We start from the raw sequence: 114,355 nt of genomic DNA, 5'->3' as shown, positions 1-114,355 counted from the left end.
CACTGTTGTTCTGTCGTATACCTTTCGGGAGGATGACATGAGCCCTGGGCCGGACGGATTCAGCACCGCGGAAACCATGTCGAACGAGCCCCCCAGGCGCCGCTTCCCCCGTTCCCTGCTGCTGGTCGCGGCCACGGCGCTCATCGTGGTCACGGGTGCCGGCGTCGCCGGCGCGGCGGTGTTCTCGCCCTCACCGTCCCCGACGCCCACGGCCGGCGACACCACGTCACCGTCGGCGAGCCCGTCCGGAACGCCTTCCGGCAAGCCGGGGGGCCGGGGCTGGGGCCACCGGCTGGGCCTCGGCGGTCCCTCCATCCACGGCGAGTTCGTCGTGCCCGACGGTGAGGGCAAGTACGTGACCGTCGCCACCCAGTACGGCGATGTCACGGCCGTCGACCAGGACTCGATCACGGTCAAGAGCGAGGACGGCTACACCAAGGAGTACGCGGTCAACAGCGACACCCGGATCAACCGCGGCAACGAGGGCATCGACGCGGTGAAGACGGGACAGAAGGTCATGGTCAAGGCGAAGGTGGACGGTGGCACGGCCACCGCCGTCGTGGTCCGCGACGCGACCCTGCGCGAGGGTCTGGGCCGGCGCGACGGGCAGCGCCGGCGTGACGAGGCAGGCCGCTGGCACCGCGACCACCAGCCCAGCCAGCCGCCGACCTCCTCCCCCACCCCGACCTCCACGCCCACGCAGACCTCCTGACCCTGAAAATCATGTCAGCGGTCTCTCCGCGTCGCCATCGCCGCCTGGGCCTGGGCCACCGGACGCGCCGAGCCATGAGCCTCGAGCTCAGCGCCGCCTGCCACTCATGGCCGTCTGGCCACCCACACGGTCCTCTTCGCGCGAACGGCGAGGTCGTCGCGGCGCAGCACGCTCCCGGGGCCATCGCCGTCGATGAGGGTGTCGAGCGTGGCCAGATCGTCGGCGCTCATCCGGCTGTCGAGGCCGGAGCGGAGACGCCGCAGAGATGCCTGGGCGTAACGACCGGTTGCGGCGGGGAGCGGAGGTGTCAGGTCGATGGCGAAGGTCCGCTCGGTCTCGACGGTGAAGCCGGCCTGGGAAAGGCGTGAACCCCAGTCGGCGCCGAGATGCGGCAGCCGGTCGGCCATCGTCTCGGCCCGGACGGCGTGGCAGCGTGCTTCGAGTCCGGGCCGGCCGAGGCCGAGGTCGTCGGGCAGGAAGCGCGGGAAGGAGTCCAATTCGAGCACGGCCAGGAGCCCGCCGGGACGGAGCACCGCGAGGAGCTCCGCGAGGACGCGATCGGGATCCGCCATGTGGTGGAGGGAGGAGGACGCCCAGACCAGGTCGACGGTGTCGATGGCCGGCCACTCCGCGTCCAGATCCGCCTGGACCATGTGGACCCGGTCGGCCAGGCCGAGATCGGCGGCTTTGTCCCTGAGGCGTCGCAGCATGTGCGGGTCCACGTCCAGGGCGATCGCGTCGGCCTCCTCGAAGCGCTGGAGCAGGGCCAGGGTGCCGGCTCCGGTTCCGGCGCCCAGGTCGAGGATCCGGCGGGGAGGCGGGTCGGCGGCCAGTTCGTGGATCCAGGCCGTCACTTCGGACAGGTACGAGTGCAGGACCTCCGCGTCCAGGTCCAAGAGCTCGGCCATGGCCGACTCGCCGCCCTCGGCCACGTGATGGTGATGGTGATGACTTCCCATGCTCAGACCATATGGGCTCCTTGCGCCAATGACATACCATCTTGCGCATGAAGCAAGACGAGGATCTCGACGGTCTGGTGCGCAAGCGGATCAGGGGACTACGCGTGGCCTTGGGCTGGTCGCTCGACGACCTGGCCGCCCGCTGCTACCTGAGCCCGTCCACGTTGAGCCGCATCGAGACGGGCCACCGCCGGATCAGCCTCGACCAGCTCACCTCGATCGCCCGAGCCCTGGGCACCACGCTCGATCAGCTGGTGGAAGCCGTCGACGACGAGGACGTGGTGATCAGGCCGCGGCACGACGAGTCGCGGGGGACGACCACCTGGTTGCTGAGCCGGCAGTCCGGGCCGCACGGTGTGACCGTGGCCAAGATGCGCATCACCAAGCCCGCCCGGCGCGGCACCCACGAGTTGAAAGTCCATCCCGGCAGGGACTGGTTCACCGTCCTGTCGGGGACCGTTGTGCTGCTGCTGGGAGAGCGGACGATCAGGGTGGAGGCCGGCCAGGCGGCCGAGTTCTCCACCATGATCCCCCATGCCTTCGGGGCCGGCGATGGTCCTGCGGAGATCCTGTGCATCCTCGACCACGAAGGACAACGCACCCACCTCCGGCAACTATGAGCCGGCGGCGCACCTCCCCCGCACGGCGTGCTCAGGCGTCGATTGACGATGCCGCCGACCGCGACCCGGCCCGCGGCCGGACCAGCCCCGCCCGTGACCGGATGCCGGCGGTGGCGGCGTTCAGTTCCCGTTCGTCTTTGAACGTCACGTTCCCTTCGTAGGTCACGCCGCTGGGAGGGCTGTCGTGCCCGATTGGATCGGCGTCCCAGAAGTTCCCTCGGTAGACGACGTTCTCCAGCGGCGGCGCCACCGTCAGCACGGCCGTGCTGTCCGCCCGCGCGACGACGTTCCCCTCCACCGTCACCCAGGAGGCGCCGTAGTCGGTGTAGAGCCCGAAGTTGTACGGCGTGCGCGTGTCCTCGATGACGTTGCCCTGCACCAGCGCCCCGTCGTCACGCGAGGTCCCCTGCGACCCGCTCAGGTAGATCCCGCCCCCGTCGGCCAGCACCCCCATGGTGTCCACGGTGAGGTTGCGCAGGACGCGCGCCCCCACCCCCGGCCCGACGACGATGCCGCAGTGCGGAACGTCCGCGACCTCGTTCCGCGCGACCACACACCCCTTCGCGCCCATCACGGCGATCCCCGGTGACCCGCTGTATTCGAGCCCGACGTGATGCACCCAGGTGTCCTCGATCGTGACCTCCCGCCCGCCCGACACCGAGACGCCGCCGCCCGACAGCGTGTCGAGGTCACATCCGCGCACCACGACCCCGGCGCCGCCGGCGATCCTCAGCCCGGACGCCCCCAGCCGGGTGAAGCGGCAGCCTTCGATCTCCACCCCGGCCACGTCCTCGAACGTCACGCACGCCGGGATCGCCGCCGACGCGGCCGGGAACGTCACCGACGCCCCCTCCCCCAGGACGGCCGTCTCGACGCCACCTCCCTCGTAGTAGCCGCTGCCGTGATAGTGCAGGAAACCCTCGGGCCGGCTCGGGCGCAGCCAGGTCGCGTCGGCGAACACGATGCCCCTGAACGCCACGTTCCGCGCCCCCACGGCGCTCAGGAGCGTTTCCAGCGCCGGCGCGACCACCCGCGTACGCGCGGGATCCTCGCCTGCAGCAGGCAGGTAGAGCAGGACGTGCCGGCCGGGAAGCGAGCGGTCGAGCACGAACGTGCCCGGCTCGTTGAGGAAGGCGGCGTCGTTCTCGATGCGGGTGGGCAGCCCGAACCCCCGCGACGTCCGGCCTTCCCAGGTGGAGTTGTAGAGCTCGGCCGCCCATCCGAACGCCGGCTGATCCATGGTGATCACCGTCGACCCGCCGTCCCCCGAGACACCGGCCACTCCACAGCGGGCCTCGGTCCACGGGTAGACGCCCCGGTAGACGAACTCGACGTCGCCCGGGCTCCGCCAGCCGAGCGGGTCGGCGCTGTCCGTGACGTAACCCGTGACGTTATAGGTGGTAGTGCCGGGCAGGCCGGGGATACCGGCGCGGTGGGCGCGGCGGCCGTCCACGTAGAGCTGGCGGAAGTCCAGGTCGCCGACGTCGGCCGACCACACGCCGTCCTCTCCCACGCGCCAGTCCGTGATGCGGCGCCCACCGCTCACCACGACCTCCTCCTGCTCCGGCGTGCCGTAGCCGTACGCCTGGTAGACGGTGCCGGAGTCGGCCTCGGTGAGGTCCAACGGCCGGGCCGGCACGTGGGTGCCCTCCCTGAGGTGCACGACGGCGTCCCCCGCCGTCTCCCGGGCCGCTGACCGGGCGCGTTCGAGCGTGGCGAAGGGATGTTCGGCTGTGCCCGGCCACGTGTCGTCACCGGAAGGTGCGACATAGAAGTGGAACATCGGAATCCCCTTTGCTGTTTATGGCGTACACGTAGTACTACACCATAAACAAGGAGGACGCCAATGACGCGAGGCAGAGCCGGGGATCCCGACCACGGGCTCGAGTTGCTGTGGCGAGCGCGGGAGCGCGAGCCGCGGCCCGGCCTGAGCCTGGACAGGATCGTGCGGGCCGGCATCGAGCTGGCCGACGCGGAGGGCCTGGCCGGCCTGTCGATGCGCAAGGTGGCCGACCGGCTCGGCTTCACGACCATGTCCCTCTACCGCCACGTGCCCGGCCGGGACCAGCTCGTCGACCTGATGGTGGACGAGGTCATGGGCGAGCACCCCGACGACGTGCCGGGCGCCGGAGGCTGGCGGGCGCGGCTGGAGGCCGGCGCCAGGCAGGCGTGGCGGATCAGGCAAAGGCACCCATGGCTGGCCGAGGTACGCGGCAGCCGCCACCTTCCCGGCCCCAAGGGCGTCGCCCACTACGACTACATGCTGAGCACCCTCATCGGCACCGCGCTCACGCCGTCCGAGGTGATCGCCGTCATCGGCCTGGTCGGCAGGTTCGTCGACGCCGAGGCCCTGCTCCTGCTCGAGACCCGGCGCGAGGAGCGGCGCAGCGGCGTCTCCGAGGAGGAGTGGTGGGGCGCCCGCGACACGCTCTACGAGCGCCTCGACCGCTACCCCGCGATCTCCCACCTGTGGACGGCCGGCGGCTGGGACGCCCCCGAGGACTCCTTCGAGTTCGGCCTGCGCCGCCTGCTGGACGGCGTCGAGGCCCTGATCAACTTTCGTGATGAAAAGCGTGACGAAACTCAGGTCTGCGAGGAGTGCGGCAGGCCACTGGAGCCAGCGGCGTCGGGCCGCCCCCGCGTCTACTGCTCCCGCGCCTGCCAGCAACGCGCCTACCGCAAGCGCAGATCAGGCTAGGACGCGAGGACGCCCCACTCGGACAACACCAGGTCCACGAACTTCGCGGGATGGTCCAGGTGCAGGAAGTGCCCGGCTTCCGGCCACACCACGGTCGCCGATCGCCGGTGTCCGGGCAGCCCCGCCTCCCACTGCGCGGCTTCCGGCACATTGTGCACGGCGAGCACGGGGCAGGTCCGTCTGGCCAGGTAGCGCTCGGACTCCCGGCGCACCCCGAACGCGCCCGGCACGGTGTACATCCCGGCGTAGCACTCGGCCAGCACGTGACCGGGCGTGGCCAGAAGTTGCCCGATGATCGGCGCGGGGAGCGGTCCGAGCTGCCGCAAAGCCGCAGCCGCGCCGTCGGCACGCAACGCCGCCAGCCGCCCGGGGATGAGCCGCTCCTCCGCCTCGTCCGCGCCGTAGGCGGGGGCGATGGCCACCAGCGCGCTGACCAGTTCCGGATGCTCGACCGCCAGCGCGGTGACCACCTGGGCGCCCATGGAGTGCCCGATGGCCACCACCGGCTCCTCCAGCAGCGGCAGCAGGTCACGGGCCAGGTCGGCGGGCCGATATCCGGTCGCCGGAGCCGGGGACCTGCCGTGGCCGCGCAGGTCGGGGGCGATCACCCGGCGACCGCCGAAGTCCAGCGCGTGCCACACCCGGTGGTCGCCTCCCCAGCCGTGCACCAGGAGCAGCGCCGGCCCTTCGTGTCCTCGGGTCTCCACGTGCACGTTCATGTGTCGTACCTGATCTGCTCGAACCGCGCGGCACAGCCCTCGCCCGCCAGGTCCTGCACCCAGAATCCGAAGAACGCGCCGGTGAAGCCGAACGAGCGCACATGACCGTCGACGAACTCGTCGGCGTGCTCGTCCGACAGGATCGTCGCGTCCAGCTCGGGGCCGTCGTTGAAGCGCACGACCGGCCCGTCGAACTCCACCCGCAGCCTGACCTCGGGCCCCGCCGGCCCGAGCAGGTGCTCGGTGCGGGTGCCCCGGTCGCTGCTGGTCAGCACCAGGCCGTCCGTGGTCAGGGCGAGGTGGTGCCAGTTGCGTGAGTTGTAGTACGCGGTGATGCCCGCCGACTGATGGACGCTGTCCGGCTCGAACCGCATGACGGCCTCAAGGGAGCACTTGTGCGCCGTGACCCGGCGGGCGACCAGGCTCGGGCTGCGCAGGCCGTACGGGGACTGGCCGCCCTGGATGGTGAGGCCGCCGGGGTCGGCGACCAGCCAGTCCGGCGAGGCGGGCCGCCGCAGCGTGCTCCAGTCGAGCCCGAGCCCGCTGGGGGCATCCTCGGTCACCGGCCACGGATGGGCGGGCAGCGCGGGCGGGACCACCTCGACGGCGGGCACACCGCCCGCCACGCGCGGCCAGCCGTCCTCCCAGACCACGCGCTGCAGCGCGGTCTCACGCCCGAGCACGCACCTGCGGTTGTGGTACGGCCGGGCCACGAGGTGAGCGACGTACCACTCCCCCGTCTGCGTCTGCACCAGGCAGCCGTGCCCCGCCTTCTGCAACTCCAGGCTCGGGTCGTGCCGCGAGGTGAGCATCGGCCCCGCCGGATCCTCCTCGTACGGCCCGGCCAGCGACCGGGACCGCAGCACCGTGACGCCGTGCTCATAACCGGTGCCGCCCTCGGCCGCCATCAAGTAGTACCAGCCGTCGATCTTGTAAATGTGGGGGCCTTCGGTGATGTTGCGGTTGGGCAGGATCAGCTCGGGTTTGCCGCCATCCAGAGGTTGCAGCTCGATCCCCGCGAACCCGCGTCCCGGCCGGGAGTCGAAGACCATGTTGAGCAGCCGGCTCCGGCCGTCCTCGTGGTAGAGGGCGGCGTCGAAGCCGCGGCCGGGCAGCCGTACCGGGTCGGACCACGGCCCTTCGATCGAAGGCGCGGTGATCAGGTAGTTGGCGATGTCCTTGTACCCGAGCGCGTAGTTGTCCATCACGCCGTAGACGAGGTGGAACAGCCCGTCGTGGTAGGTCAGGTCGGGCGCCCAGACGCCGCCGGAGTCGGGCACGCCGGACAGGTCGAGCAGCCTGCGCTCGGTAAGGATGCCACCCAGCGGACGCCAGTTCACCAGGTCGCGTGAGTGGTGGACGCGCACGCCCGGATACCACTCGAAGGTGGACGTGGCCAGGTAGTAGTCCTCCCCCACCCGCACAATCGACGGGTCCGGGTGGAAACCGGGCAGGACGGGATTGCGGATCATGCGATCTCCACACTCTTTCCAGCAGGCAGCTCGACTTCTCGGCGCAGTCCCGAGGCACGATGGATCACCGTGACGATCTGATCGACAGGTGAGGTGAGCCTGGCGCGCACGCCGTCGCCCCAGGTCAGCTCCTCGACCGTCACCCGGCCCCGGCAGCGGACACCTCTCACGCGGCCCCGCTCGAGGGTCGACGGCAGCGCGGGCAGCAGCTCGACGGTCCCCGGCCGCGAGTAGACCAGCAGCTCCAGGAAGACGCCCGGCAGGGTGATGGCCGCGTCGGCGTTGTAGACCTCGCGGCCGGGGTTGTGGGAGCTCATCAACGAGTCGAAGAACATCCCATTGTCCAGAATTTTCCGGACATTCGCCCAGGCCAGCTCCCCGTCCTTCAGCCGCGCCGCCGCCAGCGCCCGGTGCAGGCTCCCGTGCGCCGACAGGTTCTCATCGCCCCTGAGCACGAGGGCTTCGCGGGCGGCCGCCGCCAGCTCCGGCGTGTCGTCGGGGTTGATCTCGTGCAGCGGCCAGACCGGGTACAGGTGACTGACATGCCGGTGATCTTCGTACGGCTCCACGTCCGCGATCCACTCGGCCAGCGCACCCCTCTCGTCGATCTTGTACGGCGGAAGCCGCTCGCTCGCCGGGGAGCCGCCGAGCGCGTGCCTGGCCGCCGCGACGTCCATGGTGGCGTTGACGCAGGCGAACGGCCCGCCGCCCGGCCCGGCCTCGGGCGAGAACGACGGCACCACGCTCCCGTCCGTCCCGGCGAGGAAGTCCTCCCAGAACAGGCGGCACTCCGCCAGCCACTCCTCCAGCTCGGGGATCGGCTCGCCGGTTGTCTCGGCGTGCTCGACCAGCGGATACAGCAGCCAGTCCGCCCCGGCCAGCCACATCGTCCATGGCCAGTCGGCGTTCAGGTGGAACAGGTGGCCGTTCTCTCCATCCGTGCGGCTCGGCGCGAGGATGCCCCTGACGCCGTAGACCTCTCTGGCGTTGCTGCGCCAGTGGTCGATCTGACCTCGGATGAGGTTCGCGTACCCGTCGATCAGCTCCGGCATCGCGCCGATGTTGACGCCCGACATCTGGAGGTTGAGGTTGGCGTCGGTGGTGAAGTCGCCCGACCAGGCCGCTCCCCACTCCCCCAGCCACAGGCCGGTCAGCCTCGGCGGGAGGATGCCGCAGGAGCTGAGCAGGAGGTAGCGGCCCGCGTGGAACAGCCGCTCCACCAGCGCGGCGCCCGCCAGTTCGCCGACCGGCCTGGCCCGCTCGTCCGGGGTGGCGCCCAGGTCGAGGGTGACGCGCTCGTAGAGCGGGCGGTGCCGGGCGACGTGCCTGCGCAACAGGCCGTCGTACCCCGGCGCGGCCAGATCCCCCAGTTCGGTGGCCTCAAGCGGCGCGGTCCCGCTTTTCTCGTGCCGGGCCACCTTCGTCAGCAGCAGCACCTCGGACGCGCCCGTCACGGTCACCGTGTCGCCCTCCACCGCGACGGTCCCGCCGCGTGGCCGGACGAGGGTGAGCCCCTCGAAGCCGGAGGCGCCCCGGCCCTCGGGCGGGTAGGTGCCGCGGATCCGCAGGAAGACCTGGCCGTCCTGCTCGCCGGCCACCGTCTCGTAGCGGACCGTCTCCGGCCTGCCGGGCAGGTCGCCGGTCAGGCGGAGGGTGACGTCGCCGGTGAGGCGCTGGACGACGACCGAATCGGCGCGGGACACGAAGGCCCGGTGCGACTCCCCCGGACCCGTGGTGACCTCGCCGGTGGTGAAGTCGGTGGTGCGGCGATACTCCCCGTCCGGGGCCGGACGTGAGATCACCAGCTCCCAGCCCGGGTGGAACGGCTGGGTCCACTCCAGACTCCGGCCGCCGGCCGCCAGCGCCTGGGCCTCGACCGGCCGCCCGGCCAGCAGGAGGGAACGGATCTCGGCCAGCAGGTGCGCGGTAGCGGGCGGGCGGCGGTCGCGGGTGCCGTTGGGCAGCACGAACCGGTGGTGATCGACCACCACCCGCTCCTCCCGCGGCCCGCCGTACACCATGATCCCGACCTCGCCGTTGCCGGAGAGGAACGCGTCCTCCCAGGTGGGCGCGGGCGACAGGTCGAGCAAGGAGTGCATCAGTCCTCCAGGTAAAGCACCATTGTGCTGAGCGGTCCTACCTCGATCGGGCGGCCGAGGGGAACGCGGCGGCCGGTGACGAGATTACGGGCGTGGCCGGAGCCGGTCACATGCAGGGTGCGGGAGCGCTCTTCCGAGGTGTTCATGCCGATGAGGTACCGGCCGTAGGAGCAGCGGTAGAACTGCGCCTTGCCGACGAAGAGCTTCTCGACACCGGGGAAGTCCACGCCGAGTGCCGGGTCGGGCACGTCGGCGGGGTGCGGGCCGACCTTGAGTACCTCGCCGGCGAAGGCCTGGTGCAGTCCGGGGCCGGGAGGTGGGAAGCCGCCGGGCGGGATGTGGGAGGCGGCGGGGTCGTTGATGGCGAAGGAGAAGCAGACCCAGTCGGCCTCGGTCCAGGTGTCGCCGGTGGGCGTGACCTGGCACTGCTGCCGGATGGTGGCGACCCGGTGGGTGTCCGGGGTGATGTGGTGGACGCGGGCCAGGTTGTTGACGGCCTGCCGGGCGCGCCAGTAGAGGGAGGCGTAGAGGATCTCCTTGCCGTTCTTGATCGCGACGACGCCGTTCTCCTCGTCGGAGAAGACGAAGCCGGGGGCGTCCCAGTCCATGGGGAACAGCTTCCCCGTCGCGGGCAGCGCCTGGAAGGCGGGCCAGTCGCGCTGGACCAGGCGCAGGGCGTTGAGCCCGACCCGTGGCCAGGTGTTGGTGAGCAGCAGGTCGAGGTGGCCGAAGAACTGGTTGTCGGCGATCATGCGCTGGGCGTGTCCGGCGATCGAAGGGTCGCCGAGCACGGCCGCGGCCATGACGGGGTGGCCGTCCCAGGCCAGGCGCTGGGCGTAGACGACGTCACCGGGATAGTGGTCGTCGCGCCAGCCGACGGCGGCCTCCATGCGCATGGTGCGGTAGCCGTCGTTGTCGACCTCGGGGTAGCGGAAGACGGCCCGCGCGTTGATCATCTTGATCAGCTGCGCCTTCAGCGCCGGGTCCTCGACCCCGTCGAAGCGGGTGACGGCCTCGTAGAGCAGGACCAGCCAGTCGGTCACTTCACCGTAGTTGCCTACGTACCCGAGCTCCCTGGTCAATCCCTTCCTGGTGACCTGGTAGAAGTGCTCACCGAGGATCTTGCTGGGGTTGCCGGAGGCGTCCTCCCGGCCGAGGAAGGGCTTCAGGCCGACGGCCTGGTGGATGTAGTCGCGGGCCTTCTCCTCGGTCAGCGGGGCCTGGTCCGGATTTATCAGCATCAGGGCGCGATTGCACCGGTAGATGCCGAGCGCGCAGATCTGCACCTGGTTGCTGTAGTGCGGCATGTGCTGGCGCCAGTACGAGACGGACTCGGCCAGCATCCTGGTGTAGGCGTCGCGCCGTACCGGGAGATCGCCCTGGTCGGGCTGGGTGGCCCCGTCCAGCGGCGTGACCTCCACGTCGTCGAACCAGGCGGTGCCGCCGCCCTCGACCCGGACGTCGAGCCGGAGCTCGACCGCCGTGGCCGGGGTGGTCAGCTCCGCGGTGATCTGGGTCCACTCCTGGGTGCCGGCGGGGGCGTAGAACTTGTTGTCGGTGCCGGCGATCTTCCCGGCGGCGTCGTAGAAGAGCACGTCGAGGTACGCGCCCGGCGCCACGACGTCCTGGGTCCTGACCCAGACGCTGTAGCGGTGCCTGCCCTGGCCGATGAGGGTACGGTTCTGGGCGGTGTTCCAGCCCGCGGCGGCGCCGGCGGCGGCCGTGACCTTGACCGAGCGCGAGCCACTGCGCTTGACCGTGTCGTCCCAGAGCCAGGTGGCCGTGCCCGCCCATCGGGCGGTGGACCAGGAGGCGGGGGACGTGCCGCCGCGCTCGAAGCCCGGGTTGGGCGCGCCCACGGTCCGCCCGCCGACCGGGCGTTCCAGCCGGTCGCCCAGGACGTCGCGGAGCAGCAGGAGCGCCAGGCCTACCTTGGCGAAGCCCTCCCACTGCTGGTCGGAGGCGGTCAGCACGGTCGGGTCGGTGAGCCACTTCGTGTAGCGGGCGTCGATGGCCGCCAGCACCTGGTCGATCGCGTCCGGATTCTGGTGGGCGGGGCTCTCGGGCCAGTGATAGCCCTCGGCCAGCCCCTGGAAGGCCCAGGAGTCGAGCGAGGCGGGGTTGCCGTTGAGCCAGTTGCGGTGCTCGGTCAGCACCCTCGCCTTGACCTGCTCCAGCACCTCGGGTCCGGGTGCGGGCCGGGCGGGCGCGTCGGGCGCGGGGCCCTGGATGCCGTCGCCGGGGAAGTACGGCTCGGCATGGGTGTAGACGCGGTAGAAGGGGCGGCCGGGCTTGTCCATCGACCGGTAGAACTCGGCCGCGTTCTGCCCGTAGCCCCAGATCCGGCCCATCGACCTGATCTCCAGCGTGACCTGCTCGCGGTCGCGCGTCATCGCCTCGGGCAGCGGCAGCGTGTGGTAGTGGAAGCGGCCCGGCGAGTGGGCGTCCAGGCTGAGGATGTCCAGCGGGTCGACCGCGCCCAGATGGTAGTGACCGACCTGCTTGCCGTCGCAGAAGAGCTGGAGCCGCGACTGGTCGGCCTCGCTCGCGGCGTGGTCGCCGCCCCAGAGCTTGATCGTGACGTACGTGGTGCCGCTCGGCACACACCTGACGGTGAAGGAGATCGTGCCGCCCCAGACCCCGGCAGGCTCTTGGGGGTTGAGCACGCGGGCGGACTGGCCGAGCCCGCCCGCCACGACCTCCGAGCGGTCGGCGGTCACCGCGTGGGCGGCTTCGGAGGCCTTGTCCCCGAAGACCACCACGTCCAGCGGCTCCTCACGGCGGGGTGTCGCGGCGGCGGCCTCGCCGGTCCATAACCACGTGGCGGCGGCCAGCGCGCCCGAGGACGCCAGCACGGTCCTCCGGCTGATGTGATGCGCCATCGTCACTGGCCCTTCAGGTAGGCGTCGGCCTGCTTGGCCATCTCCGCCTGGACCTTGGCCAGGCCCGCCCTGTCCAGCGCCTTCTTCAGCTTGTCCAGGCCCTGGTCGACGTCCACCGCGCCGATGAACAGCGGGTTGGCGAACTGCGTCATGGCGGCGGTTATCTGGGCGTTCTCCCGCTTGATCGGCTCCGGGTCGGGGACGAAGCTGGCGTAGGGGTCGACGGTGAAGTTGTCGATGTCCTGTGCCCAGTCGAACCACTTGGTCTCGGACTCGGTCATGTCCTTGACCCGGCGCTCCAGCTTGGCCCGCCAGGCGAGGGCGAAGCCGGGGAAGGTGTAGGTGGACAGCTTCTCGTACTTGTCGTCGCCGATGGGGTTCCAGTCCTTGCCGGGGAGGCCGTAGTTGAGCAGGTCGTGGTTCTCCTTGATCGACGCCCAGTCCTGCAGTTGCATCGCCTTCTCGTTGCTCTGGCCCTTGGCGTTGAGCACGACGAAGTTGTCGCTCTGGAAGGTCTGGTACGGCTTGGCGTTCTCGCCGCCCTTGAGCGGCATCACGTTCGCGATCATCGCCCCGGGCACGTTCTTGGTCAGCTCGGGCAGCGCCGTGGAGGACAGGCCGTCGGTCATGGCCCACATGGTGGCGACGCGGCCGGCCTTGAACTGGGAGTCCAGCGCCTTGGAGTCCAGGGTGAGGGCGTTCTTGTTGATCAGCCCGTCCTGGTAGTACTTCCGGACCAGGCGCAACGCGTCCACCATGCCCGGGGCCTCCCACCACGGGACCGGGTGGGACGAGCCGGTCTGCTTGCCGTCGGCGGCCAGCACGAAGTTGAGCGAGTCGCCGGTGAAGGAGGCGATGCTCATGGTGGGGTTGTCCCACATGTAGGGGTTGAGCCAGCCGACGGGGTTCCAGGCCACCAGTTGCTTGGGCATCCGCGAGCTGATCCCGATCGGGATGATGTCCTTGTTCTTCTGCTTGACGTCGTACCAGAACTTCTCCAGCCCCGCGAAGTCCGTGATGTCACTCATGCCGAGCTTCTCCGCCAGGTCCTGGCGGATGCTGAAGTGGTGGAAGCGCGCGACCGAGTTGATCTGGGGCACGCCGTAGAGCTTGCCGCTCCACCGGTTCAACTCGATGATCTTCGGATCGATCGTGGCGGTCAGGTTGGGGTACTTGCCGCTGGACAGCAGGCTGCTCAGCTCGACGATCGAGCCGCTGGCCGCGAGCTGGGTCATGTTGAGCCAGCGCGCCTGCAGCGCGGTGTCGAACTTCTCCCCCGCGGTGAACTTCAGCAGCGCCTGCTGGCCGTAGTTGGTCCACGGGATGAACTGCGGCTTGATGGTGAAGCCCAGGTCCGCCTGGAGCTTCTTGTTGACCTCGGCCAGGATGGCGTCCCATCCGGCCGGCACGTCGCCGGGCAGCAGCATGCTCATCGTGAGCGGCCCACTGCTCTGGCCGCCGGTGGCCGGCTTCGAGGAGTCGTCGGAGCAGGCCGCGAGGAGAGCGGCGATGGACAGGCCGCCGCCGGTGGCCAGCAGGCCTCGCCGCGACATCATGGGGTTGGACACGGTAACTCCAGAAGGTGGGGGGGAGCGGGCTCAGCCCTTGGTGGCGCCGAGGGTGATGCCCTTGACGAAGTAGCGCTGGGCGAAGGGGTAGGCGAGCAGGATCGGGCCGATGGTGACGGCCGTGAGAGCCAGCCGGAGCTGGTAGACGGGGGTGGCCGCCTCGGCCAGCTGCGGCAGCATCTGCGTGAACGAGATGTTGGAGATGAGGTTCTGCAGCACGAGCGGGAGCGGGAACTTGTGCACGTCGTCGATGAACAGCAGCGCCATGAACCAGTCGTTCCAGTAGTGCACGGCGTAGAAGAGGCCGACGACGGCGAGGATCGGCTTGGACAGCGGAATCGCGATCGTGAAGAAGATGCGCAGCTCGCCCGCACCGTCGATCTTGGCAGACTCGAAGATCGACTCCGGCAGCTGGCGGAAGGCGCTGACCTGGACGAAGACCAGGAACGGCATGACCAGCAGCGGCAGGATCACCGAGAAGTAGCTGTTCTGCAACTTCAGGTACTGCGTGACCAGCAGATAGAGGGGCACCAGGCCGCCGGAGAACAACATCGGCAGGTACGAGAAGACGGTCAGCGGCCGGCTGATGCCGGGCAGCCGGCGGGCGATCACCCAGCTCAGCCCCGAGGTCACCGCCAGGGACAGGGCCGTGCCCACGACCGTGATGAAGACGCTGGCGAAGTAGGCGTCGAGCACCGCCGGACCCGTGAAGATCATCTTGTAGGCGGTGAGGTCGAAGGCCGCGGGGAACAGGCTGTACCCGGTGGTGGCCAGCTCGGACTCGCTGGTGAACGACCCCGAGATGATCATCCAGAACGGGATCGCGCAGGCCAGCACGGCGAAGGAGACGCCGATGATGCTGACGATGGTGAACGGTTCCAGCTTCTTGCCGCTCATAGGATGCTGGTCTCCTTCGAGTACTTGCGCTGGATCAGCACCGCGATCAGCACGAGGACGAAACCCACCACCGACTGGAACAGGCCGACCGCGGCGGTGGTGCCGAAGTCGCCGAGCTGGCGCAGGGCGCGGAAGACGTAGGTGTCGATGACGTCCGTGCTGTCGAACAGGGTGCCGTTGTCCCCGACGATCGCGTAGATGGTGCCGAAGTCGCCGTAGAAGATGCGGCCGACCCCCAGCACCAGCAGGACCGCGGCGGTGGGCTTCAGCAGCGGGAGGGTGATGCGCCAGGCCATCTGGGCCCGCGAGGCTCCGTCGATCATCCCGGCCTCGTAGACCTCCTCGGGGATGCCGGTGATCGCGGCGAGGAAGATGACGCTCAGGTAGCCGCCGAGCTGCCAGATCTTCACCACCGTGAGGATCCACGGCCACGGCCCCGGCTCCGTGTACCAGTCCACCGTGGGGAACCCGAGGCCCCCGAGGGCGTCGTTGACCGCCCCGCCCCCGCCGGAGGCTCCGGCCAGCAGCACCTGCAGGATGATGCTGATCACGACCGGGGAGACGAAGTAGGGGAAGAAGACGACGGACTGGGAGACCCGCTTGAAGAAGGTGCTGCGGATCTCGTTCAGCATGATCGCTAGAATCATCCCGGCGGCCAGCGTCGCGATCAGGAACAGGATGTTGAGGAAGAGCGTGTTGAACAGGATCCGCGCCGCGTCCCCGGACTCCAGGAAGTAGGCGAAGTTCTCCAGCCCGTTCCACGGGCTGCCGAAGATCCCCAGGTTGACGTCGAACTGCTTGAACGCCACCACCAGGCCGGCCATCGGCAGGTAGTTGAAGACAAGGAAGAAGACGACCGCCGGCAGCGCGAGCAGCCCGATCGTCCAGCTCGTGCGGACCGCCCCGCGTCGGACGCGGCGCCCGCCCGGCGGCCCGGAAGGCGGTCCCGTCTGAGGCTCTCGCCTGGTCTGTAGCGTGCTCATCACCGAAGTCCCGTCTGAGGCGGCAGCAGGTGGCTCTCTAGGTTGATAGAAACCGGTCGCTGCGAACGCTACGTCCGAGCGGCGGACACGTTCAAGGTTGCGTTACGGAGACGTTACACATCGACCACGGATAACCTGGGAATCCTGGTACGGCGCTCGTTCGAGATCAATCAAGACTGACCGTTGACCATGCGCAGCTGTGCTTCTAGGTTAGAAACCGGTCTCTATCCGAATGGAGGGCTTTCCCTGTGTCCACACGCCCGAAGGCGCTGTTCGCCATGAGCGAGGAACATCTCGCCCTGCTCTTCCCCGCGCCCTTGCTGCGGCGGCTGGACACGCTGGCCGACATCGACGTCGCCCTGGTGGCCGAGCGCTTCGACGACCCGCGCCTGCCCCTGGCCGACACCGAGATCCTCCTCACCGGCTGGGGCTGCCCGCCGCTCGACGAGGCACTGCTCGACGCCACCCCACGCCTTCGCGCCGTGCTGCACGCGGCCGGCTCGGTCAAGAGCCTGGTCACTCCCGCCTGCTGGGAACGCGGCCTGCTGATCTCCTCGGCCGCCGCGGCCAACGCCGTCCCGGTGGCCGAGTACACCGTCGGCACGATCCTGCTGGCCGGCAAGGGGGTCTTCGCCCTCAACGAGCGCTACCGGCGCGAACGCGCCTTCACCCTGGCCAAGATCGAGGAGGGCATCGGCAACAACGGCCGCAGGGTCGGCGTCGTGGGCGCTTCCCGCATCGGCCGCAAGGTGCTCGAGCTGCTGGCGCCGTACGACCTGGACCTGTGTCTGTACGACCCCTACACCCGGGTTCCCGGCGTACCGCAGGCTTCGCTGGAGGAGCTGCTGCGCCGCAGCGACATCGTCAGCCTGCACGCCCCCGCCACCCCCGAGACCCGGCACATGATCGACCGCGCGCGGCTGGCGCTGATGCCGGACGGCGCGGTGCTGATCAACACCGCCCGCGGGTCGCTGGTCGACACCGACGCGCTGGTCACCGAGCTGAGATCCGGGCGGCTGTCGGCGATCCTCGACGTCACCGAGCCCGAACCGCTGCCGTCCGACTCACCCCTGTTCGACCTGCCGAACGCGTTCCTCACCCCGCACATCGCCGGCTCACACGGCAACGAGCTGGCCCGGATGGGCGCCGTCGTCGTGGACGAGCTGGAACGGCTGACCGCCGGGCTGCCGCTGGCGCACCGGGTGAACCACGACGACCTGGACCGAGTGGCCTGATGCGGCGGTGCGGCTCCCAGGTAGCGTGGGAGCCGCGCCGTCCGCGACAATCGAGCTGCCCTGGCCCTGATGAAAGGTGCGCCTTGCCACGAAAGCCGGGAAACTCACAGCACGCCGCGCAGGAGGCGACGCCGCGTAAGGCTGCCGTGGATGACGCCGAGCGCGCCACCATCCGCGACGTCGCCGCCCGGGCCGGGGTCTCCGCCTCCACCGTCTCCCGGGTGATCAAGGGCGACTACCCGGTCGCGCAGGCCACCCGCACCCGCGTGCTGCGCGCCATGCGCGAGCTGGACTACGTCCTCAACGTGCACGCCCGTGCCCTGTCCGGGGCCAGCACCAAAATGGTCGCCTTCGTGCTCGACGACGTCACCGGCCCTTCCTTCGCCTACGTCGCCAAGGGCGTCGAACAGCAGGCCACCGCCGAAGGGCGGCTGTGCCTGGTCTGCACCACACACGGCGATCCGGCGCGCGAGCTGACGGTGGTGGAGGCCATGCGCGAGCAGCGGGCCGACGCGGTGATCCTGGTCGGCGGCGGCTCGGCCGACGACGCCTACCGCCGTCGCATGACCCACTTCGCGCACGCCCTGGACAAGGCCGGCTCCCGGCTGGTGCTGTGCGGACGTCCCCCGCTCGGCGACGACGTGCCGACCACCGTGGTCGAGTACGACAACGAGGCCGGCGCCTACGCGATGACCAGCCACCTGCTCTCCCGCGGCCACCGCCGGATCGTCTACCTCGGCGCCGCCACCGCCGAGGACCAGAACACCACCAAGATCGACCGCGTGCACGGCTTCCGCCGCGCGCACGAGGACTACGGCGTGCCCTACGACCCGGACCTCCTCCTGCCCAGCACCTTCTCCCGCAGCGCCGGTTACGAGGCCACCAAGCGCCTGCTGGCGGTCGGGGCGGACTTCACCGCGATCTTCGCCGGCACCGACATGGTGGCCGCCGGCGTGCTGGCCGCGCTGCGCGAGGCGGGCGTGCGGGTGCCCGAGGACGTGTCGGTCGCGGGTTACGACGACATCCCGCTCGCCGCCGACCTGGTGCCCGGGCTCACCACGGTGCACATCCCCACCGAGGAGCTGGGCCGCACCGCCGTACGGCTGGCGCTGGACCCCAGCCAGCCGCAGCATGTCGTCCTGGGCACCCACATCGTGGTCCGCGGCTCGGTCGGCAAGAGGACCGTCACCCCTCACTAGCCCATCGCCTGGAACGTGCCGGGGCTGACCGGCCCGATCGTCACGGTCGGGCATCGTCCCCGCGGGGCGCTTCTTCCCATGGGAGGGAGCGCCCACCTCCCGATAGGAGAGAAGCGACCGTCCCGCCACGGTCGTACCAGACCGTGGCGGGACGGTGGCGTCAGCGGCGCCAGATCACCGCGGAGGGGGTGGCGGCGTCGATGGTGACGTCGCCGCTCCAGTTGAGGAAGGACTCCTGGGGAAGATAGTCCTGGCCCAGGAAGAAGCCGCGCTTGATGCCGGTGACGTGCACGACGGCGCCGTTGTCGGTGCCGACCACGACGCGGTTGGCGGTGATCTCCTGGATGTCGTCGGCGGTCGTGCCGGCCGGCAGTTCCACCGTGGTCGCCGCCGGGTCGTCCCGCTGGATGGACCAGGTGGGGTCGACATGGTTCGACAGATAGACGCTGCCGCCGTTCTTGAGGCGCACGCCGATCGAGACGCCGACCCAGGAGGAGCCCGTGTTGGGCCGGTCCGTCGTCTTCTTGATCGCCGCGAACAGGTAGTTGCGCTGGTCGCTCACCTCGGGCGTGGCAGGCGCGGTGTCCGATGCGGCCTCGATCTTGCCCTCCCGGATCATCTCCTTGGACATGATCTCGTAGGTCCAGGCGTTGGTGTCCATCATGTACTCGCGGGGCTGGTCGGCCGGGCGGGTCTGCAGAGGCGACAGGAAGAACCTCATCGGATCGGTGACCTTGTCGCACATGTTGTTGTTGCTGGTGCAGGTCTCCAGGAGGGCGTGGTCGCCCTCGTACTGTCCGGAGAAGTGCAGCGTCTGGTGGTTGGCGGCCTGATAGGTGTCGCTGCCCGCGACCCGGTTGCCGTGCTCGTCGACCTCCACGTCGTAGATCCACTCGATGTCAGTGGTACGGCCCCAGCGCGCCATCAGCGCCGGCGTGTTGGTCCCGCCGTCCTCGTTGCTCCACACGATGGAGTACGTGAGCTTCGTCCGGCCCGGCGCCGTCCCCGGCGCGACCTCGTGCCAGGCGATGAGCGGCGTGTCGGTCGTCGCGTTCTGATAGGGGGTACCGAGCTCGGAGAGGTTGCGGCCGTAGACGACCGGGGCGTAGCGCAGCGCCAGGTAGTCGGCGCTGCCCGGCGCGTACGTCGTCACCTTCACCTTGTCGAGCCGGACGGAAGCGCTGCCCGCCGCGGATCGTTCGTCGGCGAAACGCAGGCGCAGCTGGTGCGGCCCTGCCTTCAGCATGCCGAGGGCGAGCTGCCGGTGCAGCCGCTGATCTCCGGAGACGACGAGGTCGGTGGCATAGCGGTTGTCGACATAGACGGACACGACCGCCGACTCGTCACCCTTCACGGCCCAGTCCGTGCCGGGGGCGGCGGCGTCCAGGTCGACGAGTGCCTCGCCGGACTTCTTCACAACGAACGGCACCCTTGCGTCAGGGTGATCGCGGCCAATCTTGATCTGCCGGCCTTCAACGGCTCGGTCCTGGTCCGCCTGCGCCATGGCCGGCGCGGCGAGTGCGACCACGGTGGCGGCCACCGCAGTGCAGGCGGTCAGTAATTGGACGACTCGCATCAGAGTTTCCTCCGTCGGAAATGCACCCGCGCACCCGCGGGCAGACTCAATGATCAGATGTAACCGATGAGACAACAACGACAAAGCTGTCATTGAAGATCAGGGCAACACGCTCAGCGCGCGTGCAGGCGCCAGGGCAGGCGGATGGTGATGAACTCGTCGTTGTCCGGCCGGCCCGGCGTGCGTCCCGACGAGAACGGGAAGTTGTTGTCGTTGAGGATCCCGATCGTGCGGTCGTCCAGGATGACGACGTCCTCGATGGTCTGGAACGGGAAGCGGAACGTCTCCCCGAACCCGCCGAGCCCCTTGGGGTTGGCCAGATCCAGCAGGTCGGCGGCCAGGGTCTTGTCCAGAGCGCCGTCGTGGTCGCGGTCGCGGGTGTCGGCCAGGTAGACGCGCTTGAGCGCGGCGGCGTCGCCCTGGTTGTTGTCCCGCTCGATGATCAGGAAGCGGTGGTCGTCCACCGCGATGGCGTCACCGATCGCGTTGGCCGGGCTGTCCAGCCGATACGTCCAGCGCTTGCCGGTGTAGGCGCGCTTGCGGACGTCGAACTCGTTCAGCCGCAGCGTACCCGCGGGGTCACCGCTGACCGTCCCCTCCAGCAGCGGGTACAGCCGTCGCCCGTCCACGGAGCGGGCCATGCCCTCGAAGCCCTTGCTGCCGGCCAGGTTGGGGGCCGCGCCGTTCAGCGTCGGGTTCTCCGGCGCCTTGACGCCGGGCAGCTCGATCGGCGCCTCCAGCAGGGTGCCGCTCGACGAGAAGTGCAGCAGGAACGGGCCGAACTCGTCGCCGATCCAGTACGTGCCGTCGTCCGCCCGCACGATCGACTCCACGTCGAAGTCGGCCCCGGTGAGCACCCGATCCGCCCTGGTCAGCGGCCAGGACACGCGCCGGTCCGGGTCGGACAGGTTGAACCCGCCCAGCACGCGCACGGTGCCGGCACGGAAGTCCGGCCTGATGCGGTGCACGCGCAGCAGGAAGTCGGCGCTGTTGTTCTTGGCTCCGTACCCGTTGTCGGACAGCACGTCGAAGGTGCCGTCACCGCGCCGGACGATGCCGCTGAACCCCTGGACCGGCTGGCCGGCGAAAGGTGGGGTGACCCCGTTGACGGGGGCCGTGCCGATCTGCGAGCCGGATGGCTCGCTGCCGGGCACGAAGGTCTGCGCCGGGAGCGAGGCGAACCCGGTGAGCGTGGCCCGGCCCGCGCCGTCCGGCTCGGCGGCAGCGGAGGATGCGGAGGCGGCCGAGGCGGCGAGGCTCACGGCCAGCACGGCGGCACCCACCGCCAGAGGGATGCGTTTCATGCCCGGCACGCTAGAGGTGTCATATGACGCGATTCCTAACACAGCGTGCATACAGCGTGCCTTTGATCGGCTATGACCGTCGATCACGTACGAGCTTCGTAGCCTGCCTCGGTGGAGCTTGTGGCCCTATGATCGAATCACCCGCATCGCGCCCCCGCCCAGGAGTCTTGTGCCGGACATCCAGCCCCTCAGGCCCGGAGATCCCAGGTCCGTGGACCGGTACCGGATCACGGGCCGGATCGGCGAGGGTGGCCAGGGGACGGTCTTCCTCGCACTCGACGACGACGACCAGCAAGTGGCGATCAAGATAATGACGTCCGTCGACGCCTCCGACACCGAGTCCAGGCTGCGGTTCCAGCGAGAGATCGAGGTCGCGTCCAAGGTGGCCTCGTTCTGCACGGTGCGTGTGCTGGGCCACGGGATCAGCGACGACCGCCTCTACATGGTCAGCGAATACATCGCGGGCGAGTCGCTCCAGCAATACGTCCTCGCCAGGGGGCCGCTGGAGACCTCAGTGCTCACCCGGCTCGCCGTCAACACCTCCACGGCGCTGGTCTCCATCCACAACGCCGGGATCGTCCACCGGGACTTCAAACCCAGCAACGTCCTCCTGGGCTCGGACGGCCCCTACGTGATCGACTTCGGCGTGGCCCGCTCGTTCGGCGACAAGACCGTGACCGTCACGGGAGTACTGGGCACCCCCGCCTACATGTCTCCCGAGCAGCTCGCGGGCGATCGGGTGACCCCGGCCTCCGACATGTTCAGCTGGGGCCTGACGATGACCTTCGCGGCGCTGGGCCGGCCCCTCTTCAGCGGCAGCACCATCGCGGCCATGGCCATCACCCTGCGCCAGGACGAGATCGACCTCAGCGAGGTCGCCCAGCCGCTGCGCTCGATCATCGCCTCCTGCCTGGTGCGTCAGCCGGAGTCACGGCCGACCGCGCGTCAGGTGCTCAACGCCCTCATCGCGGGCGATCCGCCGCAACCGTGGCCCACCGAACACGAAGCGCCCGTTCCCCTGATCGCCCCCTCCGCACAGCCCGATCCGGGCGATCCGCCGCATCCGTGGCCTGCGGAACGGGAGACGTCCTCCCCCGTGATCGCGCCCTTCGCGCCACCCGACTCGACCCCCGGCACCGTCCGGCCTGCCCAGGTGGCGTTTCCCGACCCGATCTCGCAGCCCACCGGCGGCACGCCGCCGACCTTACGCTCTCGCAAGCGGGTCGGGCGGCTCGCCGTCGCGGGAGCGGTGCTGGTGGCGCTCACCGGAGCGGGCGCGGTGCTGGTGCCCCGGTTGGTCTCGGCCCCGACGACGCCGGCCAGTTCCATCGCGGCCGCCGCGGGGTTCGGTGCCCCGATCGGCTGGCACCCCACCGGCCACTTCGCGGCGGTCACCGCCGTCGCCACGGCCGAGGTCGCCGGGCGCCCGGTCATGGTGACCGCCAGCGAGGACGGGACGGTCCGGCAGTGGGACGCGCGTACCGCGCGGCCGATCGGCGCGCCGATGCCAGGTCACGGCGACTGGGTCCGAGCGGTGGCGACCACCACCGTGAACGGCAAATCCGTCGCGGTCACCGGCAGCGACGACAAGACCGTACGCCTGTGGGACCTCACCACCGGCCGCCCCATCGGCGCCCCCCTCACCGGCCACACCGGCGCCGTCCTCGCCGTCGCCACCACCACGATGAACGGCAAGCCCGTCGCGGTCACCGGCAGCGACGACAAGACCGTACGCCTGTGGGACCTCACCACCGGCCGCCCCATCGGCGCCCCCCTCACCGGCCACACCGGCGCCGTCCTCGCCGTCGCCACCACCACCGTGGACGGCAAGCCCGTCGCGGTGAGCGCGGGCAAGGATCGGGTGCTGCGGTTCTGGGATCTGAAGACCGGCAAGCCCGCGGGTGCGGCCAGGCCCGGGCACACCGACTGGGTGCGGGCGCTGGCCGTCACGCCGGACGCGGTCGTCTCCGCCTCCGACGACAAGACGGTCAGGGTCTGGGACCTTGCCTCTGACCAGGTCATCACGATCCGGGACCTGCCCGATGTCGTGATCTCGCTCGCGGCGATCAAGACGGGGACGTCCTGGACTCTGCTGGGCGCGGGCCGTGACGGCGTGATCCGCGGCTGGGACACCGCGGGCGAGCCGGTGGGCACCCCGCTCACCGGGCACACCGGATTCGTCACGGCCGTGACGGCGGCCGTGGTCGACGGCGTCCCGACCGCGTTCTCCGGCGGCGCGGACAAATCCGTGCGGACGTGGGACCTGACCAAGTGGACCGCCTCGGCCGTGGCCGCGGGCACCCCCGGTCATTCCGCCGCGGTCAAAGCGGTCGCGCTGACCACAGTGGGCGGCAGGCCGGTGGCCGTCTCCGGCGGGGCGGACAAGACCGTCAGGATGTGGGACCCCATCTCGGGGACGGCCATCGGCACACCGCTGCTCGGCCACGCCGATCAGATCATGACCGTGGCCGCCGGCACCGTGGCCGGCAAGCCGGTGGCGGTCAGCGGTGACGCGGGAGGAGTCCTGCGGATGTGGCGGCTGGACACGGGGGCCGCGCTGGGCAAGCCGCTCATCGGCCACCGGGGCAGCGTGAACGCCGTCACGATCATCAACGACGTCATCGTCTCCGGGGGCGCCGACGGCGGCCTGCACCGGTGGAACGCCGTCACGGGGGAGCCCCTCGGGCCGCCCCTGTCCGGACATGGCAAGCCGATCAGGGCACTGGCGTCGGCGATCGTGAACGGCCGGCCCGTGGCGATCTCCGCGAGCGAGGACCACGAGCTGCGGCTGTGGGACATCACCGCCGGCAAGCAGATCGGAGCCCCGCTGACCGGCCACCAGGGCGTCGTCCTCGCGGTGACCACCGCCGTGGTCGACGGCCGTCCCGTCGCGGTGTCGGCGGGCGAGGACCGTACGCTGCGCCGCTGGGACCTGATCACGGGGACGGCCATCGGCGCACCGCTGAGCGGGCACACCGACTGGGTGCGGGCGCTGGCCGCGGCCGGCGAGCGGGTGGTCTCGGCAGGTGACGACCGGTCGCTGCGCGTGTGGAACCTGCGCACCGGCCAGGCGGTCGGCAAGCCGATCGGCGGGCACGCCGGCCCCGTGTACGCGCTGGCCGCCGGTCAGGCCGGCGGCACGGCGATCGCGGTCTCCGCCGGCACCGACTGGACCGTACGCGCCTGGAACATCCTCGGCGGGTGACTACCGGACCGCGTCCACCGAGTTTCCCGGCCCGGTCTTCTTGACGTATTCGCGCGCCCGATCGGCCTTGATGGCTTCGCTCAGCGCGCGGGTCTTGCTGCTGTCCAGGTAGACGACGCTCTGTGCCCCCTCCATGCCGGTTCCGCGAGTGGGCATCGTGAAGTAGTCGGACGCGTCCAGCTCCGCCAGGTCGATGAGCCGGCTGCGGAGCATCTCCAGAGTCACGCCGTCGTCCACGGTGGTCGCCTTGGTGATCGAGCGGAGCAGTCCGTCGACCTTCGCGGGGTCGGTCAGGGTGCCGGCGCTCAGCGTCCGGTCGGAAAGGGCTTTCAGGAGCGCCTGCTGGCGCTTGATCCGGTCGAAGTCCCCGCCGGGGAGGTTGTAGCGCTGCCGGACGAACAGCAGGGCCTGCTCACCGTTGAGGTGGTGACGGCCGGCCGTCCAGGTGGTGCCGCTGTTCGTGTCGCGTACGGTCTTGGCCACCTCGACGTCGACCCCGTCGACCGCGTCGACCGCCGCGGCGAACCCCTTGAAGTCGATCGCGGCGTAGTGGTCGATGCGGATGCCGGTGAGCGACTCGATGGTCTTGATCAGCAGGGCGGGTCCGCCCCAGGAGAAGGCGGCGTTGATCTTGGCTCGGCCTCGGCCGGGAATGGTCACCCAGGAATCGCGGGGAATCGACACGACCGCGGCATGTTTCCGATCTTCGGAGAGGTGCGCCAGCATGATCGTGTCGGTGCGCTGCGAGCCGGGCACCCAGAGCGCCGCCTTGGCGCCGTCTCCCGTGGTGGCGGCGTCCGCCCTGCGATCGCTTCCCACGAGGAGCCACGTCTCTCCGTGGCCGGGCTTCGGCTGCGGTCGCTGCTTCTCCTCCTCTTGGGAGGTGGGCAGGGCCTGGGGTAACCGTACGATGTCGCTGTCGAGGCTGGACTGGTAGATGAAGAGCCCGCCGGTGCCGAGCACCCCCAGCAGCACGAGGGAGGCCAGGGATATCCACAGCAGGCGGCGGAAGCGGCGCATCCCTCGATACCTCCCGAGATCGATTAGTGGACTTTATAGCTAATTGCCGGGTAACGCCTTGCCGCTGAGGTAGCCGAGCCAGCGCTTCTCGACCTCGCTGTAGCGCCCGCCGGTGATCGCGTCCAGCGCCGACAACTGGGTGACGTGCAACGAGTGGTAACTCCAGCGGGCGGGGTTGGGCGCCGTCGCCGGAGTTCGCGTGTAGTGGAGGAGGTCGTAGGTGGTCCTGTACGACAGGTCGTAGAGCGGCAGGATCCTGTCGAGGGTCTTGAGCCCCCGCTGGAACATCTCCTTCGCCGGCTCGTCGCCCATGAGCTCGCCGACGTCGTACACGCCGATCAGGGCGAACAGGTAGCCGTTGAGCACATGCGTCGGGGTCGGCGTCGGGTACTCCTCGAACCAGTCGAAGCGGCCCTCGAACCGGCGCAGCACGCCGCCCTGCTCCACCTTGGTCCGCAAGGGGCCGAGCGCCCGCAGCGCGGCATCGCCGTATCGCGACTCACGTGTCTTGTCGTACATCTTGGCCAGGAAGGCCGCCCCGATGCCTTGAGCCATCCCCGAATACCAGCCGGCGCGCAGCTCGCCGGCCAGACCTTCGCGATAGGAGTAGTCGAAGGGCACGGGCCAGCCGCCCTTGGCGTCCTGGTGCTCGAGCAGCCAGCGGGCGACCGTCTCGGCCTTGGCCCGGTATTTCTGGTCACCCGTAACCACCCACTTGCTGTAATTCTCCATGCCGTATTGGACGACCTCGACCGGATACTGGAAGCTGCCGAAATCGTAGGTGCTCACCGGGATCCCGTCCGATCCGATGGAGATGCGCCGCCAGGTGGTGACATCCACACTGGCGAAGTGCAGCCAGGGCCCGCGCGGATCGTGCTTCTTGATGAGAGGGGTCTCGTCCTCGGAATACTCGGCGCGGACGACCCCGTCGGCACCCGTGGAAACGGCCAGTTCCTGTCGTTTCGCGAGCACGTCGAGCGGCACGTAGAGCTCGTCGTCGACGCGCAGGCCCGGCACGGTCTCGTGAAGTAAGCCGACGGGAACCTGTGTCGCCGTGACCGTGGGCGATCTCCGTACGCCGGAAGGCTCTGACGAGGTGCAACCGATCAGGGAGCACAGGGCGATCACCGGGACGATGAACTTACGCAACACAGGCACCTTGATTACCGCCCTTACCGGCTATTTCAAGAAATGGTAATGTCGGGCCCTCACTGATCATCCCCAGGGGTTCCTGCCTACATGAACCATGATCGCGTCCATTGTGCCTATAACGGGATAGATGTCGACCCAGAAACCCAGGCACTGACCAGGAACAGGCTGCACTGGCTCCTGGAGCATCTCCCTCCAGGTCGCGTCCTCGACCTGGGCTGCTCACAGGGGACGCTGTCCATCCTCGCCGCCCGCCGAGGCGACCATGTGGCGGGCGTCGACATAGAGGAGGAGGCCATCGCCTTCGCCGGGAGGCTGGCCGCCGAGCTGCCCGCCGACGTGGCCGCCAGGCTGGCCTTCCTGCGGGGCGAGGGCGAACGCCTCTGCTTCCCCGACGGCTGCTTCGACTCGGCCGTCGCCGGAGAGCTGCTCGAGCACGTGGCGGACCCCGGAGAGGTCCTGACCGAGCTCCACCGGGTCCTGGCACCAGGCGGGACGCTCCTGCTCTCCGTGCCCCACGGGCTGATGCCCCACCACGATCATCACCGTACGTTCTACCGCGCCGGCTTCCGCCGCCTGATCGACCCCCTGTTCGAGGTCCGCGAGCTGACCGTCCTGGACCGGCACATCACCGCGGTGGCCGTACGGCGGGAGGAGCCGCAGGGCGTCCCCTCCCACCTGCTCAGTCCGGAGGAGGCGGATTTCCTCCAGCGCGAGGAACACCTGGAGCAGCGGTTACAGAACCTCCGCGACAAGCTGGAGCGGGCCAACCGCCTCTACCGCGACGTCACCGCGGCCAACGCCGAACTGAAGGCGCAGATCGGCGAGAGCAGGACGAGACAGCACGTCCTCGACGAGCTGTCGGCGCTGCAGGACACCGTACGCCGCCTGTCCTTCAGCATCGCGGACGGGGCGGCCACGGAACGGGACGGGCTCCGGGAGCAGCTCAATGCGGTGACAGAGGAGCGCGACCGGCTGCGCGCCGGCATCCGCGCGGCGGAGACCGAGATCGGCCTGCTCCGCGAGGCCGCCGACGCCGCGGAAGCCGAGCGGCACAGGCTCCTGGAGTTGATTCACGGGCTGAGCGCCGGCCTGGAGGTGGTCCGCGAGACGGCCGAGGCCATGACCGCCCAGCGGGACGAGCTACGCGCTCACGTCCGGGCCCAGGCCGAGGACCTGCAATCGGCCGAGGCCGCCCACGGCGAGGCACTGAGGACGGCCCACGCCGCGCACGCGGAGGCCCTGCTGGGCCTGCACGGGCGCATCACCGCGCTCGACGAGGAGCTCCAGACCGAGCGGGCGGGCCTGGCCAGGCTCCGTACGGTCTACAACGGCGAGCGGCACCGGCACGAGCTCACCCAGCAGCGCCTGAGCAAGCTGGTCACGCTCGAGTCCAAGCTCCGGCAGGAGAACGAGCGGTTACGGGCCAAGCTGGAGACGGTGACCGGCCGGCTGGCGGACTATCGTGATCAGGTCACCAGGATCCGCTCCTCGCGGGCCTGGCGCGTGTTGTCCGTCTACCGGCAGTTACGCCGACCCGGGCGGCCCGACCCGGCGCAGCCGGGCCCGAAGGCCCGCCCGGCGACCTCCCCTGCGGCGCCGACCCGTACGGTCGTCACACGCCCGTCCCCACCGCCCGCGCCCGCCTCGGCGGTGGTGAAAGACGTGGTCGCCCCGGTGCCGGTGGAGGAGTTCAGGATCGGGCTGCATGACTGGATCGAACGGGCCAGGGCGGCCGAAGGCGACGAGGTCGTGCTGATGTTCTCGGGCACGACCTTCGTACAGGAGGCCCGGGGGAACAGGCCCATCCGCCTCACTCGCGTCTACCTCGGCCGCGACTGCCCGGTCTTCTTCAACTACTACCGCTGGCGCGACACGGACCCGCTGCCCTCGCACCCCGATCCGCTGCTGTTCCAGAGCCCGATCGACATCACGCCCCGGCTGCTCGACGAGGTGCTGAGCGCCGACTTCGGCGGCAAGCGGAAGCTGCTGTTCGCCTCGTTCCCGCACGAGGCCATGGTGCGGGCGCTGACTCACGCCGCCTCGCAGGGCTGGGTGACGATCTACGACGCGCGCGACGACTGGGAGGAGTTCGCCAAGATCGGCATGGCGAAGTGGTACCACGCCGGATACGAGCGCTACCTCGTCGCGCACGCCGACGTGGTCACCGCGGTCTCGGCGCCGCTGGCCAGGAAGATGGAGACGCTGGGCGGGCGCAAGGTTAGCGTCAACGCCAACGCCCTCGATCCGGCCTTTCCCGCCCCCACGGCCCCGCGCAGGCCCGACGCCACCAGGATCGGCTACTTCGGGCATCTGACCGACAAGTGGTTCGACTGGGATCTGGTGATCCGCGCCGCAAAGACCTATCCGCACTACACCTTCGAGCTGGCCGGGCACCAGAGCCCTGACCTGAGACTCCCGGAGAACGTGCGCCTGCTCGGCCTGCTCGGCCATCGGGAGCTGGCCGAGCTCAGCGCCGGCTGGGCGCTGGCGCTGATCCCGTTCAAGAACGGCGCGCTGGCCGACGCGGTGGACCCGATCAAGGTCTACGAGTACCTGCATCTCGCTCTGCCGGTGCTGAGCACCTACTTCCCGCAGTGCGTGGACTATCCGGGGGTACGGGTCACCGAGTCGGCGGCGGAGTTCGTCGCGGCCATACCCCAGCTGGCCGGCTCGGCCCTCGACGTCGAGGGGATCCGTTCCTGGCTCGCGCGCAACACCTGGGAGTGCCGGGTGGACGCGTACTCCGAGCTGGCCGAGCGGGTCGTGCGAAAGGGCCGCGAGGGTCTGCTGACGCTGCTGGAGTGCCGATGAAGGTGCTGTTCTGTTACCGCTACGGCGTGATCGGCGGGGTGTCCACCCAGCTGCTCAACAGGTACACCCATTTCTCGGCCGAGTTCGAGATCGGCATCCTCTACGAGTCGGACCACGGCATGGTCGCCCACTTCCCTCCGGGAGTGGCCCGGGTGACGGCCACCGACGAAGCCCGCGAGGCCGCCATCAGGGACGCGGAGCCGGATGTCGTCGTCGTGATCGACAGCCCCGGCTTCCTGTCAGCGTGGCAGCGCGCGGGCTCCCCCGGCTCCTTGATCCTCGAGGTGCACACGACCACGACCAACCTCTCCTACCTGGGCGAGCTCGCGATCCGCCCCGACCACATCGTGACCGTGAGCGAGTACATGCGCGCGAAGCTGCGGGCTTTGGGGCTCTCCCCGATCAGCGTGGTCCCCAACTGCCTGGACGAGCGCTGGTACGCGGAGACGGTCCCGCCCGCGCTGGGCTCCGCGCCGGTGGCCTGGATCGGCAAGCTGGACGGGCACAAGCGCTGGCGGGCCGCCGCCGACCTGCTCGACCGGATCGCGGCCGCGAACCCCGGCGTCACGCCGCTGCTCATCGGCGGGTACACCGCACCGGCGAGCGAGTTGTCCGCGCTGACCACCAAACTCGCCACCTCGCCCGCCCTCGGCGCGGCCCGCTGGCTGCCGCGCCTCGACTACGACCGGATGCCCGCCCTCTACTCCGCCATCGCGGCGAACGGCGGGCTGACCGTCTCGACGACGACCGACGAGTCGTTCGGCATGTCGGTCGCCGAGGCGTTGGTGAGGGGGTGCCCGGTGATCGCGCCCGCGGTGGGCGCGCTGCCCGAGATCCTCCCGGAGGAGGCGCTCTACCCGCCAGGCGACTGGACGGACGCGGCGGCCAAGGCGCACAGGGCGCTGTCGGATCCCGGCTTCCGTGCCGCCCTGCTGAGCACGGCCCAGCTCGTCAGGGAGCGCACGCACACGGAGTATGCCCTGGCTGCCTTCGCGAACGTGCTTCAGCGCAGCGCGAAGTCGTCGAAAGTGGCCTGACCGGGCGCGGTCAGCACCAGGCCGAAGCTGACCCCCGCGGCATCTGCCGGCCGGGGCGCCCAGGTGGCCTGCCGCCAGGTCGACGTGGCGGGGAAGACGGGGCCGTCGGTCCAGCGCGACCACACCCCGTCACCCGACCTCTTGCTGAGCGTGAGCCGTACCGGCGCGGTCGAGGTGTACCAGACCGACAGGCGGCCCGCCTTGGGCGCGCACTCGCCGTCGTCCTGCTTGATCGCCAGCCTGAGCTGTCCCGGGTCGCCGCCGGTCACCTGGATGCGGCCGGCCCAGCGCCCGGTGTGCGCGCTCGGCACCCGGCCGAACGTGGCCGTCGGGGACCGCCCGTCCAGCTGCCAGCAGTCCGGGAGCCCCTCCTTGCCGAAATAGTTCTCCAGCGAGGCGTTCATCACGATCGACGGGGCCTTGAGCGGCGGCACGGGCCGCACGTCGCCGCCGATGACGTCGCCGACGGTCCGAACGGCGACCTTCCGCCCCTTCAGCCAGTCGAGGAAATCCGTGAACACCTTGGGCTTCACCCCCAACGGTCCGCAGTTGTCGCAGTAGTCGTGGAAGACGAGGATCGCCCAGCCCTTACGCTGCTCGGCCGCGATCACGTACTGCTCTATCTGGGGAAGCGTGGCGCTCGCGCCGACCGCCAGCGGCGTGTTGAGGTTGTACGGGTCCCCGGGGGTGACCTGCTCCGCGGCGACGCCCGCCTGGCCCCGGCCGCTGCTGTAACCGCAGTCCTTCACCACGGCCTCGGCTGCCGCGTTGACCTCGTGGAAGGGATAGGCGAACGATCTCGGGGTGAAGCCCAGGGCCTCCAGCGCGGACCGGTCGCCGCACACCTCCCTGCGCTGCTCGTCGGGATGGAGGGTGGGCAGCCTGGCGTGTGTGCGGGTGTGCCCGCCGATCTCGTGTCCTGCCTGGGACAACTCCGCGATCTGGGTCTGGCTGAGGTAGCCGGGGGCCTGGATCCGGGTGCTGAGGACGTAGAAGGTGCCGGCCATGCCGCGTTTGGCGAGCTCCTGCGCCATCTCTTTCTGACGCACCAGACCGTCGTCGAAGGTGAGGGAGACCACGCCGCCACTCGTGGACACGGCGCTCGTCGACACGCCGCTCGGAGTCGGCTTGGCTCCCTGCCCGCTGCAGCCGGCGGCTAAGGCCGCCAAGGCGATCGCCGCACCCACCATCACCACTCGACGCACTGCTCTCTCCTCCCCCACTTCGCGGCGCACATCCTCCCATGCGCGCTGATCCGGATGCATGTAAGAATCTGCGCTATTTGCGGGCCGGTTCGGTCACTTTCGTGACTGACGCCGGCGGTGGGCGCGGACCTTCGCCCACGGCACCGGATGAGGTGCCGGCCGGTATCGTTGCCCGGCCTCGAAGGCGATCCCAGGTGTGAGCTGTACCTGGAGGAGATCAAGGGGAGCTCCGAGACGGCGGCCGCGATGAGGCTCGTCGCCGCCGCGGAGATGGTCGAGCTGGACCTGCTGGGCGGCAAGGGAGCGACAGGCCAGGTCCCGTGAACGTCTAGAGCGCGGATTCCCGGGCAGTTCGAAGGTCTTTCACGAACTTTCGGGAGAACACATGAGCGAGGCTGAGGCCATGGCTCGCCGGGCGGCAGACAGCCCAGCCATGGACAAGCTCGCGCGGGTCGGCCTTGTTTGTCGTGGCGTGCTTTACGGGCTGATCGGCGTGCTGGCGGTCCAGATCGCGTTGGGCGACGGCGGCCGGGAGGCGGACAAGAACGGGGCGATCGCCACGGTCGCGGACCTGCCGTTCGGTGCCGTGCTCTTATGGGTCATGGCCGTCGGGTTCGCCGGGCTGACCCTGTGGCAGGCGTCCGAAGCGATCTTGGGACACGGCAAGGTCACGAACCGGATCGAGGCCGGCAGCCGGGTGGTGGTGTACGCGTTCGTGTGCACCGCGCTGCTGACCCTGCTGCTGGGCGGCAAGAGCCGGTCCGATGACCAGAAGTCACAGGACGTGACGGCCAAGCTGCTCGGCCTGCCCGCCGGGCAGCTGATCGTGGGCGCGCTCGGGCTCGGCATCGTCGCGCTCGGCGTCTATTGGGTGCGGTACGGCATCAAGAAGGAGTTCCGCAAGCAGCTCAGGCCGATGTCGCCCCGGGCCGGCAAGGTGATGGACCGGCTCGGGCTCGCCGGTTACCTGGCGCGCGGCCTGATCGCGGGTCTGGCCGGGGTCTTCGTGATCCAGGCGGCCATCACCTTCGACCCTGACAAGGCCGGGGGCATCGACGCGACGCTCAGGGCGTTCGCGAACACCCCGGCGGGGCCCTGGCTGCTGATGGTGGTGGCGCTCGGGCTGCTGCTGTTCGCCGGGTACTGCTTCGGAGAGGCCCGGTGGCGGCGTACATGAGACTCGACGACTGGTTCCTCACCGGAGAGGAGCGCGGCAACGGCTCGACCAAGCTGGCGGCCTGGTCGGAGGGCAATTCGGTGCGCCCGCTCATACACGGCGCCACCTACTTCGGCGAGCTCAGCGCGTGCCTGGCCGACCTCGGCAAGGACGACCTGCTGCTGTTCACCGACTGGCGCGGCGACCCCGACGAGCGGCTCACGCCCGACGGCCCCGGGGTGGCGTCCGCGATGGCGGCAGCGGCCAGGAGGGGCGCGCTGGTCAGGGGCCTGATCTGGCGCTCGCACCTGGACTTCCTGCGCTTCAGCTCAGCCGAGAACCGGCACCTCGGCGAGGACATCGAGGCGGCCGGCGGACAGGCGCTGCTCGACACCCGGGTACGGCACGGCGGCTCGCACCACCAGAAGTTCGTCATCCTGCGTCATGACCGCGACCCGAGCAGGGACGTGGCGTTCGTCGGCGGCATCGACTTGTGCCACAGCCGCCGCGACGACGCCGAGCATCTGGGCGACCCGCAGGCGGCGCCGATGCCCGGTTCCTACGGCGAGCGGCCTCCGTGGCACGACGTCCAGGTGGCGATCAGCGGCCCGGCCGTGGCCGAGGTGGAGAAGGTCTTCTGCGAGCGCTGGGAGGATCCGGCGCCCGAGACCCGCCAGCCGTTGAGGCGGCTGCGCGACCGCCTGTCCCGGATGGCCGATGTGCCGCCGCTGCCGGTGCCGGGCCCGCCGCCGCGGCCTGCCGGGCGGCATGCCGTGCAGCTGCTCAGAACGTATCCGCACCTGCCGCGCGCCCTTCCGTTCGCGCCGGAGGGCGAGCGCAGCGTGGCCAGGGCGTACCACAAGGTGCTGGGCCGGGCGAGGTCGCTGGTCTACCTGGAGGACCAGTACCTCTGGTCCACGGAGGTGATCGAGCCGTTCGCCCGGGCGCTGGAGCGCGAGCCGGGATTACACATGATCATCGTGATCCCGCGCCATCCCGACCAGGACGGCTGGCTGGCGGGCCCGGCCAGCCTGATCGGCAGGGCGGAGGCCCTGTCCAGGCTGATGCGGGCCGGAAACGGGCGGGTGGCGATCTATGACCTGGAGAACCACCAGGGCACGCCGGTGTACGTGCACGCCAAGGTCTGCGTGGTCGACGACGTGTGGTCGGCAGTCGGCTCCGACAACGTCAACCTGCGCTCGTGGACGTACGACTCCGAGCTGAGCTGCGCCGTGATCGACGAGGAGCCCGATCCGCGCCCGCCCGCCGGGGCGGGCAGGTTCGCCAGGGACCTCCGGCTCGCGCTCGCCGCCGAGCATCTGGACCGCGACCCTGACGACGTGGCCGATCTGTGCGACCCGGAGGGCGCGTTCGAGGCGTTCGCCGAGTCGGCCGCGAGGCTGGATGCCTGGCACCGCGGTGGCCGCCGGGGCCCGCGCCCGCCCGGCCGGCTGCGCCCGCATCCTCGTCCGGAGCTCGGCCGCCTCCGCCGGGCGATGGCCCTGCCGTTGTACCGGATGGTCGTCGACCCGGACGGCCGGCCGCCACGGCTACGCCGATCGAGCGAGTTCTGAGGTCGAGGTCCGGATCGGCTGCTTCAGTACCGCCCGGGCGGCCATGACGACACAGGCCGCCCCGAGCAGCAGTCCCCAGGAGACATCGGTGAGGAAGTGCATGCCGCGGTACAAGCGGGAGAAGGCGACCGTGAGCGGCGCGGCGATCCCGAGCACCCAGATCACCACTTGGAGCGCCCTGTTGCGGACGTGAGTGGTCAGGACGAGCGCGACTCCGCAGTAGAAGGCGACGGCTGCGCTGACGTGTCCCGACGGGAAGCTGGAGGTGGGCGGGGCGGGGTCGAGGTGCTGTACTGGGGGCCGGTGCCGCCCGACAGACTCGGTGACGGCCAGGAAGATGAGCGACTGGCTCCAGACGGCCGCGACCAGGAAGATCGATTCTCGCCAGCGTTTGTACACGAGTCTGAAGACGATCACGGCCGCCGCGGTGAGCGCCACGATGTAGGGAGTGTCCGACAGGCTGCTGCCGAAGTCGGTGAGCGTGTTCCACAACGAGGTGCGGCCGGCCGCCAGGGACCGGCTCACCGACGCCTCGCCGGTGGGCCAGGCGAGGATCAGCTTCCCCGCGCCGTACGTCATCCCGGTCAGCAGCAGCATCGGTAACAAGAGCGTCAACGCGTAATACTTCACCAGCTCAGTCCTGGGCATTCGTGACCTCCGCCGACTCCGGCTCGATTCCTTCTGTCACCGGCGAGGCGGGCCGGCGGCCCTGGTCGCGCCGCCACGTCTCGAATGCCGCCGCGGTGGCGGCGATCACCGCCGCTCCCAGGACGATCCCCCCGACCACGTCGCTCACCCAGTGCACGCCCAGCGCGATCCTGGTGTAGCCGACCGACAGCACGAGGAACCAGGCGACGGCCCAGGCCACGCGCCTCCCCCACCGGGGCAGCGCGGGCAGTAAGAGCAGGACGATCACTCCCGCGCCGAGCGCCGCGTTGACCACGTGGCCCGAGGGGAAGGAGTCGCCCGGGGCGAGCGCGACGGGGTCGGGCAGATGCGGCCGCGCGCGAGCAACGACGATCTTGACGGCGAGGCCGAGCAGCCCGCCCACGGTCACGGTGGTGACCGCCCAGACGGCCAGCCGCGGCGCGCCCTTGTAGAGCAGCCAGACGGCGTACGCGATGACCGCGATCCGCCATGGCCACGGCCCGAACACGTCCGTCCACACGATGAGCAACCGCGTCACACCGGGGTGAGCGAGCGCGTACTCGTGCAGCTCGTCGGCGACCTGTGCGTCCAGCCCGTTGACCGGCATCTTCGCCACGACGAGCAGCAGACTGAACGGGATCACGATGAGTGCCGCCGCCAGGCCGGCGACCGCCAGCCGCAGCCCCAGCCGCCCTTCCTCGTTACGCATTCCGTGCACGGTACCCGAGAAGGAGGACTTGATTCCTCGGCCTGAACGGCGGCGCCGAGGGTAGTCCTGAGCGCATGTCCCCCACCGTGGCGGTCGTCGCGCACCGCAAGAAGACACTCGGCGCAGGCCTGGACAGGCTACGTGTGCTCATCACCGAGCAGGACGTCGGCGATCTCCTCTGGTACGAGGTGAGCAAGAGCAGGAAGGCGCCCAAGAAGGTCCGCAGGGCGCTCGAGGAGGGCGCCGAGCTGGTGTTCGTCTGGGGCGGCGACGGCATGGTGCAACGCTGCGCCGACGCGATGGCCGGCTCGGGCGTGCCGATGGCCGTCCTCCCGGCGGGCACCGCCAACCTGTTCGCCACGAACGTCGGCATCCCCGCCGACCTCGAGGAGGCGGTGCGGATCGGCTTCCACGGCCGCCGGGAGCGGCTCGACTTGGGGGTGCTGAACGGCGAGCACTTCGCGGTGATGGCGGGGGCGGGGTTCGAGGCCGAGATGATCGCCGAGGTCGACGGACAGGCCAAGAGGAGCCTCGGCAAACTGAGCTACGTCAAGGCGGCCGTCCGGCACGTCGGCGGGCCGCTGGTGCCGATGAAGATCAAGATCGACGGCACGACCTGGTTCGAGGGAGACGCGAGCTGCCTGCTCCTGGGCAACGTGAGCACGATCGCCGGCGGCATCGAGGCGTTCGACGACGCGCGGCCGGACGACGGCTGGCTGGAGGTCGGCATCTCCACGGCCAGGGGCCCCGTCCAGTGGGGGCGCGTGCTCGGCAGGATGGCCGCGGGGCGCTCCGACGACTCCCCGCTGGTCCGGATTTCCCGGGCCAGGAAGGTGTCCGCCCGCTTCGGCGCTCCGCTGACGTACGAGCTCGACGGCGGAGATCGCGGGCGCGCCAGCCGGCTCAAGGCCGAGGTCGTCCCGGGCGGGCTCACGATCTGCCTTCCACCGGACGGCCGGCCCTGACAGGTCAGGCCTGCTTGACGCGGTGTTCCAGGAGGAGCAGCGCGATGTCGTCGGCTCGCTGGCTGGTGTGCGGGGCATGGTCGAGGAGCGTTCTGCCGAGCTGCTGGAGCTCCTGGGAGCTGTCGGCCATGTGGCCGGCCAGGTTGGCGATGGCGTGATCCAGGTCGACGCCGGGCGTTTCGACGAGGCCGTCGGTGTAGAGGGCGAGAAGGGCGCCAGGAGGAAAGGGAACCTGGAGGGTGGAGTACTCGGCGTCGGGGTCGACCCCGAGCACCAGGCCTGCCGGCACGTCGATGATCTCGGTGGGCATGTTGGGCGGCCGCAGCAGTGGCGGGGGGTGCCCGGCACTGGCCGCGCGGAGCGTGCGCAGCTGCAGATCGATGTAGACCAGCAGGCAGCTGGTGAACAGCTCGGTGTCCACGTCGATGAGCAGGCGGTTGGTGTGCTTGAGCACGTCGCCGGGGCTGGCGCCGGCGACCGCGTTGGCGTGGATGGCGGTACGCACCTGCCCCATGAGGGCGGCAGCCGTCATGTTGTGGCCCTGCACGTCGCCGATGACCGCGGCGGCCGACGTGTCGGTCAGGCGGATCAGGTCGTAGAAGTCGCCGCCGATGCCGACGCCGCGAGTGGCGGGCACGTACCAGGCGGCCACGTCGAGGCCGCAGATCTCGGGCAGACTACGCGGGAGCAGGGCTTTTTGCAGGGAGTGGGCGAGCCGGTCCTTGCTGTCGTACCGCAGGGCTCGATCAAGGGCGTGCGCGACCAGGCCCGCCAGGGCGGTGAAGGTGGCACGCTCTTCGACGGTGAACGGGTGGGGCTCGTCGAAAGCGAGCACGCAGGCGCCGACGCCCTCCTCGTAGACCTCCAGCGGCAGGAACGCCCAGGCGGCCATCCGGTCATTTTCCTCGGCATCCGGATACCTCTGGCGCAGCTCGTTCACGTCGGCGAAGAACGCCGGCTCACCGGTTCGCGCGACATCCCCGGAGGGCGTGCCCGACACGATGGGCAGGCCGTCGAGCCCTTCGAGAATGTCCTGCTCATAGCCGCGCGAGCCGATGATCCGCAGCTTGCCGCCCTCGGCTATCAGGATCGCCATGGCCTTGACCTTGAACACGGGCATGACATGGTCGGCGATCAGATCGATGATCTCCGGCACGTTGAGCGCCCGGGTCAGAGCCACCGCCAGCGGGAGAAAGCTGTAGAAGACCTCCGCCCGCGACAGGGCCTCCCCGCCCGCTGCGGGCTCGTCCATGTGCGCCAGCGCCTCGACGGAAGCGACCCGCATGCTGATCCCGGACGGATCCGGATACATGCGGAACTCCACCATGCGATCGTCGGGACATCGGGCCACGCACGAGGTCATCTGCTGGCTGACCACGGCGCCGCGGCACCGATCTTCGAACAGGGGCTCCTTCAGCCAGGGCGCCACCTCCCACAACGGCCTGCCCAGCAAACCTGTCACATCGCCGTCGAAGAGCTCGGCCGCCGCGGCGCTGACGAACGTGAGGCGGCCCTCCAGATCCAGGGCGAGACAGCCCACGTGGAGCCGGTCAAGATAGCCGCAGACCGCCGACTCGGGATGCCGTTCCGGCTCCCGAGGCGGCGCCAGAGTCAGGACGCGCGGTTCGCCGGCGCGGCTCACCGGGTGCTGAGGGATGGCGGCCAGCCTGTCACAGGCCGAGGTGATGACCTCTCTCTCGTGAGGGGCCAGCTCGCAGGAGTGCGACGCCGGCCAGATCAGGACGAACACTCCTCGCAGGCGCGAGCCGGTCATGATGGGAGCGGCGGCCATGGCGAAGGGGTACGGCACGGCCAGCGCGGTCGCGGGGAAGCGCCGGGCGAGTTCTTCATGGTCGGGCACCCAGACCAGCCGGCGTTGACGGGCGGCGGCCGCCACCGGGGTGCCGGCGTTCAGCCTGATCCTTGCCCAAGGCGTGATGAGCTGGACCGGCAGGCCGACCTCCACGTCCATGACCAGGACCTGTTCGGTGTCCGACAGGAGGTAGACGACGCTGATGTGGGCTCCGGACTCGCGTACAGCCTGGAGGAGCACGTCATCCGCCTCGGACCCATGCTGTGGCATCGGGTACTCCGCTCCACCTTGCGGCGGCAACGGCGCTGCATGCGAAGAAAACCCCATATAACGACCGTAAGAGGACCGCGCCTGAGGCAAGAGCGCCCATTGCCAGATCCTGGCCACCAACTGGGTGGAAAATGGCAGATTTGCCGTGTCACGCCCACTTCCCCCAAAACCTCCGCGTAACAATCTTGCAAAGAGGGCTTCACTCGGGTTGTGTGACCGGTCACACTGTTGCCTCAATGATGTGACCGGTCACACAGTCATCCGCAATCTCTCGCCCCTTACTCTCCACACCTGAGCGAATCCGTCCTGTTGCACGAGAGGACACCCATGCACCGACCCCAGTTAGTCCGGCGCGCCCACATGGCGGGTGCCGCCGCGGCGCTCGCCGCCTCCGCCGTGACCGCCGGCCCCGCCGACGCGGCCACCGCCACCGACGTGGTCACCGTCGACTTCGCGCAGCGCACCGGCCGCGTCCACGGTGGAGCGACAGGCATGCTCTACGGCCTGTCGGACCCGGGTGTGCCGGGAGATGCCCTCCTCGCCGGCGCCCGGCCGCGCACCGTCGCGCAGAAGGCACCGGACGGCGACCAGCATCCCAACGGCGACGCCCTCGTGATCGCGGACGGCTTCTTCGCCGCGGGCGGCGAGGAGATCGTCGTCTACATGCAGGACGTCTACAGCCAGTGGCCCTACGAGAACCGCGGCATCGACGACTACCTCGCGAAGGTCGACACGATGGTCCGCAAGGTCGTCCGGGGGCGGCCGCAGGACAAGGGCAAGTTCGTCTGGGTGCCGTTCAACGAGCCCGACGGCATCTGGTACCAGGACTGGGCGGCCACCAAGGACAAGTTCTTCAGTGACTGGAAGGCGGTGTTCGAACGCATCCGCTCGATAGATCCCGCTGCCAAGATCGTCGGCCCGAACGAGGCGAACTACAACCCCGGCCGCCTGCGTGACTTCCTCACCTGGGCCAAGGACGCGAAGTGCGGCGACGGGAACTGCCTGCCGGACATCATGAGCTGGCACGAACTGTCGCGCAACCGGCTCGCCGACTACCGGGGCCACTACGAGCACTACCGCCAGATGGAGCGCGACCTGGGCATCGGCCCGCTGCCCATCAACATCGACGAGTACGGCAACCGCCGTGACATGTCCGTCCCCGGTCAGATGATCCAGTGGATCTCCCTGTTCGAGGACACCAAGGTCGACGCCGACATGGCGTACTGGACCTACGCCGGCAACCTCGACGACCACGCGGTGCGCACCCGTCAGGCCAACGGCGGCTGGTGGCTGCTCAAGTGGTACGCGGACCTGACCGGGCAGACGGTCAAGGCCGTCCCGCCGCAGCTGAACGTCGCCGACACGGTCCAGGCCGTCGCGGCGATCGACGAGTCCGCGCGGCGCGGCACCATCCTGGTCGGCGGCGGCTCGGAACCCGTCCGGCTCGACATCTCCGGGCTCGACCCCAGTGTCTTCGGCAAGCAGGTCGACGTCGTCGTGTCCAGGACGACCTGGTCGGGGTACGAAGGCGACGCGCTCCAACCGCCGGTCATCGCGGCCAGGCGCGCGGCCCTGTCGGAGGGCAAGCTGCAGGTGGACCTGCCCGGCGGGGACGTGATGGCCGCCTACCGGGTCACCATCGTCCCCTCCAGCGGCGGCGCGCCGGCGCCCGGCGTGCCGTGGACGGTCTCGGTCGAGGCGGAGTCCGCCACGCTCGACGCGGCACAGTCATTCGCCCAGGACACGACGGCGGACCCCCAGCTGTACGCGACCTCCGGCAAGCGGGACGTCGGCGCGATGAACCGGGTCGGCTCGGCTGTGACGTTCCCCGTCACCGTGCCCCGCGACGGCCGCTACCGCCTGGGCATCTACCAGGGCGCGAACAAGGCGCCGGGCAGGCACGCGCTCTTCGTGGACGGCGCTCTCAACCAGATCGTGCAGTATTCGGCGAACCTCGGGTGGACCTACCGCGGCCGCACCGACGTGGAGATCCGCCTGACCGCCGGCACCCACCAGCTCTCCCTGCGCACCAGCGCCGACGGCACGAACCTGCTGCCGGGCAGCGACATCACGCTCGACAAGTTCGACCTCACCGAGGCCACCTCGGCGGAGCAGGCGACGTATCCGGCCGACGAGGCGCGGCTGTCCGGCGGCGCCCGGATCACGCGGGAGGGGAAGGGCCCCGCCATCACCCTCGGGGGCGACGCGCGGGCCACGTTCTTCGTCGCCGCGAGCGAGTACGGCTACTACGACCTGGAGCTCTCCTACCGCACGCACGGGACGGGCGACCTCCGGGTCCGCGTCGACGGGCGTGAGATCCCTGGCCTGCGGGCGACACGCCCGGGCGAGGCGTCCTCCCGGGCCCGGGTGTACCTCCCGGCGGGCATCTCCCAGATCGACGTCGGTGGGTCAGCCGGCCTGGAGCTTCGCGAGCTCACCACGGTCCGGGCCAAGCAGGCGGACACGGCGCTCCACCGGGTGGAGGCCGAGCAGGCGCGGCTCGCCGGAACGGCACAGCTGATCAACGTCCCCGCCACGAGCGGCTCGAACGCCTCTGGCAACGCCTACGTCGGGCAGATCGGGAACGGCGCGGGCAACACCGTGACCCTCCCCCGCCCGGACGGATTCGGTCCCGGCGAGTACGTCCTGACGGTCCACTACGCCAACGCCGACAGGAACACCGGCCACCCCTACAACACCGACGTCATCAGCCGATACCTCGACATCACCGAGACCGGCGGCACGACGACGCGCGGTGTGTTCCGGCACAGCTACGCCTGGGACAACTTCTGGCCGCAGGCGACGCCGCTCACGCTCACCACGGAGCAGGGCGCGATCGTTCTCGGCAACGCGAAGGCGTACGGGCCGAACATCGACCGGGTGGAGCTCGCGCGGCTCGTCCTGGAGACCGACAACAAGTCGCGGAGCTGACACGTCGGCGGCGCCCTTCGGGGAGGGAGGACGGTGGACGCGGCGTCTCCCTCCCCCGAAGGTACCTGGGTTCTGTCATTTCGCCCTCATCGTGGGCTCGGCGGGCTGGAGATCCCGGGCGTGGGGCTTCCGGGTCTTGGGCAGCAGGAACACGAACACCACCGCGATGACGGCGGCGGTGAGGGTCGCCAGCGACGCCATCGCCAGGGCGTGGGCGGCGGCGCCTGCCCGGTCGTGGGAGGCGGGGGTGAAGGCGTCGAAGAACACCGCCCCGATGACCGCGACGCCGAGCGCGCCGCCGATCTGCTGAGCGGTCGACAGCACGCCCGAGGCGATGCCCGCGTCCCCGGGATCGATCCTGCTCAGCACCGCGTTCAGGCAGGGCGTGATGAGCAGCCCGCCGCCGATGCTCTGCAGCACCAGCGTCGGGATCACCGTTCCCGGGCTGTACGGGACGCCGCCGATCAACAGTGCGGCGGTGGCGGCGTAGCCGAGGGCGAGGACGACCGCCCCGACCTCCAGGACGCGGCGGCCGTGGACGGGGACCAGCCGGCCGGCGAGCAGGCTGAACACGAAGAAGGCGACGGCCGCGGGCGTGTAGACCAGGCCCGCGTTCAGCGCCGTCAGGCCCAGCCCGTCCTGCAGGGAGACCGACAGGACGAGGTAGTAGGACGAGATGACGGTGTAGAGGACGAGCACCAGGACGATCCCGGCCGAGAACGACCGCGCCCGGAAGAGCGAGATCCTGACCAGGGGGTCGCCGCCGCGCGCCGCGATCCGGCGTTCGACCAGGACGAAGGCGGCCAGGCATGGGACGCTCGCGGCCAGGCACGCCCAGGCCCAGCCGGGCCATCCCGCCTGGTGGCCCTGGATCAGCGGGACCGTCACCAGCAGCAGCGCCGCGCTGAGCACCGCCACGCCGCGCAGGTCGAGCCGGCGGGCGTGCGGCGCCGTGGACTCGGGCAGCCGCCGGGCCGCCGGCAGCATCGTGGCGAGCCCGATCGGCACGTTGATCCAGAACACCGGCCGCCATCCGGAGCCGAGCACGTCCGCCCCGATCAGCAGCCCGCCCACCAGCTGGCCCGCGATGGTCGCCAGCCCGAGCACCATCCCGAGCCTTGCGAAGGCGCGGTGCCTGTCGCGTTCGGGGACCAGCACCGTGAGGAACGCGTACACCTGGGGAAACATCAGCGCCGCGCCCAGTCCCTGGGCCAGCCGCGCCGCGATGAGCAGGGTGGCGGTCTGTGCCACCGCGCACACCGCCGAGGCCACGGTGAAGACTCCCATGCCGGTGAGGAAGACCCGGCGGCGGCCGTACAGGTCGCCCAGGCGTCCTCCGGTGATGAGCGACACCGCGTAAGTGAGCTGGTAGCCGGCCAGGATCCACTGCACCTGACCATCACTGGCGTGCAGGTCGGCCTGGATCGAGGGCCCGGCGACGATGACGATGAACGAGTCGAGGGTCGCCATGAACGCCCCGACCAGCACGATCGCGACCGCACCCCAGGCGGTCCCCTGCTGCGGCCGCGCGGTCATGACCGCGCCTCCTCGGCGACTTCGGCGTCGAGCAGCCGCGCGAGCCCCTTGACGATCTCGGTCGCCATCACCGCCTGCCCGGCCGCGGCGAAATGGATGCGGTCGGCGCTCAGCAGGTCCGGACGGTCGTTGACGGGGTGGTCCCACATGTCGGCCAGGACCGCACCGTGCTCGGCGGCCAGGCCGCGGATGATGTCGTTGACCCTGCGCACCCGCTCGTTCCAGTCCGGGTAGCGCGGAACGACGAACGCCCGGCCAAGGGTGAACGTCGTGAGCTGTGCCCCGGTCCCGGCGGCGAGCTCGAACACCCGTCCCAGGGCGGCCGCGATGGCCGTGTAGTCCGGGTCGGGCCGGAACAGGTCGTTGGCACCGGAGGGGACATGGACCAGGTCAGGCCCGAACTCCACCAGCCGGTCGATCTGCGTCCGCATCGTCCGCGAGGTCGTCGCGCCGACCTCGGCGAGGTTCAGGTAGGCCAGGCCGGGGTGGACCCGGCGCAATACGTCCGCGACACGATCGGGCCAGCCCAGTGCGGCGTAGCCGGGGCTCGGATCTCCGGTGCCCGCCGACAGGCTGTCGCCTATGGTGGCCAAGCGCCGCCAGGGCGCCCGCGCCAGCAGCTCTCCGGCTCGCGCCGCGGACAGGCAGTAGGGGTCAGACTCTTCCGTGAGTGATGTGGTTGCTGCGATCACGAAACAAACCGTACGATCGTTCGTACGTACTTTGCAAGAGCCGAGGGAGGGCCACGATGACGACCGAACCGATGCCCGTCGACCAGCGCCTGGCACGCGGAGCGCGCACTCGAAGGGCGATCACCCGCCATGCCGCCGACGTCGCCTCCCTCGAGGGGCTGAACGGGCTGAGCCTCGGCCGCCTGGCCACCGACCTGGGGCTGAGCAAGAGCGGAGTCGCGACGTTGTTCCGTACCAAGGAGCAATTGCAACTGGCCACCGTCGAAACCGCCCGGGAGGCGTTTCTGGACGCGGTCGTGCGGCCCGCCTCCGACGCACCGCCCGGCGCCGCCAGGCTCCGGGCGCTCACCGAGCGATGGATCTCCTATGCCGAACAGCCGTTGTTCACTGGTGGCTGCTTCTGGGCGGCCAACCTGCCCGAGTTCGACAGCCGTCCCGGCCCGGTCCGCGACGCCCTGCGGCGCCAGCGCCAGGCCTGGCTGGACCTCCTCGCCGGCCAGGTCCGCCACGCGGTCGACACCGGCGAGACCACCTACCTGGACGCCGACCTGGTCGCCTTCCAGATCGACGCCGTGCTCACCGCCGCCAACACCGCCATGCGCCTCGGCGAACCACACCCAGGCGACAAGGTCCGCCGAGTGATCCACGGACTTCTCACCTGATGTCTTCCGCTCTTTTGCTCACCCACGTGATCAAGGGCGGTCGATGACCACGCGATCCTGGCGGCCACGCGCTGTCGGCGTGCCCAGGGAGCCCGCTCCCCCGACCCCGATCCGCGACCCGGTCGACGTCGCGTCCGGCGCTTCGCGGTACGTTGGACCTGCCGGCGCACGGACTCGGCGAATCCGCCCTGAAACCCGAGCCGACGTGAGCGCCTGGCGCCGGGCCGAGCAGACGCGCGCGCGGGGTTATGACGCTGGACGCGGTGCCCCAATCCCTCGAAGGGACCCGGCCCACGTCGGCGGCGCGGCCGACCATGACGAGGCGGCCTCACCGACCACGGCTGAGGTCCCTGACGAGGGCATCATCGATGCCGTGGCGGGCGTCAGGCTCGTCGGCGGTGGGTTGTGGACGTGCCGTCGGGGAATCCGATGGTGATCTCTTCGTCGGAGACGTCCACGGTGATGGCGTCGCGGAGCGCCCCCGGGTGGACGGCGTCACCGGAGAGCACGACCAGCGAGATGTGCACTCCCGGCGCGTCCGCGTGCAGGCAAGGGACGGCCGAGTGGGGGCCGAACGCGTTGGATTCGAGATCCCGTGACACACTCGCGCGCCGCCAGCCGTACAGGCCGACGACGGCCGAGGTGAGGCCGTCCGTACGGCGGGCCAGCGCCCAGCCGTGGCCGGTGGCGGCGGCGGGCGGGGTGGCGTCGGAAACGGCGTAGCCGCCCTCGCGTACCGCGTGTTCGCCGCCGCCCACGATCTCGTGGACACGTATCTCCCAGGGGCCCCGCACGGTGGAGGTGCTGATGATCCGCGCGCCCGCGGAGGTCGTGTGCGAGGAGGCGGTGGCGTCACCGCACGACAGCGGCTGGATGGCGGTCCTGCGTGAGGGGGTGCCGTCCGGTGCGATCAACGCGAGGTGGTTGTCGACGTCACGGGTCCAGGCGTGCTCGGCCGCTTCTGGCCCGGTGCGGGTGGAGTAGGCGAGCTTGGCGTAGTGCGGGTCGTCCGGCGGGGCGCCGTGATCGCTGCCGTGGTTGAGCAGGCGGACGATGCCGTCATGGCGGGTGCCGTGCAGGAGCAGCCCCGTGGCCGGGATGGCCACGGTCACGTCGTGCTCGTCGATGGGGAGCGGCTGTTCGCGCTCGGTCCACACGGCGTGGTCGGGTGGCAGCAGCAGCCCGAGGAAGCCTTTCGACGCCCAGTACGGCGAGGCGGGCCCCGAGTACGGCTGGGTCGCAGGCAGGAACGGGTCGTACCAGCCCAGGGAGAGCAGCCCCGCCGGATCGGGCACCCCTCGTTCCGCGAAGTGCCGCACTACGGACGAGGCGAGTTTCCTGGTCTGCCCCGGTGTGAGCGGTGTGGCGTCGACGAGTGCGCCCAGCCAGACGGGAGCCAGGGCGGCGAAGCGGTACGTGAGCGAGCGTCCGTGATGGATCGGCGCACCATCCGCCCCGAAGAAATGCTGATATGTCTCGAGAAAGTCGTGCAAGCGCCCCGTGTAGACCCCGGCCCGCTCCTTGTCCCCCGACATGCGGGTCCACAGCAGCGGATACAGGTGCAGCGCCCACCCGCAGTAGTAGTCGAAGTTCCGGGTGCCCCCATCGGTGTACCAGCCGTCCCCGACGTACCAGTCCTCGATCCGATCCAGCCCCCGCTCGATCTCCCCCTGCTCGTACGGGCCGCCCACCGACTTGAGGAACTCCTCCGTCACCGTCTGGAACAGCATCCAGTTGTTGTCCCAGGTGCGTCTGCCCACGAAGCCGCCGAGCCAGCCGACGACGCGCTCCTGGACATCGGCGTCGAGCCGGTCCCACAGCCACGGCCTGGTCTCGTGGAGGCCGACCGCGATCGAGGCGGCCTCCACCATCTGCTGTGAGCAGTCGGTCAGCACCGGCCACGCCTCGCCGCTCGACGGGTCGGTGCCCGCGGCGAGCCCCCTGGCGTACCGCTCGACCAGGTGAGGCGCGTCTCCTCCGGCGCCCGCGATGCGGAAGGCGGCGGTCAGGAACGTGCGCGCGAACCCCTCCAGCCCGTCGAGAGCGACACCCGACCAGCTCGCCCGGCCGGGCAGCCGTATCTGCGCGTGGCCGGGCGAGGCGAACGGGACGACCGCGTCGAGCAGGCGGTCGGCCAGGGCCTCCCAATGTGCCCGCGTCCAGCCGGTACGCGGGGAGATCACCCGGTCGGTGGGCGGCAGCGGCAGGTAGGGAGGGATCATGTTCAGTCTTTCTGTCCGATGGCGAGTTCGGCGGTGTGCGTGCGGCCCCCGGAGCCGGCGAGGTGCGTCTCCTAGCCGGTCAGCGTCGAGGGGTCGGTCGACGGGGCGGGCAGGCCGAGCGCCGCGATCTGGGCGAGGTATTCGGCCGTCAGCGGGGCGCCCCACCGGGTCCAGAAGCCGGACAGATCGGCCCGGGCGATCCTGGAGGTGTAGATCGCCAGGTAGCCCCACCGCTTGGCCGATTCGGTGTAGTCGGAGGCGGGTCGTTCCGCGCGTACCAGCTGGTGCAGGCGCGGGTAGAAGTCCTCGCCGAAGGCCAGCTCCAGCTGGCGGAAGGGGACGAGCTTCTCGTAGGCGCCGAGCTTGAGATAGTCGGCGGCGGGGAGCTTGGCGAGCGCGCTCTGGTACGGCGTGAGGCCGGTCTTGGCGTCGGGCTTGGTGAGGTTGGACTGCTGTCCGAGCGTGCGCTGCGCGGCCAGCGAGTAGATGTTGACCGTCACCTCGGTGAGGTCGTTCGGCTTGTAGGCCATCTGCTGGTGCAGGTGCCCGAGCTCGTGGTAGACGCCCCAGCCCCTGGTGCGCAGCCCGTCGACGGCGATCAGCCGGTCCAGGTAGGTGCGCGGGTAGGCGGTCCAGCCGTGGGTGGCGTACGCTCCGGCGCCCGTGGGCATCCTGGGGGCCTCGACGAGGTGGAAGGGCAGCGGCGAGCGATCCGCCTGCGAGAGGCCGGAGATCGCCGCGTGTGAGGCGATGATCGTCTCGAGGAGCCGGAGCAGGGCGGTGTGGTCCTGGTCGCGCCAGGCGAGCAGGCCCTCCCTGGTGATCGAGACGATGGCGTGCCGGGACACGAGCTCGACCTGCGGCGACTCGGTCAACGTGTCGAGCTGCGACTGGAAGCTCTCCTCCGTGCTCTCCCCGAGCGTGAAGGTGGGCACGCGCACCCCGCCGGAGAGGAACTTGACCTTGGCCCGCTGCCCGTCGCCGGTCAGCGACAGGTAGACCAGGCCGCCGCCGGGGTCGGTCAAGGTGTTGACGCCCGCGGTGAGCGGGTAGGCGCGCGGGTTCTTGTAGGTGACGTCGGGGTGGGTGTCGGGGGCGCCGACGTGCAGGGTCGGCAGGAGGCCGTCGGCCGCCGTCACCTCGACGGTCATCGGGGTGGCCGCGGGCAGGTAGACCCGGGTCGGGTGGAAGTCGGTGGTCCTGAGCGCCTGCTGGAGCCTGAGGCGTTCGCTCTCGGCTGCGGGCCTTGCCCTGAGCGTCACGGTGTGCCGTGCGTCGTCGGCGAGCGCCGGGCGGGCGATCAGCAGGGACGCGCCCGCGGCGGCGCCGGTTGCGAGGAAGGTTCTGCGACTGAGGGGGATCATGTGACGGAGTCTCGTAAGCGCTTACTATGACGGTCAAGGGCTTGCTGGATCTTTCTGCGGGTTTCTATCCCTGTTCCATGGCCGAATTCGGGCCTTCGTCCAGTAAGCGCTTGCTACTTCGGTGGGGCGACCGAGGCTCTGACGACGATGTTCGTGCCGACTCTGGCCGTGGTCTGCACGGGCATGAGGTAGTCGTTGTCGTCGGCCACGTCGAGGCCGAGCCGTACCGCCTGGCGGCCCATCTCCTCCAGGGGGATGCGCACGGTCGTGAGCTGCGGGCGCAGCTCCTGCGCGATGGGCACGTCGTCGTAGCCCACCACGGAGATCGACTCGGGCACGGCGATCCCCGCCAGCTCGAGGGCCTGCATCGCCCCCGCCGCGACGGCGTCGTTGGCGCAGAACACGGCGGTGAAGTCCAGCCGCTCGGCCAGCAGCGCCCTGATCTTGTCGTAGCCGAACCTGCGGTTGAGCTGCCCGGTGTGGATCAGGCTCTTGTCGTACGGCAGGCCGCGGAAGCGCAGCGCGCGCCGGTGCCCGGCGAGCCTGGCTATGGTGGTCGACAGGCTCGGCGGCCCGCCCACGAAGGCGATCTTCCGGTGGCCCTGCATGATCAGGTAGTCGGTGATCGCGAAGGCGCCGCCCTCGTTGTCGTACTCCACGACCTTGGTCGGCACGTCCTCGCCGAGCGGCGGCCTGCCGCACAGCACCAGCGTGGCGCCGCTGACGTGCAGCGCGCGGGCCCTGCGTGCGACCTGGGCGGCGTAGGCGCGGTCCTCGTAGGCGCCGCCCACCAGGATCACGGCGTCGGCGCGCTGCTCGTGCAGCAGGTCGATCAGCGCGAGCTCCTGGTCGTGGCTGCCCTGCGTGCAGCAGACCATGCACAGCCGGCCGTGCTTGGTCGCCTCCCGCTCGACGCCGCGGGCGATGTAGGCGTAGAAGGGGTCGACCAGGTCGTTGATGATGATCCCGACGGTCCTGTTGGTGACCCCCGCCAGCGCCCTGGCGTGCGCGTTGGCGACGTATCCCAGCTCGGCGATGGCCTGCTCGACCCGCTGCCTGGTCGTGGCCGAGACCGGGTAGTTGCCGTTGATCACGCGGGACACGGTCGCGCTTGAGACGCCGGCGCGCTTGGCCACGTCGGCCATGGTCGCCAGGCTGGGCTCGGTCACCGGCACCTCCTCACTGTGGTTGTCGATCATGCCATTCGGTCGAGCTCGCCGCGATGGATCTCGTGCATCAGCGGCAGCCCGGCCGCGTAGCGGGCGATCTCCTCGAGCGCGGACTCGGCCAGCCTGGCGAGCTCGTTGCCCTGGGCACCGGCCAGGTGCGGGGTCACGAACGCGTTGGGCAGGTCGAACAGCGGATGACCGGCCGGCAGCGGCTCGGGGTCGCTCACATCAAGTATCGCGTCGAGCCGGCCGCTGCGTACCTCCTTGACCAGCGCCTCGGTGTCGATCAGCCCGCCGCGGGCCGTGTTGATCACGATGGCGCCGTCCCTGAGCAGCGACAGCCGCCTGGCGTCGAGCATCCTGTACGTCTCGCGGCTCTCCGGCGCGTGCAGGCTGACCACGTGCGACCGCCCGACCAGGGTGTCGAGGTCGGTGGCCGTGCCACCGAGCGCGGCGATCTCGGCGGCCTCCGCGTACGGGTCGTAGACCAGCACCTCGGCGTCGAGCCCGCGGAGCAGCCCCATGACCCTGCGCCCGACCCTGGACAGTCCGATCAGCCCGACCGTGATGCCGTGGGTGCCGAGCCAGGCCAGGTCGGCGAAGTCGCGTCTGGTGCCGTGCTCGCGGTAGCGGCGGGCGAGGGTGAAGGCGCGCTTGGCGCCGAAGACGATGGCGGCGTAGGTGAACTCGGCCACGGGCACGGCGTTGGCGTCCGCGGCGCTCGAGACCCTGACGCCGCGGTCGAGCACCGCGGGGTCGAGGAAGGTCTTCACCGTGCCCGCCGCGTGCGCGATGAAGCGCAGGCCCGGGGCCAGGTCGAGCAGCTCGGCACCGATCCTGGGGCAGCCCCAGCCGGTGACGAGGACCTCCGCCTCGGCCATGGCGCGCAGCGCGCCGGGTGAGCTCACCTCGTGCAGCACCTGATCGTGGAGCTCGGCCAGCTCGCCGAGCCTGCGAAGGGCGTCGTGCCCGAACACCTGCTCGCGTACCCCGGGCGCCATCGCCAGGACGGCACGCGGTCTCAGCCGGGTTTGCGGGGGTTTCACCGGCACCCTCTCTCTGCCCACATCGATCTCCGATAGTAAGCGCGTTCTACGCACTGCAGCGGCACGCTAGGGCTTCACCTGCGTAAAGGTCAAGCAGCGCGGGATGAAAGGGGGCAATTTCCCGGCAAGGTCTTGACGGAAACGAAAGCGCTTACTAACTTCCTCGCCAACTGGAAGGACCCAGCGCATGACCGCTACCCTCGACGCTCCCCCTGCCGGGACCGCGTCCGCTCGGCGCGAGACGCCGGGCAAGCTCTCGCTGTGGCGCCGCATCTGGCGCGACCGCGTGATGCTCCTGCTGGCGCTGCCCGGGCTGATCTATTTCCTGGTCTTCCACTACGGCCCGCTGTTCGGCTACGTGGTGGCGTTCAAGGACTACCAGCCCTACATCGGCTTCATCGACAGCCCGTGGGTGGGGCTGCAGAACTTCGTCAGCGTCTTCGGCGATCCGGGCGTCTGGAACGCCCTGGGCAACACGCTCAAGATCACCCTCACCCAGCTCGTGCTGTTCTTCCCGGCGCCCATCGCGTTGGCGCTGCTGCTCAACAGCGTGATCAGCGACAAGGTGCGCAGGTTCGTGCAGAGCGTGGTCTACCTTCCGCACTTCATCGGCTGGGTGATCATCGTCTCGGTGTTCCAGCAGATCCTCGGCGGCGCCGGCGCGCTGCCGAACTTCCTGGAAAGCATCGGCCTGCCGCGCTACGACATGATGACGGACCCGGACGTCTTCCCGCTGCTGGTGACGTTGCAGGTGATCTGGAAGGACGCCGGCTGGGCCACGATCATCTTCCTCGCCGCGCTGCTCACCATCAACCAGGACCTCTACGAGGCGGCGGCCATGGACGGCGCGGGGCGGTGGCGCAGGCTCTGGCACGTCACGCTGCCGGGCATCACGCCCGTCATCATCCTGCTGCTCATCCTCAACCTCGGCAGCATCCTGTCGGTCGGCTTCGAGCAGATCCTGCTCCAGCGCGACAACGTCGGCCCCGATGCGGGGGAGGTGCTGGACACGTTCGTCTACTTCAACGGCGTCAAGGACGGCCAGTGGGGCCCCGCCGCCGCGGTCGGCCTGGTCAAGACCATCGTCGGCACCGCGATGGTGCTCGGCGCGAACAAGGTGGCCCACCTGCTCGGCCACGAGGGGGTGTACCGCGGTGGCGACAAGTAGCCGGCCTGTCTGGATGGAGCGGCCGTCCACGCCCGGCCTGATCGTCAAGGGCGCGATCCTCACCGCCGTCGTCCTGCTGGTCGCCTACCCCTTCGTCGGCGTGATCGGCACCAGCCTGTCGACGGAGGCCGACATCGCCAGAAACGGCGGGTTCGTGCTCATCCCCACGTCGCCCAGCCTGTCGGCCTACTCGACCATCTTCAGCGGCGGCACCGTCACCAGGGCGCTGCTGGTCAGCGTGATGGTGACGGTCGCCGGCACGCTCGCCAGCGTGCTCGCGACCATCGGCATGGCGTACGGCCTGAGCCGCCGGGAGGTGACGGGCGCCCGCTGGATCCTGATGATCGCCCTGCTGACCATGCTGTTCAATCCGGGCCTGATCGCCAACTTCCTGCTGGTCAAGCAGGTCGGGCTGATCGACACGTTCGGGGCGCTGATCCTGCCGAGCCTGGTCAGCGCGTTCAACCTGGTCGTGCTCCGCTCGTTCTTCATGGGCCTGCCACGCGAGTTGCTGGAGAGCGCGCGCATCGACGGCGCGGGCGACTTCGGCATCCTCGTCCGGATCGTGCTGCCGCTGTCCAAGGCGGTGCTCGCGGTCATCTCGCTGTTCTACGCCGTCGGCTACTGGAACGCCTTCTTCAACGCCCTGCTCTATCTCGACGATTCGGACAAGTTCCCGCTCCCGCTGATTCTGCGCACGTTCGTCCTGCAGGGCAGGTCGCTGGAGACCATGGCGGCCGCCGAGGCGCCCGCGCCCGTTCAGGCGATCCAGATGGCCGTGCTCGTGGTGGCGATCGTGCCGATCCTGCTCGTCTACCCCTTCCTCCAGCGCTACTTCACCAAAGGCGTGCTCACCGGCGCCGTCAAAGGCTGACCCCCCACCCTCAAGGAAGATCCCATGCAAGAACTCGTCTCGCGCCGCGGTTTCCTGCGCCTCGGCGCCGCCGCGGCCGCGGGTGCCGCCGCGTCCTCCGTGCTCTCGGCCTGCGGTGGCGGCTCGGCCGCCCCGGCCGCCAAGGCGCAGGGACTCACCATCAAGCTGCCTGCCTACACGCCGCTGCCCAGCGCGCTCACCCCCGACCTCCCCGGCAACGCCACGGGCGTTCCCGAGGGCTACTTCAGCTATCCGAAGCAGCTGTTCAAGGCGGTGACCAAGCCGCCCATGTCCGGCGGGACCGTGAAGATCGCGGTGCAGACGTTCTCGCCGCCCCCGCCCGGCCGCGGCGAGAATCCCGCCTGGCAGGAGGTGGAGAAGCGGCTCGGCGGTACGGCCGACGTGCAGGCGGTGACCTCCGACGACTGGCCGACCAAGTTCAACACCATGGTCGCCGGCGGCACGTTGCCCGACATGTTCACGTACATCTCGACCCAGGGCGTCAACAACCTGCCCGCGTTCGTGGCCAGCCAGTGCACCGACCTGACGGCGCTGCTCGGCGGCGACGCGGTCAAGGACTATCCGAACCTGGCGGCGATCCCGCAGGTGTTCTGGAAGCAGGGCATCGTCGGCGGGAAGCTCTACGGCATCCCCGTGCCGCGCAACATGGTCGGCGGGCTTGGCTTCTACCGCGCCGACATGTTCGCCGAGGCCGGCGTCACCGACCTGTCGCAGATCTCCGACGTGGACCGGCTGTTCGAGGTGCTCAAGGAGGTGACCAGGCCCAAGGACAACCAGTGGGGCCTCGTCACCGCCAGCGGCGGCGTCTACGGCCTGTCGATCTTCTCGCAGCTGTTCGGCGCGCCCAACGGCTGGCGCCTGGAGAACGGCAAGCTCGTCCACGCCATCGAGACCGAGGAGTACAAGGCGGCCGTCGAGTACGTGCGCAAGCTCCGCGAGGCGGGCATCGTCTCCCCCGGCTCGGAGGGGTTCGACGGGCTCAAGCGCAAGAACGAGTTCAACGCCGGCCGCGCGGCGCTCGTCTACGACGGCCTGCCCGCCTACCTCGGCCCCACCGGATTCCTGCAGACCTCCAAGAAGATCGATCCGGCCGCCGACCCCCGGCCCATCACCCCCATCGGACCGGCGACCAAGGCGTCGCTCAACAACGTCGTCGTCTCCATCACCATGCTCAAGAAGAGTGACGAGACGCGGGCCAAGGAGCTGCTGCGCGTGGCCGACTTCTTCGCCTCGCCTTTCGGCAGCGAGGAGTACACGCTGTTCAACTACGGCGTCGAGGGCACCGACTTCAAACGCGACGACAAGGGCAACCCGGTGCTCACCGAGCAGGGCGACAGGGACACCACCGTGCCGTGGAAGATGATCGCGGCGCCGACGCAGGCCCTGTTCGACTCCTCCTCGCAGGAGGCCGTGAAGGTCATGCACGACGCGATCACCAAGATGATCGCCGTGGGCGTCGAGGACCCCACCGTCGGCCTCTACTCCCCGACCTACGAGAACAAGTACGAGTCGCTCTTCACGATGCGCACCGACCGCGTCACCTCCATCGTGGCCGGCCGCGCGCCCGTGAGCGACCTCGACCAGCTGGTCAAGGACTGGCGGGCGCAGGGCGGCGACAAGGCCCGCGCCGAGTTCGAAGAAGCGCTCAAGCAGTCACCGAAGGTGGGCTGACCCATGAAGAAGAGATTCGCGTTTCTCGCCGTCGCCGCCCTGCTCAGCACGGCCGCCGCCGTCCCCGCCGAGCCGTCGCCCGGCTCCCCAGGGCTCGGCGACCCGCTCTTCCCGACACTCGGCAACGGCGGCTACGACGTACGCCACTACGACGTGTCCTTCGACTTCACGCCGGTCACCTATGACTTCTCGGGCACGGTGAAGTTCACCGCGAAGGCCACCCAGGCGCTGTCCGCCTTCAACCTCGACACCGACGGGCACACCATCGACGCCGTCACCGTGAACGGCGCACCCGCCACCTGGTCCCTCTCGCCCGGCCAGAGCGGGCAGGAGCTGACCGTCACGCCCGCCGCGCCGCTGCGCGAACACGTGCCGTTCACGACGGAGGTGCGCTTCCACGGCAACGGCAAGGCGCCGCGCGCCGGCCTCACGGGGTGGCGCTTCGGGCCCGACGGCGGGTTCGCCGCCGCGGCGCAGTCCAGCAGGGCCGACACGTTCTTCCCCGTCAACGACCACCCGTCGGACAAGGCCACCTGGACCTTCCACGTCACGGCGCCGGAAGGCTACGTCGCCACCGCCAACGGCGAGCTTACCGGCAGGCGGGGGAACGTCTGGACCTTCGAGGAGCGCGAGCCGATGGCCTCGGAGCTGATCGGCCTGGCCGTGGTGAAGGGCACGTACCTGTACGGGAAGGGCCCCCACGCCCTGGCCCTGCGCCACGTCGTGCCCCAGGGCCAGGAGGCCCGCTACGCCCCGATCGCCGCCGAGACCGCGGGCCAGATCGAGTGGGCGGAGGCCAGATTCGGCCGGTTCCCGTTCTCCACGTACGGGATCCACATCTATCCCGGCTACAGCGACGCGCTGGAGAACCAGACCCTTTCGCTGTTCGGCACCGGCTGGTTCGACAAGCCCACCTACTCCAACACCATGGTGCACGAGCTCGTCCACCAGTGGTTCGGCGACTCGGTCACGCCCGCCACCTGGCAGGACGCCTGGCTGAACGAGGGCCCGGCCGTCTACTACGCCGCACTGTGGGCCGAGGAGCACGGCGGCCAGTCCATGGCGGACCGGATGCGCACCGTGTACGCCAAGCTCGACGAGGTCCGCGCCAAGGACGGCCCGCCCGGCAAACCCAAGGGGCTCGGCGGCTACAACATCTACGACGGCGGCGCCCTGGTGCTCTACGCCCTGCGCACCGAGGTGGGCGAGGCCGCCTTCGACCGGATCATGCTCACGTGGGTGCGGCGCCACAAGGACGGCAACGCCTCCACCGAGGACTTCATCGCGCACGCCGCCGCCACCGCGCACCGGCCGGAACTGGACGCCTTCCTGCGTGCCTGGCTCTTCGGCGCGACGAACCCTCCCCTGGAGGGCATGTGAACGGCGCGATCGGGCCCGCGGGGGTCGCGGTCCATGGAGGTACACGATGAGCTGGTTCACCGAGGCGCGCTTCGGCCTCTTCGTCCATTGGGGGATCTACGCCGCGGCGGCGCGGCACGAGTGGGTGAAGTCGTACGAGCGGCTCAGCGACGAGCACTACCGCCGCTACTTCGACCACTTCGACCCCGACCTCTACGACCCGGGCGTGTGGGCGGACGAGGCGGTGAACGCGGGGATGAAGTACCTCGTGGTGACCAGCAAGCACCACGACGGGTTCTGCCTGTGGGATTCGGAGCTGACGGACTACAAGGCGCGGCGGGACCTGCTCGCGCCGATGCTCGACGCCTTCAGGGAGCGGGGCCTGCGTACCGGCCTGTACTACTCGCTGCTCGACTGGCATCACCCCGAGTTCCCCAACGATCTGTACCACCCGCAGCGGGACGAGGACCTGGGCGACCGCGACGTCCGGATATATGCGGACTATATGCATGGGCAGGTCCGCGAGCTCCTCACCCGGTACGGCCGCATCGACACCATGTGGTTTGACTTCTCCTACGCCGGGCGCGGCTTCGGCGCCAAGGGCCCGGACGAGTGGCGCTCGGCCGACCTGGAGCGGCTGGTCCGCGAGCTGCAGCCCGGCATCCTTGTCAACAACCGGCTCGGACTCGGCGGAGGCGACTTCACCACGCCCGAGCAGGTCATGCCGCCCGGCGGGCTGGCCGGGCACAAGCCGTGGGAGGCGTGCCAGACGCTCAACGGCAGCTGGGGCTACCACCGCGACAACCTGGACTGGAAGCCGGTCGACCTGCTGCTGAAGATGCTCGTCGACACCGTGTCCAAGGGCGGCAACATGCTGCTCAACGTGGGCCCCGACGCGCGCGGCCAGTTCGAGCCGCGGGCGGTCGAACGGCTGCGCGGGATCGGGAAGTGGATGCGCCTGCACGCCCGGTCGATTCACGGCGCCGGGGCTTCGGAGTTCGAGCCGCCGCCGGACTGCCGCTACACCCAGCGCGGCGACCGGCTCTACCTCCATCTGCTGTCCTGGCCGATGAAGCACGTCCACCTGCCCAAGCTGGGCGGGCGGGTGGCGTACGCCCAGTTCCTGCACGACGCCTCCGAGGTGCCGATCGTCGAGGTCGACCCGAAGGAGCCGTTCCACCACTATCTGCGCGGCCTGCCGGAGGACACCCTCACGCTGCAGCTCCCGATCACCCGTCCCGACGTCACGATCCCTGTCGTGGAGCTGTTCCTGAAGAGCTGAGGCCCTCAGCGGCGGACGCTCGAGGCGCGGACCATCAGCTCGGGCTGGAAGAGGACCTGGCGGTGGCGGTGGCGCTCACCTTCGTCGATCTCTTCCAGCAGCAGTTCGGCGGCCGTCCGGCCGAGCTCCTTGCGCGGCTGGCGGATCGACGACAGCGGCACCGCGGCCGCCTCCGCGAAGTCGATGTCGTCGTAGCCGATGAGCGCCACGTCGTCGGGAACGCGCAGTCCTGCGACGGTCAGCCCGTGCATGATGCCCAGGGCGAGCAGGTCGTTGGCGCAGAACAGCGCGGTCGGCCGCTGCTCGGCGGGCAGCGCGGCCAGGCTCCCGGCGGCGTGGCGGCCCGAGGCGAAGCTCAGCGACGGCACGTCGACGCGGACGAGCGAGGGCACCTCGTCGGCGTCCGGCGAGGCGCCGCCCGGCGCCGCCGAGTGGCCGGCCACTCCCCCGGCCGCCTTCACGGTCTCCGACGCGCCCTTGTACCGCTCGGCGACCTGGCTGATGGTGTGCGGGCCGCCCACGAAGGCCAGCCGGCGGTGTCCCTGCGAGAGCAGGTGCTCGGCGGCCAGCCCTCCTCCGAGGACGTCGTCCACGGCGGCCGAGCACCGGTTGCGCACGGTGGCCCGGTGGTCGAGCAGCACGACCGGCGTCCCCCGGTCGATGAGCTGCTCGAGCCGCTGGGTCTCCCCCTCGACGGGCGTGATGAGGATGCCCTGGACGCGCTGCTCCTCCAGGTGATCGAGGTAGCGGCGCTCGCGCGGCCCGTCCTGGTCGCTGTTGCAGAGGCTGATGATCATGCCGTTGGCGTCCGCTGTGGCCTCCACCCCCTTCACGACGTCGGTGAAGAACGGGTTGGTGACGTCGAGGACCACCAGCCCGATCGTCCGCGTACGGCCGGAGCGCAGCGCCCGGGCGGACTCGTTGCGGACGAAACCGAGCTGGTTCATGGCGTTGAGCACCCGCTCACGGGTCGCCGGCGAGACCGCGTCAGGACGGTTCAGCACGTTGCTGACCGTCCCCACCGACACGCTGGCCAGCTGGGCGACCTCCTTGATGCTCGCTATCGCCATGTCCCCCCTCACAGCACGATCTTGACGGAAGGGTACTACAGGGTGGCGTCCGCGACTTGAAACGTAACAATCGCCCCAACTGTCACAGCGGGCCCCTCACCTGGAAATTTACCCATAGCCCTTGACCTTACCTACGCCGCAATTCTAGCTTTCCTCGCTAAACTGGATGAAACGTTTTAGACGCCTGCACGCCGCCTCCATAGAGGGGTGACAGCGGCCGGTTTACGACAGCACAGCCCTCGAAATGATCAACCCGTGTTACAAAGGGGGCCGCGTTCCGAAGACGAGGTGTGCTGCGTGATTGACGACGTGCTCCGTGCGATGGCCGAGAAGATCTCGGCGGGTGCGCCCTCCGGGTGGCGGCGGGCGGAGTTGCGCGGGTTCGCGACGGGGCGCGGCGGGTCGGGGCATCGCGGCCTCGCGTTCGAGCCCGAGGGCACGGGTGGTGACGACATCGACGTGCACCCGGAGCTGGCCGCCCTGCACGACCTCGCCGGGGCGCCGAGCGGCCGGCTGCTCACCGTCGAGCTGGTCGTCGAGGCCAGGGGCCGGTACGAGGCGGTGATCAGCGAGTCGCTGGAGCGCGACGACGGGGACGGCTTCCTGTACGTGCTCGACCCGAACTCCCTGCCGGCCGAGCCGGGGACGTTCCAGCAGGGTCCGGCGAACGCCGCCCCCGCCGGAGACCCACGGGAGGCGGTCGCCCTGCTCGGGGCATATTTACGCGAACGCGACCGGATCCTGGGCAGGGACACGTACGCGCCGCCGCCCGCGCTTCACGGGGCCCGCCGCGCCCGGCTGGAGACCCGGCTGCCGGGCCCGCTCCCTGACGACCTGCGCGCCCTCTACTCGCACGTGGACGGCGACGGCGGCGAGGGCCTGCTGGACCGGCACCCGTGGTTCGGCCTCGAACTGCTGGAGAACCAGAGCCGGCGGGAGAACCGGTGGTGGTCGGCGGGCCGCACCTGGCGCGACCACTTGGAGCGCCCGATCATCACCAGCGCGGGCCCGCCGCTGGCGGTGCGCCGGATGTCGGACCACCCGCGCTGGATCCCGTTCGCCACCAGCACCGGCGGCGACTTCCTGGCCGTGGACCTGGCACCGGGACCGGGCGGGCGGCCCGGCCAGGTCATCCGCATGGGCCTGCACCACGACGGCGGCCCCGGCTACGTCGCCGATTCGGTGACCGGCCTGCTGCGGCGGCACGTCGACGCCCTGCGGGCGGGCGCCTACGAGGTCGAGCGGGGCGGGCTCTGGATCAACCTCGGCGAGCCGGGCTGGGACGCGTACGGGGAGTCGCGCTCGCTGACGGCCTCAGGCGCCGGCGCCGCGTCCATGCGGGGCATGCATCACGGGATCGAGCGCCTGTCGGTGGTCAACGCGCCCTGGGCCGATTTCGGGCCCGTACGAGGAGCGCCGGCGCTGTGGGAGGTGCGGGTGGAGAACTGCCCGGGAGCCGACCTGGCACCGCTCCAGGACACACCGGTGGAGCTGCTCGACCTGGCCATGGACACGATCGACCTGGCGCCGCTGGCCGGCCATGCCACGCTGCGGATGCTGGCGCTGAGCACCGCGCGGCCCGTGGACCTGGCACCGCTGTTGTCGTGCCCGCGGCTGTACGGGCTGGATCTGTCCCGGGCGGCGGTCCGCGACATCGGCGTGCTCGCCGATCTGAAGGGCCTGCTCTACCTGCGGCTGCGCCGCGGGCAGTGGGAGGAGCTGTGGAAGCGGGCCGGTCACCCGGCGGGGCTGGCGGCGGCAGGTCTGGCCGCCGAGCCGCGCCGGGAGAAGGCCTGGTGGTGGTCGGTCGACAGGGCCTACCACGCCCGCGAGCCGTCGCCGCGGACGGCGGCGGGCTGGGCGATCGCCCTGGCCGGGGAGTCCGCCGACGTACTGGTGCGCACGGGCCGGTACGCCCGGCGGCGCTGAGCTCAGCCCCTCGTCGAGATCAGGTCGAGGGCGCGCTGGTGCTGCTCCGGGGAGGGCGCCCGGGTCCAGGTGACGCCGGGCTGGTTCTCGGCGAGCATGCGTGCCAGGACGGCGGACATGACGTCCGCGGGCTCGGCGTACGCCATGTGCGGGCGCATGTTCCGGTATCCCAACAGCACCCGGCCGTAGTCGTACATGAGCGTGTTGGTGAAGCGGCTGCGCTCGGCGTCGGCGCGTTCGAGCCCTTCGACGAACTCGGGCTCCGGCTCCTCGATGACCGCCTTGTAGATGTCGAGGCGGTTGCGGATCTCGCCGGGCGAGGCGTGGCTGTGCGCCTCGTCGTACATCCTCGACACGTGCTGCGGCGTCTGCGTGAGCACGGTGAGCATGCCGTAGCCGCCGTCCTCGTCACCGTAGCCGCCGACGCCGCCGTCCACGCCCTGCGCGTGCGTGGCGGTCATCATCGCGCTCGTGAAGTCGTACTTGTCCAGGCCGTCGACCGGCTCCGCCATCCAGTCGTCGTCGAGGTGCAGCACTCCCCCGGTCTCGGACTGCGCGGCGCGGTCGAGGAGGTGGCGTACGGCGCCCGCCGGGTCCGTGATCGCCTGCGGCCCCAGCGCGGCGAACTGCTCGGCCAGCAGGAACAGCGAGACCATCATCGACGGGTGGTAGACGCGCAGCGCCCCCGCCTCCCGGTGCGGGTACACCGTGCTCTCGTTGTCGTACGCCTCCAGCCCGGCCATGAAGGCCTGCTCCTGCTCGTCGGTGAGGATGAGCTCCCAGGCCCACTTGCGCTCCACATGGAACTTGTAGAAGTCCTCGCCCCTGAGCGGGTCCCGGAACTTCCACCACAGGGCGACGCCGACGACGAGGGCGGCGATGACGCCTAACGTTATCCACATACGAGATCGTCTCTCTTTCCGGTCCGGAGATCGGCCATAAAGAGCGGATCGTAGCGGTGAAGATCAACGCCTTTCCGGAGAACGCGAGAAAACGATCACACGTGGCCACCTGGCGACGTGAGGGGCGGGACGTCGTCGGCGAGCAACGCTTCGATGGCCTCTTCCACGCTGGGATGGATGTTCAGGGCGTCCCACACCTTGGTGATCCGCAGCACGCGAGCCGGCATGGTGTGCACGGCGGCCAGGTGCAGTCCCCGCGGGCGCGTGGCGGCGTCGAGGCGCAACAGGGCATGGAGACCGCTGCTGTCCATGAAGGTCAATCCGCTCAGATCGAGCAGGATGGGCTGTCCGGGCCGGCGCATCCGCGTGGCGTACGACTCGAACAGGTCGGCGTTGCTGCAGTCGACTTCTCCGGCCACAGTGATCAGCACACCCTTGATCAACTGCCGGCAGTCCAGTTTCAGCGGGGTCATGGCGGGGCTCAGTGCGCCGGTAGCGCCTGCACAACGGTGACGGGCATGACGTCCTCGTAGTAGGTAGGTCAGCTTGGGCTTGCGACGGCGAATGGTCCGCGCCACAACTGTAATCCCGAAGGCAGTTACCGGAAAGACTTTTCGCCATAGAATCTTCAGGTAAACAGTTTTCGCCCGCTCCATGGGAATCGGCACCCTGGGGGCGGAGGAGGCGAAGTGAGCCGTGAGCACATTGGATGACCATCACTCCAGCTGGACGTTCCTCACCCATCACGCCCGCGTGCTGGTGGAGATAGCCCGAGACCCCCAGGTCCGGCTACGCGACATCGCCACCAGCATCGGCATCACCGAACGCACCGCGCAGACCATCGTGCGGGACCTCTACGAGGCCGGCTACCTGACCCGCACCCGCATCGGGCGGCGCAACCACTACAGCCTCAACCTCGAGCAGCACTTCCGCTATCCCACGGAGGCCGGCCTGCCCATCAGCCTGCTCATCGACATGTTCACGCAGCACGACATGGCCTCCGCTCGGACCCCCGGCGACCTACCGGCGTCCTGACCGCCGTGTTCGGCGCAGTTCGCCTCCGCGTGCCTCGCCTTCTCGGTCATGAAGGCGCAGGACCCGCTCGGGCTCATCGGCCTCGCCGGCCGGCTGCTCCGGGTGGCCTGGATCGTGACGTACGGCGTCCGCCTCGTTCGCCTGAACGCGGCGTGACCGCCCAGCCTTAGGCTGGCCTTCATGGACCACGTCCTGATGACGGAGCGCCTGATCCTGCGTCCGGTGACCGTACACGATCATGCCGTGCTGCTGGCTCACTGGACCGGCGCGGACGTGCGGCGCTTCCTCTTCGACGGGGCGGTCCTGTCTCCGGCGGAGGTCACCGAGGTCATCGAGGACAGCGTGCGGGACTTCGCCACGGGCGGCCACGGTGTCTGGCTGATCCGGTCCAAGGACGGCGGCGACCTGATCGGCGTGGCCGGGCTGCGGCCGCTGGAGGAGCTCGGGCTCGAGGTCTTCTACAGCCTGGAACCCGCCGCGTGGGGCAAGGGCTATGCCACCGAGGCCGCCGGCGCGGTGGTGGAGTACGCCCTCGGCCCTCTTGGATTGCCCGAGGTGCTGGCGGAGGTCGACGAGGGCAACGCCGCGTCGGTCGCGGTCGTCGAGCGGCTCGGCATGACCCCGTTCGCGATGGTGCCCGGCCTGCTCGGCCCGATGACCCGTTACCGGAGGACCCCCTGACGGGGGTCATTCGCGAGTCGCGACAGGCTCCCGGATCGCCTGGGCGAGCTGCTCGCCGTGCGTGAGTTGAGGATGGTGACCGGCCCCGCTGATCGTGGTGACCCTCACCCGTGTGCCGAGCGTGTCCAGCAGCGCCCGGCCCTCGCCGGTCAGCGGGTCCCCGGCTCCCACGATCACGTGTACGCGGCCCTGGTAGCGCGCGAGCTTGGCTCGGAGGTCGGCGCGCCGTCGCACGCGGCCGGCGGCGGACAGCAGCTGCGCCGCGTGGGCGGCGACGCGGCCCCGGCGCAGGTCCTCGGCGCTGGACGCGAGCCGTTCCGCGTGGGCCGGGTCCCCGGTGAGCAGCCGCGACAGGGCAGCGGGACGCGCGCGGCCGAGGTACAGGCGGGTCAGCGGGGCCACCCGCGTGGCGAACCCGGCGCGGGCCTGGAGGAAGAAGGGCGACACCAGGGTGAGCTGCTCGACCCGGTCCGGGTGCGTCAGGCCGGCCTCGACGGCTGCGGCGGCGCCGATGGAGTGACCGACCACGTGCACCCGGCCGGTCTCCTCGACCAGAGCGCTCAGCCAGGCGGACATGTCCCGCGGACGCCCCGCGCTCATCCCGAGGCCTGGGAGGTCCACCACGCGGGCATGGCCGAGCGCTACGGCGACCGGAGACCAGGTGTCGGCGTTGACGGGCAGGCCGGGCAGCACCAGGGTCGGCGCGCCCGGTTCGCCGATTCCGAACGTGCGCACGCCCGCGTGGCGGGTGAACCGCCGTTCCTGCCGCCGGGCGGGCACGGCCCCGAACCGGTGGGCGGCCAGGTGGTCGGCCCATCGCAGGATCGACTCGGTGGTGCCGGGGAGAGCGAGTCCGTGACGCTCGGCGAACGCGCGGGCCGGCCCCGTGGGATAGCGGTCGGACGACAGGAAGGTCAGGGTTTCCGGGTCCGCCTTGGTCAGCGCGGGCGGCAGGCGCCGTACCAGTGACACGGGGACCCTCAGCCGCGGGACCTTGACCTGGTAGTGGTGTCCCACGAGCGAGAGGAGGTCCGGCAGCGGCGGGGTGCCGTCGTCGAGGATCCAGAACGCGGCCCGCGCGGCCTCCGGATCCTCCGGATCCTCCGGAAGCAGCGTCATGAAGCGCGCCAGGTAGTCCACGGCAACCACGGGGACGAACGTCTCGGCGCTCCCCGGCAGAGCCGCGAGCGAACCTCGCCAGAGGTCCCTCAGGTTCGAGGCGAGCCCGATCTGCTGGCCGGACTCGCCGCTCGTGCTGTCCCCGATCACGCTGGAGGGGTTGACGATGGACCATGGCACGCCCAGCCGGTCGGCGGTGGCCTGGAAGACCGCGTCGGACTCCACCTTGGACGCCTCGTAGGGGCCGAGGCGCTGGTAGGTGCGGCGTACGAGGTCATCGCTCCACGGCACCGACGCGGGATCCTGGCCCCCCACCCGATAGCCCGAGACGTGCACGAGCCGCCGCAGGCGGGGCAGCCGGGCGGCGAACGCCACGATCGCCCGCACGCTGTCGACGTTGGCGTGACGGGCCTCCGGGACGGTCATCCCGAACCGGTAGGAGCCCGCGCAGTTGTAGATCTCGGTGACGTCCTCCCAGGCCGCCGCGTCGCCCTCGATCAACGCCGGCGCGCCGAAGTCGACACGAACGCCGGCCGGGGCCTCCCGGCACCCGCGCTCGGCGAGCCAGGCGTCCAGCCCGGCGTGGGACCCGCTGTCGCGTGTCGCCGCGGTGACACGGACACCGGCCTGGTCCAGCGCGAGGATCAGATGCCGGCCGACGAACCCGGTGGCTCCGAACACGAGCGCGTGCCTGCTCATGAGGTTTCCTTCGCGGTGGCGGCGGGCGGCTGGTCGAGAAGGTCGCCGAGCACCTGGGCGGCGTTGCGCAGCGCCTCCACGTCGCGCCGGGCACGGGACACGATCATCGCGCCCTCCACCGAGCTGACGACGGTCGTGGCCATGGCACGCGCCGCCGGACGCGCGTGACCGCGGCCGACGAGGTGCTCGGTCATCGGCCCGATCCATGATTCGAAGGCGAGCGCGCAGGCCGTGCGGAGGCGTTCGCTGTGCGCGCCCATCTCCAAGGTCACCACGGACACCGGGCAGCCGAGCTGGTAGTCGCTGCCGGTAAGGATTCCGATCAGGACGTCGACGACCCGCCGGAGAATGTCCCCCGGGCTCTCCGCCTCGGCGGCCATTTCGGTGACGAGCGCGCGGAACTGGTCGCCCGCCAGCTCGACGGCCTTCTCGCCCAGCGCCTCCTTGCCCTCGGGGAAGTGGAAGTAGAGCGACCCCTTCGGGGCCTGGGCATGCTCCGTCACCGTGTTGAGCCCGGTGCCGCTGTAGCCGCGCGCCTGGATCAGCTCGAGCATCGACTCCACCAGCCGCCCGCTCGTCCGCGCTCCCTTGTCTGTGACCATGAGGAGAAAATAGACCGGTCTACCTATTTTGTGCAACCGCGACCACCGGCATGGGCGGCCACGGCGGGCAGCGACCGGCCCAGGCGTTCCCTACCTGCGCGAATGGGGTCGTCGGCGGGCTCGACGATCATCGACGGGGGGCCCGTCACGAAGATTCTGGTCACAAACATTTCCCGAAATAACCGGTCTATCGTATTGCCATTGAACGGAATTGTTGGAACATATGGTCATAGTCATCGAGTGAAGTCCAAAGATCGCCTATCGCAAGCAGGTGGCGGCGAGGGGAAAGGGGCAACGCTCATGCACCAACGTGCTGTCCGAAACCTGGCCAAGCTGGACACGACGCAGGCCAGAATCACGCGGATTTTCGACGCGGCCGCGGGCGGGAAGAACAACTTCCTGGTGGACAAGGACATGGTGCGCCATTTCGATCAAGTAACTCCCGCACTCACCACCGCCGCCCGCGCCGTGCTCCAATTCCTCTCCCGTGCGGTACGCCACCTGGCCGCCGCCGAGGGTGTGGACCAATTCCTGATCGTGGGAAGCGGAATCCCCAGCGGCCTTCCGGCCGGACACAGATTGCACGACATAGCGCGCCGCGCCTCCGCCGGCCCCGGCCCGCGCGTCGTGTACGTGGAGAGCAACCCGATGGTGCTGACCATGGCGCAGGCCACCATCGAGCCCTTCAACGATCTGGTCCGCGTGGTGGACGGCGACGTACGCGAGATCGACGAGATGCTCCGGGATCACGTGGTCCAGACGTTCCTCGACTGGGACAGGCCCCTGGCGGTGCTCCTGGTGTCGACCCACTGCCTCGACGACGACGAGTGCGCTCATGACGCCGTCAAACGGCTCCGGCACGCGGCTCCGAGTGGCAGCTTCCTCGGCCTGCTGCACACCACGTTCGACGGCATCCCGCCGGAGTTGCTGCCCGCCATCCGGAGCATGCTCGCCATGACGCTGCCCCGCCTCGCCATCCGCACACGAGACGAGGTCAAGGCCCTGCTCGACGGCCTCGACCTGATCGAACCCGGACTGGTGTGGGTCCCGCAGTGGCGCCCCGCCGAGCGCGACCTCTCCTGCCCCACCGAGCGCGATCTCGCCTGCCGCGACGAGCCCCGCTCCTCGGGCAACTACTGCGCCGTGGCCCGCATTCCCTGAGGCGCCCCCGGCAGATTCAATCCCTTAAATATGCAAATTAGCGATCAAACACTAATAAATCCACTTTCCTGACCCTTTGTCCCGGCGTCGCTAGAATTAAGGCGCGCAACCAAGGGGGAAGTCTCATGGGAAATGTCGTGGACTTCAAATCGGCCGAGTCTCTGGACAGAGGGGCTCAACACCTGACCGAGGCCGAACTGGACCGGCTCAGAGAACTGCTGACCGCGACCACGGGCGATGGCGAGCACTAGGCAGCAGCGGGATCCATCCTGTGAGGTGGAGCGGGCGGTGCCGCTGCACGAGGCTGGGCGTCGCGTGGCTGCGGCACTGGCCGCACTGGGCCTGCGGGCGGAGCTGATGGACGCGGGCCGGGGTCGCGATCCGACCGCCTGGTGGTGCGAGCTGGCCGGCGGCGCGGGGGACGCCTCGCCGGTCGCGTGCGGTATGGGGAAGGGGCGTCCGGAGGAAGCCCGTGTGGGCGCGCTGTTCGAGGCCGTCGAGCACTACCTCACCGGTCCGGCCGGGTTCGAACCCGCCGCCGTGGCGACGGCCGTGCCCGCCGGGATCGCCGCGGGGCCACTGCGCGAGGAAGCCTGCGCGCTGCTGCTGGCCCGGATGCCCGGGCGGCGCATGGCCTGCCTGCGCTATCGCGCCCTCGGCGGGCGGCGGGAGGCGCTGGTGCCGCTGTTCCTGTCCGCCCCCTGGTACGTGGAGTCCGACGCCCTACGCCTGCGCGAGCTGGCCGGAGACGACTGCGACTACACCCACCTCATGCGCTACAGCTGTAACAGCGGCTCGGCCGCCGGCGTCACCGCCGCCGAGGCGCTGCTGCACGCGCTCAACGAGGCGATCGAGCGGGACGCCCTGTCACTGCTCCTGGCGCGGGCCTTCCTCGGCGCGGGCGGTTTCCGGCCAAGGATGATCGACCCGGAGACGCTCCCGTACGGCCTCGCGCGGGCGTACGCGACGGCCGGAGAGCTGACCGGATCGCCGGTGCACCTGATGGACGTCACCAGTGACATCGGGGTGCCGAGCATGCTGGCGTACACGGCCCCCACCCCCCGCCATCCGCACCGGCGCGGCGCCGGGACCTCGCTGAGCCCGGCCTACGCCGCGTGGCGCGCCCTCACCGAACTCGTCCAGATCACCCTCGGCGAACGCCTTCCCCACCGGGGAGTTCCGGCGCGCGGCGACCTGGCCGGGCTGGCGGCGCACCCCACGCTGCACGCGTGCGGGCGGTTCGATCTCACCGGCCCCCTGCGCGAGGCGCACGTGGTCCCCTTCCCACGGACAGCCGAGCCGGTCGGAGCTCCCGGCGGCCAGTTGCGGAAGGTGGCCACGATGCTGGCCGCGCGGGGGCACACGGCCTACCACCGTACGGTGTACGCCCTCCCTGGCGGGGTCACCGCCGTACATGTGATCGTGCCGGGCCTGGAGCGGTTCATGCTGGTCACCGACGGCAACCTCGTCCTGCCCGGCCGGAGGGGTCAGGACGCCGCGACCGGCCGGGCAGGCGCCTGCCCCTCGCTTCGGAGCGTTTCCTGATCGATGCCGCCCGACTGGAGGTTCCGCATGTCCGCACGATCCTGGCAGCAGACTCGGAAAGCGAAGATGTCAGTGGTGGTAGGCCTTCTGCTGCTGGCCCTGGCCACCGCGATTCTCATCGCGGCCCCGCAAGTGCAGGGGGCCCCGGGAGTATCGATCGGAATCGCCCAGGTCGTGGCGACGGCGCTCAGCGTGATGGCGCTGGGCAATGGCCTGGTCCAGTTCCTGTCCTGGTGGCGTAAGCGCGGGGCACCGGCGTCGGCGCCGACGTCCGCCGACATCGGCACCGCGAAGGACATCCTCTCCGGCCTGGTGACCCAGCAGTGGCGCGACGAGACGGTTCTGCGTTCGTTGTGCGATCCCGAGCCCATGCCGCTGCCCTGGCGCTCGACCGCGCGCCGCGAGCTCTCCGACCATCCCGAGATCATCGCCAAGGGCACGGTGGCCTTCCCCGGCCTGGACGTGCACATCCAGGACATGGCGCGCAACTTCCGCGCCCTGCGCAGCCGCCGGCTGGTCATCCTGGGGGCTCCGGGCACCGGGAAGACCACCCTGGCCGTGCAGCTGGTGCTCGAGCTGCTGCGTACGCGCTCGCCGGAGGAGCCCGTCCCGGTGCTGCTGTCGGCCGGGCGCTGGGACGACCGGGTGCATCCGCGACTGCAGGACTGGGTGGCCACGAGCCTGGCGATGGACTATCCCGCCCTGCGCGCGGAGGCCCTCGGCCCGGACATCCCGGAGACGCTCGTGGCCCGCGGCGAGGTGCTGCCGGTCATCGACGGGCTGGACGAGCTGCCCGACCGCGTCCGCGCGGACACGCTCGCCGCGCTGAACCGGTCGATGTGCGAGACCGACCAGCTCATCCTCACCTGCCGCACAGCGCAGTTCGCCGAGTCCATCCAGGAGATCGGCGACGTCCTCACGGCGGCGGCGGTCATCGAGCCACAGCCCATGTCCCCGGTCGCGGCGGCCGACTACCTGCAGGCATGCCTTCCCCCCGTGCCCCACCCCGTCTGGCCGCGCGTCCTGGAGGCGCTGCGCGCGGGCACCGCCCCTGCCCTTTCCCAGGTCACCTCGACGTCTCTGGGGCTCTGGCTGGTCCGTGCGACCTATATCGCGCCGCGGGTGGACCCGACGCCGCTGCTGGAACTCGGGCGCGGCAGCGCGGCCGAGCTGCACGACCATCTGTACGACCGGCTCATCCCCGCCCTGGTGACTGCACGACCGCCCGCCGACGGCCCGGCCCAGCCCTTCCGGCCACAGCACGCGTGGACCCCGGAGCAGGTCGGCAACTGGCTCACGTATCTGTCCCGGCAGCTCACGCGCCGCGCGGAGGACCCGCGCGACATGGCGTGGTGGCATCTGGCCCGCTACGCGCCCAGTCGCCCGGTCCGGGTGTGGGCCGCCATCGCGATCGGGATCGTGGTCGCGCTGGTCTTCACATTGCTGACACACGAGCCCCTCGCAGGGGCGACGATCGGTCTGCTGGCCGCGCTCGCGGTCGTGATCCTGATCGGTTCCTGGTTCACCGAGTCGCCGGGTCACGCCGACTTCCAGCTCCGCGGCAGGCTCCTGGACCTCTTCCGCGTCCTCAGGGACGGACTGATCGTCGGGGCTCTGGGAGCTCTCATCGGCTTCCTCATGGCCAACCCGATGGGAGTCGGCTTGGAGGGTGCGAGGAACATCGCCCTGTTGTCCGGCATCGGGTTCGTCATGGTGCTCAGCCTGATCCGCTGGGTCGAGCGCCCCACCCCGGCCGCGACCGCGAGATCCCCGCGCTCGACCTGGCAGGCCGACAGGAACCTGACCGCCATCCGGATCGTCAGCGGGCTCGTGGTCGGGCTCATGGCCGGGGCGATCGGACTGCAGGCCAGGCTGCCCATGAGCGTGGCGATCGTGGGCGGACTGCTGCTGGGCCTGCTGTTCGGGCTCATGCTGGGCAGTCACCACGCCTGGCTGGCGTACAAGCTGACGGTCCCCCGCCTGGCCACCAAGGGGAGGCTGCCCCTGCGGGCCATGGACTTCCTGGACGACGCCCACCGCCTGGGCCTGCTGCGCACCGAGGGGCCGTACTACCAATTCCGGCACATCGAGCTGCAGCAGCATCTCGCACGTGAGCGGGCCGTCTCACCGGGAGGAGGCGCCTGACCTGCGGTCGCCGGGTCAGGCGCCTCGAAGAGGGGTCAAATGGGCTGCCGGAGCAGTACGGTCAGCGGCCCGGCCAGGCTGGGCGAAGGCTCGTCGGGCACCGCGTAGACCTTCCCCGGACCGTCACCGACGGTGATCCGGTAGGTCATCAGGTCGGCGCCCACCTCGCTGAGCTCTTGGGCCGAGGCGGCCTCGATCGCCGTCAGCGCGTCGTACACCTTGGCGGCCTCCTTCTCAGGGAGGTCGTCGGTGTCGTACGCGGCGACGGTCTGCTCGATGCCGGCGAAGCCGCCGGTTCTTTCGATCTTCACACGCATGTCTGACTCCCCTGCCCGATCAGGCTCACGTGGGGCACGATACGGCGAGGTGCTCGCCGGGCGGTTACTTGAAGGCCTTCTTGAGCGCGGCCAGCTCCGCGGCCAGGATGTCGTCGTCGCCCAGGTCGCCCTTGGTCGTCAGCTTGTTCTTGTCGATGACCTGGAACTCGGGCAGCTGCATGGTGCCGCAGCACATCGACCGGTCCTGCACGGCGCGCAGGCTGGCGGACGATGTGTCGGCGGGCTTCACGCTGGTGATGTCCTTCGCGGTCTTGCCGTCGCCGGTGTAGTCGGCGTTCATGAGGTCCATCTCGCCGGAGAGCATCTCGGTGAACGGCGTGGGCGAGGTGACCACCTCGCGGAAGGCGAACCGGTTGCGGATGAAGGTCCGGTAGATGATGGGATCGCCCTGGGCGGCCGAGATCGCCAGCATCTGGTTGACGACGTCGGTGTAGGTGGCCCCGGTCGCCGGCGCCTTGACGATGGCGTCGAACAGCAGCTTGCACAGGTGGTCCGCGACCTCGATGAGGATCATGGTGGGGCTCTTGATCGTGTCCTGCGTGGTGCGTTCGTGCGCGTAGATGTCGGCGAGCACGTCGTAGATGCCGCCGGTGAACACCTGCGAGATCGCGTGCACCTCGTTGCTGACCTGGCTCAGCTTGAGGTCGTTGTCGGCGTTGCGCAGCCCGAACGGCATGCCGAGCGCCTGCCCGAACTGCTCGGCCAGGGCCGACAGGAAGGATTTGGCGTGCAGGTTGGCCTTGGTGAGCGCGACGAGCGCCTCGGCCAGGTCCGGCATCGACAGCGCCAGGAAGATGGCGGTCAGGTCGCCGAACGACTCGTGCAGGCCACCGGTCTGCGGCGGGTTCTCCGCGCTGAGCCAGCCGGGCTTGATGCCGTCGAGGATCGCGTGCCCGGTCTCGTGGGCCACGATGTCGAGCGAGCGGCAGGTGAAGACCTCCTGCGAGGAGCCGGTCGGGGCGAAGAAGAGGAACTTCAGCGCCTTGGCCGTCCTGCTGTAGAACGCGTTGGCGCCGGCTCCGGCGCGCGGGAAGACGGTGAGCCGGTCGAGGTTGCCGCCGGTGTTCCACGCGAAAGGAAGGGGAACGCCGCCGTTGTGGCGCTGGTACATCGTCATCGTCTCCCGGACGACCGCGTACGTGTGCGCGCAGTCGAACTCCGGCGAGTTGGGGACGAAGATGAAGTCGCCGTTGATGTTGCGTGCCACGGGGGTGGTGCCGGACAGTTCGGTGATGATGCGGGCGTCGGTGGGCCCGTTGAGCACTGGGCTGGGGATGAAGATCGCCCTGACGCCCAGCTCGGCGACGGTGGGATCCTGCTTGTAGACGAGAATCCGGGGTCCGACGATCGGTGGGACCGGAATCGGGATCGGGGCCGGGAGCGGGCTCGGCATGGGCGCCGCTTCCATCGTGAAGGGTGGCTGGAGCAGTTGCTTCGTGGATTCGGCCACGGCCGCTCCCGTGACTTCACGGTATTCAGGGACGACCTTCTCCCCGACTTCCTGAATAATCATCGTATTTTCTCTTCCGACGCTTTTAATGAAGATTGAAGCCTGCCGAAAATCTCGGCCGCGCTTCTCGAAGCTTCCCCAGCGTCGGATAAGCACTCGCACATGGGATCTCAAAGGTTCGGCCAGGCCTCACCAGGGCCCGAGGCCGCACGGTCCGGCGAGATCGGCATCGATATCCGGCGGCCTCTTTTGGCAGCGGCGCGCTATTTCGCCATTCGATATTGTTCGACCCCGCGGCTTCGGCGCGATTCACGCCTGGAGTGAAGGCTGGTCCCCGTCGGCATGTTCCTCCAGCCACGCGACGATGTGCTCCACGTAGCTCTCGACGCGCGTCAGCGGCTTGCCGCCCAGTTCGAGGACCGCGACGAGATGGTCGACGCCGAAGGTCCTTTCCCAGACGCGGGCGCGCCGGTAGGTCTCGCCGCCGACGGCCCGGCGTAGGTTGTCCCAGCCGTGCCATCCCATGAAGGCGGCGTCGATCGCCGGGTCGAACAGGTGGGCCCGGTCCCAGTCGAGGACGCCGGCCAAGGTGCCGTCCTCAGCCCAGTGGACGTTGTTACCGACGAGATCGCCGTGGACGAGGCAGTCCGGGACCGGTTCAAGGGCGAGCGCCTCCTCCAGGCGCCGGCAGCCCTCGTCGCGCCACTTCCCGGGGAAACGGGGGATGACCTCGCCGGCCAGAATGCCGGCCCAGCTGTTGACGCCCTCGTGCTCGCGCGGCGCGGCCAGCAGGGCCCGCATCTCAGACGTCACGGGAAGCTCCCGCAAGGCCCGGAGCAGCTCCGCGATCTTCGCCGGGTCACCCTGGCCCTCGGGCAGTCCGGCGCCGTCGATCCACGACACGGCGACGGCCGCGCGCTCCCCGAACATCGTCACCGGCGTCAGCGGCTCGGGCACCGCGAACGGCAGCCCGGAAGCCCCGATCACCCGCAGCAGTTCGGTACGGCGCGGCAGGGCCTCGGCTCCCGACGGGCGCCGGCTGATCCGCACGGCCGCGACGCCGGGCAGCAGGACGACGTCGTGCATCCCGCCTCGGGCGAGCCGTGCCTCGTCGAGCGGGATGCCGGGCATGAGCGCGTCGGCGATCTCCAGCAGGTCATCAGGTACGCGCTCGCTCATATGTCGGCCACTTCCTACGGCTCGGACGCGGGGGTGCCCCGTGCCATGCGGCCATGGCGCCGGGATTCGGGTTCGATCCTAGACATCGCGCCGGCGCCTGCCGACCGGAGCGGGCGGGGCGGGCGGGGCGGTCATTTATCGCCCATGAGCGTTTCGTTCAGGACTCGGCCGGGCCTGTCCGGTTAGGTTGACCTGCATGAACGCGAACCCGAGCGGCCCGCGCCGCCGTCGGTGACGCCGTCGTACGGATCAGACAATCTCAGGGGGAAGGTTGCGGATCGGGATCGGACTGCCGTCCGGCGTACCAGGGGCGGACGGCAGGTCCATCGGGCCGTGGGCGACGGAGAGCGAGCATCGCGGTTTCCGATTGCTGGGCGCGTTCGATCGGCTGGTGTACGACACCCTGGACCCGCTGGTGGCGCTGGCCGCCGCGGCGGGCCGTACCGAACGCATCGAGCTGGTGACCACCGTGCTCAACGCCGGTTACCGCGGCAACCCCGTCGTCCTGGCCAAGCAGATCAGCTCGCTCGAACGGGTCTCAGGAGGGCGGCTGACCGTGGGGCTCGGCATGGGCGGCTGGGCGGAGGACTACGCGGTCAGCGACGTGCCGATGACCGGACGGGGCGCGGCGCTCGAGGCCGCCCTCGCCACGATGCGCACCGTGTGGCGAGGCGAGATGACCGGACCGGCCGGCCCGATCCCCGCTCTGCCCCCGGGCCGCCCGCAACTCCTGCTCGCCGGGTTCGTGCCCGCCGCCTTCACCCGGGCCGCCACCCTGTCCGACGGCTGGGTCGCACCGGCCTTCGGGCTGCAGATCCTGAAGAAGGGCGTCGACGCCGTACGCCGGGAGTGGGCGAACGCCGGACGCCAGGGACGACCGCGGATCGTCGTGGAGCGCTACTTCTGTCTGGGGCCCGGCGCGCCGGAAACCGCCGACGCGTACGTCGCGCGCTACTACGGCGATCTGTACCCCCAGGTCCGTCACGACGTCGTGACCGACACCGACCGCCTGAGCACGGAGATCGACCGCCTCGCCGAAGTGGGAGCCGACGATCTGGTGCTGCTGCCCTGCTCGAGAGGGTTCGAGCAGATCGGCCTGCTGTCCGATGCCCTGGACGAGGTGGGCCGGAAGCCTTGAGCCCGCCGGTTCAGGCCCCGTTGGCGTCCATCGCACGCATCCTGGCCGCCATCGCCGCCGAGTCGTGGTCCGGCCCGACCCCGTCGACCAGCACCAGATCACCGGGAATGTGGTCCGCACGCAGCCGCAGGATGTCCTGGTAGGCAGGGGAGTCGTACCACTCGCGGGCCTGCTCGATCGACGGGAAACGGATGATCACCAGGGCGCCGGGCCACTCGCCCTCGCGCACCTCCACCGGCGCCCCGTGCACGACGAACAGTCCGCCGAACGGGTCCAGGGTGGCCTGGATGCGCTCCATGTACTCGTACACCTCCTCGTGCGGCTTCGCCTGGGGACGCAGGTGGGCGAGGGCGTAGGCGGTCATGGTTTCTCCTTCGTCAGCGGGCCACCCGTCCGGCGGCCTCGATGACCATGCTGCCGTCCTGACGTAATCCCGTCGATTACCTGAGAGGTAGCGGAAGACCGTTCATGCGACCTCGCTGTCGAGGGCGAGCGCGGTGCCGAGGGCCCGGTATCGCCGGAGCCGCCTGGCGAGCAGCTCATGACGGTGGGCACGCACCATCGCGAGGAGTTCGCGCTCCAGCTCGCGTCCCACGCGCCGGCAGAACTCCCGCGGCTCCTCGGCCGCGTCCGGGCGTTCGGCGACGATCCGGTCGGCGATGCCGCCGGCGACCAGGTCGGCGGAGCGGACGCGCTGCGCGGCCGCCAGCTGCGGGGCGTGCTCGACGTCGCGGTGCACGATGGCGCTGGCGCCTTCGGGCGGCAGCGGGGACAGCCAGCCGTGCTGGGCGACGAGCACCCGGTCGCACGGGATGAGCGCGAGCGCGCCGCCGCCGCAGCCCTGCCCGAGGATCACCGACAGCGTGGGCGCTTCGAGGGTGACGAGTTCGGACAGGCATCGGGCGATCTCACCGGCCAGCCCGCCCTCCTCCGCCTCCGCGCTGAGGGCCGCGCCGGGGGTGTCGATGACGGTGACGAGCGGCAGGTCCAGCTCGCGGGCCAGCCGCAGGCCGCGCCGGGCCGCACGCAGAGCCCCGGGCCCGATCGGGCCCACGTCCGCCTGGCCGCGGCGGTCCTGCCCGAGCAGCACGCACGAGACGCCGCCGAAGCGGGCCAGCGCCAGGTACAGCCCCGGGTCCTTCTCCCCCGCCCCGGTCCCGCTCAGCGGCAGGACGTCCGAGGCGGCGTAGCGGAGCAGCTGCCTGACTCCGGGGCGGTCGGCCCGCCTGGAGCGAGTGATCGACTCCCAGGCGGGTACGTCCGCCAGCCGCCCCTCCGGCGGTTCCGCGGATGGTGCCGCCCCCGCGGGCGGGCTCAGCATGATGCGCAGCGCCCGGTCGGCGATGCCGGCCAGCTCCTCCGGCGGCAGCACGGCGTCGACCAGGCCGTGCCGGTACAGGTTCTCGGCGACCTGGACGCCCTCGGGGAACGCCTCCCCGTACAGGGCCTCGTAGACGCGCGGCCCGAGAAAGCCGATCATCGCGCCGGGCTCGGCGGCCGTGACGTGGCCGAGCGAACCCCACGAGGCGAGCACGCCGCCGAACGTCGGGTTGCGCAGGTAGACCAGGTACGGCAGGCCGACGGACTTGTGCTGCGCGACCGCGGCGGAGATCTTCACCATCTGCAGGAACGCCACGGTGCCCTCCTGCATCCTCGTGCCGCCCGAGGCGGGCGCGGCGAGCAGCGGCAGCCGTTCCCTGGTCGCTCGCTCCACGGCCGTCACCATGCGTTCGGCGGCGGCGACCCCGATGGATCCGGCGAGAAAGCCGAACTCGCAGGCGACGACGGCCACCCGGCGGCCGCGCAGCAGCCCCTCCCCCGTGATGACCGCCTCGTCCAGGCCCGTGCGCTGCCTGGCCGCGGCCACGTCGGGGTCTCTCGTGGGGCCGAGCGGCTCGTCCCAGCTGCGGAAGGAGCCGTCGTCGAGCACGAGCCGGACGAGTTCGAGCGCCGTCAGCCGGCCAGCCACGAGCGGATCTCCTCTTCGTCGGCGTTCAGCACGGGAGGCGCGGCATGATCGGCCCGGGTGGTCTCGACCTCGCCGTCCGGCCCTGTCGGGTCGAAGAACCGCAGCGGCGGCCCGGGCAGCGTGATCTCGCCGATGCTCGCGTGCTCGACGTCGATGAGCAGGCCCTGCGAACGGGTCTGCGGCCAGTCGTACACCTCGTCCAGGGTGCGTACCCGGCCGGCGGGCACGCCGGTGGCGGCGAGCCGCTCCAGCAGTTCGTCCGGGCCGAAGGGGGCGAAGACGGCTTCGATCCGCTCCACCAGCCGGCTGCCGGCCGCCACCCGTTCCGCGTTCGTGGCCAGGCCCGGCTCCTGCGGGTCCAGGCCGAACTCCGCGCAGAACCGCTGCCACAGTCCTTCGCTCCCGACCGCGATCTGCACCTGGCCGCCACCCCCGCAGCGGAACAGCCCGTACGGGGCGATGGAGGGGTGATGGTTGCCCTGCGCTCGCCCGACCTCGCCGGCCACGGTCCAGCGCGTGCCCTGGAAGGCGTGCACGCCGACGATCGAGGCCAGCAGCGAGGTCCGCACCACCTGCCCGCGCCCGGTCCGCTCGCGCTCGAGCAGCGCCGACACCACGCCGTAGGCGCCGTACATGCCGGCCAGCAGGTCGCCGATCGGCACGCCGACCCGCTGTGGGTCATCCGGTCCCGGCCCGGTGAGCGACATCAGCCCGGCCTCGCCCTGGGCGATCTGGTCGTAGCCGGCCCGTCCCGCCTCGGGACCGTCGTGGCCGAAACCGGTGATGGACAGCACCACCAGCCGCGGGTTGAGCTCGAGCAGGCGGGCGGTGGTGAAGCCCAGCCGGTCGAGCACGCCGGCGCGGAAGTTCTCCAGCAGCACGTCCGCCCTGCGGATCAGGGCTTCGAGGGTTGCCTGGCCGTCGTCACTCTTCAGGTCCAGGGCGATCGACTGCTTGTTGCGGTTGCACGACAGGAAGTAGGTGGACTCGGACCCGGCGAAAGGCGGCCCCCAGCCACGGGTGTCATCGCCGGTCCCGGGCTGCTCCACCTTGATCACGCGTGCTCCCATGTCGCCGAGCATCATCGCGGCGTGCGGCCCGGCGAGCGCCCTGGTCAGGTCGACGACGACGTAACCCGCCAGCGGCCCGCTCATGACAGGCTCCCCGGCACGACGAGGACGGTCCAGCACAGCACCGGCGCGACGACCATGATGGTCATGCCCCAGGTCATCAGGCGTTTGAAGACGTTGTCGCGGTCGGCGACGTCGGCGTTCGCGACGACCAGGGCGCCGTTGGTCGAGAACGGGCTGCAGTCGACCACCGAGGCGGAGATCGCCAGCGCCGTGACCAGGCCGACGGCGCCGACCTGTCCGGTCTGCAGGAACGGCACCGCGAGCGGGATGAGCGCCCCGAGGATGCCGGTCGTCGAGGCGAAGGCGGAGACCACGGCACCGATCAGGCAGATCAGGAACGCGGCGAGCAGCGGGGTGCCGACGTGGGCGACCCCGTCGCCGAGCCACTTCACCGTGCCCTGGTCCTCGAGCAGCGAGACGTAGGTGACGATGCCGCCGACCAGGAGCACCGTACCCCAGCTGATCTTGTCGACCGTGCCGCGGGCGGCGGAGGGGAAGATCAGCGTGAGCACGACCGCCACCGCCAGCGCCAGGAAGCCGATGTCGAGGTCGAAGACGAGCGCGCCCACGGCGAGCACGGCCAGGCCGGCCAGCGTGAGCGAGCGCTGCGCGTCGAGGCGGGGCAGGGCGTCGTCGGCGGGCTCTCGTTCGCCGTCCCCCGCGGACGCGCCCGCCCGCGCGAGAGTCATCGCGAGCACCTTCGGGGACTCGCGGTCGCGCTGCAGCAGCTTCGCGCCGCCCAGAGTGAGGAAGCCGATCAGGCTGATCAGGGCGCACGCGCCTATCGCGCTGAAGAACAGCACGGCCGGGTTGCCCGGCAGGTGGCTCTTGTCCACCACGCCGTTGGTGATCGCGCCGAAGATGCCGATCGGCGAGAAGCTCCCGCCTGTGGCGCCCTGAACCACCATCAGGCCCATCATCACCGGGTTGATCCGGTACCGGGCCGCGAAGCCCATCGCCACCGGCGCCACGATCGCCACCGCGGCCGGGCTGGCCGCGCCGATCGCCGTGATCGCGGCACACACCACGAACATCACCCACGGCATCAGCGCGACGCGGCCGCGCACCGCGATCACCGCGCGGTGCACGATCCAGTCCACCGTGCCGTTGTTCTTGGCCAGCGCGAACAGGTACGTGACGCCGACCAGGATGACGAACAGGTTCGCCGGGAACCCGCCGAGCACGTCGGTCACCTTCACGCCGAACACGGCGGTGCCCACCACGAACGCGGCCACGAGTGCGAGCGCACCCATGTTGATGGACCGGACCGTGGCTATCAGGAAGACCAACACCAACACGATCAACGCTATGACTTCCGCCGACATCGGCGACTCCTCGGGTCAGGCGACTGTCCGGTTACGGGGGCATTTCCGGATTGGCCTAGCCTCTGCTCCACTTCGTCGGATGTCAATAGACTGTCGCCGTGACCAAGAAGCGCCCCCAGAGCTCCGCGGCGCCCGAGCGGCTGGAGCGTCCCCGCCTGTACGTGCAGCTGGCCGACCACATCGCGGGCTTCATTGAGGCTCAGGGGCTGTCCCCCGGCGACCGTCTGCCGCCCGAGCGCCGCCTGGCCGCGGAGCTCGGCGTCAGCCGGGCCACGCTGAGCCGCGCTCTGGTGGCGCTCGAGGTCCAGGGCAAGGTCGAGGTCCAGCACGGCAACGGGGCCGTGGTGCTCGCGCCGACCATGCGGGACGCGCGACCGGACCTGCCGTTATTCCTGGCAGAGCGGGACCAGGGAGAGATCGCGCGAGCCAGGGAGGCCGTCATGTCCGGGCTGGCGCGCAGCGCGGCGGCTCATCCCGACCGCAGCCTCCGGCTGGCCCTGCTCGACGCGGACGGCCGCCCGATCCGCTTCTCCGACACCTGGCCGTGCGTGCGCAGGCTCGCGGGCGAGAGCCTGCTCGCCGACCTCGACGATCTGCTGTCCGAGGCCGCGCCGCTGGACGACGCCCAGATCTCGGCCGACCGCCTCACAGCTCTCGCCCGGGCCGTCGTGGTCGGCGACGCCGACGCCGCCGCGACCGCCTGCGCCCACTTGCTTCAGCTTTGAGTCCATGAAGAACGCGGGCCGCCCGCCGCCCCGGTGACCGCGCGGTGGCCGGCGAGCCGGTTCCTGCGCCCGCGTCCCAAGACCGCCCCACACCGCCTCGCAGCAGTCGGTGGGGCTTGCGCGCGGCCCCCGCGAGCGGCGCAGATGGCCCGGTAAACCGCTTGGCCTGGGGCATTTCCGGCCGCGATCATCGAAGGATGTCACCGAGTTCGCCGGACCGGGCGCGCGAGCTGTGGGCGAGCCTGGCCCGTGCCCCCGACACGTTCCCCACGAGCGGGGAGGTGAGCGTCGTGGTCTCGCCCGGGTCCTGGTTGTGCCCGCCGGGCTGGACGGGCGTCATCGCGCTGGAGGGCGCGATCCTGGCCACCGTGCCCGACGCCGGCCTGGTCGAGCCGCTGCGGAACGCGCTGCTGCACCTCGGCGGCATCGATCTCGCCCGGCTCCCTGAGCTTCTCCCGGTCCTGGACGTCCTGGGGCCGGCGACGCTGGCATACCTCGACGCCGGAGACTTCATCCAGGCCGACGCCCCGGTCGAAAGCCTCCCGGCGGGTCATCCCGCGGTGCGGGCACTGGTGGCTTCGGTGGCCAAGGACGACGCGGAGGAGAGCGGTCTGGAGGAGATCGCCTCGCCGGCCTTCGTCGTCCGCGAAGGCCCGGATGTGATCGCCGCCGCCGGCTATCGGCCCTGGCTGGACATGGCGGCGCATCTGTCCGTCCTGACCGCTCCGCGATACCGCGGCCGGGGTCTGGCGCGCCTGGCGGCTTCCGCGGCCGTCGCCGACGCCCTGGCCATCGGCCTCCTGCCGCAGTGGAGGGCACGTCCTGAGCCGTCGCGGCGAGTGGCCCGGGCACTCGGTTTCCGGGAGTACGGCTCGCAGATCAGCGTCCGGCTCGGCCGGGACCGGCCCGACGCGGTCTGAGCGCGTCCGGTCAGCGCGCGTCTCCGGGGACGATCAGGCCGCTCTCGTACGCGGCGATGCCCGGTGGTCCAGGCGAGGCCGGGCCCGCGGCTGCCGTCGAGGCCGTCGAGGATGCGGATCACGCCGTAGCCGAACACGAGGACGGGCGCGGCGATGAATGCGAAGCGAGAGTTCATGGCGGAAATCCTCCGGCTCGCCAGGGGTGGCGGACATCGCCGGTATGGGCGATTCCGGCACTCACTCCTGAGAGTGAGTACGAATCGGTCTTATGACCTAGAATCCGACGAATGTCCCCCGCCCCCGCCCGGCTGGCCTGGCTGGACGCCCTGCGGGGGCCGGCCGCGCTGGCCGTCACCATGCACCACGCCGGCTGGACCTTCATTCCGGCCGTCTGGGCGGAAGTGGACCGCCGGATCGACCTCGGCACGTGGGGCGTCTTCGTGTTCTTCCTGGTCAGCGGGTACATCATCCCCGCCTCCCTGGAACGGCGCGGCGACCTGCGCGCCTTCTGGACCGGCCGGGCCTTCCGCCTCCTCCCGCTGCTGCTCGCCGCCTGCGGCCTCGCGCTCGTCCTCGCTCTCGCGGGCGTGTTCCCTCTGGAGCCGACGCTCGGCGAGCGCCCCCTGCCCGTGGTCGCGCTCGGCAACGTGACGATGCTGCAGGAGCTGGTCAACCTGCCCGCCGTCATCAACGTGACGTGGACGCTCTCGTACGAGATGGCGTTCTACCTGATGAGCGTCGCGCTGTTCGCGACGCGGCAGGCACACAGGTCGGCGGGGATCGCCATCGCGCTGGCGCTGCCGGCCGTGCCCCTGGGCCTGCTGATGCCGGGGGCGACGATCGGCGGCCGGGCCGACCTGGCCGCCGTCCTGATCTGCCTCGCGGTCGTCGCGGCCATCGCGGTCACCGTGCTGGGGCACGACAGGACGCGTACGATCGCCGCGGCCGCGGGCGGTCTCCTCGGGCTGGCGCTGGTGGTCCTGGGCAGCCGGGCCGGCACCTGGCAGGGTGTGATCATCCTGGCCACGATGTTCGCGGGAACGGCGGTGTACCGGGCCGAGCAGGGAACGATCTCCTGGCGCACGGCCGCGCTCGCGGTGGCGGTGGTGCTGGGGTGCGGGATCCCCGCCAAGGACGATCCCGCCTGGGCGACGGCGATCGTGCTGGCGTACGGCGCCTTCGCGCTGGCGTTCGCGCTGCGCCGGCGGGCTTTCCCGGGCCGGCTGACGCGGCTCGGCGTGATCAGCTTCTCCCTCTACCTGCTGCACCCGATCCTGCTGCACGTGATCCCGCACCTGGCGCTGTACTACCTGGCCCTGATCCCGCTCAGCCTCCTCACCTACCACCTGATCGAGGCCCCGGCCCAGCGCCTCGGCAAGCGCCTGATCCTCCGCACCTCCGAGCACCGATGACGCCGCCTCACCTGCGGATCTTCGGCACCGCCTGATCGCGGCGGGCCGCCTCCAGCTTGACCCGCTTCCTCAGCTCCTTCCCCTGCCGCATGAACGACCGGGCGCGCTCCCGGTTGCCGCCGGACAGGCTCCAGTCGTTGAGCGCCCGCTCCACCTCGACCTCCAGCCGGTCGCCCGCCCCGCTCCCCCATCCCACCAGCACGACGTGCTCGTGCCCCTCGGTCTCCGAGTACGTGTGGAACGTCAGGCACACCGGCCCCGCCACGGCCGTCACCCCGGCGGGCAGCCGCAGGTCGAAGCCGTGTTCGGTGCGGACGGCCGACCGGGCGCGCACCGGCAGCGGAAGCCCGTCGGCCACCATCGACACGACCGGGGCGCCGAGGCGCAGCGCCCGATCGGCGTAGGGCCGCCAGTCCGCCGGCGGGGTCGATCGGCTCGGCAGCCGCGGCCCCGACGGCGCCAGGTCGGACCTGGGGAACGTAGTCTCGCCCGGGCAGGTCCAGGTGCGGGGCGCGCGGGAAAGGTCGCCCTCCGGCCACCAGGTGACGCGCTCAGGGGTCACCTCGACGTAGATGCGGGCGAAGTACCACGTGAGCCGCTTGATCAGGAACCAGGGCAGGCCGGCGAACGCGGCCGGTTGCTTGGCCATCGACTCGCGTACGTACCGGTCGGTGTTGCCCTGCAGGTCGGCGTCGCGCACGGCGGCCCGGCCCTGGACGAGCACCACGGGCGGCCGGTCGAGGCCGCTGTCCGTGGGGTCGGAGTACAGCAGCGCCACGCGCGGGTCCCGGCGGGCGCGCTCGGCCTTGTCGGGGTAGGACAGGCCGGTCGTGACGTCGAGCGTCCCGTCGCGGCCGGCGTAGGGCGTGACCGGCCAGGTGACCGGGCGGCCGTCGCGGGTCAGCGAGGCGTACTCGCACACGAGCGAGCGTTCCAGCACCTGCCGGACCTCCGCGGGCACGGCGACGAGCGTCGGTGAACGTCCTTCTGTGATCATCGGGTTTCTCCCTTCCAGCCTCCGGGAGACAGCGTGCGGCACGCTCCTTCTCAACGGCTTGGGAAGCGCTTGGCAGGCTCTTGGACCCCAGCCCAGGAGCGCCCTGTTGGTGTGGCTATGAGATGCAATGGGTACGTTTCCAACCACTGTCAGTGATTGACCTGCTACGTACTGCCGTCATAGGCGCGGCCTCCGAAAGAGGGCGGATCCAGATGAGAGTCGTCGTTGATCTGACCCGCTGCGAAGGGTACGGGCAGTGCGCCTTCCTCGCGCCGAACGTCTTCACGATGCACCACTCCGAAGCCCTGATGTACGAGCTCCATCCGGACGACGCCGAGCGTGAGCGGGTCCTGCGGGCCGCGGCGGCCTGCCCGGTCCAGGCCCTGGTGGTCGACCAGATGTATTCGCTGGGCAGGCCGGCGAAGGCCGTCCCGGCAACGGCAGGAGACGGGAAGAGACGCGCGCGGGTCGATCGCATCGTCATCGTCGGCGCCTCGCTGGCGGGCCTGCGGGCAGCGGCGACGCTCCGCAGGGAGGGCTACGCGGGATCGCTGACCCTGATCAGCGCGGAGCCGTACGAGCCGTACGACCGGCCGCCGCTGTCCAAACAGGTCCTGACCGGGCAGGTGGCCGCCGAAGACACCGCGCTGCCCCGGCGTATCGAGGTCGAGGCCGAATGGCTGCTGGGGCAGAGCGCGACCGGACTCGACCTGGCCGCCCAGCAGGTGCTCCTCGCAGACGGCCGGAAGGTCGACTTCGACCGCCTGCTGATCGCGACGGGGGCGCGGGCCCGGCCCTGGCCGAACGAGGCGGAGGCGGCCCTGGACGGGGTGTTCGTCCTGCGTACCAATGACGACGCGGCCCGGCTGCGGCGGCGGCTGGCCGAGCGCCCCGGGCGGGTGCTGGTCATCGGCGCCGGCTTCACCGGATCGGAGGTCGCGTCCGTCTGCCGTGAGCTGGGCCTGGACGTCACCGTCGCCGAGCGCGGCCCGGCGCCGCTGGCGAGCGCGCTGGGCAGGACGATCGGTGCGATCGCGGCGGACCTGCAGCGGGATCACGGCGTGGACCTGCGCTGCGGTGTCACCGTCACGGCACTCGAGGGAGACGGGGACGGGCGTCTGCGCCGGGCACGGCTGTCCGACGGCACCACGCTCGACGTCGAGGTGGCGGTGGCCGCGCTGGGCGCGGAGCGCAATGTCGAATGGCTGGAGGACTCCGGCCTGGCCGCCGGGGTGTGGGGTGTCGCATGTGACGCGGGCTGCCGCGCCTTCGACGTCAACGGCCTGGTCACCGAGAACATCTTCGTCGCCGGCGACGTGGCGCGCTTCCCGCACCCGGTGTACGAGTACCAGTTCCTGGCGCTCGAGCACTGGGGCAACGCGGTCACCCAGGCCCAGGTCGCGGCGCACAACATGATCAGCGCGGAGAGCGCCCGCTGGCCGCACCTGTCCCTGCCGGTCTTCTGGTCCGCCCAGTTCGGCGTCAACATCAAGTCCGTCGGGGTGCCCACGTTCGCGGACGAGGTCGTCATCGCCCAGGGCTCGGTCGCCGAGCGCCGGTTCGTCGCCGTCTACGGTCATCAGGGCCGCATCACGGCCGCGGTCGCCTTCGACCAGGCGATGTGGCTCGACTTCTACCAGGCGCAGATCGAGCAGGCCGCCCCGTTCCCGCCCGGCCCCGGCATGGTCGGCGCGCCCGCCCACACGCAGGTGATGCCGGCGGACGTGCCGGAGCGGATGTCCCCCGCCCACGGCGCGACCGTGGTGGTGACCGGCCACAACCCAGACGAGCGTCGCGTGACCTTGGTACGGCGACGCTGACGACACCGCAGACCGTCCGGAGGGGGCCGTCGCCATGACGGAAGCAACCATTTACCAACAGATCCTCGACTACTCCAACCGCGCCGATCCGTACCCGCTGTACGCGGAGCTCCGCAGGACGCCGGTGGCGCGGCAGGAGGACGGCGTGTACGTGGTCAGCGGCTACCGGGAGATCGTGGCGCTGCTGCACGACCCGCGTGTCAGCTCGGACCCGCGCAACATTCCGGAGATCGCCGCCGCCGACGCCGCGGCCGAGGAGACTCCGGAGTTCCCGGCCTCCTTCATCAGGCTCGATCCACCGGACCACGACAGGCTCCGCGCCATGGTGATGCGGCATTTCGGCCCGCCCTGCTCCCCCGGCCGGGTGGACGGCATGACCAACCGCATCATGGAGATCATCACTGGCCTGATCGATGACTTCGCCGGGAAGTCCCAGGTCGACATCGTCGAGGACTTCGCCTATCCGATGCCGGTCACGGTGATCTGCGAGCTGCTCGGGGTTCCCCGCGAAGACGAGCCCCTCTTCCACCAGTGGTCTCAGGCCATCATCGAGACCACCGATCCGACGACCGGCTCCATCGTCGAGCGGGACCGCCGGAGCACTCAGATCAGGGCCGAACTGGCCGAGTACCTGAAGGGACTGCTGGACGTCCACCGGCAGCAGCCGGGCGACGACCTGGTCTCCGCCCTCGTCACCGATCCGGCCGTCGACATGTCGCAGGACGAACTCCTGACGACCGCCGTGACGCTGCTCGTCGCCGGTCACGAGACCACCGTCAACCTCATCACCAACGGGGTGCTCACCCTCCTCCGCCACCCCGACGTGCTGGAACGGCTGCGCCACGAACCCGACCTGATCATCGGCACGGTCGAGGAGCTGCTGCGCTACGAACCACCGGTGCAGCTGATCGGCCTCCGGCGGTCCGCCCTCGCCGACATCGACATCGCCGGCACGACCATCCCCAAAGGCTCGGTCATCAGCCTGGCGCTCGCCGCCGGCAGCCGCGACGCCGCCCGTTTCCGCGACCCCGACCGCTTCGACCCCGACCGGCAGGACAACCAGCACCTCGGGTTCGGCAGCGGCATCCACTACTGCTTCGGCGCTCCACTCGCCCGCCTGGAGACTCAGCTCGCGCTGCGCGAAATCGCCCGCCGGCTCGTCAACCCACGCCTCGTCAGCGATCCGCCCCCGTACCGGCCGAACCCTGGACTACGCGGGCCGCGCCATCTCGCCGTCGAGTTCGACGACATCATCCCGGCATAACGGCGTCCCGCCGGGTCGACGGCCTGTTCTCCCCGCAATGGAAGCCATCCATGCGGCCTGCCTCAGTCACCTGACAGGAGGCGAGTAGATTTTTTACTTATGTCTGTCATTTTACACTTTTCGGCATCTAAACTCTGTGGATGCGTTATGTCCCTTTTGCCCTGATTGTCGCTGCGTCGATCGCATGCACCGCGACGCCCGCAGCGGCCATCACGAACGGCTCCGCCGACGGTGACACGCACCCCGAAGTAGGGGCCCTCGTCGACGGGAAGCAGTATGAAGACGGCACGTGGACTTACTGCACCGGCACGCTCATCTCGCCGACCGTCTTCCTGACCGCCGCCCACTGCGGGGAGGGCAAGACGAAGACGGCCCAGGTCACCTTCGCCAGCCACTACAAGCCGGGATCCCCGGTCTACACCGGCCGCTACATACCGGACCCGCGCTACACCAATAAGTCCAGCAACCACGACATGGCCGTCGTGGTGTTCAAGACACCCATCCCGGGCATCAAGCCCGCCCAGCTGCCGACCGCAGGGCTACTCGACCAGCTCAAGGCCGACGAATCCCTGGAGTCCGCACGCTTCACCCCAGTCGGATACGGCTCGCTGGACCCGGTGAAGAAGGGACACCACCAGCAGTTCAAGTACACCGACACGCGCCGCCAGTCCTCCATTTCCTTCAAGGATCTGTCGCGCAGGTGGCTCGACCTGTCCTTGTCCTCCTGGAGCGACGGCAGCACCTGCTTCGGCGACTCGGGCGGCCCGAACTTCCTGGGAGGGGCCGACTCGCACCTCCTCGTGGCCACCACCATCAGCGGGGCCGACGACGCCTGCAAGAAGACCAACTACGACTACCGCCTGGACAGCGCCACGGCCCGGCACTTCCTCGGCAAGTACGTCACCCTTCCCTGACCCGCCCGCGCGCCCGGCGCTCACCCCGTCTGCACGGGTGAACCAGGCGATTCCGCACTGTCCGGGCTCGCGCCTACGGCGGGATCCGGCGCCGCGACAGGCTCGGTCCTGGGTTGCGGCGCCTGATCGATGAGCGTCTGGATCGCCGTCCTGCGCCTCTCGATGCCCGCCCCGTCGATGCTGATCCGCCGCCTGCTCCGGCTCTTCTCATCGGCCACGGTCGGGAGCGTACTGATCCGGAGACCAAGGGCGGGTCACGAGCACGCCCGCTTTCGATCCGGCACCGCCGGGCTTACTCGATGACCAGGTTGACCGGGATGTTGCCCCGGGTGGCGTTGGAGTACGGGCACACCTGGTGGGTGGCCTCGACGAGCTCGCGGGCCGCCTCCGGCGAGATGCTGTCGGGCAGCTCCACCCGCAGCGTGGCGTCGAGCTGGAATCCGCCCTTGCCGTTGGGCGAGAGGCCGATCTCGGCCGTGACCGCCGCGTCCGAGACGTCGAGACTCTTGCTCGAGGCCACCAGCCGCATCGCCGAGGCGAAGCAGGCGGCGTAACCGGCGGCGAAGAGCTGCTCGGGGTTGGTGCCCTCACCGTCGCCGCCGAGCTCCTTCTGCATGGCCAGCTTGACGTCCAGCCTGCCGTCCGAGGAGACCGCGCGGCTGTCACGTCCGGCCGAGGTCGCGATGGCGGTGTAGATGCTCATGTCCGTTGCCCCTCTGATATAGACAGACCTGTCTGTCTGCCAACAAGCATCAGAATAGACAGGTCTGTCTGGTACCGTCAACTCGTGAGCGCAGAAACGCTGGAAGGCCGTCGCCCGACCCCGGCGCGCACCCGGGTCCTCGAGACCGCCACGCGCCTGTTCTACGCGGAGGGCGTCCACACGGTCGGGATCGACCGGATCATCGCCGAGGCGGGCGTCGCCAAGGCGACCTTCTACCACCACTTCCCGAGCAAGGACGACCTCGTGCGTGCCTACGTGGCCGAGCAGAGCTCGCTACAGCGCGCCCTGGTCGCCACGATGCCCGCCGGCTCGCCGCGCGAGAGGCTCCAGGCCGTCTTCGCCTACATGTGCGATTTCGGCGCCGGCCCCGGCTATCGCGGCTGTCCTTTCGTCAACACGGCGGCCGAATATCCCGATCCGGCCCATCCCGTCCGGCAGGCCATCGCCGAGCACCGCCGCTGGAACCGCGACCTGTACCGCGACCTGCTGGCGGCCGACGGCCACCCCGACGCGGAGCGGACCGCCGACATCCTCCTGCTGCTGCGGGACGGGCTCGTGGTCGGCTTCGACCTCGACGATCCGGACACGGTCCGCGCCGCCGTCCACGAAGCCCTCACCAGGGTGCTCGGATGAGCCGTGCCCAGTCGAATGTGCTCAGTCGGATGTGCTCAGTCGAAGGTCTCGTGCACGGTCTCCGGGACGTCGTCGTCCAGCTCGATACGCACCCGATCGATCGTGCCCGTGAAGGGGAAACCGCGCGGGTAGTCCCAGCTCACCGGTGACAGCGCGTCGCGGCCCAGCACCAGGCCCTGCCAGCCGATCATGTACCGGGCGGTCGTGAGCGGCACCTTCCCGCCGGCGGGGCGGCCGTCGACGGCCGGCGCGGCGACGCCCTGGCAGGGGCCGGTCCTGGTGAAGATCACCGACAGGACGTGATCGCCCGGCGGCAGGGCGGCGTCGCCGCGCACGCGATATCTGGTGCCCTGATGGTTGTACTCGTAGTGGAGCCGGCCATCGGCGACGTACATGACGTGGCCGCCGTTCACGTCGCCCTGCGAGATCAGCACGCCCTCGTCGCCCTCACGCAGCCTCACGTGGGCGTCTATGCGGTACGAGCGATCGTAGATCAGCGGGGTGACCCCACCGGGAATGCGGCTCATCTCCGGGTAGAGCACGAAACTCCGCCGCCTCCTGGGTGAGGCCGCGCTGTGGTACATCGCGGCCCGCTCGGCGAAGTTGCGGTCGTCCAGCGGGAAGACGTCGTACCGCTCGGCCTCGGACCACCAGCGGCCGATCAGCTCGTGCAGCACGTCGGGGCGCTCGGCCGCCAGGTCGTGGCACTCGGAGAAGTCGTCGTCCAGGTGGTACAGCTCCCAGCGGTCGTCGTCGTAGGAGGTGCCGCGCTCGTGGTAGGCCACGGCCTTCCAGCCCTCGTGCCAGATCGCGCGGTGCCCGTACATCTCGAAGTACTGGGTGGTGCGGCGGGTCCGTGCCGCGTCGTCCCCGAACGTGTAACGCATGGACGTGCCGTGCACGGGCAGCTGCGCGAGCCCCCGGTAGGTCTGCGGCATCTCGGCCCCGACGATGTCCAGGATCGTCGGCGTCACGTCGATGACGTGGTGGAACTGCGTCCGCACACCGCCGTCTGGCACTTGACCGGGCCAGGAGACGATGAGCGGCGCCCGGACGCCGCCCGCGTGCGTGTTCTGCTTGTACCGCTTGAGCGGGGTGTTGCCCGCCTGCGCCCAGCCCCAGGGATAGTTGCCGTGGCAGCGGGGACCGCCGATCTCGTCGAGCCTGGCGTAGTTGTCGGCGTGGGAGACCACGTCGCCGTTCTCGTAGGCGATCGAGTTGGTGTTGCCGAGCGCGCCGCCCTCCTGGCTCGCGCCGTTGTCCGACATCAGCACGATCAGGGTGTTCTCGCGGGTGCCGATGCGTTCCAGGTGCGCGAGGAGCCGGGCGAGGTGGGCGTCGGTGTGCTCCAGCATCGCGGCGAACGCCTCCTGCAGCCGGGCGGCGACCGCGCGCTCCTCCCCGGGGAGCTCGGCCCAGGGGCGCACGCCGTCGTTGCGGGGGGCCAGCGCCGTGCCGGGCGGGATGATCCCGAGCGCGATCTGCCTGGCGTGGCGGCGCTCCCTGATCACGTCCCAGCCCTCGTCGTAGCGGCCGCGGTAGCGCCGCAGGTACTCCTCGGGCGCCTGGTGTGGCGCGTGCCCCGCCCCCATGGCCAGGTAGAGGAAGTACGGCTTGCCGGGTCCGACCGACTTGTGGTCGGAGATGGAGGCGATGGCCCGGTCGATGAGGTCCTCGGTCAGGTGGTAGCCCTCCTCCGGCGTCTTCGGCGGCTCCACCCGGTGGTTGTCCTGGACCAGCTCGGGATGGTACTGGTCGCTGATGCCCTCCAGGAAGCCGTAGTAGCGGTCGAAGCCCCTGCCCAGCGGCCACTGGTCGTAGGGGCCGATCGCGCTGGTCTGGTCCATGGGTGCCAGGTGCCACTTGCCGAGCGCGTAGGTGTTGTAGCCGGTGTCGCGCAGTACCTCGGCGATCGTGGCCGCGCGGTGGGTCACGGTGCCGCGCTTGCCGGGGAACCCGCTGTCGGCGTTGGACAGCAAGGACATGCCGACGGCGTGGTGGTTGCGGCCGGTGAGGAGCGAGGCGCGGGTGGGCGAGCACAGCGGCGTGACGTGGAAGTTGGTGTAGCGCAGCCCGCCGGCGGCCAGCGCGTCCATCGCGGGGGTGGCGATCTCCGACCCGTAGCAGCCGAGGCTGCCGAACCCGACGTCGTCGAGGACGACCACGATCACGTCCGGCGCGCCTTCGCGGGGCCTGGGCGGCTCAGGCCACCATGGTGTGGAGTCCTGATAGGTACGTCCTACGTGTCCAGTGGTCATGCGTGGCTCCTCTCCTCGAGCTGGCGCAGGGTCAGGCCGCGGGTCTCGGGAGCCAGCCGGTGGGTCACCACCACGTTCAGCACCGCCAGGCCCGAGATCACCAGGAAGGACACGGCGCCGAGCGCCTCGAACATGCTGGGCAGCGCCAGCGTGCCGATCACGCTGCCCGTCTTGCCGACCATGTTGACGATGCCGACGGCACGGCCCCGCACGGCGGCGGGGAACAGCTCGGGCGCCCAGGAGTAGAACGCCAGCGAGGTCCCGCCGTTGATCACGGCGATGGTGACGGCGAAGGCCACCAGGACCAGCCAAGAGGTGCCGAATCCGGCCCAGATGAGGAACGTGCACACGGCCGCGACGGCCGTGCCGGTGAGCGCGATGAAGCGGCGGCCGATCGACTCGATCACCCACAGGCAGACGATGAGGCCCAGGATCACGGCGAGCGCCGTCGTGGACGCCGTGAACAGCAGCGAGGTGAACGTGCTCGGTGTGACGATGCGTTTGATCAGGCTCGGCTGGTACAGCAGGATCGCCGAGCCGTACAGGTTGTTGCATCCCCAGTACACGCACAACATGACCAGCATGAGCGCCAGCGGCCTGCGGAACAGCAGGCGCAGCGGGGCCGGCTGCCGGTTGCCCGGGACGGCCGGGACCGCGTCGAGGGCGCCGGCCTCTCCGGAGGTGGCGTAGCGCCAGGCGGCGACGGCCTCCTCGTCGCGGCCGTGGGCCCGCAGCCAGTACGGCGACTCGGGCGTGCGGCGGCGCAGGAACAGCAGCACGACCGCCGCGAGCGCCCCGGTCGCCATCACCCATCGCCAGTGCTCCACGCCCGAAGCCGTGAAGACCAGCAGCGTCACCGCGATGGCGGTCAGCGCGCCCAGCATCCAGGCCACCCCGCCCAGACCCGTGAACGTACCGCGTCTCCTGGACGGGATGAACTCCGCGATCAGGGCGGCCGAGGCCGGCATGTCCGCGCCGATCGCGAAGCCGACGAAGAAGCGCAGCGCGATGAGCTGCCATACGTCCTGGACGAACAGGAATCCCAGCGAGGCCAGGACGAAGACGGCCATCGACGCGAAGAAGACCGGGCGGCGGCCGAAGCGGTCGGTCAGCGGGCCGGTCAGCAGGGAGCCGAGGGCCATGCCGACGAACGCGGACGCGCCCACCATGCCGATCACGCCGGGATCCGGGCGGAGCTCGGGCGTGATGCCGAGCAGGGCGCCGGACAGAACCAGCAGGTCGTAGCCGTCCACGTAGTACCCGCCGATGGCGGTCAGCGCGATCCTGCGCTGCCCTCTGGTCATGCGTCCTGCGTCGAACTCGACAGTCTCGCTCGTCATGCGGGCGAATCTATGCGGGACATAACCATTCGTCTATTGCCATAGTGCGACTGAAAGCCATACGTTTTCCGGATGATCGAACGCCTGGACCTGCAGCTCAGCTGGCTGGCCACCTTCGTGGCCGTCGTGGATCATGGAAGCTTCACCGCTGCGGGGCGCGCCCTGGGCCGCTCGCAACCGCGGGTGAGCGCGCATGTGGCCGCCCTGGAGCAGGCGCTCGGCAGCACGCTGCTCATCCGGACCAGCAAGGAGGTCACCCTCACCGCCGTCGGCGCCAGGTTCCTGCCCAAGGCGCGGGCGGCGCTGGCGGAGATCCAGGCGGGGGTGGACGACGTACGCGCCCTGCACACCAAGCTCAAGGGCCGGGTCACGGTGGGCGGTTACCCGGGGCTGAGCGCCGTGCTCCTGGCGCCGCTGATGCAGAAGTTCCGGCGGCTGCACCCGGGAGTCGCGGTGGTGCTGCGCGAGGGCGACCCGCTGCAGCTGGAGGAGGCCATCGCCCACGGCGAGCTCGACATCGCCCTGCGTACGTCGGACGTGCCGCAGGTGCACCACGGCATCCCCTCGAAGCACCTGTTCCACGAGAAGATCGTGCTGGTGGCTCCGAAAGGCCATCCCCTGGCCACCGCCTCGCCGGTGGACCTCGGGCTGCTGGCAGGCGAGACCGTCATGGTCACCGGGGACCCCTATGGGGGCTGGACCGACTACCGCGACAGGCTCGACCGCGTCGGCGCCGACCCCGTCGAGATCTTGGTGATCGCGCAGGCAACCACCATCGCGGCCCTGGTGACGGCCGGTTTGGGGGTGGCGTTCCTGGGGGCGTTCGCCGCGCAGGTGGCGGTGTTCGGTGACGACGTGGTCACCCGGGCGCTGCCCGGGCGGCTGTGGCGGCGCGAGATCCGCCTCTACCGCAAGGCGGGACGCGTCGCCACCCCGCAGGTGGACGCCTTCCTCGAGCTCCTCCACCAGGAGGCCCCGGCCCTGACCGCCCGGACCGCCGTCTGGCCGTAGCCGATGATGAGCTGGGCGACCACGGTGTGCCCGCCCAGCCCGGGGTTCTCAGCCGGCCAGGGGCGCGACGGCGCGCATGCGCTCGAAGTTGGCCACGTACTGCCGGTAGATCCCCTTGTCGTTGAGCCTCAGCAGCGTCTCGTCGTTGCGGCGCAGCGACGTCTCGATGTAGTTGTGGCTGCCCGTGAACACCCAGTGGGCGTCGCGGTCGCCGTCGTACGAGCCCTCGATCAGCAGGTACTTGGAGTGCACGCGGCCGGGGAGGGCGCCGCCGTCGCCCAGGGTGCGCAGCTCGACGCGCGGCTCGGCCAGCAGCAGCTGCTTGACCTCGTCGTCCATGATCCCGTACACGATCCGGACGGTGCAGCCGCGTGCGGCCAGGTCGCGGAGCTTGGCCGGGATGGCGATGCGGTAGGTGTCCCACTCGGACATGCCGGCCCGGATCGTGGTGCCGCCCTCGCAGGGCACCTTGTCGAGCTCGTCGACGATGGGGTCGCCGTCCGCCTTGGGGAAGAAGGCGGCCCGCACCGATCCGCCGGGGCCGCCGGTCTGGACGACCCGGTAGTAGTCGAGGTTCTTGCGCTCGGCGGCCAGGTCGGCGAAGTAGCCGGTGTAGGCGTCGTACAGGCGCCGGTTTCCGGGGAGGATGACCGCGTTGTTCCAGTACGTGGAGGAGTTGAGGTCGGTCAGGTTGGCCGACGACTGGACCACCACGTCGGAGGCGCCGCCGGTGCGGGAGAACAGGTAGAACTTGTTGTGCTGTCCCTTGTTGCCGATGCAGGCGGCGGTGCCGCCGGAGGGCGGCCCGGTGCAGACGTGTGTCCAGGAGCCGGACCCGGTGTCGGTGCCCAGCGCGGCCGAGAGCTTGGCGGCGATGGCCGCGCCGCGCGTGTCCCCGTCCAGGATGACCTGCACGTCCACGTCCCGCTGGTGCGCCTTGATCAGCTCGTCGGCGAATTCGGTGCCCGCGGCGCCCGACATGACGAAGTGGGCGACCTGGATGCGGGCGCCCGCGGGGGTCTGCCGGATGAGACCGCAGAGCGTGCGCACGAGGGCGGCCGGGTCTCTGCCCGCGGGGTCGTTGAACACGGCGGTCGTCGCGACGCGGGCGGGAACCGGGGCGTCAGCGCAGGCGGAGGCGGCGGCCGAGGCCGGCCCGGCGGCCGCTAATGAGGTCGCGGCCATGAGGGCGCCTGCGGCCAGCACTGACAGGGACTTGCCAAGCATGGATCACTCCTTCTGGGTGCGGCCGCCATCGGCCGCGGGTGTTGCCGGTGCTTCGGGGAAATGGCACGCGACCGGGTGACCCGTGTCCCGGTCGACGAGCGCCGGCTCCTCGTCGCGGCACCGATCTTGGGCCCTCCAGCAGCGTGTTCGGAAATGGCAGCCTGAAGGCGGGTTCAACGGTGAGGGAACATCTCCTGACAGGACGATCTCGCCGTGTTCGCCGTCCCGCCAGTCGTCCAGGCTCGGCGCCGCCGACAGCAGCGCCTGCGTGTACGGGTGGGCCGCGCTCCGGTAGACGTCCTCCTTGGAGCCGGTCTCGACGACCTTGCCCAGGTACATCACCGCCACCCGGTCACACAGGTGGCGGACGACGCCCAGGTCGTGGGAGATGAACAGGTACGCCACGCCCAGGTCGCGCTGCAGCTCTCGCAGCAGGTTGAGGATCTGGGCCCGTACCGAGACGTCGAGCGCGGAGACCGCCTCGTCGCAGACGATCAGCCGGGGGCGGACGGCGAGCGCGCGGGCGATGCTGATGCGCTGCCGCTGCCCGCCGGAGAACTGGTGGGGGTAGCGTCCGGCGTGCTCCGGACGCAGGCCGACGCGCTCGAGCAGGGCGCGGACCTCCTCGTCCCACCGCTCGCGCGGCACCAGCCCCGGATGGATTCGCCAGGCCTCTTTGATCAGGTCCGCGACCCTCATGCGGGGGTTGAGGGCGGCGTACGGGTCCTGGAAGACGAGCTGGATCTCCCGGCGCAGCCTGCGCAGCTCCCTGGCGGGCAGGGTGGCCAGGTCGCGGCCCTCGAACAGGACCTTGCCACTGGACGGGCGCACCAGGCCGACGATGGTCCGCGCGATCGTGGACTTGCCGCAGCCGGACTCGCCGACCAGGCCGACGGTCTCGCCCGCGCGAACGGTCAGGCTGACGCCGGCCACGGCGCGCACCTCGCCGCCCGGCCGGCCGATCCCGGCACGCAGGCGGTAGGTGGTGACCAGGTCGGCCAGCTCCAGCAGCGGCTCAGCCTCGGCCGGCATTCGGGCTCACCTCCTCGGCGAAGTGGCAGGCGCTGGCCCTGCGGGGGCCGAGCTCGCGCGGGGCGGGGTCGTCGGTGCGGCAGACGTCCCTGGCGAACGGGCAGCGCGGATGGAAGGAGCAGCCCGCGGGCGGCGCGGCGAGGTCGGGCGGCTGGCCCTCGATGGCCTCCAGCTCGGCGCCGATGTCGCGGGGATCGGGCACCGCCCGCATCAGGCCCAGCGTGTACGGGTGGGCGGGCCGCTCGTACACCTCGGCCACGGTGCCGGTCTCGACCACGCGGCCCGCGTACATGACGGCCACGCGGTCGGCGGCGCGCGCCACCACGCCGAGGTCGTGGCTGATGAGGATCATGCCGAGCCGCTGGGCCTGCTGGCGCTGCCGCAGCAGCCGCAGGATCTGCGCCTGGACGGTCACGTCGAGGGCGGTGGTCGGCTCGTCGGCGATGAGCAGCCGCGGGTCGAGCGCCAGCGCCATCGCGATCATCACGCGCTGCCGCATGCCGCCGGAGAAGCGGTGCGGGTGGTCGTCCAGGCGCCGCTCGGCGTCCGGGATGCCCACCTGCGCCATCAGTTCCGCCGCCTTCCGCCTGGCCTCGGCCCTGCGGGTGCCGCGGTGCCTGCGGAACATCTCCGCGATCTGGTAGCCCACGGTCAGCGACGGGTTCAGGGCGCTGAGCGGGTCCTGGAAGATCATCGCGATGCGTTCGCCGCGGAGCTCGCGCCATTCGCGCTCGGGCAGGCCGACGACGTCGCGGCCCTCGATGGCGACGCGGCCGCCCGCGACCCGCGCGTTCAGCGGCACCAGGCCCATCAGCGTCTGCGCGGTCACGCTCTTGCCGCTGCCGGACTCCCCGACGATCGCGAGCGTCTCGGCCTCACCGACCTCGAAGGACACCCCGCGCACCGCGCGCAGCGGCCCCTGCGGCGTGTCGAACTCCACGGCGAGGTCCTCGACCTCAAGGAGATTTCCCATGGTCACAGCTCCGTCATCGGGTCGGAGGCGTCGCGCAGCAGGTCGCCGAGGACCCCGATGCTCACCACCACGAGAGCCAGGGCGGCTCCGGGCGCGGCGGCGATCCACCAGGCCGACGCCAGGTAGTCGCGGCCCTCGGCGATCGTCGCACCCCAGGACGCCTGGGAGGCCGGCACGCCCAGGCCGAGGAAGCTCAGCGACGCCTCGGCGACCATGGTCAGGCCGACCTGCACGGTCGCCGCGACGAGCAGCGGCGGCAGGCACGACGGCAGGATGTAGTGGATGAGGATGCGCCCGTGCGAGGCTCCCATCACCCGGGCCGAGTCCACGAACTCCCTGTCGCGCACGGCGAGCGCCGAGCCGCGCACCACCCTGGCGAAGATCACCCACCGGGTGACCGCCAGCGCGATGATCACGTTCACCATGCTCGGTCCGAGCACTCCTGCCAGCAGGATCGCCAGGAGCAGGCTGGGGAAGGCGAGCTGGATGTCGCCGACCCTGGAGATGATCCCGTCGGCCCAGCCGCCGAAGTAGCCGGCGAGCAGCCCGAGCACCAGCCCGGCCGTCCCGCCGACGAGCACGGTCACCAGAGCCACGGTCAACGACGTGCGCATCCCGGCCAGCACCTCGGCCAGGATGTCCTGTCCGACCTGATTGGTGCCGAGCCAGGCGACGGCGCCGTCGGACAGCCGGGTCCCCGGCGGCAGCAGGCGGTCGACGGGGCTGGTGCGGGCGGCGTCGAACGGCGCCAGCAGCGGCCCGAGCACGCCGGCCACCACGAACAGCAGCACGGTCCCGAGCGCCAGGCGGGCCCGCAGCGGCAACCCGGCCGGCCGGCTCGGGGCTTTCACTGACATCAGGCGTTCTCCAACTGGATCCTGGGGTCGAGGTACACGTAGAGCACGTCGACCAGCAGGTTGAGCAGGATGTAGCAGACCGTGATCACGGTGAGGACGGCCTCGACCACGGCGTAGTCGCGGAAGGTGATCGAGTCGATCAGCAATGATCCGATCCCGGGCCAGGCGAAGATCACCTCGACGATGACGCCGTTCGCGATGAAGTAGCCCATGAGCAGGCCCAGCATGGTCACCACCGGGACCAGGGTGTTGCGCAGCACGTGGATGTAGAAGACGACCCGGTGGCTCAGCCCCTTGGCGTGGGCCGTGCGGACGTAGTCCTGGTTCATCTCCTCCAGGATCCCGGTCCGTACGAGCCGGCCCAGCCAGCCGACGAACGGCAGCGCCAGCGTGAGCGCCGGCAGCAGCAGGCTGACCATGCTCCCGTCGGCGGTGCTCGGCAGGATCTGCAGCCACCGCGCGAAGATCAGCGACAGCATGATGCCGATCCAGAACGGCGGCAACGCCTGGCCGACCAGCGAGGACACCGAGACGAGGTGGTCGGCCCAGGTGTTCGCGCGGCGGGCGGCGAAGGAGCCGGCGGCGAAGCCCAGCACGATGGTGATCACCATGGCCCAGACGGACAGCGACAGGGTCGGCCCCAGCCGTTCCAGGCAGGCGTCCAGAGCGCTGACGCCCTGCCGCCAGGACTGGCCGAAGTCGAGGGTGACGACGTCCTGGAGGTGGTGCACGTACTGGATGGGCAGGGGGTCGCGCAGCCCGAGCCGGTCGCGCAGCGCCTCCAGCGCCTCCGGCGTGGCCTGGCTGCCGAGGATCAGCTCGGCCGGGTCGCCCGGCAGCACGCGCAGCGCGATGAAGACGATCGTGATGGCGCCCCAGATCTGCAGCAGCGCCTGGGCGAGCCGCCGTCCGAGAAAGGCGGTCATGTGGCGCCCCCACCGCTCGACGCCCGGATGACCAGCCGCGGCGGGAAGAGGATCTGCTCGGGCGGGCCCTCGGCCGCCGGCTGCCCCAGCCGCCGGAGCATGTGGTCGACCGCCGACACGGCGATCTCGGCGGCGGGCAGTTCGACGGTGGTCAGCGAGGGGATCACGTACGGGGCGAACGGGTGGCCTCCGTAGCCGACGACCAGTATGTCGCCGGGGATGCGCAGGCTCTCCTCGTTCGCCACCCGGTAGACGGCGAGCGCGAAGTAGTCGTTGCCGGCCACGAACGCCATCGGCCGCTGAGCGGTCCGCACGACCTCCCTGGCCATCCGGTACGCCTCGCTCGGGTCCCACGGCATCGCGCTCTGCTCCAGCCGCCGGGTCGGCACCTTGATCAAGGTGTCAGGCTCGATGGGCAGGCCGCTGTCGGCCATGGCCCGCCGGTAGCCCTCGACGCGGTCGGCGACCGACGAGACGTGCAGGTCCTCCTCCAGGAAGTAGATCGTCCTGGCGCCCTGGGCGACGGCGTGCCTGGCGGCCTCGTAGCCGCCCCGCACGTGGTCGACGCCCACCAGGTCGGTGTTCAGCTCGGGCACGTCACGGTTGATCAGGACCAGCGGTACCCCGGCCGACCTGAACCGCCGCCAGTGCTCGGCCCCTTCCTGCACGGTCACCACGAGCACGCCGTCCACGCCGCGCCGCAGCAGCTCCTCCGCCGCGCGCCGCTCGTTGTCCAGGCTCTCCTCGGTCGCCATGAGCAGCAGGGAGTAGCCGTGCTCCCTGCAGCGCTGCTCCATCCCGCTGATGAGCTGGGAGTAGAACGGGTTGGACGGGTTGGTGATGACCATGCCGAGCGTGCTCGCCGAGCCCAGCACCAGGGATCGGGCGGTCACGTTCGGCACGTAGCCGAGCCGCTCGGCCTCGGCCTTCACCCGGTTCCTCGTCTCCACGCCGACGCTGTCCTTGTCGGCCAGCGCACGGGAGACGGTGTTCACCGAGACGCCGAGGCTCTCGGCGATGTCCTTCAGAGTGGTACGGCGTGCCTCGCGCATGTCACTCTCGTTCCGTAGGGATCATCCGGCGGTCGACACCGTGCGGAACTCGGGCTGGCTGTTGGCCGCCGGGACGAATCCCGTCACCGTGGAGCGCAGCCCGTACGTGCTGGACAGCGCCGCGGGGAAGACGCCGACCGCGTCACGCCAGATGATCTCGCATGCCTGGGCGTACAACGACTTGCGCTCGTCCTGGTCGGACGTGGAGCGCGCCTTGGCGAGGATGCCGTCGAGCTCCTTGTTCTTGTAGCCCATGCGGTTGGCCTCGCTGGTGTAGAGCCTGCCGAGCGTGTAGTCGGCGTCTCCCGTGGTCACGGTGTTGACCTGGAGCTCGATGTCCCAGTCGAGCGCGGTCAGGCGCTTGAGCCAGGCGGCCTTCTCGATCTGCTGCGGCTCGACGGTGACGCCGACCTTGGACCAGGCCGAGATGATCGACTGTGCCAGCTCGGTGGCCAGCGGGCCGGTGTCCTTGAACCACATCATCGAGGTGCGGAGGCCGGAGCCGTAGCCGGCCTCCGCCAGCTCGCGCTTGGCCAGCTCGGGGTCGTAGTCGTAGGGCTGCTGGGGGGCGTGGCCGAAGACGGCCGACGGGATGGGGGCGTCCATGACGGCGGCGGCGTCGCCGTACAGGCTGGAGACGATGCTCTTGATGTCGAGCGCGTGATGGAGGGCGCGGCGCACCCGCGGGTCGGAGAAGGGTTTCTTGCCGCAGTTGAACCAGGCGAGGAAGTAGTTCACGCCCGGCTTGCTGTCGATCTTCACGCCGCTCACGCCGCCCAGCCGCTTGAGCTCGTCGGGAGGGATGATCCAGGTGACGTCCACCTCGCCGTTCTGCAGCGAGGTGATGCGCGTGGAGGCCTCGGGGATGTACGGCAGTCGCAGTCCGGGCAGCTTGGCCGCGCCGCCCCAGTAGCCGGACACCGGCTTGAGCAGGAGCTGGGACGACGGCGTGAACGACTCGACGGCGAACGGCCCGCTGCCGATCGGGCTGCGCGACAGGTCGGCCTTGCCGATCCGGGCGGCCGGGATGATGAAGGCCAGCGTCAGGTTCACCAGCATTGTGCCCAGCGGGTCCTTGGTGGTGATCTTGATGGTGCGCGCGTCCGGGGCCTCGACGGTGTCCACGGCGGACCACAGGGGTTTCTGCGGCCCGTCGGACGCGGCCAGCCGCTCCAGCGACGCCTTGACGTCGGCCGAGGTCAGCTTGGTGCCGTCGTGGAAGACGACGTCCTCGCGGAGGGTGAACTCCCATGTCTTGTCGTCGGGCTGTTTCCACGAGGTGGCCAGGCGCGGCACGAGTTGCTCGCCGTCCCTGGCGACGAGCGTGTCGTAGATCTGCCGGTTGGCGAGGAGGGACGCCTCGTCGACGGCGCTCGCCCCGTGCGGGTCCAGGTCGTTGATCGCCTGGTAGAACGCGGCGCTGAACGGCCGTTTCGATCCCGACGCCGATCCCGTCGCCGGGCCGCCAGGGGCGCAGGCGGCGAGTGAGGCGCCGGCGGCTCCCAGGAGGGTCAGGAACTGGCGCCTGCTTGTTGCCATGTCCGTTCCTTTCTCAGCTTTTCAGTGCCAGATAGATCAGCACCTTGGCCCGCGGGTCGTCGCCCGTCAGGGTGGCCCGCAGCCGCAGCCAGTGGCCGAACTCGCGCACCCGGAGGGACACCAGGCCCGGATCCTTCACGATCTGCTCGGTGCTCTCGTCGTCGTCGCACCAGTGCAGGCCGTCGGGGGAGATCTGGGCGGTCAGGCGCAGTTCGCGGCCCTCCAGCTCCAGCGTCCGCACGAACCAGCGCGCCTCGGCCGCCCATCCGGCCTCGTACGGCTCGGTGACGAAATCCTTGGTGAAAGTGGTGTTGCGCTCCAGTACGGCGGTAAGAGCATGCCTCATGCCGGTGTTCACCAATCCACGGAAATCAGTGCGGAATCGAGGAAGAGGAAATTGCGCACCGGGGAATGGGTGCGCACGCTCACGTAGAAATTGAGCAGGTTCTCCAGGCCCTCGTACTTGTCCGGGTACTGCGGGACCGGGACCTGGCGCATGTCCATGATCCGGTCATTCACCTGGAGCTCGACATTGGTCCTGGTCCTGGTGTCGAACTGCCAGCGCAGGTAATGCCAGTTGACCTTCGTCGGGACCTCGTTGTAGCAGAGGTACTGCGGCTCCTCGTCCAGCGGGCGCCAGTCCTCCGGGTTCGGGGCGGTGAAGTCCTCGACGGGAGACAGGTTCTCCTGGTTGTGCAGGTTCTCCCTGGGCGTGGGCTCGGGCACCACGGGGTAGACCCAGCGCCTGGTGAACCTGTTGTCCAGGTCGGTGTTCTGGTAGCGGGCGACGCAGTGATAGCGGATGCCCTCGCCGTCGCACAGGTCCGTGGCCACGGTGAACGCCCCGAACTGGGCCTCGGACGGGTGCAGGTTCCCGTCCCACTCGATGTCGCCGAAGTTGTTGCCGAGCGACGATTCGGCCGTGGCCGCCTCGCTCTTGTAGGTGAAGTACGTCTCGAACTGCACCACGCCGCGCTTGGCCATGGTCAGGCGGCGGATCGCGACCGCCGTGTGGCCGGTGACCGGGCGGGTGGCGACCTTGAGCGCGTAGTTGCCGCTCATCGCGGCGTGCGTGCCGATGTCGAAGAAATCGCACGAGCTGAGCTGCGGCGGCCGGAAGTCGCGCATGTGCACGTCCACCGTGTCGAGGTTTCCATGGCCGTCGTGATTGCCGATGAGCTCGCACCAGCCGTGCGTTCCGGTGTTGAACTCGTCGAAGGCGAGTATGCGGGGCAGGGGGTTGAACTTGGACAGCTTCGGATCCGCCGCGATCAGCGCGCGCCGTAGGTCCTCGGCCGGAACATGGGTGGTCTCCACGCTCAAAGGCGTCCTTCCCATAGAAATTCCAGACGCCAGAATGAACGTTCACGTGAACGTTAATCCCAGGTTTCGAGGACGCTAACTTGCCGCATCCGCGGATGTCAAGGGACGGGAGATCCCTCGTACCTCACCGACCGCTCAGGCGCCTGGACTCACCGTCACGCCCCGGCTGGACGAGCGGAGGCCGTCCCGAGCCGCCTCTCGCGGCGTGCGGGATCGCCAAGCGGGGGCGTCAGCGCATGACGCAGAACTCGTTGCCCTCGGGATCGGCCATCGTCACCCAGTCGTCGTGCTCGGCCAGCACGCGCGCGCCCAGCCTGCGCACCTCGGCCTCGGTGTCGTCGGCCGTCAGGTCGAGATGCATGCGGTTCTTCACCACCTTGCGCTCGGGCACGAGCGTGAAGAAGAAGCGCGGCCTGACACCGGGCCCGGCCTCCACCAGGACGGTCGGATCGTCCTCGGGATCGTCGATGCCGTTGCTCCGCAGGCGCTCCAGCTCGGCCTCGTCGTAGGGAGCGACCTGGTAGCCCTCCAGCGCCTGCGCCCAGAAGCGGGCCAGCGAGGCGGGATGCCGGCAGTCGATGACGATGTCGTGGATGCGCGCCATGATCACATGCTGTCACCGCGGCCGGCCGGTCACCACAGCCCTGTGAAGTACGGCTGACGCTGGACGATGCAGGAGCCGAGCGCCAGCCGTACATCGAACATGTTAGACGCCTGCCGGACCCGGTCTCGGCGCGGCAGTATTGACACCTTGTTGACCGGGTGTTTACATGTGGCCCCTGACTGTGATCAACGCGATTGCGCCGGCTCGGGGAATTGCGGGCAATTTCCATATGGCGCCCCCGGCCCTCGGCCGGCAGCGGAATGGGGCGCGCTGACTATGAGGCCGATGCTGCGGGCAGACAACCTCACCAAACGATTCGGCTCACTCGTCGCGGTGAGCAATGTCAGCTTCGCGGTGCGGGCGGGGGCGATCACCGGCTTTCTGGGGCCCAATGGGGCAGGTAAAACGACCACGCTCCGCCTTTTCCTCGAACTCGTCCACCCCACCTCCGGCTCGGCGCACATCGACGGCAGGCCTCTCCACGAGTGGCCGGTTCCCAGCCGCAAGGTCGGCGCGGTGCTGGACGGCCACTGCACCCACCCCGGCCGCCGGGCCATCGACAGCGTGCGCTGGGCCGCCCGGCTGGCCGGCGCCGGAGCGGACGCCGAGGAGTTGCTCGACCGGGTCGGGCTCACCGAGATGGCCGGCCAGCGCACGGGCGCGTTCTCCCGCGGCATGCTGCAGCGCCTCGCGCTGGCCATCGCACTGGCCGGCGATCCGGAGATCCTGATCCTGGACGAGCCCATGAACGGCCTCGACCCCGCGGGCATCGCCTGGATCAAGAACGTCCTGCGCGGCTTACGCGACGACGGGCGCACCGTGTTCATCGCCAGCCACCTGCTGGCCGAGCTGGAAGACCTGGTGGACGACCTGGTGGTGATCGCGCGGAGCAAAGTCGTGGGCAGCGGCTCGGCGGGGGCCTTCATCGACCGTTTCCAGCCCCAGGCCATCAGCGTCCTTTCCGATCAGCCGCAGGCGCTCGGCGCCGCCGTGAGCCGGGCGGGCGGCCAGATCCTCGAAACCAACGGCCAGCGCATCCTGATCAGCGGCCTGACCTCCACCCAGCTGGGCGAACTCGCCCGCGACGCGGGCATCGCGCTGTTCGGCGTCACCGTGGAACGCAGCCTGCGCACGGCCTTCACCACGGCCACCGCCGACGCGGCCGACATCAGGGGCGAGGCCTGCTAGACCCCGGCCTGCCACCCTCAGGTCCCCCGGGTGGCCAGGCCGTTGCCGTTGATGAAGGCACGGGCCAGCTTGGCCCTGGACGCGGTGCGCTTCATCCCCGAGACCCGGGCGATCTCCTCAGCGGTAGCCAGGTCGTCGTAGGCGGCCTTGGGGTCGCCGAGCAGGATCCGCGTCGTCCCGAGGTCGAGCAGGATGTCGGACTGCACCACCCGGTCGCCGATGTGGATGGCGATCTCCAATGCCTCGATCAGCTTCGGGTAGGCCTTCTCCGGCGTACCGGCCTTGGCCGCGTGCATGGCCACCGCGCGGCGGATGCGGGCCTCGCTGCGCAGGCTGCCCGTGTCGCGGCACAGGCTGAGCGCGCGGTCCAGGCAGTCCTGTGAGGCGGCCTCCTCGCCGGTGCTGTGCAGCACCGTCGCCAGCCCGACCAGGGCGTCGGCCTCGGCGATCACGTCGCCGCTGCGGTGCAACGCCGCCGCGGCCTCCTGGTAGACCTCCCGCGCGGTGGCCGGGGTCTGGTTGATGCGGTCGAGGTCGCCGAGCAGGCGCAGGGTCAGCCCCCGGCCGTGGTCGTCGCCCAGGCGCTGGAAGATCGCCAGTGCCTCCTCCAGGTGGTAGGCCGCGCCGGTGTGGTCGCCCACCAGCAGCGCGCGGTAGCCCAGGGAGTACGTCAGTACGGCCTGGCCGCGCAGGTTGCCCGCGTTCGTGACGCTGGTCAGGGCGAGCTGGTGCGACTCCAGCCAGACGTCGAAGCGGGCGCCGGCCTCGAAGAGCGCCAGAGGCGCGATGGCCAGCTCCCAGCAGGTCTCGGGGAAGGCCGCGGCGCGGCGTACGAGGGCGAGGTTGATGTCGATGTTCGCCTCGAACCAGGCCGAGCCCTCGCCGGTCCGCGCCCGTACCCCGGCGGGCCGGTAGCGGGGCGCCGTGCCGCGCGGGATGGAGTTGTCCTTGCCCCGCATCGAGGCGTGGGCCGCGTCGGTCAGTGCCAGCCAGCCGCCGAAGACACGGCCCACGGCCGCGGTCAGCTCCTGCTCGTCGTCCTCCACGCGGGCGCGGGCGCCGCCGAACCCGAGCAGCAGCTCGTGGCAGTGGTAGCGCACGCCGTCCGGCAGGGCTGTGACGAAGTGGCTCTCGGCCAGCTCCTCCAGCAGCTCCTCGGCGGTGTCCACGGGGACGTCGGCGAGCGCGGCGGCGATCGCGGCGGTGACCTGGGAGATGCCCAGGTAACCGATCCTGCGGATGAGCGAGCGCGGCTCGGCGGGCAGCGCCTGATATCCGCCCAGCAGCGTCGGAGTGATGCTCTTGCCACCGTAAGTGAGCTCGCCGAGGATCCGCGCCGGGTCGGAGAGGCGTTCGGCCAGGCGCTGCAGGCTCAGGTGCGGCCGGGCGGCCAGCTTGGCCGCCCCGATGTCGAGGGCCACCGGCAGCCCGGCGCACAGCTGCACGATCCGGTTGGCCGCCGCGGGCTCGGCCTGCATCCGCTGCCGGCCGGCCCCGGCGGCCAGCAGGGTCCTGGCCGCGGGGGCGTCCAGCGGCGTGACGTCCACCGTGACGGCGTCACGTGGCAGAGCGAGCGGTGAGCTGCTGGTCACGAGCACGGCGCACCCGGCGTGGCCGGGCAGGAACGGCCACACCTGCCCGGGGTCGGTCACGCCGTCCAGCACGATCAGCACATGCCGGACGGCCAGCACGCTGCGCAGAAGGGCGGCACGCGCCCCGGCGCCCTCAGGGATCTCCTCGGCCGCCACCCCGAGCGCGGTCAGGAATCCCGCCAGCACCTTGCCGGGGTCGCCGAGATCGTCGGCGAACAGCTGTCCGTCCGGGAAACGGCCGGCCACGCGGTGGGCCGCCTCCAGGCTCACCGCGGTCTTGCCGACCCCGCTCGAGCCGGTGACCACCACCAGGGGTGAGGACGCCTGCTCGGTCAGCCCGTCGACGATCTCGCGCAGTACGCCGTCCCGCCCGGCGAGCACGCCCGGACGGGCAGGCAGTTGCCTGGGCACGTCCGCGACCAGGTGCGTCAGCTCCAGCGCGGAGTCCTGACGGAGGATCTGGAGCCTCAGGTCGCGCAGCGTGGGGCTGGGATCCGTGCCGAGCTCCTCCCGCAGCCGCTCCTCCAAATCGGTGAACGCCTGCAACGCCTCGCTGCCCCGCTGGGAACGGTAAAGAGCGATCATGAGCTGGGCGCAGAAGCGTTCCTTCAAGGGGTGCTGGTCCGCCAGGTGCTGGATCTCGGCGATCACCTCGCGGTGCCGTCCCAGCGCCAGATCCGCGTCAATGCGAGCCTCGATGGCGGCCAGCCGCCGCTCGTTCCATACGGCCGCCTCCGCGACGAACGTCTCGCTGTCGAGGCCGGAAAGCGCCGATCCTCGCCACAGCTTGAGCGCGGCGTCCAGGGTCTTGGCGGCCTGGGCGTGGTCACGCTTGTCGGCCAGCAGGCAGGCCTGGTCGTACATGCGCATGAAAATGAAGGCGTCGATGCTGTCCTCGGCCGCCTCGAGCTTGTAGACGTTGTCGTGCACGTCGATCGTGACGCCGCTGCGCCTGAGCTCGCCGACGCCACGGTGCACCTGGTTTCTGGCGCTCTTTGTAGGCGTGTCGCCATATATCGCGTCAATAAGGCTGTCAACCGATGCCGAGCGGGTTGTGCTCAGCAACAGATGGGCCAGCACCGCACGCGACCGACGGGTGGCCAGCCTGATCTCGTTTCCTTGTTGCCATATTGTCGGTTGCCCCAGGATTCCAAAGTGCATCAACAGCAGATGCCCCCTCTGTCGCTCCCCGATCATCTCCCACATGGACAGCTCTGTCATCATGCGCGGGCACAGTCACCTTGGCTGTCACAAGTGTGACGATCCTGACTTGCAGCTGACTTTCGGTTCGCCATAAAGTCGGGCAACTTGGCGACATCTCAGGGGTATTTTTCCTGCAATGAGCGTTAAATGGGCGCCTGTCGCTTTCCCTGCATGATAGATGTCACATCGCCCCAATGACATAGGCGCCTACCGGCCAAAACGGCCCAGGGCGAGACTCCTGGTATGTCCACAGAGTCGCCGATCCGAGTTCTCCTCGCCATCGACGAGCAGCAGACCCGGCGGGTACTTGCCGCCCTGCTCAGCCTGGAGGAGGGCGTCCAGGTCATCGCCGAGGTGGGCCATGGGGACGACATCGCCGACGCGGTCCGGCGGCAACGGCCCGACGTGGCCGTCATCGACGCCGAGCCACCCGGCGGCGACGGCCTGGCCGCCGCGGTGCGGATCGGCGGCCACTGCGCGATCGTCGTCCTGACCAGCTTCGGAAGGCCGGGATACCTTCGCCGGGCGATGGCCGCGGGGGTCGGGGGGTTCCTCGGCAAGGACGCTCCCACCGACGAGCTGGCCGCGGCGATCCGCAAGGTGGCCGCCGGCGGCCGGTATCTCGACACCGAGCTCGCCCTCGCCTCGATGACGACCGGGGACAGCCCGCTCACCGATCGCGAGCGCGACGCGCTGCGGCTGGCCGGCGGCGGGGCCACGATCACGAAAATCGCCATTGAGCTCCACGTGTCCGAGACGATCGCACGCGGGCTCGTCTCCAGCGCGATGACCAAACTCAACGCGGAGGGCCATCACGAAGCCGTCCACACCGCACGGCGGCAGGGCTGGCTGTGACGCAATTCGACGAACACACGCAGATAAGTCGCACAGATGCGGACGGATGGATCATGCACGGCGAGCGCGATGAACGGCCCCAGCACAAAACCAACGACGAGGTCACGGTGGAAGTGAACGGGGAACAAGTCGATCTGGATCCGGATCGCACGCGTACGATGCGCTTTCCGCCGCCGAAACTGTCCAAAGGGCCGGATCAGCCGCGTCCACCTGCTCCGGAGCCGCCCCTGTGGTGGCAGCAGGACTCGAGGGACAATCCCAGCCGGCGTCTCGGGCATTTCGCCGCGAACAATTCCGCCGAGGAAAGTCCCCCCGCCGTGGGACCGCCGCCCGGTCCCATCGATTCCCTGGCGTCGCTCGGAGCGCTGAACTCCTTCCCCGCGCCGCCCCCGTTCGAGCTGCCGGCCTGGGACCCGCCCCCGGGGCTGGCCGCCCCCGACTCCTCCGAGGCGCCGGCCGCGCCCGAGGTCCCGCCGGCACCAGCGGCGTGGGCCGTCCCCGAGGCGCCACCGCTTCCCGGGGCGTGGGCCACCCCTGAGGTCCCGCGGGGCACCCCGAATGTCCCGCCGGTACCCGAGGCGGCGGCCGCCCCCGAGACACCGGTCTTCCCGCCGTCCCAGCACGCCGAGCCCAAGCCTCCCGCGCGAGGGGACATCCCGCTGGTCAGCACGTCCTCGGAGAGCCTGCGGCCGGACCGGCTGCTGCGCACCCGCCGTCGTCCGCCCGCCGGGGGCTGGCGCAAGGCCGTCTTCCAGCTGTCCGGGGGCCTGATCCGTCCCAAGGACTCCAAGGCGGAACGCCACCGCCAGGAGCTGATCGAACGCGTCAGGCAGCCCGTCTCCGCAGGCCACTTCAGGGTCGCGGTGATGAGCCTCAAGGGCGGCGTGGGCAAGACCACCACGACCATCGGCCTGGGGGCCACGCTCGCCCACCAACGGGGCGACCGGGTCATCGCGGTCGACGCCAACCCGGACCGGGGCACGCTGTCGGAGAAGCTCAGGGTGGAGTCGCCGGCCACCGTACGGCATCTGCTCAACGACCGCGCGGGGATCTGGCGCTACGCCGACGTGCGTTCGTACACCTCCCAGGCGCCCTCGCGGCTGGAGGTGCTGGCCTCCGACCGGGATCCGGCCATCTCGGAGGCGTTCAACGCCGACGACTACCGCGCGGTCGCGCAGATTTTGGAGCAGTTCTACTCGATCGCCATCACCGACTGCGGCACCGGCATGCTCCACTCGGCGATGAGCGCGATCCTGGACATGTCCGACCAGATCGTCCTGGTCAGCCCGGTCACGGTGGACGGTGCCAGGTCCGCCTCGGCCACTCTCGACTGGCTGCAGGCCCACGGCCACCAGGCCCTGGCCTCGAGCGCGGTGGTGGTGCTGTCCGCGGTGAAGAACCCGCGCAGGAACGCCGTCAACGTCGCCGAGCTGAAGGACCACTTCACCAAGCGCTGCCGGGCGGTCATCGGCGTGCCGTTCGACCCGCACCTGGAGCAGGGCTCGGAGGTCGACCTCGACCTGCTGCGCACCGCCACCCGGGACACGTACCTGGAGGTGGGCGCCACGATCGCCGATCGCTTCGGCCCGGGAGGGCACTCATGACCTCCCTGCTCAGCGTCACCGACCTGTCGAGGTCGCCGGTCCTGGAGGAGGTCTCGTTCACCGTCGAGCGCGGCGAGGTCGTCTGCGTGGTGGGCCCGCCGGGCAACGGCGGCGCCACGCTGATGGACTGCCTGGTCGGAGCGGACGAGCCGGACGCGGGCCACATCGAGATGCTCGGCGTGACCGTCGGCCCCGGAGACCGCCGGCCGCCAGGGCTGGCCGCCGCCCCGCGCGGCGAGACCCTCCCGGACCGGATGAAGGTCTCGGAGGCCTTGCGGCTGTTCTCCCGTCTGTACGGCACGCGCGGCCTGCCCGGGCGCTTCATCGACCTCCTCGACCTGGAGCCGCTGCTGTCCAAGCGCTTCGGCCGCCTCACCGACGGCCAGCGCAGGCGGGCCATGATCGGCCTGGCTCTGGCGGGCAACCCCGAACTGGTCCTGCTCGACGACCCGACGGCCGGGCTCAGGGACGGCAGCAGGCGCCGCATCGAGCAGGCCATCGGCGAGCTGCGCGCCGGTTACGGCGGGGTCTGCGTCGTGCTCGACGACCTGGCCCAGGCCGAGCGCCTGGCCGACCGGGTGATCCTGCTGCGCGCCGGCCGTGTGCTGGCCGAGGGCGCGCCGTCCAGGCTGGTCCAGCTCCTCGGCTCGACGTTCGTCATGGGGGTGCCCCCGCACCTGCGGGTGGACCGGCTCCACGACGTGCGCGTGCTGCCCTGCGCCGCGGCCACCTACCTGTACGGCTCGCGCCAGGCGCTGGAGGCGGCGATCCAGGAGCTGTCGCCGATGAGCGGTGACCGGGTCTGGTCGATCCGCCCGCCCACGCTCAGGGACGCCTACCTCACGCTGTCGGCCGTACCCGAGCCGGCCGCCTTGGAGGCGTGAGATGGCCGGAACAGTCTTGGCGGAACGGCCCGCGGCCGGCGTGCGGAGGACCGGGACGGTGTGGACCCTGGTCCGCGCGCAGGTGACGCTGCTGCTGCGCACGCCGGTCGTGCTGCTGGCCGTGCTCGCCCTTCCCTTCGCGGTGCTGCTGGTGCTCATGCTGGTCATCGGCTTCCACTTCCCCACGATCGAGTTCGGCGCGATGCCGGGGGTCAGGGTCATCGACCGGCTGCTGCCCGAGATGGCGGGGACCGTCGCCGCCGCGGCCGGGATCCTGGTGCTCACGCTGCACCTGTCGGAGGTGCGGGCCACCGGGATGCTCAGGCGGCTGCGGCGCAGCCCCATGCGGGACGGGTCGTACCTCACGGCGCAGGCGATCGTGGCCGGTGCGCTGGTGGTGGCGTCCACGGTGCTCTTCATGGTCGTCACCTTCATCGTCTACGGCCCGCCCCGCTCGTGGCACCCGCTGTACCTGGCGGGTGCGCTGCTGGCGGTGACGTACTGCTCGGTCAGCGCCGGGCTGCTGCTCGGCGGCCTGCGGATGTCGCGCACCGGGGCCCGGATCGGCGCGCCGCTCTGCTTCGCGCTGCTGTTCCTCGGCAGCGGGCTGGGCGTGCCGCGCGAGGGCTGGGAGGGCGTGGCGCCGTGGTTCTACCAGGTCACCACGGTCAACCCGCTGGCCCAGCTCAACGACTTCGTCTTCGCGGCCTACCAGGGGCGGCTGTCGGACACCTGGCCGGCCGTGGCCGGGCTGCTCGCGACCGCCGTCGTCGTGAACGTCGTGACCAGGCGCGTCTTCGACTGGGACGGTACGTCATGAGAAGAGTCCTGATAGGTACGGTCGCGCTCGCGCTGCTGGTCGGCGGGTGTGCCCAGCGCGACGAGCGCAACCCCATCGCGATCGCCATCGCCGGCACCCCGCAGGCGGCCGCGGCCAAGCAGGCCGCGTCCAAGGCGACGCCGGCGAGCACGGTCGATCCCGACGACGCGCTGCTCAAGGTCGCCCAGTGCCTGCGCCAGAACGGCATCGACGTGCCCGACCCCGGCTCCCCCGAGGACAAGACGTGGAAGTACACCGGGGACCAGGCCACCATGGAGAAGGCGCTGAAGGCGTGCGAGAAGTACACCTCGCAGATCCCGAACCCTCTCGACGACCCCAAGACCCGCGACCAGCTCATCCAGTACGCCCGGTGCATGCGGGAGCAGGGCATCGACATGCCCGACCCGCCGCAGGTCAACCCCAACCTCGACGCCAACGACCCCAAGCTGCGGAAGGCGGCGGAATCCTGCGTCAAGCTGCTGCCCGGGCAGGGGGGCACCCAGTGAACGGAGGACTCAAGGGAGTCGTGGCCGCCCTGGGCACCGTGGTGGTCGGCAGCGCGGTCACCGCGGGCGGCGTGTTCGCCTCGGCGGCGCTGTTCGACGCCGGTCCGCAGGCGAAGGTGGCTCCCACGCCGACCGCACGCCCGGTCTCCGCCACCACCAAGGAGATCACCCGCGGCGACCTGGTGGACAAGGAGAGCGTGGACGGGAAGCTCACCTACGCGGACAGCCGTACGATCAAGGCCGCGTCCACCGGGACGATCACCAGCCTGCCCGACGAGGGCGAGGTCATCAAGCGTGGCCAGAGCCTCTACGCCGTGGACCGCCGCCCCCGCGTCCTCATGTACGGCAAGCTCCCCGCGTACCGGACGCTGCGGGACGGGGCCAAGAAGGGCCCGGACGTCAAGCAGCTCGAGCAGAACCTGCGTGCCCTCGGGTTCGGCCGCGGCGTGACGGTGGACAACCGCTTCACGGACGCGACGGCCCGTGCCGTACGGCGGTGGCAGAAGAAGAACGGCATGGAGCGGACCGGGAAGGTGACCCCGGCGGACGTCGTCTTCCAGTCCGAGGCCGTCCGCGTCAGCAAGACCGACGTGGAGGTCGGCGACCAGGTCAGTGCCCTGCGGCCGATCCTGGACATCACAGCCACCGACCGCCTGGTCCGCATCGACCTGGACGCCGACAAGCAGGACATCGCCAAGAAGGGCAGGAAGGTCACCGTCAAACTGGCCGACGGCAAGAGCGTCACCGGCAGGATCAGCCTGGTGGCGAAGGTGGCCAAGGTTGCCAAGGGCTCCGCCAACCAGGAGAAGGGCGCGACTGTCGAGGTGGAGATCAAGGTCGCCGCCAAGTCGCTCGGGTCGCTCGACGAGGCGCCGGTGACCGTCGAGCTGGCCAGGCAGCGGGCCGAGAACGTGCTCACCGTGCCGGTGGAGGCGCTGCTGGCGCTGCCCGAGGGCGGCTACGGCATCGAGATCGTCGATCAGGGCGTGGCCAGGCGGGTGCCGGTGCAGACCGGCGCGTTCGGCAACGGCCGGGTCGAGGTGAGCGGCCCCGGGCTGGCCGAGGGCATGAAGGTGACGGTGTCGGGCCGATGAACGTCCTGGAGATCCGCGGGGTCAGCAAGACCTACGGCCGGGTGCACGCCCTCCGCAACGTGGACCTGACCATCCGCAAAGGCGAGATGGTCTCCATCGTCGGCCCGTCCGGTTCGGGCAAGTCCACGCTCCTGCAGATCGCGGGCACTCTCGACCGGCCGACCTCGGGCACCGTACGGGTGGCCGGATACGACGTGAACACGCTGTCCGACAGCCAGCTCTCGGCGCTGCGCGCCCGCTTCATCGGCTTCGTCTTCCAGCAGTTCCACCTCTCCCCCAGCCTGTCCGCGCTGGACAACGTGGCCGACGGCCTGCTCTACACCGGCCTGTCCAGGCGGCAGCGGCGGGAGCGGGCCGAGGCCGCGCTCGACCTGGTGGGGTTGTCCCACCGCCTGGGGCACCGGCCGAACCAGCTGTCCGGCGGGCAGATGCAGCGGGTGGCGGTCGCCCGCGCCGTGGCGGGGCGACCACCGCTGCTGCTCGCCGACGAGCCCACCGGCAACCTGGACTCCGAGGCGGGCGCCGAGGTGCTGTCGCTGTTCCGGACGCTGAACGCGCGGGGCATCACCGTCGCGATCATCACGCACGACGCCGAGGTGGCCATGGCCTGCCCGCGCCGCATCCGCGTACGCGACGGCCTGGTCAGATCCGAGGTCTCATGACGGCGAGGGCTCTATGAGTACGGCGCTGCGCCCGGCGCGGCTGCGGCCGGCGGACATGGCCAGGCTCGGCACGTCGGGCCTGCGGGCCAGGCCGGCCCGGGCGATCCTCGCCGCGCTCGGCATCGCGATCGGCATCGCCACCATGGTCACGGTGGTCGGCATCTCCGCCTCCAGCCAGGAGAAGCTCCTGCGCCAGCTCGACGAGCTCGGCACCAACCTGCTCAGGGTCTCCCCGGGCGACAGCCTCTTCGGCGACAAGGTCAAGCTCCCCAAGAACGCGGCCGAGATGGTCAAGCGCATCGACGGCGTCACCAGCGCCAGCCAGACGGCCGAGACCGGAGCCACGGTCCGCCGCAACGACCTCATCCCCAGCGGCATCTCCCTGGGCATCACGGTCCAGGCCACCAGCCTCGACCTGCTCACCACCATCGACGGCCGGGTACGCCAGGGCACCTGGCTCAACGCCGCCACCGAACGCCAGCCCGTGGTGGTGCTGGGCGCGGTGGCCGCCGAACGGCTCGGCCTGCTCACCCCCAACGCCCAGGTCTGGATCGACGACAGGTGGTTCACGGTCATCGGCGTCCTGGACAAGATGCCGCTGGCCGAAGAGATCGAGCGGTCGGCGCTGGTGGGCTTTCCGGCGGCCAAGGAGTACCTGAACCATGACGGCCACCCCACCACCGTCTACGAACGCTCGGCCGACGAGGCTGTGGGGAGCGTGCGTGGGATGCTGGCCCGCACGGTCAGCCCGGAGAGCCCGAACGAGGCCAAGGTGAGCCGGCCGTCGGACGCGTTGAAGGCCAAGGCCGCCGCGGCGGGCGCCTTCACGGGGCTCATGCTCGGGCTGGGAGCGGTCGCCCTGTTCGTCGGCGGGGTGGGGGTGGCCAACACGATGGTGGTCGCCGTGCTGGAGCGGCGCAGGGAGATCGGCCTGCGCAGGTCGTTCGGCGCCACCAGGGCCCAGGTGCGCAACCAGTTCCTGGTCGAGGCGCTGCTGCTGTCGGCCTTCGGCGGCGGGGCGGGGGTGCTGCTCGGGGCGCTGGCCACGTTCGTCTACGCACAGCTCAACGGGCTGCCGACGGTGGTGCCGCTGTGGGCGCTGGGCGGCGGACTGGGCATCACGGTGGTGATCGGCGCGCTGGCCGGCATCTATCCGGCGCTCCGCGCGGCCCGCGTCCCCCCGACCGTGGCACTGAGCACCTAGCAGCCGCCGAGTACGGCGGGACGGGCTCAGCCGGGGAGCCGGCCGGTGCGCCGGCGGGTCAGGGCTTCGCCAGCCGGCGGGCGATGACACGCAGGGCCAGCACCTCGTCGGCGCCCTCGAAGATGGACAGCACCCGGGCGTCGACGAACAGCCGCGAGATGCTGTACTCCTCCGCGTACCCGTAGCCGCCGTGCAGCTGCTGCGCCTCCCTGGTGACCCATTCGGCCGCCCGGCAGGCGAGCTGCTTCACCTGGGCGGCCTCCAGCTGGCCGTCGCCGGCCGCCACGGCGCGGGCCGCCGCGTACGAGAAGGCCCGGCACGCGGCGATCAGCGCGGCCATCGTGGCGATCTTGGTGCGGGTCAGCTGGTAGCCGGCGAGCGAGCGGCCGAAGACCGACCGCTGCCGCGCGTAGTCGACGGCGAGTTCGAGCGCCGCCTGCATGACCCCGACGGCGCGGGCGGCGGTCTGCAGCCGCGCGTTGGCGAACGCCTGCATCTGCAGGTAGAAGCCGCGGCCGAGGCCCTCGTCCAGGCCGATCAGGTCGCCCGCGGGGACGCGCCAGCCATCGAAGCGGACCTCGAACGAGTGCATGCCCCGGTAGCCGAGGGTACGGATCGCCCGCCCCTCGACGGTCCCGCCGCCCTCCTGGGTGAGCCGCCATTCGTGACCGGAGAAGGACGGCTTCTCGACCACGAAGAGCGACAGGCCCCGGTGACCGGACGGATCGGTGCGGGCCAGGACCAGGAGGTAATGCGCGCGGCCGGCGAAGGTGCACCAGGTCTTGACGCCGTTCAGCACCCATTCGCCGCCGTCCCGGGTCGCGCTGGTGGTGATCGCGGCGACGTCGGAGCCGTGGTCCGGCTCGGTCACCGCGACCGCGCAGAGCCTCTCCCCCGAGGCGATCAGCGGCAGCCAGCGCCGCTTCTGCTCCTCCGTGCCGCCCCGGTTGATCGCGGTGGCGATGATCTCGGGGCGGGTGATGAGCGAGCCGGCGGCGCCGAGCGAGGCGCGGGACAGCTCCTCGGTCACCACCACCATGCTGAGCAGCTCGTCACCCTCGGAGCTGCCGCCGTACGCGGCCGGGACGGACAGCCCGAAGCAGCCCATGTCCGCGAGCCCGTCGATGATGCCGGCCGGGATGTCCTCGTCGTCGCGGTGGATCCGGTCCGCGACCGGGACCACCCGGTCCTCGGCGAACTCCCGGAAGGCGGAGCGGACCAGCTGCAGCTCGTCGGACAGGTGCCGGGGTCCCGCCTCGCGGGTGGCCATGACCCGCTCGGCCACGC

96 protein-coding genes (1 of these 96 only partly in view) are annotated in these 114,355 nt (G+C 70.4%); 44 read left to right on the top strand and 52 right to left on the bottom strand.

Features of this window, described 5'->3' with window-relative positions:
• Positions 1–76 precede the first annotated feature (76 nt).
• Positions 77–712: a hypothetical protein gene (locus tag ACQPWU_RS16855; protein ID WP_433441009.1), complete on the top strand. Its 636-nt coding sequence runs from the start codon at positions 77–79 to the stop codon at positions 710–712.
• A 104-nt stretch (positions 713–816) separates the two neighbouring features.
• Here ACQPWU_RS16855 and ACQPWU_RS16850 read toward each other — a convergent pair whose 3' ends face one another.
• Positions 817–1,671 (bottom strand): class I SAM-dependent methyltransferase, encoded by an 855-nt coding sequence (locus ACQPWU_RS16850; RefSeq protein WP_433441007.1) that lies wholly within the window; start codon positions 1,669–1,671, stop codon positions 817–819.
• Positions 1,672–1,718: 47 nt separating this feature from the next.
• Here ACQPWU_RS16850 and ACQPWU_RS16845 point away from each other — a divergent pair, with 47 nt between their 5' ends.
• Positions 1,719–2,291 (top strand): helix-turn-helix domain-containing protein, encoded by a 573-nt coding sequence (locus tag ACQPWU_RS16845; RefSeq protein ID WP_433441005.1) that lies wholly within the window; start codon positions 1,719–1,721, stop codon positions 2,289–2,291.
• 31 nt (positions 2,292–2,322) lie between these two features.
• On the opposite strand, the gene ACQPWU_RS16840 is transcribed toward ACQPWU_RS16845, so the two are convergent.
• Complete coding sequence (locus ACQPWU_RS16840; protein WP_433441003.1) at positions 2,323–4,074, bottom strand: right-handed parallel beta-helix repeat-containing protein; 1,752 nt, start codon at positions 4,072–4,074, stop codon at positions 2,323–2,325.
• Between the two features lie 63 nt (positions 4,075–4,137).
• Here ACQPWU_RS16840 and ACQPWU_RS16835 point away from each other — a divergent pair, with 63 nt between their 5' ends.
• Positions 4,138–4,989: a TetR/AcrR family transcriptional regulator gene (locus ACQPWU_RS16835; protein ID WP_433441001.1), complete on the top strand. Its 852-nt coding sequence runs from the start codon at positions 4,138–4,140 to the stop codon at positions 4,987–4,989.
• Here the strand turns inward: ACQPWU_RS16835 and ACQPWU_RS16830 are convergent.
• The 7 genes from ACQPWU_RS16830 to ACQPWU_RS16800 are packed head-to-tail and all read right to left on the bottom strand — an operon-like array spanning position 4,986 to position 15,609.
• A complete protein-coding gene (locus ACQPWU_RS16830; protein ID WP_433440999.1) occupies positions 4,986–5,708 on the bottom strand; it encodes an alpha/beta fold hydrolase in 723 nt (240 codons plus the stop codon). The genes ACQPWU_RS16835 and ACQPWU_RS16830 overlap by 4 nt on opposite strands.
• Positions 5,705–7,180: a glycoside hydrolase family 43 protein gene (locus tag ACQPWU_RS16825; protein ID WP_433440997.1), complete on the bottom strand. Its 1,476-nt coding sequence runs from the start codon at positions 7,178–7,180 to the stop codon at positions 5,705–5,707. The genes ACQPWU_RS16830 and ACQPWU_RS16825 overlap by 4 nt, the downstream gene beginning before the upstream one ends.
• On the bottom strand, positions 7,177–9,279 hold the full coding sequence (locus ACQPWU_RS16820) for a glycoside hydrolase family 95 protein (protein WP_433440995.1): 2,103 nt from the start codon (positions 9,277–9,279) through the stop codon (positions 7,177–7,179). The genes ACQPWU_RS16825 and ACQPWU_RS16820 overlap by 4 nt, the downstream gene beginning before the upstream one ends.
• Positions 9,279–12,161, bottom strand: a complete 2,883-nt coding sequence (locus tag ACQPWU_RS16815) for a hypothetical protein (protein WP_433440993.1) — start codon at positions 12,159–12,161, stop codon at positions 9,279–9,281. Before ACQPWU_RS16815 ends, ACQPWU_RS16820 begins: the two co-directional genes overlap by 1 nt.
• 2 nt (positions 12,162–12,163) lie before the next feature.
• Positions 12,164–13,729, bottom strand: a complete 1,566-nt coding sequence (locus tag ACQPWU_RS16810) for a DUF3502 domain-containing protein (RefSeq protein ID WP_433440991.1) — start codon at positions 13,727–13,729, stop codon at positions 12,164–12,166.
• 30 nt (positions 13,730–13,759) lie between these two features.
• Complete coding sequence (locus tag ACQPWU_RS16805) at positions 13,760–14,626, bottom strand: carbohydrate ABC transporter permease (protein WP_433440989.1); 867 nt, start codon at positions 14,624–14,626, stop codon at positions 13,760–13,762.
• The gene (locus ACQPWU_RS16800; protein WP_433440987.1) at positions 14,623–15,609 is read right to left on the bottom strand and encodes an ABC transporter permease; all 987 of its coding nucleotides are present in this window, start codon (positions 15,607–15,609) and stop codon (positions 14,623–14,625) included. Before ACQPWU_RS16800 ends, ACQPWU_RS16805 begins: the two co-directional genes overlap by 4 nt.
• A gap of 248 nt (positions 15,610–15,857) precedes the next feature.
• On the opposite strand from ACQPWU_RS16800, the gene ACQPWU_RS16795 reads away from it, so the two are divergent.
• Positions 15,858–16,844: a hydroxyacid dehydrogenase gene (locus tag ACQPWU_RS16795; RefSeq protein ID WP_433440985.1), complete on the top strand. Its 987-nt coding sequence runs from the start codon at positions 15,858–15,860 to the stop codon at positions 16,842–16,844.
• 83 nt (positions 16,845–16,927) lie between these two features.
• The gene (locus ACQPWU_RS16790) at positions 16,928–18,043 is read left to right on the top strand and encodes a LacI family DNA-binding transcriptional regulator (RefSeq protein ID WP_433440983.1); all 1,116 of its coding nucleotides are present in this window, start codon (positions 16,928–16,930) and stop codon (positions 18,041–18,043) included.
• A gap of 160 nt (positions 18,044–18,203) precedes the next feature.
• Here ACQPWU_RS16790 and ACQPWU_RS16785 read toward each other — a convergent pair whose 3' ends face one another.
• Together ACQPWU_RS16785 and ACQPWU_RS16780 are read right to left on the bottom strand one after the other, a co-directional pair.
• Positions 18,204–19,619, bottom strand: coding sequence for a hypothetical protein (locus tag ACQPWU_RS16785; protein ID WP_433440980.1), 1,416 nt, complete (start codon positions 19,617–19,619; stop codon positions 18,204–18,206).
• 113 nt (positions 19,620–19,732) lie between these two features.
• The gene (locus ACQPWU_RS16780; RefSeq protein WP_433440978.1) at positions 19,733–20,923 is read right to left on the bottom strand and encodes an esterase-like activity of phytase family protein; all 1,191 of its coding nucleotides are present in this window, start codon (positions 20,921–20,923) and stop codon (positions 19,733–19,735) included.
• Positions 20,924–21,134: 211 nt separating this feature from the next.
• Between ACQPWU_RS16780 and ACQPWU_RS16775 the strand changes: the two genes are divergently transcribed.
• Positions 21,135–24,128 (top strand): protein kinase domain-containing protein, encoded by a 2,994-nt coding sequence (locus ACQPWU_RS16775; RefSeq protein WP_433440976.1) that lies wholly within the window; start codon positions 21,135–21,137, stop codon positions 24,126–24,128.
• Here ACQPWU_RS16775 and ACQPWU_RS16770 read toward each other — a convergent pair whose 3' ends face one another.
• Together ACQPWU_RS16770 and ACQPWU_RS16765 are read right to left on the bottom strand one after the other, a co-directional pair.
• Positions 24,129–25,148 carry an LCP family protein gene (locus ACQPWU_RS16770; protein ID WP_433440974.1) on the bottom strand — a complete coding sequence of 340 codons (1,020 nt, stop codon included), beginning with the start codon at positions 25,146–25,148 and terminating at the stop codon, positions 24,129–24,131.
• A gap of 39 nt (positions 25,149–25,187) precedes the next feature.
• On the bottom strand, positions 25,188–26,297 hold the full coding sequence (locus tag ACQPWU_RS16765) for a D-glucuronyl C5-epimerase family protein (RefSeq protein ID WP_433440972.1): 1,110 nt from the start codon (positions 26,295–26,297) through the stop codon (positions 25,188–25,190).
• A gap of 90 nt (positions 26,298–26,387) precedes the next feature.
• Between ACQPWU_RS16765 and ACQPWU_RS16760 the strand changes: the two genes are divergently transcribed.
• The gene (locus ACQPWU_RS16760) at positions 26,388–29,111 is read left to right on the top strand and encodes a methyltransferase domain-containing protein (RefSeq protein WP_433440970.1); all 2,724 of its coding nucleotides are present in this window, start codon (positions 26,388–26,390) and stop codon (positions 29,109–29,111) included.
• Positions 29,108–30,148, top strand: a complete 1,041-nt coding sequence (locus ACQPWU_RS16755) for a glycosyltransferase family 4 protein (protein WP_433440968.1) — start codon at positions 29,108–29,110, stop codon at positions 30,146–30,148. Before ACQPWU_RS16760 ends, ACQPWU_RS16755 begins: the two co-directional genes overlap by 4 nt.
• Here the strand turns inward: ACQPWU_RS16755 and ACQPWU_RS16750 are convergent.
• Positions 30,115–31,353: a polysaccharide deacetylase family protein gene (locus tag ACQPWU_RS16750; protein WP_433440966.1), complete on the bottom strand. Its 1,239-nt coding sequence runs from the start codon at positions 31,351–31,353 to the stop codon at positions 30,115–30,117. The two genes, ACQPWU_RS16755 and ACQPWU_RS16750, sit on opposite strands and share 34 nt — an antisense overlap.
• 168 nt (positions 31,354–31,521) lie before the next feature.
• Between ACQPWU_RS16750 and ACQPWU_RS16745 the strand changes: the two genes are divergently transcribed.
• From ACQPWU_RS16745 to ACQPWU_RS16735, 3 genes are all read left to right on the top strand, one after another.
• Positions 31,522–31,677 (top strand): hypothetical protein, encoded by a 156-nt coding sequence (locus tag ACQPWU_RS16745; protein WP_433440964.1) that lies wholly within the window; start codon positions 31,522–31,524, stop codon positions 31,675–31,677.
• Positions 31,678–31,738: 61 nt separating this feature from the next.
• Positions 31,739–32,530 (top strand): DUF1206 domain-containing protein, encoded by a 792-nt coding sequence (locus ACQPWU_RS16740; protein WP_433440962.1) that lies wholly within the window; start codon positions 31,739–31,741, stop codon positions 32,528–32,530.
• Positions 32,527–34,083: a phospholipase gene (locus ACQPWU_RS16735; RefSeq protein ID WP_433440960.1), complete on the top strand. Its 1,557-nt coding sequence runs from the start codon at positions 32,527–32,529 to the stop codon at positions 34,081–34,083. The genes ACQPWU_RS16740 and ACQPWU_RS16735 overlap by 4 nt, the downstream gene beginning before the upstream one ends.
• On the opposite strand, the gene ACQPWU_RS16730 is transcribed toward ACQPWU_RS16735, so the two are convergent.
• Positions 34,060–34,731 carry a phosphatase PAP2 family protein gene (locus tag ACQPWU_RS16730; protein WP_433440958.1) on the bottom strand — a complete coding sequence of 224 codons (672 nt, stop codon included), beginning with the start codon at positions 34,729–34,731 and terminating at the stop codon, positions 34,060–34,062. The genes ACQPWU_RS16735 and ACQPWU_RS16730 overlap by 24 nt on opposite strands.
• Positions 34,718–35,440, bottom strand: a complete 723-nt coding sequence (locus tag ACQPWU_RS16725; RefSeq protein ID WP_433440956.1) for a phosphatase PAP2 family protein — start codon at positions 35,438–35,440, stop codon at positions 34,718–34,720. Before ACQPWU_RS16725 ends, ACQPWU_RS16730 begins: the two co-directional genes overlap by 14 nt.
• A gap of 74 nt (positions 35,441–35,514) precedes the next feature.
• On the opposite strand from ACQPWU_RS16725, the gene ACQPWU_RS16720 reads away from it, so the two are divergent.
• Positions 35,515–36,405, top strand: a complete 891-nt coding sequence (locus ACQPWU_RS16720; protein WP_433440954.1) for a diacylglycerol/lipid kinase family protein — start codon at positions 35,515–35,517, stop codon at positions 36,403–36,405.
• A gap of 4 nt (positions 36,406–36,409) precedes the next feature.
• Here ACQPWU_RS16720 and ACQPWU_RS16715 read toward each other — a convergent pair whose 3' ends face one another.
• A complete protein-coding gene (locus tag ACQPWU_RS16715; protein ID WP_433440952.1) occupies positions 36,410–38,488 on the bottom strand; it encodes a SpoIIE family protein phosphatase in 2,079 nt (692 codons plus the stop codon).
• A 327-nt stretch (positions 38,489–38,815) separates the two neighbouring features.
• Here ACQPWU_RS16715 and ACQPWU_RS16710 point away from each other — a divergent pair, with 327 nt between their 5' ends.
• Positions 38,816–41,419, top strand: coding sequence for a CBM35 domain-containing protein (locus tag ACQPWU_RS16710; RefSeq protein WP_433440950.1), 2,604 nt, complete (start codon positions 38,816–38,818; stop codon positions 41,417–41,419).
• Positions 41,420–41,494: 75 nt separating this feature from the next.
• Here the strand turns inward: ACQPWU_RS16710 and ACQPWU_RS16705 are convergent, their stop codons facing one another.
• Complete coding sequence (locus ACQPWU_RS16705; RefSeq protein WP_433440948.1) at positions 41,495–42,955, bottom strand: MFS transporter; 1,461 nt, start codon at positions 42,953–42,955, stop codon at positions 41,495–41,497.
• On the bottom strand, positions 42,952–43,647 hold the full coding sequence (locus ACQPWU_RS16700; RefSeq protein WP_433440946.1) for an SGNH/GDSL hydrolase family protein: 696 nt from the start codon (positions 43,645–43,647) through the stop codon (positions 42,952–42,954). Before ACQPWU_RS16700 ends, ACQPWU_RS16705 begins: the two co-directional genes overlap by 4 nt.
• A gap of 56 nt (positions 43,648–43,703) precedes the next feature.
• Here ACQPWU_RS16700 and ACQPWU_RS16695 point away from each other — a divergent pair, with 56 nt between their 5' ends.
• Positions 43,704–44,309: a TetR/AcrR family transcriptional regulator gene (locus ACQPWU_RS16695; protein ID WP_433440944.1), complete on the top strand. Its 606-nt coding sequence runs from the start codon at positions 43,704–43,706 to the stop codon at positions 44,307–44,309.
• Positions 44,310–44,692: 383 nt separating this feature from the next.
• Here the strand turns inward: ACQPWU_RS16695 and ACQPWU_RS16690 are convergent, their stop codons facing one another.
• The 4 genes from ACQPWU_RS16690 to ACQPWU_RS16675 form a co-directional block, all read right to left on the bottom strand.
• The gene (locus tag ACQPWU_RS16690) at positions 44,693–46,531 is read right to left on the bottom strand and encodes a DUF2264 domain-containing protein (RefSeq protein ID WP_433440942.1); all 1,839 of its coding nucleotides are present in this window, start codon (positions 46,529–46,531) and stop codon (positions 44,693–44,695) included.
• 71 nt (positions 46,532–46,602) lie between these two features.
• Entirely contained in the window at positions 46,603–47,895 is a 1,293-nt protein-coding gene (locus ACQPWU_RS16685; RefSeq protein ID WP_433440940.1) for a M60 family metallopeptidase, read from the bottom strand.
• A 113-nt stretch (positions 47,896–48,008) separates the two neighbouring features.
• Positions 48,009–49,064, bottom strand: coding sequence for a LacI family DNA-binding transcriptional regulator (locus tag ACQPWU_RS16680; protein WP_433440938.1), 1,056 nt, complete (start codon positions 49,062–49,064; stop codon positions 48,009–48,011).
• Positions 49,065–49,090: 26 nt separating this feature from the next.
• Complete coding sequence (locus ACQPWU_RS16675) at positions 49,091–50,110, bottom strand: hydroxyacid dehydrogenase (RefSeq protein WP_433440936.1); 1,020 nt, start codon at positions 50,108–50,110, stop codon at positions 49,091–49,093.
• A 187-nt stretch (positions 50,111–50,297) separates the two neighbouring features.
• On the opposite strand from ACQPWU_RS16675, the gene ACQPWU_RS16670 reads away from it, so the two are divergent.
• The 5 genes from ACQPWU_RS16670 to ACQPWU_RS16650 are packed head-to-tail and all read left to right on the top strand — an operon-like array spanning position 50,298 to position 56,485.
• Positions 50,298–51,278, top strand: coding sequence for an ABC transporter permease (locus ACQPWU_RS16670; protein WP_433440934.1), 981 nt, complete (start codon positions 50,298–50,300; stop codon positions 51,276–51,278).
• On the top strand, positions 51,265–52,152 hold the full coding sequence (locus ACQPWU_RS16665; protein ID WP_433440932.1) for a carbohydrate ABC transporter permease: 888 nt from the start codon (positions 51,265–51,267) through the stop codon (positions 52,150–52,152). The genes ACQPWU_RS16670 and ACQPWU_RS16665 overlap by 14 nt, the downstream gene beginning before the upstream one ends.
• A 24-nt stretch (positions 52,153–52,176) precedes the next feature.
• Positions 52,177–53,844 carry an extracellular solute-binding protein gene (locus ACQPWU_RS16660; protein WP_433440930.1) on the top strand — a complete coding sequence of 556 codons (1,668 nt, stop codon included), beginning with the start codon at positions 52,177–52,179 and terminating at the stop codon, positions 53,842–53,844.
• Positions 53,845–53,847: 3 nt separating this feature from the next.
• Entirely contained in the window at positions 53,848–55,224 is a 1,377-nt protein-coding gene (locus tag ACQPWU_RS16655) for a M1 family metallopeptidase (RefSeq protein ID WP_433440928.1), read from the top strand.
• A 46-nt stretch (positions 55,225–55,270) separates the two neighbouring features.
• Positions 55,271–56,485, top strand: a complete 1,215-nt coding sequence (locus ACQPWU_RS16650; protein ID WP_433440926.1) for an alpha-L-fucosidase — start codon at positions 55,271–55,273, stop codon at positions 56,483–56,485.
• A 5-nt stretch (positions 56,486–56,490) separates the two neighbouring features.
• On the opposite strand, the gene ACQPWU_RS16645 is transcribed toward ACQPWU_RS16650, so the two are convergent.
• Entirely contained in the window at positions 56,491–57,555 is a 1,065-nt protein-coding gene (locus tag ACQPWU_RS16645) for a LacI family DNA-binding transcriptional regulator (protein ID WP_433440924.1), read from the bottom strand.
• A 297-nt stretch (positions 57,556–57,852) separates the two neighbouring features.
• Here ACQPWU_RS16645 and ACQPWU_RS16640 point away from each other — a divergent pair, with 297 nt between their 5' ends.
• Entirely contained in the window at positions 57,853–59,484 is a 1,632-nt protein-coding gene (locus ACQPWU_RS16640; RefSeq protein ID WP_433440922.1) for an SMI1/KNR4 family protein, read from the top strand.
• 2 nt (positions 59,485–59,486) lie between these two features.
• On the opposite strand, the gene ACQPWU_RS16635 is transcribed toward ACQPWU_RS16640, so the two are convergent.
• Positions 59,487–60,386 (bottom strand): hypothetical protein, encoded by a 900-nt coding sequence (locus tag ACQPWU_RS16635; RefSeq protein WP_433440920.1) that lies wholly within the window; start codon positions 60,384–60,386, stop codon positions 59,487–59,489.
• A gap of 95 nt (positions 60,387–60,481) precedes the next feature.
• Positions 60,482–61,042 carry an STAS domain-containing protein gene (locus ACQPWU_RS16630; RefSeq protein ID WP_433440918.1) on the bottom strand — a complete coding sequence of 187 codons (561 nt, stop codon included), beginning with the start codon at positions 61,040–61,042 and terminating at the stop codon, positions 60,482–60,484.
• Positions 61,043–61,082: 40 nt separating this feature from the next.
• Here ACQPWU_RS16630 and ACQPWU_RS16625 point away from each other — a divergent pair, with 40 nt between their 5' ends.
• Positions 61,083–61,421 (top strand): helix-turn-helix transcriptional regulator, encoded by a 339-nt coding sequence (locus tag ACQPWU_RS16625; RefSeq protein ID WP_433440916.1) that lies wholly within the window; start codon positions 61,083–61,085, stop codon positions 61,419–61,421.
• Between the two features lie 180 nt (positions 61,422–61,601).
• The gene (locus ACQPWU_RS16620) at positions 61,602–62,102 is read left to right on the top strand and encodes a GNAT family N-acetyltransferase (RefSeq protein WP_433440914.1); all 501 of its coding nucleotides are present in this window, start codon (positions 61,602–61,604) and stop codon (positions 62,100–62,102) included.
• 6 nt (positions 62,103–62,108) lie between these two features.
• On the opposite strand, the gene ACQPWU_RS16615 is transcribed toward ACQPWU_RS16620, so the two are convergent.
• Positions 62,109–63,920: an alpha/beta fold hydrolase gene (locus ACQPWU_RS16615; protein WP_433440912.1), complete on the bottom strand. Its 1,812-nt coding sequence runs from the start codon at positions 63,918–63,920 to the stop codon at positions 62,109–62,111.
• The gene (locus ACQPWU_RS16610; RefSeq protein WP_433440910.1) at positions 63,917–64,522 is read right to left on the bottom strand and encodes a TetR/AcrR family transcriptional regulator; all 606 of its coding nucleotides are present in this window, start codon (positions 64,520–64,522) and stop codon (positions 63,917–63,919) included. Before ACQPWU_RS16610 ends, ACQPWU_RS16615 begins: the two co-directional genes overlap by 4 nt.
• Positions 64,523–64,822: 300 nt before the next feature.
• Here ACQPWU_RS16610 and ACQPWU_RS16605 point away from each other — a divergent pair, with 300 nt between their 5' ends.
• The 4 genes from ACQPWU_RS16605 to ACQPWU_RS16590 all read left to right on the top strand — a co-directional run bounded on the left by ACQPWU_RS16605 (position 64,823) and on the right by ACQPWU_RS16590 (position 69,373).
• Positions 64,823–65,683: an SAM-dependent methyltransferase gene (locus ACQPWU_RS16605; RefSeq protein ID WP_433440908.1), complete on the top strand. Its 861-nt coding sequence runs from the start codon at positions 64,823–64,825 to the stop codon at positions 65,681–65,683.
• Between the two features lie 125 nt (positions 65,684–65,808).
• Positions 65,809–65,934, top strand: a complete 126-nt coding sequence (locus ACQPWU_RS16600) for a hypothetical protein (RefSeq protein ID WP_433440906.1) — start codon at positions 65,809–65,811, stop codon at positions 65,932–65,934.
• A 37-nt stretch (positions 65,935–65,971) separates the two neighbouring features.
• Complete coding sequence (locus tag ACQPWU_RS16595; RefSeq protein ID WP_433440904.1) at positions 65,972–67,228, top strand: YcaO-like family protein; 1,257 nt, start codon at positions 65,972–65,974, stop codon at positions 67,226–67,228.
• Positions 67,229–67,303: 75 nt separating this feature from the next.
• Positions 67,304–69,373 (top strand): NACHT domain-containing protein, encoded by a 2,070-nt coding sequence (locus ACQPWU_RS16590; protein ID WP_433440902.1) that lies wholly within the window; start codon positions 67,304–67,306, stop codon positions 69,371–69,373.
• A 35-nt stretch (positions 69,374–69,408) separates the two neighbouring features.
• Here ACQPWU_RS16590 and ACQPWU_RS16585 read toward each other — a convergent pair whose 3' ends face one another.
• The 3 genes from ACQPWU_RS16585 to ACQPWU_RS16575 form a co-directional block, all read right to left on the bottom strand.
• Positions 69,409–69,690 carry a protealysin inhibitor emfourin gene (locus ACQPWU_RS16585; protein ID WP_433440900.1) on the bottom strand — a complete coding sequence of 94 codons (282 nt, stop codon included), beginning with the start codon at positions 69,688–69,690 and terminating at the stop codon, positions 69,409–69,411.
• Between the two features lie 64 nt (positions 69,691–69,754).
• Positions 69,755–71,224 carry a hypothetical protein gene (locus ACQPWU_RS16580; protein ID WP_433440898.1) on the bottom strand — a complete coding sequence of 490 codons (1,470 nt, stop codon included), beginning with the start codon at positions 71,222–71,224 and terminating at the stop codon, positions 69,755–69,757.
• Between the two features lie 246 nt (positions 71,225–71,470).
• Positions 71,471–72,340 (bottom strand): phosphotransferase family protein, encoded by an 870-nt coding sequence (locus ACQPWU_RS16575; RefSeq protein ID WP_433440896.1) that lies wholly within the window; start codon positions 72,338–72,340, stop codon positions 71,471–71,473.
• Between the two features lie 271 nt (positions 72,341–72,611).
• Here ACQPWU_RS16575 and ACQPWU_RS16570 point away from each other — a divergent pair, with 271 nt between their 5' ends.
• The gene (locus tag ACQPWU_RS16570) at positions 72,612–73,478 is read left to right on the top strand and encodes an LLM class flavin-dependent oxidoreductase (protein WP_433440894.1); all 867 of its coding nucleotides are present in this window, start codon (positions 72,612–72,614) and stop codon (positions 73,476–73,478) included.
• 10 nt (positions 73,479–73,488) lie between these two features.
• On the opposite strand, the gene ACQPWU_RS16565 is transcribed toward ACQPWU_RS16570, so the two are convergent.
• The 4 genes from ACQPWU_RS16565 to ACQPWU_RS16550 all read right to left on the bottom strand — a co-directional run bounded on the left by ACQPWU_RS16565 (position 73,489) and on the right by ACQPWU_RS16550 (position 77,905).
• Positions 73,489–73,842, bottom strand: coding sequence for a DUF1330 domain-containing protein (locus ACQPWU_RS16565; RefSeq protein ID WP_433440892.1), 354 nt, complete (start codon positions 73,840–73,842; stop codon positions 73,489–73,491).
• 102 nt (positions 73,843–73,944) lie between these two features.
• On the bottom strand, positions 73,945–75,447 hold the full coding sequence (locus ACQPWU_RS16560) for a carboxyl transferase domain-containing protein (RefSeq protein WP_433440890.1): 1,503 nt from the start codon (positions 75,445–75,447) through the stop codon (positions 73,945–73,947).
• The gene (locus ACQPWU_RS16555; RefSeq protein ID WP_433440888.1) at positions 75,432–76,601 is read right to left on the bottom strand and encodes a CaiB/BaiF CoA transferase family protein; all 1,170 of its coding nucleotides are present in this window, start codon (positions 76,599–76,601) and stop codon (positions 75,432–75,434) included. The genes ACQPWU_RS16560 and ACQPWU_RS16555 overlap by 16 nt, the downstream gene beginning before the upstream one ends.
• On the bottom strand, positions 76,598–77,905 hold the full coding sequence (locus ACQPWU_RS16550) for an SLC13 family permease (protein WP_433440886.1): 1,308 nt from the start codon (positions 77,903–77,905) through the stop codon (positions 76,598–76,600). The genes ACQPWU_RS16555 and ACQPWU_RS16550 overlap by 4 nt, the downstream gene beginning before the upstream one ends.
• A gap of 98 nt (positions 77,906–78,003) precedes the next feature.
• On the opposite strand from ACQPWU_RS16550, the gene ACQPWU_RS16545 reads away from it, so the two are divergent.
• The 3 genes from ACQPWU_RS16545 to ACQPWU_RS16535 all read left to right on the top strand — a co-directional run bounded on the left by ACQPWU_RS16545 (position 78,004) and on the right by ACQPWU_RS16535 (position 80,962).
• Complete coding sequence (locus ACQPWU_RS16545) at positions 78,004–78,630, top strand: FadR/GntR family transcriptional regulator (RefSeq protein WP_433440885.1); 627 nt, start codon at positions 78,004–78,006, stop codon at positions 78,628–78,630.
• A gap of 197 nt (positions 78,631–78,827) precedes the next feature.
• On the top strand, positions 78,828–79,550 hold the full coding sequence (locus ACQPWU_RS16540; protein ID WP_433440883.1) for a GNAT family N-acetyltransferase: 723 nt from the start codon (positions 78,828–78,830) through the stop codon (positions 79,548–79,550).
• Between the two features lie 287 nt (positions 79,551–79,837).
• Complete coding sequence (locus ACQPWU_RS16535; protein WP_433440881.1) at positions 79,838–80,962, top strand: acyltransferase family protein; 1,125 nt, start codon at positions 79,838–79,840, stop codon at positions 80,960–80,962.
• Between the two features lie 7 nt (positions 80,963–80,969).
• Here the strand turns inward: ACQPWU_RS16535 and ACQPWU_RS16530 are convergent, their stop codons facing one another.
• The gene (locus tag ACQPWU_RS16530; protein WP_433440879.1) at positions 80,970–81,959 is read right to left on the bottom strand and encodes a pyridoxamine 5'-phosphate oxidase family protein; all 990 of its coding nucleotides are present in this window, start codon (positions 81,957–81,959) and stop codon (positions 80,970–80,972) included.
• A gap of 212 nt (positions 81,960–82,171) precedes the next feature.
• On the opposite strand from ACQPWU_RS16530, the gene ACQPWU_RS16525 reads away from it, so the two are divergent.
• The 3 genes from ACQPWU_RS16525 to ACQPWU_RS16515 all read left to right on the top strand — a co-directional run bounded on the left by ACQPWU_RS16525 (position 82,172) and on the right by ACQPWU_RS16515 (position 85,957).
• Positions 82,172–83,779, top strand: a complete 1,608-nt coding sequence (locus tag ACQPWU_RS16525) for an FAD-dependent oxidoreductase (RefSeq protein ID WP_433440877.1) — start codon at positions 82,172–82,174, stop codon at positions 83,777–83,779.
• Positions 83,780–83,813: 34 nt separating this feature from the next.
• Positions 83,814–85,043: a cytochrome P450 gene (locus ACQPWU_RS16520; RefSeq protein WP_433440875.1), complete on the top strand. Its 1,230-nt coding sequence runs from the start codon at positions 83,814–83,816 to the stop codon at positions 85,041–85,043.
• 140 nt (positions 85,044–85,183) lie between these two features.
• Entirely contained in the window at positions 85,184–85,957 is a 774-nt protein-coding gene (locus tag ACQPWU_RS16515; RefSeq protein WP_433440873.1) for a S1 family peptidase, read from the top strand.
• A 20-nt stretch (positions 85,958–85,977) separates the two neighbouring features.
• Here ACQPWU_RS16515 and ACQPWU_RS16510 read toward each other — a convergent pair whose 3' ends face one another.
• Together ACQPWU_RS16510 and ACQPWU_RS16505 are read right to left on the bottom strand one after the other, a co-directional pair.
• Entirely contained in the window at positions 85,978–86,175 is a 198-nt protein-coding gene (locus ACQPWU_RS16510; protein ID WP_433440871.1) for a hypothetical protein, read from the bottom strand.
• A gap of 74 nt (positions 86,176–86,249) precedes the next feature.
• Positions 86,250–86,660 carry an organic hydroperoxide resistance protein gene (locus ACQPWU_RS16505; protein ID WP_360704407.1) on the bottom strand — a complete coding sequence of 137 codons (411 nt, stop codon included), beginning with the start codon at positions 86,658–86,660 and terminating at the stop codon, positions 86,250–86,252.
• Positions 86,661–86,744: 84 nt separating this feature from the next.
• On the opposite strand from ACQPWU_RS16505, the gene ACQPWU_RS16500 reads away from it, so the two are divergent.
• Positions 86,745–87,314: a TetR/AcrR family transcriptional regulator gene (locus tag ACQPWU_RS16500; protein WP_433440869.1), complete on the top strand. Its 570-nt coding sequence runs from the start codon at positions 86,745–86,747 to the stop codon at positions 87,312–87,314.
• Positions 87,315–87,349: 35 nt separating this feature from the next.
• On the opposite strand, the gene ACQPWU_RS16495 is transcribed toward ACQPWU_RS16500, so the two are convergent.
• Together ACQPWU_RS16495 and ACQPWU_RS16490 are read right to left on the bottom strand one after the other, a co-directional pair.
• The gene (locus tag ACQPWU_RS16495) at positions 87,350–89,572 is read right to left on the bottom strand and encodes an arylsulfatase (protein ID WP_433440867.1); all 2,223 of its coding nucleotides are present in this window, start codon (positions 89,570–89,572) and stop codon (positions 87,350–87,352) included.
• Positions 89,569–90,912, bottom strand: a complete 1,344-nt coding sequence (locus tag ACQPWU_RS16490; protein ID WP_433440865.1) for an MFS transporter — start codon at positions 90,910–90,912, stop codon at positions 89,569–89,571. The genes ACQPWU_RS16495 and ACQPWU_RS16490 overlap by 4 nt, the downstream gene beginning before the upstream one ends.
• A 72-nt stretch (positions 90,913–90,984) precedes the next feature.
• Between ACQPWU_RS16490 and ACQPWU_RS16485 the strand changes: the two genes are divergently transcribed.
• The gene (locus tag ACQPWU_RS16485; protein WP_433440863.1) at positions 90,985–91,923 is read left to right on the top strand and encodes a LysR family transcriptional regulator; all 939 of its coding nucleotides are present in this window, start codon (positions 90,985–90,987) and stop codon (positions 91,921–91,923) included.
• A gap of 48 nt (positions 91,924–91,971) precedes the next feature.
• On the opposite strand, the gene ACQPWU_RS16480 is transcribed toward ACQPWU_RS16485, so the two are convergent.
• The 10 genes from ACQPWU_RS16480 to ACQPWU_RS16435 form a co-directional block, all read right to left on the bottom strand.
• Positions 91,972–93,150 carry a phospholipase D-like domain-containing protein gene (locus ACQPWU_RS16480; RefSeq protein WP_433440861.1) on the bottom strand — a complete coding sequence of 393 codons (1,179 nt, stop codon included), beginning with the start codon at positions 93,148–93,150 and terminating at the stop codon, positions 91,972–91,974.
• A 3-nt stretch (positions 93,151–93,153) separates the two neighbouring features.
• On the bottom strand, positions 93,154–94,182 hold the full coding sequence (locus ACQPWU_RS16475) for an ABC transporter ATP-binding protein (protein WP_433440859.1): 1,029 nt from the start codon (positions 94,180–94,182) through the stop codon (positions 93,154–93,156).
• Positions 94,166–95,155: an ABC transporter ATP-binding protein gene (locus ACQPWU_RS16470; protein ID WP_433440858.1), complete on the bottom strand. Its 990-nt coding sequence runs from the start codon at positions 95,153–95,155 to the stop codon at positions 94,166–94,168. Before ACQPWU_RS16470 ends, ACQPWU_RS16475 begins: the two co-directional genes overlap by 17 nt.
• A 2-nt stretch (positions 95,156–95,157) precedes the next feature.
• On the bottom strand, positions 95,158–96,012 hold the full coding sequence (locus ACQPWU_RS16465) for an ABC transporter permease (RefSeq protein WP_433440856.1): 855 nt from the start codon (positions 96,010–96,012) through the stop codon (positions 95,158–95,160).
• On the bottom strand, positions 96,012–96,938 hold the full coding sequence (locus ACQPWU_RS16460; RefSeq protein ID WP_433440854.1) for an ABC transporter permease: 927 nt from the start codon (positions 96,936–96,938) through the stop codon (positions 96,012–96,014). Before ACQPWU_RS16460 ends, ACQPWU_RS16465 begins: the two co-directional genes overlap by 1 nt.
• Positions 96,935–97,990 carry a LacI family DNA-binding transcriptional regulator gene (locus ACQPWU_RS16455; protein WP_433440852.1) on the bottom strand — a complete coding sequence of 352 codons (1,056 nt, stop codon included), beginning with the start codon at positions 97,988–97,990 and terminating at the stop codon, positions 96,935–96,937. The genes ACQPWU_RS16460 and ACQPWU_RS16455 overlap by 4 nt, the downstream gene beginning before the upstream one ends.
• A gap of 21 nt (positions 97,991–98,011) precedes the next feature.
• Positions 98,012–99,529 (bottom strand): ABC transporter substrate-binding protein, encoded by a 1,518-nt coding sequence (locus tag ACQPWU_RS16450; protein WP_433440850.1) that lies wholly within the window; start codon positions 99,527–99,529, stop codon positions 98,012–98,014.
• A 13-nt stretch (positions 99,530–99,542) separates the two neighbouring features.
• Complete coding sequence (locus ACQPWU_RS16445) at positions 99,543–99,875, bottom strand: hypothetical protein (protein WP_433440848.1); 333 nt, start codon at positions 99,873–99,875, stop codon at positions 99,543–99,545.
• 8 nt (positions 99,876–99,883) lie between these two features.
• Positions 99,884–100,846: a DUF6772 family protein gene (locus ACQPWU_RS16440; protein ID WP_433440846.1), complete on the bottom strand. Its 963-nt coding sequence runs from the start codon at positions 100,844–100,846 to the stop codon at positions 99,884–99,886.
• 235 nt (positions 100,847–101,081) lie between these two features.
• Positions 101,082–101,456, bottom strand: a complete 375-nt coding sequence (locus tag ACQPWU_RS16435) for a VOC family protein (RefSeq protein ID WP_433440845.1) — start codon at positions 101,454–101,456, stop codon at positions 101,082–101,084.
• A gap of 285 nt (positions 101,457–101,741) precedes the next feature.
• Between ACQPWU_RS16435 and ACQPWU_RS16430 the strand changes: the two genes are divergently transcribed.
• Entirely contained in the window at positions 101,742–102,644 is a 903-nt protein-coding gene (locus tag ACQPWU_RS16430) for an ABC transporter ATP-binding protein (RefSeq protein ID WP_433440843.1), read from the top strand.
• Positions 102,645–102,661: 17 nt separating this feature from the next.
• Here ACQPWU_RS16430 and ACQPWU_RS16425 read toward each other — a convergent pair whose 3' ends face one another.
• Positions 102,662–105,214: a BTAD domain-containing putative transcriptional regulator gene (locus ACQPWU_RS16425; protein WP_433440841.1), complete on the bottom strand. Its 2,553-nt coding sequence runs from the start codon at positions 105,212–105,214 to the stop codon at positions 102,662–102,664.
• Between the two features lie 468 nt (positions 105,215–105,682).
• On the opposite strand from ACQPWU_RS16425, the gene ACQPWU_RS16420 reads away from it, so the two are divergent.
• The 8 genes from ACQPWU_RS16420 (at position 105,683) to ACQPWU_RS16385 (ending at position 113,068) form a co-directional block, all read left to right on the top strand.
• Positions 105,683–106,294: a response regulator gene (locus ACQPWU_RS16420; protein ID WP_433440839.1), complete on the top strand. Its 612-nt coding sequence runs from the start codon at positions 105,683–105,685 to the stop codon at positions 106,292–106,294.
• Positions 106,295–106,611: 317 nt separating this feature from the next.
• Positions 106,612–107,898 carry a MinD/ParA family ATP-binding protein gene (locus ACQPWU_RS16415; protein ID WP_433440837.1) on the top strand — a complete coding sequence of 429 codons (1,287 nt, stop codon included), beginning with the start codon at positions 106,612–106,614 and terminating at the stop codon, positions 107,896–107,898.
• Entirely contained in the window at positions 107,895–108,782 is an 888-nt protein-coding gene (locus ACQPWU_RS16410) for an ATP-binding cassette domain-containing protein (protein WP_433440835.1), read from the top strand. Before ACQPWU_RS16415 ends, ACQPWU_RS16410 begins: the two co-directional genes overlap by 4 nt.
• Position 108,783: 1 nt before the next feature.
• Positions 108,784–109,602 carry an ABC transporter permease gene (locus ACQPWU_RS16405; protein ID WP_433440833.1) on the top strand — a complete coding sequence of 273 codons (819 nt, stop codon included), beginning with the start codon at positions 108,784–108,786 and terminating at the stop codon, positions 109,600–109,602.
• Positions 109,599–110,108 (top strand): hypothetical protein, encoded by a 510-nt coding sequence (locus ACQPWU_RS16400; RefSeq protein WP_433440831.1) that lies wholly within the window; start codon positions 109,599–109,601, stop codon positions 110,106–110,108. Before ACQPWU_RS16405 ends, ACQPWU_RS16400 begins: the two co-directional genes overlap by 4 nt.
• Positions 110,105–111,202 (top strand): efflux RND transporter periplasmic adaptor subunit, encoded by a 1,098-nt coding sequence (locus ACQPWU_RS16395; protein WP_433440829.1) that lies wholly within the window; start codon positions 110,105–110,107, stop codon positions 111,200–111,202. Before ACQPWU_RS16400 ends, ACQPWU_RS16395 begins: the two co-directional genes overlap by 4 nt.
• Positions 111,199–111,864, top strand: a complete 666-nt coding sequence (locus ACQPWU_RS16390) for an ABC transporter ATP-binding protein (RefSeq protein ID WP_433440827.1) — start codon at positions 111,199–111,201, stop codon at positions 111,862–111,864. The genes ACQPWU_RS16395 and ACQPWU_RS16390 overlap by 4 nt, the downstream gene beginning before the upstream one ends.
• 13 nt (positions 111,865–111,877) lie before the next feature.
• Positions 111,878–113,068, top strand: coding sequence for an ABC transporter permease (locus tag ACQPWU_RS16385; protein WP_433440825.1), 1,191 nt, complete (start codon positions 111,878–111,880; stop codon positions 113,066–113,068).
• Between the two features lie 58 nt (positions 113,069–113,126).
• On the opposite strand, the gene ACQPWU_RS16380 is transcribed toward ACQPWU_RS16385, so the two are convergent.
• Positions 113,127–114,355, bottom strand: the 3' portion of a protein-coding gene (locus ACQPWU_RS16380; protein ID WP_433440823.1) for an acyl-CoA dehydrogenase family protein. The gene runs 319 nt beyond the window's last position; 1,229 of the gene's 1,548 nt are visible here — the last part of the coding sequence; its start codon lies beyond the right edge, outside the window; its stop codon occupies positions 113,127–113,129.

Origin of the sequence: Nonomuraea sp. CA-141351 (genome assembly GCF_050944675.1) — a bacterium.
Lineage (GTDB): Bacteria > Actinomycetota > Actinomycetes > Streptosporangiales > Streptosporangiaceae > Nonomuraea.
This window is presented reverse-complemented; position numbering and strand designations above follow the sequence as displayed.

Bases quoted from the DNA above. Each gene is read 5' to 3' on its own strand.
- ACQPWU_RS16605 (WP_433440908.1), top strand. From the start codon at position 64,823: ATGCACCAACGTGCTGTCCGAAACCTGGCCAAGCTGGACACGACGCAG.
- ACQPWU_RS16840 (WP_433441003.1), bottom strand. From the start codon at position 4,074: ATGTTCCACTTCTATGTCGCACCTTCCGGTGACGACACGTGGCCGGGC.
- ACQPWU_RS16855 (WP_433441009.1), top strand. From the start codon at position 77: ATGTCGAACGAGCCCCCCAGGCGCCGCTTCCCCCGTTCCCTGCTGCTG.
- ACQPWU_RS16405 (WP_433440833.1), top strand. From the start codon at position 108,784: ATGGCCGGAACAGTCTTGGCGGAACGGCCCGCGGCCGGCGTGCGGAGG.
- ACQPWU_RS16400 (WP_433440831.1), top strand. From the start codon at position 109,599: ATGAGAAGAGTCCTGATAGGTACGGTCGCGCTCGCGCTGCTGGTCGGC.
- ACQPWU_RS16845 (WP_433441005.1), top strand. From the start codon at position 1,719: ATGAAGCAAGACGAGGATCTCGACGGTCTGGTGCGCAAGCGGATCAGG.
- ACQPWU_RS16630 (WP_433440918.1), bottom strand. From the start codon at position 61,042: ATGGAGCGGGCGAAAACTGTTTACCTGAAGATTCTATGGCGAAAAGTC.
- ACQPWU_RS16695 (WP_433440944.1), top strand. From the start codon at position 43,704: ATGACGACCGAACCGATGCCCGTCGACCAGCGCCTGGCACGCGGAGCG.
- ACQPWU_RS16800 (WP_433440987.1), bottom strand. From the start codon at position 15,609: ATGAGCACGCTACAGACCAGGCGAGAGCCTCAGACGGGACCGCCTTCC.
- ACQPWU_RS16655 (WP_433440928.1), top strand. From the start codon at position 53,848: ATGAAGAAGAGATTCGCGTTTCTCGCCGTCGCCGCCCTGCTCAGCACG.
- ACQPWU_RS16805 (WP_433440989.1), bottom strand. From the start codon at position 14,626: ATGAGCGGCAAGAAGCTGGAACCGTTCACCATCGTCAGCATCATCGGC.
- ACQPWU_RS16670 (WP_433440934.1), top strand. From the start codon at position 50,298: ATGACCGCTACCCTCGACGCTCCCCCTGCCGGGACCGCGTCCGCTCGG.
- ACQPWU_RS16755 (WP_433440968.1), top strand. From the start codon at position 29,108: ATGAAGGTGCTGTTCTGTTACCGCTACGGCGTGATCGGCGGGGTGTCC.
- ACQPWU_RS16535 (WP_433440881.1), top strand. From the start codon at position 79,838: ATGTCCCCCGCCCCCGCCCGGCTGGCCTGGCTGGACGCCCTGCGGGGG.
- ACQPWU_RS16435 (WP_433440845.1), bottom strand. From the start codon at position 101,456: ATGGCGCGCATCCACGACATCGTCATCGACTGCCGGCATCCCGCCTCG.
- ACQPWU_RS16480 (WP_433440861.1), bottom strand. From the start codon at position 93,150: ATGCTTGGCAAGTCCCTGTCAGTGCTGGCCGCAGGCGCCCTCATGGCC.
- ACQPWU_RS16455 (WP_433440852.1), bottom strand. From the start codon at position 97,990: ATGCGCGAGGCACGCCGTACCACTCTGAAGGACATCGCCGAGAGCCTC.
- ACQPWU_RS16650 (WP_433440926.1), top strand. From the start codon at position 55,271: ATGAGCTGGTTCACCGAGGCGCGCTTCGGCCTCTTCGTCCATTGGGGG.
- ACQPWU_RS16815 (WP_433440993.1), bottom strand. From the start codon at position 12,161: ATGGCGCATCACATCAGCCGGAGGACCGTGCTGGCGTCCTCGGGCGCG.
- ACQPWU_RS16505 (WP_360704407.1), bottom strand. From the start codon at position 86,660: ATGAGCATCTACACCGCCATCGCGACCTCGGCCGGACGTGACAGCCGC.
- ACQPWU_RS16830 (WP_433440999.1), bottom strand. From the start codon at position 5,708: ATGAACGTGCACGTGGAGACCCGAGGACACGAAGGGCCGGCGCTGCTC.
- ACQPWU_RS16715 (WP_433440952.1), bottom strand. From the start codon at position 38,488: ATGCCACAGCATGGGTCCGAGGCGGATGACGTGCTCCTCCAGGCTGTA.
- ACQPWU_RS16705 (WP_433440948.1), bottom strand. From the start codon at position 42,955: ATGACCGCGCGGCCGCAGCAGGGGACCGCCTGGGGTGCGGTCGCGATC.
- ACQPWU_RS16575 (WP_433440896.1), bottom strand. From the start codon at position 72,340: ATGAGCGAGCGCGTACCTGATGACCTGCTGGAGATCGCCGACGCGCTC.
- ACQPWU_RS16710 (WP_433440950.1), top strand. From the start codon at position 38,816: ATGCACCGACCCCAGTTAGTCCGGCGCGCCCACATGGCGGGTGCCGCC.
- ACQPWU_RS16475 (WP_433440859.1), bottom strand. From the start codon at position 94,182: ATGCCGGCCGAGGCTGAGCCGCTGCTGGAGCTGGCCGACCTGGTCACC.
- ACQPWU_RS16725 (WP_433440956.1), bottom strand. From the start codon at position 35,440: ATGCGTAACGAGGAAGGGCGGCTGGGGCTGCGGCTGGCGGTCGCCGGC.
- ACQPWU_RS16740 (WP_433440962.1), top strand. From the start codon at position 31,739: ATGAGCGAGGCTGAGGCCATGGCTCGCCGGGCGGCAGACAGCCCAGCC.
- ACQPWU_RS16385 (WP_433440825.1), top strand. From the start codon at position 111,878: ATGAGTACGGCGCTGCGCCCGGCGCGGCTGCGGCCGGCGGACATGGCC.
- ACQPWU_RS16780 (WP_433440978.1), bottom strand. From the start codon at position 20,923: ATGAAACGCATCCCTCTGGCGGTGGGTGCCGCCGTGCTGGCCGTGAGC.
- ACQPWU_RS16555 (WP_433440888.1), bottom strand. From the start codon at position 76,601: ATGAGCGGGCCGCTGGCGGGTTACGTCGTCGTCGACCTGACCAGGGCG.
- ACQPWU_RS16540 (WP_433440883.1), top strand. From the start codon at position 78,828: ATGTCACCGAGTTCGCCGGACCGGGCGCGCGAGCTGTGGGCGAGCCTG.
- ACQPWU_RS16445 (WP_433440848.1), bottom strand. From the start codon at position 99,875: ATGAGGCATGCTCTTACCGCCGTACTGGAGCGCAACACCACTTTCACC.
- ACQPWU_RS16565 (WP_433440892.1), bottom strand. From the start codon at position 73,842: ATGACCGCCTACGCCCTCGCCCACCTGCGTCCCCAGGCGAAGCCGCAC.
- ACQPWU_RS16720 (WP_433440954.1), top strand. From the start codon at position 35,515: ATGTCCCCCACCGTGGCGGTCGTCGCGCACCGCAAGAAGACACTCGGC.
- ACQPWU_RS16620 (WP_433440914.1), top strand. From the start codon at position 61,602: ATGGACCACGTCCTGATGACGGAGCGCCTGATCCTGCGTCCGGTGACC.
- ACQPWU_RS16515 (WP_433440873.1), top strand. From the start codon at position 85,184: ATGCGTTATGTCCCTTTTGCCCTGATTGTCGCTGCGTCGATCGCATGC.
- ACQPWU_RS16420 (WP_433440839.1), top strand. From the start codon at position 105,683: ATGTCCACAGAGTCGCCGATCCGAGTTCTCCTCGCCATCGACGAGCAG.
- ACQPWU_RS16585 (WP_433440900.1), bottom strand. From the start codon at position 69,690: ATGCGTGTGAAGATCGAAAGAACCGGCGGCTTCGCCGGCATCGAGCAG.
- ACQPWU_RS16465 (WP_433440856.1), bottom strand. From the start codon at position 96,012: ATGTCAGTGAAAGCCCCGAGCCGGCCGGCCGGGTTGCCGCTGCGGGCC.
- ACQPWU_RS16530 (WP_433440879.1), bottom strand. From the start codon at position 81,959: ATGATCACAGAAGGACGTTCACCGACGCTCGTCGCCGTGCCCGCGGAG.
- ACQPWU_RS16735 (WP_433440960.1), top strand. From the start codon at position 32,527: ATGAGACTCGACGACTGGTTCCTCACCGGAGAGGAGCGCGGCAACGGC.
- ACQPWU_RS16770 (WP_433440974.1), bottom strand. From the start codon at position 25,148: ATGCGCCGCTTCCGCCGCCTGCTGTGGATATCCCTGGCCTCCCTCGTG.
- ACQPWU_RS16835 (WP_433441001.1), top strand. From the start codon at position 4,138: ATGACGCGAGGCAGAGCCGGGGATCCCGACCACGGGCTCGAGTTGCTG.
- ACQPWU_RS16730 (WP_433440958.1), bottom strand. From the start codon at position 34,731: ATGCCCAGGACTGAGCTGGTGAAGTATTACGCGTTGACGCTCTTGTTA.
- ACQPWU_RS16485 (WP_433440863.1), top strand. From the start codon at position 90,985: ATGATCGAACGCCTGGACCTGCAGCTCAGCTGGCTGGCCACCTTCGTG.
- ACQPWU_RS16685 (WP_433440940.1), bottom strand. From the start codon at position 47,895: ATGATCCCCCTCAGTCGCAGAACCTTCCTCGCAACCGGCGCCGCCGCG.
- ACQPWU_RS16645 (WP_433440924.1), bottom strand. From the start codon at position 57,555: ATGGCGATAGCGAGCATCAAGGAGGTCGCCCAGCTGGCCAGCGTGTCG.
- ACQPWU_RS16390 (WP_433440827.1), top strand. From the start codon at position 111,199: ATGAACGTCCTGGAGATCCGCGGGGTCAGCAAGACCTACGGCCGGGTG.
- ACQPWU_RS16690 (WP_433440942.1), bottom strand. From the start codon at position 46,531: ATGATCCCTCCCTACCTGCCGCTGCCGCCCACCGACCGGGTGATCTCC.
- ACQPWU_RS16825 (WP_433440997.1), bottom strand. From the start codon at position 7,180: ATGATCCGCAATCCCGTCCTGCCCGGTTTCCACCCGGACCCGTCGATT.
- ACQPWU_RS16785 (WP_433440980.1), bottom strand. From the start codon at position 19,619: ATGCGAGTCGTCCAATTACTGACCGCCTGCACTGCGGTGGCCGCCACC.
- ACQPWU_RS16610 (WP_433440910.1), bottom strand. From the start codon at position 64,522: ATGGTCACAGACAAGGGAGCGCGGACGAGCGGGCGGCTGGTGGAGTCG.
- ACQPWU_RS16600 (WP_433440906.1), top strand. From the start codon at position 65,809: ATGGGAAATGTCGTGGACTTCAAATCGGCCGAGTCTCTGGACAGAGGG.
- ACQPWU_RS16660 (WP_433440930.1), top strand. From the start codon at position 52,177: ATGCAAGAACTCGTCTCGCGCCGCGGTTTCCTGCGCCTCGGCGCCGCC.
- ACQPWU_RS16550 (WP_433440886.1), bottom strand. From the start codon at position 77,905: ATGTCGGCGGAAGTCATAGCGTTGATCGTGTTGGTGTTGGTCTTCCTG.
- ACQPWU_RS16520 (WP_433440875.1), top strand. From the start codon at position 83,814: ATGACGGAAGCAACCATTTACCAACAGATCCTCGACTACTCCAACCGC.
- ACQPWU_RS16430 (WP_433440843.1), top strand. From the start codon at position 101,742: ATGCTGCGGGCAGACAACCTCACCAAACGATTCGGCTCACTCGTCGCG.
- ACQPWU_RS16615 (WP_433440912.1), bottom strand. From the start codon at position 63,920: ATGAGCAGGCACGCGCTCGTGTTCGGAGCCACCGGGTTCGTCGGCCGG.
- ACQPWU_RS16470 (WP_433440858.1), bottom strand. From the start codon at position 95,155: ATGGGAAATCTCCTTGAGGTCGAGGACCTCGCCGTGGAGTTCGACACG.
- ACQPWU_RS16460 (WP_433440854.1), bottom strand. From the start codon at position 96,938: ATGACCGCCTTTCTCGGACGGCGGCTCGCCCAGGCGCTGCTGCAGATC.
- ACQPWU_RS16635 (WP_433440920.1), bottom strand. From the start codon at position 60,386: ATGTGGATAACGTTAGGCGTCATCGCCGCCCTCGTCGTCGGCGTCGCC.
- ACQPWU_RS16495 (WP_433440867.1), bottom strand. From the start codon at position 89,572: ATGACCACTGGACACGTAGGACGTACCTATCAGGACTCCACACCATGG.
- ACQPWU_RS16760 (WP_433440970.1), top strand. From the start codon at position 26,388: ATGAACCATGATCGCGTCCATTGTGCCTATAACGGGATAGATGTCGAC.
- ACQPWU_RS16580 (WP_433440898.1), bottom strand. From the start codon at position 71,224: ATGATTATTCAGGAAGTCGGGGAGAAGGTCGTCCCTGAATACCGTGAA.
- ACQPWU_RS16525 (WP_433440877.1), top strand. From the start codon at position 82,172: ATGAGAGTCGTCGTTGATCTGACCCGCTGCGAAGGGTACGGGCAGTGC.
- ACQPWU_RS16410 (WP_433440835.1), top strand. From the start codon at position 107,895: ATGACCTCCCTGCTCAGCGTCACCGACCTGTCGAGGTCGCCGGTCCTG.
- ACQPWU_RS16850 (WP_433441007.1), bottom strand. From the start codon at position 1,671: ATGGGAAGTCATCACCATCACCATCACGTGGCCGAGGGCGGCGAGTCG.
- ACQPWU_RS16820 (WP_433440995.1), bottom strand. From the start codon at position 9,279: ATGCACTCCTTGCTCGACCTGTCGCCCGCGCCCACCTGGGAGGACGCG.
- ACQPWU_RS16490 (WP_433440865.1), bottom strand. From the start codon at position 90,912: ATGACGAGCGAGACTGTCGAGTTCGACGCAGGACGCATGACCAGAGGG.
- ACQPWU_RS16450 (WP_433440850.1), bottom strand. From the start codon at position 99,529: ATGGCAACAAGCAGGCGCCAGTTCCTGACCCTCCTGGGAGCCGCCGGC.